The organism is Caulobacter sp. KR2-114, from assembly GCF_049446115.1.
Taxonomy (GTDB): domain Bacteria; phylum Pseudomonadota; class Alphaproteobacteria; order Caulobacterales; family Caulobacteraceae; genus Acaudatibacter.
Genome location: NZ_JBMSEC010000003.1, coordinates 585,235 through 669,723, shown reverse-complemented (window position 1 = coordinate 669,723; position 84,489 = coordinate 585,235). Strand labels below are relative to the sequence as shown.

Here is an 84,489-nt window from a genome sequence, read left to right as displayed (position 1 = left end):
AAACGCCATCGGCCGCTTCAGGCGCGTCCTGCCGAGGCGAACCAACCTCGACCACCTCGACCCAAGGCTCATCCTGCAAGCCGCAGCAGCCGCCAACCACATCCCCCGACAGTGCCTGGACTTCCGCACCCCCGCTGAGGTCTTCTCTCAGCAGGTGTTGCACTTCGAACGAGAATCCACCTCCCGGCCTTCGCCGGGATGAGCGGAAGTGCGGGGCTACCCTTCCACCAGGCTCGCGCCGCAGTCGGCGACGGTGTCGCGCGGCGGGCGGGGTGCGTAGCCCAGCAGCCGGCGCGCCTTGTCGTGGCTGAACGCCTGCGTGCGGCCCAACAGCGGCAGCAGCCCCTTCATCTGCGGCGAGACGGCGGCCAGGCCGCGGAACACCAGGTCCGGCATGGCCGCGGTGGGAACCTTGGCGGCAGCCGGTCCCAGGCGCGCCCTCAGCGCCGCCGCGACGGTGCTGACGCCCGCCATCGCCGCCATCGTCGGCGCGCCCGAGACAGGCCAGCCTGGGGCCGGGTCGCGCACGGCCTGAGGTCGTTTCCGCTTTGCCGCTTGCCGCCTAACGAAAATTTCGTTAGCTCATCGCGGCATGGAACAGGGCAATCCCGCAGAGCGCATCATCCGCCGGTTCGGCGGCCAGAGCGCCCTGGCGGCCCTGCTCGGCAAGCGGCAGAGCACGATCGAGCACTGGGCGAGCACCGGACGGGTGCCGGCCCAGTGGCAACAGCCCTTGATTTCGTTGGCCCGCGCTCGGGGCGTCAGTTTGGAGGCTAGAGACTTCGTGGAAACCCAACGGCACGACATCGCCCCGGCGAAAGGCAAGCTCGGCGTCCTGCTCGGCGGCCTGGGCGCCGTCTCCTCGACCCTGATCGCCGGCGTCGAGCACGCCCGGCGCACCGGCGCCACCCCGGTCGGCGCCCTGACCCAGACGGGGACCATCCGGCTGGGCAAGCGCACCGACGGCAAGTCGCCTCTGATCAAGGACTTCGTCCCGCTCGCGGCTCTCGAGGACATCGTGTTCGGCGCGTGGGATCCGATCGAGGAGGATGCCTATCAGGCGGCGCTGAAATGCGGCGTGCTCGATCGCCACGAGCATATCGAGCCGATCGGCGACTTCCTGAAGAGCGTCAAGGCGATGCCGGCCGTGTTCGACCAGTATTACGTCAAGCGGCTGGAAGGGAAGAACGTCAAGAGCGCCAACACCAAGATGGGCCTGGTGGAGATGGTCCGCCAGGACATGCGCGACTTCAAGACCAAGAACAACTGCGACCGGCTGGTGTTCGTCTGGGCCGCCTCGACCGAGATCTTCATGGAAGGGGCCGAGACGCACCTGACCCGCGAGGCGTTCGACGCGGCGCTGACCGCCAACGACATCTCCATTCCGCCGTCGATGATCTATGCCTATGCGGCGATGCTGGAAGGCATCCCCTTCGCCAACGGCGCGCCGAACCTCACCGTCGACACCCCGGTGATGGTGCAGTTGGCCAACGAGCTGGGCGTGCCGATCTGCGGCAAGGACTTCAAGACCGGCCAGACCCTGCTGAAGACCGTGATCGCGCCGATGCTCAAGGCCCGCATGCTGGGCCTGAACGGCTGGTACTCCACCAACATCCTCGGCAATCGCGACGGCGAGGTGCTCGACGACCCCGAGAGCTTCAAGACCAAGGAAGAGTCCAAGCTGGGCGTGCTGGACACCATCCTGCAGCCCGAGCTGCATCCGGAGCTCTACGGCAACATCTACCACAAGGTGCGGATCAACTATTACCCGCCGCGGGGCGACAACAAGGAAGGCTGGGACAACATCGACATCTTCGGCTGGCTGAACTACCCGATGCAGCTGAAGATCGACTTCCTGTGCCGCGACTCCATCCTGGCTGCGCCGCTGGTGCTGGACCTGGCCCTGTTCATGGACCTGGCCAAGCGCGCCAAGCTGAAGGGCGTGCAGGAGTGGCTGTCGTTCTACTTCAAGAGCCCGCAGCACGCCCCCGGCCTCTATCCGGAGCACGACCTGTTCATCCAGCAGACCAAGCTGAAGAACACCCTGCGCTGGCTGATGGGCGAGGACCAGATCACCCACCTGGGCCAGGAATACTATCAGGACGAGGACGCCTGAACAAAGCGGCGCCGGAGGGACCTGAGCCCCTCACCTTCCCAAGCTCAGCGCCGACGCGCCGAGCTCGGGCCCCTTCCTCTCCCTATGGGAGAGGTAAATTGCTTAGTCTTGGCAATGCTTTAGCCTCCCTCTCCCATGGAGAGAGGGAGGGGCCCGCGTGGCTTGCAGGCGCAAGCCGCGTGGGAAGGTGAGGGGTTCAGGCGCCCACTGCGAGGCGCGCTGTCGGCCTGGTCTCAGCCCAATTCAGTCGTCGAACGCCGCGACGATCCGCGCCCGGTCGGCGCCGTCGGCCAGCAGGAGCGCCAGCAGGATGCGCGCCTTGGGGGCGTCCAGCATGCCGGCGGGGATCAGGCCGCGGCGGGTGAGGTCGATCTCGCTGCCGTCGAAGCCGTAGGTCTGGCGCAGGGTCTGGCCGGCGCCGGCGCGCGAGGCCAGCACCACCGGGATCCGGTCGGCCAGGTCGCCCAGCAGCGGGGCGAGATGGCGCGGTGTGTGGCCCGCGCCCATGGCCTGCAGCACCACCCCGGCCGGCGGATCGGCCAGCAGGGCCCGCACCAGCCGGCCGCCGTCGTCCGGCGGGCCGGCCAGCAGCACCACCTCGGGCAGGCCGGCCGCGGGCCAGGCGAAGGTCGGCGCGGGACGGGCGGGCCTCAGGGGCACGTGGACACGGCCCTCGGCGATCCAGCCGATCGGCCCGGCCAGGGGCGAGACGAAGGCCGACGGCTTGTGCGTGTGGCGCTTGGCCACGAAACGGGCGGTGTGGATTTCGTCGTTGAACACCACCAGCACGCCGGCGCCGCGCGCTTCGTCGCTGGCCGCCGTCTGGATCGCCGCCAGCAGGTTGGCCGGGCCGTCCGGTCCCGCCTGCGACGGCGCGCGCATGGCCCCCGTCACGACGACCGGCGCATCGAGATCCAGCAGCAGATCCAGCAGGAAGGCCGTCTCCTCGATCGTGTCGGTGCCCTGGGTGACGACGATGCCGCTCGCTCCGGCGTCCGCGGCCGCGCGGGCGCGGGCGGCGACTTGGGCGACCTGGGCGAAGGTGAGGCTGGCGCTGGGCAGGCTGAACAGGGTCTCGGCGGCGACATCGATGCCGCCGGTCCAGGCGGCCACCGCGCCCACCAGATCATCGCCGTTCAGTCCCGGCGCGACGCCGCCCTCGCGGCGAGGCGCCATGGCGATGGTGCCGCCGAGGGCAAAGACCTGGACCTTGGACGTCATCCACCCCTATCCGCAGCCGGAGACACAGCCGCCGGCAAGTCTATTCGGCGACGCCCACCGGCGCGCCCACGTCCACCGGCGGCGCATAGGGCTGTCGCGCCCGGCCCGCCGACATGGCCTGTTCGATGAACAGCGAGGAATAGCGCTCGACCATCTTGTCGATGTCGAACTCCTCGGCGCGGATGCGGCCGTTGTGCGAGAATTCGGCCCGCAGGGCGGCGTTCTCCAGCAGGTGGTCCATCGCGGCGCTGAACGCCTGAAGGTTTTCCGGCGGCACCACCCAGCCACTCTTGCCGGCCTCCACCACCTCGGCCGGGCCGAAGTCGCAGGAGGTGACCAGGGCGGGCACGCCGCAGGCCAGGGCCTCGGCCACCACGCTCGGGAAGCCTTCCCAGCGCGAGGGCAGCACGAACAGGGTGGCGCGGGACATCCACGCCCAGGGGTTGGCCACGAAGCCGGGGAATTTCACGCGGTCGGCGACACCGAGCTGGGCGGCGATGGCCCGGGTCTCGGCCTCCATGCTGCCACGCCCCAGGATCACAAGGTCGTAGCCCTTGGCCGCCTCGCTGGCGGCGAAGGCCTGCAGCAGCATTTCGTGGTTCTTCTGGTACTCCAGCCGCCCCACGGTCAGGATGAACGGCCGCTCCGGCGTCGGCGCGGCTTCGCGCGACAGCTGGCGGATCTTGGCCAGGTCGATGGGGTTGTGGATCACCCGCACCCGCGCCGGATCCAGTTCCAGTCGCTCCTGCAGCCCGGCGGCCATCTCGTGCGAATTGGCCAGGAAGCAGTCGGCGGCGCGGTAGGCCGTGCGGGTCAGGCTCTTGATCGCGCTGCGGGCCAGGCCGTTCTGCAGCTCGTTCTCGATCACCGCGTCGGTATTGTTGCCCTCGCGCACGATCCAGCGCGGCCGCTCGGCGCCCAGGCTGGCCACCACCGGGCCGGTGATGACGTTCATGCCCTTCAGGAAGCTCATCACCACGTGCGGGCGGTGGGCCTTGATCATCTTGCGCAGGTTCAGCGGCGCCAGCACCGCGCCGGCCACCAGCTTGTGCGGCCGGTAGAAGGTGGAGTTCGCCCCCTCGAAGGCCAGCAGGTTCTGGCCGATCGGCGAGACGTCGATGCGGCTCTCGTCGGCGTCGGCCAGGAACGGGCCCGAGCGGTTGAGCAGCGCCATGCGCACGTCGACCAGCTTGGGGTCGCAGCGGTTCAGCAGGTGCACGGCCACGCGCTCGGCGCCGCCGCCGTGCAGCGAGGAAAGCAGCAGGCTCACACGCACCGGCGGCGCGGGCGTGCTATCGATCACGGTGGCGAATCCGTCCCCCATCGGGCGCTTCCTAGCCGTGGACCACGGCGAGCGGCAACCCGATCGGGCCGCTTCGCGCGGGGGTGAGGACGGTCTGATGCATTTCGAACTCTTGGTTGGCGCCGACGCCTTCTGGAAGCGCGCGGCGGAGGATTTCGCTCAGTCCAGGCGCCGGCTTTTCGTCCAGGCGATGACCTTCGAGGGCGATGCGGCGGGGCTCAAGGTGGCGGCCGGGATCGCGGCGAGCGGCGCTGCGGACCGCCGCGTGCTGGTGGACGAGTACACCCTGCACATGATCAGTGATCGCTCGGTTCACGCCAAGAGCTCCAAGGCGGACCCGGCGTTCCAGGCGGAAGTGGCCGCGACGCACCAGATGTTCCGCAGCCTCGTAGCCGACGGTGTTTACGTCCGCGTGACAAATCCCGTCGGACCTCTTTTTAGTCGCTATCCGGCCCGCAACCACAAGAAACTCATCGTTGCAGACGACGCGGTCTACGTCGGCGGGATCAACTTCAGCGACCACAACTTCTCTTGGCACGACTTCATGCTGAGGATTGAACAATCCGACTTCGCCGATGCCGCGGCGGCCGATTTCCTGGCGACATTCGAGGGGCGTGCCCGCGCCAGCACCGGCGATTTCGGCCCGGTCCGGCTGATCTCGATGGACGGGCGGCGCAACCGCGCCGCATTCGCCGAGGTCGCCGCCCTGATCGAGGGCGCGCAGCGTCAGGTGACGGTGATCAGCCCCTATCTGACCTTTCCGGTGACCGGCGCCCTGGCCCGGGCGCGCCGTCGGGGCGTCGACGTGCAGCTGATCACCCCCCTGGCCAACAACAAGCGCCTGGTGCGCGACTACCTGCTGTGGGCCGCCAAGGCGGGCGGGCTCACCGTGCGGCTGCAGCCGCACATGTCGCACCTGAAGGGGATGCTGATCGACGACGAGCGGCTGGTGATCGGCTCGTCCAACTTCGACTTCGTCAGCCTGGGCGCCGAGGAGGAGATCGTGGCGGTGATCGCCGACCCCCAGCTGATCGCGGACTTCCGCGCGCGGATCGTCGAACCGGCCGTGCTCGAGGCCCTGCCCTCGAGCGCGCACGATCCCTCGGCCCTGGCGGGCGTGCTCAGCCTGCTGCAGCTGAAGTTCGCCCAGGGCGTGGTCTCGGCGGTGCGCGGGGTTCCGCGCGGGGCCTACGACTACCCCGTGGACTGAGGCCGGACGGCGCAACGGACCGGATCAGGCCGCCGCGGCCTGGCCGGGCGCGTGGCTTCCGGGCAGGGGCGTGGCCGTGCGCTTCTGGCCGCCGCGCCAGGCGTCGAGAAAGCTGGCCTGGTGCACACAGCTGACCGTGCAGAACGGTGCGCAGCTCTTGGCGGTGGAGTATTCGCGGACGATGTCGGCGGTGGTGTAGCTGGCCAGGGGGACGCCCGGGCTGCCGCGCTGCTGCGAGCAATAGTGCACCAGCCCGTCCTCGCAGATGTACAGGTAGCGGGCGCCGGCGCGGCAGTTCCAGCTGTTGGGCTGGCCGGCCATCAGGTTCTTCTGGAACATCAGGTAGTTGATGCGGTGCACGATCGACCGCTTGTCGGTCAGCTTGTCGTAGACGGCGCGCTGGGTGTCCGACAGCGGGGCCAGGGTGCCCTCGGCGTCGTGCAGCACGCCCACCGTGTGGCTGAAGCCCAGCGCCTTGGCGGTCTCGGCCACTTCCAGGGCGTCCTGGGTGCGCTCCTCGGTGATGCCCAGCACCGAGTTGATGTTGACGTGGAACCGGGCGTGCTCGGACAGCAGCTTCAGCCGGCCCATCAGCGACTTCAGGGTCTTCTTCGAGATGGCGTCGGGCTTCACGCCGTCGATGGAGATCTGCAGTTCCTGCAGTCCCGCCTCGTTCATGCCGGCGATCGACTCCTTGGTCATCAGGAAGCCGTTGGTGATGGTGGTGGCGACCATGCCGTGGCTGCGGATCCGGCGGATCACCTCGTTGTGGCCGGGGTGGGTCATCGGCTCGCCGCCGGTCAGGGTGACGATCTGGGTGCCCAGCGCCGCCAGCCGGTCGACACGCTCGAGCAGCAGCTCCAGCGGCACCGGCTTGGAGACCTTGTCGTACTCGCTGCAATAGGCGCAATCGAGGTTGCAGTAGCGGGTGACCACCAGGTGCGCCAGCATCGGTTTGCGGGTGGACAGCAGCACGTTCGCCGCCACCTTCACACCGTCGCGCAAGGTCACGCCAGCCATAGAATGATAGTCCCCGTCTCGCTCGAGCGCCCTAGATGGGCCTTTGCCGTGCGGATGTCACCTGCTGCGCCGCAGCAAGGCCGATCAGATTTTATTTCGGATAGTTTAGCGAGATCGTGACCACGTTCTCGCCGGGATGGGCGGTGAACTTCACCTGGTCGAACGTCGGCCAGTGCAGCAAGGACATGTTCGGCGGATTGTGCGTCAGACCCCAGGGCTCCTTGGGGCCCGTGAACAGGTTGAACGCGAACTTGTGGTTCGAATCCCGGTCCTGATAGACCACCACCGCGTAGTCGCCCGGGCCGGGCGCCCAGAAGCACAGGCTCTGGCCCGGCGCGCGCGACGGCTCGCGCATCACGCGGATGGAGCCGCCCTTCTTCAGGAACTTGGACGCATCGTTGTAGAACGTCGCCGCCATCAGTCCCTGGCTGTCGCGAACGTTTTCCACCTTGACGACGATCTTCACGCCCGTGGGCTGGCCGTCGCAGCCTGCGCCCTGAGCGTGGGCCGCAACCGGTGCGAGGAGAGCCACGACGGCGGCCGCGGCCAGGGCGCGACGGAAGCGGGCGAGGGGCATGCGGAAGGTCCGTCCAGTCATGGCCAAGCTGGGTAGCGTCCGCTGATGGCTCAATTATGCTTTCGCACAGGTTACCGCCGACCGCGCGATCAAATTGTCCAGTTCTCTGTAACCATCAGGGTCTTGGGGCGGCCGTCGACGGATAAGGACACTCGCCTTTCAGGGAGCATTGTTGCGGCGAGGTAGCCGATCAGGTCTTCCCGACGTGGGCGATGGAGGCGATCTCCACCAGAAAATCGGGGCGCACCAGACCGCACTGGATGCAGAACCGGGCCGGCTTCTCGCCAGGGAAGAACTCGGCATAGACCTTGTTCATGCCGGCGTAGTCGGCCCAGTCCTTCAGGAAGATCATGTTGTAGGTGACGTCCGCCAACGTCCCGCCGGCGGTCTCCACCACGCCCTGGATGGTCTGCAGCACCTGGCGCGTCTGGCCTTCGATGTCGCCCACGTGGGCGACGCCGTTGTCCTTGTCGAACGCGAGCGTCCCGGAGACGTAGACCACGCCATCGGCCATGGTTCCGGGTGAGAAGGGGGCGATCGGTATCCCGGTCCCGGGCGGCGTGATCACGGTCTTCGGCATGCTGTTCCCCTTCAGTCCCTTGGAGCCTGGCCGATGGTCCCGCAAAAGTCGGCGGTGCTCGACACCCAGCCGAAGAAGGCCTCGACGTTGTAGACGCTGGCCTCCTGCAGATAGGCCGGCCCCGCCTGGTGCGTGGCGTCCTCCAGCAGCACGCCGAAGTACTCCAGGAAGAAGCCGTCTCGCAGCGTCGATTCCACGCAGACGTTGGTGGCGATGCCGCAGAACGCCAGGGTGCGGATGCCGCGCGCCCGCAGCAGGGAGTCCAGCGGTGTGTTGTAGAAGGCGCTGTAGCGCGGCTTCTCGATGACGATGTCGCCCGGCTGCGGCTTGAGGGCGTCGACCAGGGCGTAGTCCCAGGTGCCCTTGGCCAGCAGCTTGCCCTGCAGCTCCGGCCGGGCGCGCATGGTCTTCAGCGCATTGGATTTCCACCAGTTGGGCGAGCCGGGGCCGCCCGCCTCGGCGTAGGCCGGATCCCAGCCGTTCTGGAAGAACACCACCAGCACGCCGGCGGCCCGCGCCGCCTCCACCGTGGCGCGGATCCTGTCGATCACCGCCGCCGCGCCGCCGATGTCGAATCCGGCCTCGTCCAGGTAGCCGCCGGCCGAGGCGTAGGCGTTCTGCATGTCCACCACGATCAGCGCCGTCTGGGCGGGCGTGATCGGCAGGGCTTCGGGCCTGGCCGGCAGGGTGACCGACCCCGGCCCCAGGTCGGACCGTGAAACCTCAGACCGCGGCGACGACATGGGCCCTCGTCTTCATCAGAGGCTGGATGTGCTGGCCGAACTGGTCGAGGCCGACCAGGAAGTCGTCGAACGTCAGCATCACCCCCGCGGCCCCCTTCACCTCGGCGATCTCGTCCATCAGCCGCGCCACAGTCGCATAGGAGCCGACCAGGGTGCCGATGTTCAGGTTCATCGCGCTGGGCGGGCGGCTCATGTAGATCGCAGAGACGTCCAGCGCCCCGCGCGGATCAGCCTCGCCCTGGTGGTTCATCCAGGCGATGGCGTCCAGGTCCGCCCCCTCCTTGTAGCGCTCCCACTTGGCGTGGGCGGCCTCGTCCGTCTCGTCGGCGATGATCATGAACAGCAGCAGGGCCTCGCACCGGCGCCCGCTGGCGATCGAGGCCTCGACGTTGCGCTGCACCGAAGGCTGGCACTTGGTCGGCTCGTTCAGCCCCATGCCGAAGCAGAAATTGTAGTCGGCATGCGCCGCCGCGAAGTCGACGCCAGCCTGGCTCTGGCCGGCGCAGATGATGTCGATCCGGGCGCTCGGCTGAGGCAGCAGGCGACAGTCGTTCATGGTGAAGTACTGGCCCTTGAAGTCGCTGCGGCCGGTCTCCCACAGCTGCTTCATCACCGTCACGTACTCGGCGCAGTAGTCGTAGCGGCGCAGGAAATGCGCCTCGCCCGGCCAGATCGACATCTGATCGTATTCGGCCTTCTGCCAGCCGGAGACGATGTTGAGGCCGAAGCGGCCGTGCGAGATGGAGTCGATGGTCACCGCCATGCGCGCGGCGATCGCCGGCGGGATCGCCAGCACCGGGACCGAGGCGTAGAGCCTGATCCGGTCGGTCACCGCGGCCAGCCCCGCCATCAGGGTGAAGCTCTCCAGGGCGTAGTCCCAGAACTGGGTCTCGCCGCCGAAGCCGTGCAGCTTGATCATCGACAGGGCGAAGTCCAGCCCATAGCGCTCGGCCTTCTGGGTGATCGCCTTGTTCAGATCGAAGCTGGGCAGGTACTGCGGCGAGGTCGCCGACATGATCCAGCCGTTGTTGGCGATCGGGATGAAGACACCGATGTCCATGCGCCCCTCACAGCGTCGTCGAGCCGGACATGAGGCGCCCGGGGCGGCGCCTTGGCAAGCGCCGGTGGCGCGCCGGATGTGATTCGGGGCGGCGTCGCCCAGGCCTTGGGCGTCGGGCCGACGACATGAATCCGGTAGTTTTCGCGCCCTTTTGTCGCCGCAATTCGCTTATCGCGTGCGGCAATTGTGGCGCTTCGCTTGAGTGTTGCGCTGGCGACTTGAATATTCGGCACGATGACGGCCAGATTCAGATTCGATAAACACTTGCGATGAGAGGCTCATCTCATGCGCGAGATGCCGATCCGTTGGGCGACCGAGCCCGAGAAGCCGAAGAAGATGAGCTTCAAGGCCTTCCTCTGGGTGGCGCTGTCGATCGCCGTGGTGATCTTCTGCGTGGTGACGATCGCCCTGCGCTAGGCGCCCCGAAGCCGCTGACCTAGGTTCGGCGCATGCGCCGCCTGTGGGACATCTCCCAGACCCTGACATCCGACCTGCCGGTGTGGCCGGGCGACACCGCCTTCGCCTCGCGCCGGACCTGGGACATGGCCGCCGGCTCGCCGGTGAACGTCTCGGCCTTCGAAGCCTCCACCCACGCCGGGACCCACGCGGACGCCCCGCTGCACTACGCCGTCGGCGGACCGTCCGCCGCCGACCTGGAGCTTGACGTCTACCTGGGGCCCTGCCGGCTGGTGGATGCGCGCGGCGCCGGGCCGGCGATCGACGCGGCGTTTGTCCGCGCGCTCGGCGCGCTTCCGCCGCGGGTCCTGTTTCGCACCTACGAGCGCTTCCCCCACGGGGCGTGGCGGTCGGACTTCGTCGTCGTGACGGCGGGCGCGATTGCGGCGCTGGCGGCGGCCGGCGTGCGGCTGATCGGCATCGACAGCCCGTCGCTGGACCCGGAGGATTCCAAGACCATGGACGCCCACCACGCCGTTCTGTCCGCCGACCTGCGCATCCTCGAGGGCCTGGTGCTCGATGAGGCGCCGCCGGGCGACTACGAGCTGATCGCCCTGCCGCTCAAGCTCGCGGGTCTCGACGCCGCGCCGGTGCGTGCGGTGCTGCGCGAGCTCGCCCTGTGAGCCTGGACCGCGCCGCCGTCCAGGCGCTCGACGCCGCCGATCCGCTCCGACCGTTCCGCGACCGCTTCGCGCTGCCGCCGGGCGTGATCTACATGGACGGCAACTCCCTGGGGGCCTTGCCGAAAGCCGCGCGCCAGGCCGTGGAGCGCACCGTGAGCCAGGAATGGGGCGCGGGGCTGATCCGCAGCTGGAACGACGCCGGCTGGATGGCCGCGCCGCGCCGGGTCGGCGACAAGATCGCCCGCCTGGTCGGCGCCGCCCCCGGCGAGGTGGTGGTGGCCGACTCCACCTCGGTGAACCTGTTCAAGCTGGCGGTGGCGGCGCTGCGGGCGCGGCCGGACCGCCGCGTGATCCTGACCGAGCCCGGCAACTTCCCCACCGATCTCTACGTGGCGCAGGGCGTGGCCGATCTGCTGCCGCAGGCGCAGGTGCGCACCGTTCCCGCCGCGGACATCGCCGGCGCGCTCACGCCCGATGTCGGCCTGCTGCTGCTGACCCACAGCCACTACAAGAGCGCCCACACCCACGACATGACGGCGCTCACCGCCGCGGCGCACGACGTCGGCGCCCTGGCGCTCTGGGATCTGAGCCACAGCGCCGGCGCGATCCCGGTGGACCTGACCGCGGCGGGCGCGGATCTCGCCGTCGGCTGCGGCTACAAGTTCCTGAATGGCGGGCCCGGGGCCCCCGCCTTTCTGTATGTCGCCCGGCGTCATCAGCAGACCCTGGTCTCTCCCCTGATGGGCTGGCTCGGCCACGCCGCGCCGTTCGACTTCGCCGACGACTACCGTCCCTCGGACGGGATCGAGCGATTCCTCTGCGGCACGCCGCCTGTCCTGGGGCTGGCGGCCCTGGAAGCCGGCGTGGACATCGCCCTGGAGGCGCCCGCCGACGCCCTGGCGCACAAGCTCAAGCGGATGACCGGCCTGTTCATCACCGAGGTCGAGGCGCGCTGTTCTGGCCACGGGCTGGCGCTGGTCACGCCGCGCCACGGGCCGCGCGGCAGCCACGTCTCGTTCGCCCATCCGGAGGGCTATCGCATCATGCAGGCCCTGATCGCCCGCGGCCTGATCGGCGATTTCCGCGAGCCGGACATCCTGCGCTTCGGCCTGACGCCGTTGTACCTCGGCTACGAGGACGTCTGGCGCGCCGCAGGCCTGATTGCCGAGGTGCTGGACACCGGCGCCTGGCGCGACCAGCCTCACCGTATCGCTGGCCGGGTCACCTGACCGCGGCGGCAGGGAGTTCGCATGATCCAGTTCCCCCATCGCCGCGCCGTGCTCGGCCTGTTCGCCGCGACGGCCCTGCCGGCTGGCGCCCTGGCCCAAGGCCTCAGCCTGCCCTCCGGGGGCGAGGGGCGGCACGAGCTGGAGTGGCTGCGCATCGCCCACGAATGGCTGGACACGGCCGACCGCCTGTCGCCCGTGGGCGCCACCCAGATCGGCGATCATCGCTTCGACGCCGAGCTGGACGACCTGTCCGCCCCTGCCCGGGCGTCGGGCGTCGCCGAGTTGCGGGGGCTGCTGGCGCGCATCGAGGCCTTGCCGCAGGCCGAACTGCCCCGTCCGATGCAGATCGACGCGGCGATCCTGGCCAACCAGATCCGCTACGACCTGTGGACCGACGAGACGCTGCAATCCTGGGCCTGGGATCCGCTGATCTACACGGGCCTCACCGGGGACGCGCTCTATGGCCTGCTGGCCCGGGACTATGCGCCGGCGCCGCAGCGCCTCGCCGCGGCGGTGTCGCGGATGGAGAAGCTGCCACGGCTGCTGGACCAGGCGCGGGCCAACCTCGATCCCGCCCGCACGCCGCGGGTCCACGCCGAGACCGCCGTGCGGCAGAACAAGGGCGTGCTGGGCCTGGTCGGCGAGCTGATCGCGCCACACGTCGGCGACTTGCCGCCGGACGTCCGCGCCCGCTTCACTGTGGCGTCCGAGGCGCTCACCCGGGCGGTGACGGCGCACCAGGCCTGGCTGGAGACGAGCCTCGTGCCGAACGCCCGCGGGGATTTCCGTCTGGGACAGGCGCTTTACGACCAGAAGCTGGCGTTTGCCCTCAACACCCCGCTCACCCGCCAGGAGATCCGCCACCGGGCGGAGACCGCCCTGGCCGAGACGCGCGCCGAGATGTACCGCCTCGCGAGCCGCATCCTCGCCGGCCGAACCGGCGCGCCGCCGACCCCCGACAAACCCTCGGCCGATCAGCAGCAGGTCGCGATCCGGTTCGCCCTCGATCTCGCCGCCGAGGACCGCCCGGCGCGGGACGGGGTTGTCCCCTTCGCCCGGCAGGCCCTGGCCGAGGCCACGGATTTCGTGAAGGCGCACGACCTGATCACCCTGCCGGCGGCCCCGGTGCAGGTGATCGTCATGCCGGAGTTCAAGCGCGGGGTGGCGGTGGCCTACTGCGATCCGCCGGGGCCCTTGGACAAGGGCCAGCCCACCTTCTACGCCATCTCGCCGATCCCGGACGACTGGAGCGCCGAGCGCACCACCTCGTTCCTGCGCGAGTACAATCGCCGCGGCATCCGCGACATCGCCACCCACGAGGCGATGCCCGGCCACTATGTGCAGCTGGCCCACTCCAACGCCTATCCGTCGGTGCTGCGCTCGGTGCTGTGGTCGGGCGCCTTCGTCGAGGGCTGGGCGGTCTACGCCGAGGGGATGATGGCCGACGAGGGCTTCGGCGACCCGCTGTACCGCCTGGTGGTGCTGAAGACCCGGCTGCGCTCGATCACCAACGCGATCCTGGACCAGGCCATACACGTCGACGGCATGACCCGCGAGGCGGCCATGACCCTGATGATGCGGGACGCCTTCCAGGAGGAGGGCGAGGCGGCCGGCAAGTGGATTCGCGCCAGCGTCTCTTCCGCCCAGCTGCCGTCCTATTTCGTCGGCTTCTCGCAGCACACCGCCATCCGCCGCGAGGCGGAGCGCCGCTGGGGCGCGGACTTCAGCCTGAAGCGCTACCACGACGCCGTGCTGAGCTTCGGCTCCCCGCCGGCGCATCTCGCCCGCGCGGCGCTGTTCGACGAGCCGCTTTAGCCGCGCGCCGTCTCGAACCCGCGGCTGCGCATCAGGGCGTCGGCAGCGGGGTCGCGGCCGCGGAACCGGCGGTAGGCCTCCGCCGCCTCCACCGTGTTGCCGACGCTCAGCACCTCGCGCAGCAGCCGGTCGGCCAGCGCCTTGTCGTAGAAGCCGCCCGGCGCCTCGGCGAAGGCCTCGGCGGCGTCGGCGCTGAGCACGTCGGCCCAGATGTAGTTGTAATAGCCGGACGCATAGCCCTCGCCCGAGAACACATGCGAGAAGTGCGGCAGGCGGTGGCGCAGGATGATCTCGCGCGGCATGCCCAGCCGTTGCAGCGCCTCACGCTCGAAGTCGCGCGCATCCAGAGCCTCGTCCGCCCCCAGGTGCGCCTCCAGGTCGAGGATGGCGCAGGCCAGGTACTCGGTAGTGTCGAACCCCTGGCGGAAGTTCTGCGCCGCCAGCAGCTTGTCCTTGAGCGCGGCCGGCATCGGCTCACCGGTCTCGTGGTGCACGGCGAAGCGCGACAGCAGTTCCGGCGTCGGCAGCCAGCGCTCGTTCAGCTGGCTCGGCAGCTCGACGAAGTCGCGCACCACGCTGGTGCCGGCCAGGGAAGGATAGGTCACCGACGACAGCAGCCCGTGCAGGCCGTGGCCGAACTCGTGGAACAGGGTCACCGCGTCGGTCCAGGAGATCAGCACCGGCTGGCCCGGCGCGGCCGGGATGAAGTTGGAGTTGTTGGAGACGATGGGCGTGTCGCCAGCCAGGCGCTGCTGTGTCCGGTACTCGCTCATCCAGGCGCCCGACGACTTGCCCGGCCGGGCGTAGAGGTCGAAGTACCACAGGCCCACGCGGTCCCCGCCGCGGGTCACCTCGAACACCTCCACGTCCGGGTGATAGACGGGCAGGTCGGTGACCGGCGTGAAGGCGAGACCGAACAGCTCTCCGGCCGCCCAGAACATGCCGTCGCGCAGCTTGCCCAGCTGCAGGTAGGGCTTCACCGCATCGTCCGAGAGGTCGTACTTCGCCTGCCGCAGCTTCTCGGCGTAGTGGCGGTAGTCCCAGGCCTCCAGCGGTTCGTTGAAGCCCTCGGCGGCCGCGATCGGCTGCATCTCGGCGATCTCCTCGCCGGCGCGGGCCACCGCCGGGGTCCACACCCGGCGCAGCAGCTCCATGGCGGCGTCCGGCGTGCGCGCCATCTGCCCGTCCGCTACCCAGTGGGCGAAGGTGGCGAAGCCCAGCAGCCGCGCCTTCTCCACGCGCAGCTTCAGCACCTCGGTGATGATCGGGTTATTGTCGTGCGGCCCGGGGTTGTCGCCACGGCTGGCCCACATCGCCAGCGCCCTTTGCCGCAGGTCGCGGCGCGCCGAATGGGTCATGAACGGATCCATCGACGAGCGGGTGTTGGGGATCACCCACTTGCCGTCCAGGCCGCGCTCCCGCGCCGCGGCGGCGGCGGCTTCGACCAGCGCCGCGGGCAGCCCCGCCAGGTCCGCCTCGCTGTCCAGCACCAGCGCCAGGCCTTCCTCGTCGGCCAGGATGTTCTGGCTGAAGGCGGTGTAGAGGCTGGCCAGCCTCTGGTTGATCTCGGCCAGGCGGCGCTTGTCGGGATCGGAGAGGGCGGCGCCCTGCCGGGTGAAGCGGCGCATGACCACGTCGGCCAGGCGTTGCTGCTCGGCGGTCAGACCGCTGGTCTCGCGCGCCTCGAACACCGCCCGGATGCGTTCGAACAGGGCGCGGTTCTGGATGATCTCGTCGCGGAACGCCGCCAGCCGCGGGGCGGCGGCGCGCTGCACCGCCTGCATCTGCGGCGTGTTGAGGGTCGAGGTGAACACCGACATCAGCGAGGTCGCCTGGCGGTAGGCCCGGCCGGAACGTTCCAGGGCCTCGAGGGTGTTGGCGAAGGTCGGTGGCGCGGGATCGGCGGCGATCGCCGCGATCTCGGCGCGATAGAGCGCCATCGCAGCCTCGAGGGCCGGCTCGAAGTGCTCGACCCGCAGCGCGCCGAAGGCGGGCGCGCCGCCGTGCGGTCCTGTCCAGGGAGCGAGCACGGGATTGTCGGCGAGGGCGTCGGTCATGGCGGGCTCCGGCGAGGGGGACGGCAGGCCAGGGTATCGGGGCGGCGGGACTTCCTCCAACCCGGAAGTGAGGCGTTCCTCTCGACTCGCTCCGGGCTGTTCCCGGTCCGGCGCGGCGGCTTGCCGCACGCGGCGTGCCGAAAGTCGCGGCGTCTATTCTCCAGCGAGTGATGACGGCGGTGTGGAGCAGGATTTCTATGGACATGGCCGTTGAGCAGGATCTGTCGCGTGTCGCCACGCGGCTGAGCTCGGACTATTTCTTCCGCGCGCTCGGCCTGATCTCGTCCCTGCACGGCGGCGACATCACCGCTGCGATCATCTGGCAGGCGATCGTCACGGCGAACACGGCGCACCTGGACGCCGGCGACTACCGCGGCTCGGAGGCCTCGCCACCGGACGACCTGCGCCGCCCGGTCAGCGTGCTCTCGCTATCGCAGTCCCTGGGCATGCCGTTCGAGACCACGCGCCGCTATGTGAACCGGATGATCGCCGCCGGCCGCTGCGAGCGGGTGCGGGGCGGCGTCGTGGTGCCCGCCAGCGTGCTGAACGACGAGCGGACCCAGGCCGCGCGTCTGGAGAACCTTGGCTATCTGCGCCGCCTCGGGCGCGAGATGCTGCGGGCCGGGATCATCAAGCCGGGCTGCTGAGGCGCGCCGGGGCCGCCAGCTTCACGGCAGACGCACCAGATCGTCGACCCGCACCGGCAGCCCGGTCGCGAAGGCCTGGTTGGCGGCGATGCCGGTCAGGATCGAGCGGGCGCCGGCGATGTGGTCGGCCCGGCGGCCCAGGGGATCGGCCGGCGGGGCGGCGCCGAAGATGTCCTCCAGCAAGAGGGCGTCGCCGCCGCCATGCTCGCCGGCGGCGATAGGCGGGGTGGCGTCCCACGGCTTCGCCCAGTGCGGAAACACCGTCACCCGCTGGCTTTCGCTGAACGACTGGCCGATCTCGCCGCCGGCGGCGCTGACGTAGGATTTCTCCAAATCCTCCAGCTCGATGCGGCCGGCGTCGCCGATGAAGGCGATGCGATAGCCTTCCCACGGGCCATAGGCGCTCAGGGTGTAGCTCATCTGCGCGCCGCTACGGTAGCGGACCACCAGGTTCATGGTGTCCTCGATGCTGACGCCGTCGCCGAACACGCTCTGGTCGCGCCGGTAGCCGTCCTCCTCCGCGCCCTTCAGGTAGAGGCCTTCCAGCATGCCGCCATCGGCGAGGCTGAGGGCGAAGGGGTCGCCCTTGGCGTTGGGATGGTCGGTCCCGCGGTCGTAGAAGCGGGTGACGCCGCGCGCCTCGGCGGCGGCTCGCCCATAGAAGCCCAGCGAGCCCAGGCCGAACACCAGCTCCGGCGAGGAGTCCAGCCACCAGTTGACCAGGTCGAAGTGGTGCGTGGCCTTGTGCACCATCAGCCCGCCGGAGTTGCGCTTGTCGCGGTGCCAGCGGCGGAAATAGTCGGCGCCGTGCACGGTATCGAGCAGCCACTCGAAGTGCACCGCCTTGACCTTGCCGATGCGGCCCTCCTGCAACAGCGCCTTCACGGCCGCGCGGACCGGCGAATAGCGATAGTTGAAGGCCACGCGCAGCCGCCGGCCGGAGCGCTCCACCGCCGCCAGGATCTCGCGGCAGGTGGCCGCCTCGGTGGTCATCGGCTTTTCCGTGATCACGTCGCAACCAAGCTCCATCGCCCGGATGATGTACTGGTGATGGGTGCGGTCGACGCTGGTGACGATCACCGTGTCCGGCTTCGTCTCGGCGATCATCCGGTCGAAGTCGGCGGCGTGGTAGGCGGGGATGTCCGCCGGCGCGCCCCAGCCGCGGTACTTGCCGTTGCACCACGCCATCCGCGTGCGGTTGGTGTCGCACAGGCCCACCAGGTCGTGCCGGTCGGCATAGGTCTTCAGGATCGCCCGCGAGTACATGTACGAGCGCGCGCCCAGGCCGACGATGGCGTGACGATGTCTGCGCGCGTCGCTCATGGCGAACGTCCTCCACGGGGGCTCTGGACGGGGTCTTATCCGCCGCGGCGGCGGACGGCGAGCGGCAAGACCCCCTTCCATCGCGACCCGCATCGCCGCACAAGGGCGGCATGCACGTCTATTTCCTCGGCATCGCCGGCGCGGGGGTCAGCGCCCTGGCCTCGGTCCTGGCGTCGGAAGGCCACACCGTCTCGGGCTCCGACGACGGCGTCTTCCCGCCGGTCAGCACCTACCTGAGCCGCATGGGCATTCCGTACCACGTGGGCTTCGACCCGGCGCAGATCCCGGCCGCCATCGACGTGGCCATCGTCGGCTCCAGCGCCAAGCTGGACCTGGGCGACAATCCGGAACTTCAGGAACTGATCGCCCGCGGCGTTCCCCGCTACAGCTTCGCCGAATTCCTCGGCGTCCATACCGCGGCGCGCGAAAACATCGTCGTCGCCGGCAGCTTCGGCAAATCCAGCCTGACCGCCCTGATCACCTTCCTCATGCGGCAGGCGAACAGGGACCCCGGCTATTTCATCGGCGCGATCCCGCTGGATCTGGAGGCCACCGGCCATTGGGGCCGCGATCCGGCTTTCGTCATCGAGGGCGACGAGTACATCGTCTCGGGCGAGGATCGGCGCTCGAAGTTCCTGCTCTACCACCCGGCCCAGGTGCTGATCAGCTCCATCGTCCACGACCATGTGAACGTGTTTCCGACCATGGCCGCCTACGAGACCCCGTTCGCCGAGCTGCTGACCCTGCTGCCGAAGGACAACCTGCTGGTCTGCGCCCAGGGCTACGAGCCGATCCAGCGGCTGACGGCCGGTCGCAAGGTGGTCTGGTACGGGCTGGGCGATGGCGCCGACTACCGGGCGCACAACATCCAGGTGGGCGAGACCACCGCCTTCGACCTGGCCACGCCGTCGGGCGAGGTCATCCCGCTGTCCACCCAGCTCCTGGGCCTGCACAACATCGAGAACATCGCCGGGGCTGCGGCCCTGCTGCTGGAGCGCGGCGACATCGACCCGTTCGAGCTGCGCGCGGCCGTGCCTCGCTTTCGCGGGGTCGCCCGGCGGCTGGACAAGAAGACCACGGTCTCGCGGGTTCCGGCCTACGAGGGCTTCGGCTCGTCCTATGAAAAGGCCCGCTCGGCGATCGAGGCCATCGCCCTGCACTTCCCCAGCCGCCCGGCCGTGGTGGTGTTCGAGCCGCACACCTTCTCGTGGCGCGATCGCGAGGCGCTGGCCTGGTACGACACCGTGTTCCAGGGCGTGTCGCGCGTCCTGCTGCTGCCGCCGCCGGGCCACGGCGCGGCCAGCCACCAGCAGCTGAGCCAGGACGAGATCCTGCAGCGCATCCGCGCGGCCGGGGTCAGCGCCGACGCCATCCAGGGCGGCGATGACGTGCTGGCCGACCTGCAGGGCTCGCTGACCGGCGACGAGGTGGTGCTGCTGCTGTCCTCCGGCCCGCTGGCCGGCCTGGCGGAAAGCGCCCCGGCGATGCTGGACGCCCGGTTCGGCGGATAGGCTTCAGGCCTCCAGCCCCGCCGCCACCGCCGTCCGGAAGCGCGGGTCCTCGGCCAGCCGGGCGGGAAACATCTCCCGCAGGTCCAGCAGGGCCATCGCGCCCCGTTCGCGCACGACGCCTGCCAGCCGCTCGGCCATGGGATCCTGCAGCGCTCGCCCCGCCGCCGTCTCGTGGGCGACGAAGGCCAGCCACGCGGCCACGGCCCGGCCCAGGCGCTCCACCGGCCGGCCTGCGTCCAGCGCCGCCTGGGTGGTGGCCAGCAGGCGGATCGGCAGCTTCTGCGAGCCGTCCATGGCGATCTGCGCCAGGCGATGACGGATCGCCGGATTGCGGAAGCGCTTCAGGATCGCCTCGATATAGCCGCCCACGTCCATGCCGCGCGGCGCGGTCACGGTGGGCGCGATGTCGATGATCATCAGGTCGCGCACGAAGGCGCCCAGCTCCGGATCGGCCGCCGCCTCGGCCATCGTCTCCAGTCCCCGCCCCAGGCCGAGATAGGCAAGGCTGGAATGGGCGCCGTTCAGCAGCCGCAGCTTGGCCGCCTCGTACCCGGCCACGTCCGAGGTGAGAGTCACGCCGACGGCGCCCAGATCCGGACCGTCCGGCCCCAGGCCGTCCTCCAGCACCCATTGGGTGAAGCCCTCGCGCTGCACGGGGGCGGCGTCGACCAGGCCCATGCGGTTCTCGACCAGGGCTCTCAGGGCGTCGTCGGCGGCCGGCGTGATGCTGTCGACCATGGAGGAGGGGAAGCGGACCTCGCCCTCGATCCACGCGGCCAGGTCGGCGCCGCGCGCGGCGGCCATCTGCAGCACGCCGCGCCGCAGCTTCGCGCCGTTGTCCGGCAGGTTGTCGCAACTGGCGACGACGAACGGCGCAAGCCCCGCCGCGCGCCGCCGCGCCAGGCCCTCGACGATCCAGCCGATGGCGCTGCGCGGCGCCTGGCCGCCGCCCGGGGCGAGGTCGGCGGCCACGTCCACATTGCCGGCGTCGAGGTCGCCGGACGGCGACAGGCCATAGCCCTTCTCGGTCACGGTCAGTCCCAGCCAGCGTGTGGCTGGCGCGGCCAGCCGCGCCAGCACCCGTTGCGGCTCGCGCGGCGCCGCCAGCACCTCGGTCACCGCGCCGATCACCCGCACCCGGGTGACCGCCTCCAGTTCGGCCAGGGCATAGAGCCCGTCCTGCGGCGCGAGCGCATCGGGGACGGTGGCCGACTTCGGCGCTATGCCGCTGATCGCCCACCTCGGATCGATCTCCAGCAGGCGGTCGAAGTACCAGGCCTGGTGCGCGCGGTGAAAGGCGCCGGGGCCCAGATGGGCCACGCCGATGGCCAGGTCGGCGCGGTCGTAGGCGAATCGCTCGACACCGGGCGCCAGGGCGTCCAGCGTCTGCATCGACAACCGTTCCGCCATCCCCGCTCGCCTCCCGTTCAGGCCCCGCGGCCTCTTGCTCAATCAGTAACCGGTGTCATGTTGCGTGACAAAGCCCGGCTCCGGCGCGATGTCGCTTCGCCCCGCCGTCGTCTAAGAGAACCGCAGCGCCGGGACGGCTTCCCGGACGGCATTGGTGGAGCGCTCGTGACCTTATCCCCCTCGTCCCAGGAGCTCGACGAGATTCAGGATTTCGCCGCCGGCCGGCGGCGCGCCACCATCAACGACATCGCCCGCCTGGCGCGGGTGTCGAAGAAGACCGTGTCGCGGGTCATCAACCGCTCGCCGTTCGTCAAGCCGGAGACCCGCGAGCGGATCGAACAGGTGATCGCCCAGACCGGCTATGCGCCGGATCCCCAGGCCCGTGGCCTGGCGTTCCGCCGCTCGTTCCTGATCGGCCTGATCTACGACAATCCGACGCCGCAGTACGTGGTCAACATGCAGCTCGGCATCCTGGACGGACTGAAGGACACCGGCTTCGAGCTGGTGGTTCATCCGTGCGACCGCAGCAGCCCCACCCTGCTGGCGGACATCCGCGGCTTCATCGAGCGGCAGCGGCTGGCAGGCGTGGTGCTGACCCCCTCGGTGTCGGAGGACGAGCGGGTGGCCGAGCTGCTGGCCGAGCTCGATTGCGACTATGTGCGGATCGCCTCGGTGGAGCTGGATACGCCCGAGCGGATGATCGTCAGCCATGACCGCCAGGGCGCCGCCGCCGCCGGGCGGCATCTGGCCGAGCTCGGCCACAGGCGCGTGGGGTTCATCTCCGGGCCGCCCAGCTTCCGCTCGTCGCACGAGCGGCGGGCCGGCTTCGAAGAGGCGCTGAAGGCCGCGGGCGTGACGCTGGATCCCAAATACGTGCGCGAGGGCGCCTATACCTTCGAGAGCGGCATCGCCTGCGCCGAGCAGCTGCTGGCGCTCGACCCACCGCCGACGGCGATCTTCGCCGGCAATGACGAGATGGCGGCCGGGGTGCTGCAGGTGGCGCTGCGCTCGGGCCTGCGCTCGCCGCAGGATATCTCGGTGGTCGGCTTCGACGACTTCCAGATCGCTTCGCGGCTGTGGCCGCCGCTGACCACCGTGCGCGCGCCGACCCGGGTCACGGGCCGGCTGGCGGCGCTGAAGCTGCTGGCCTTCGAGGACGAACACCCGCCCACCGCCGAAGAGACCGTGCCGGTGCTGGTGGTGCGCCAGTCGTCCGGACCGCCGCAGGCCTGACGCCGCGCCTATGCTGACCGGTCCTGGCGGCCGGGCGTTCCACCCTGGGCGAGACCCGCTCTCGGAGACGCCCGTGCGACCAGTCCTGACGATATTCGCCGCCGCCCTCACCGCCGCCTGCGCCCCGCCCGCGTATGCCGGCGACCATTCCGCCTTGCCGCCGGACCTTGCCGCCGCGGTGGCCGCCTACGATGCGGCGCAGGTCAAGGGCGACGGCGCGGCTCTGAACCGACTGCTGGCCGATGACTATGTGCTGGTGAACAGCCGCGCCCAGGTGGAATCCAAGGCCGACCTGATCCGCGATGACACCACCCCCGGCGACACCCTCAAGCCCTATGTCGTCGAGGACGAGGTGATCAGGCTCTGGAGGGATGGGGCGGTGCTGGCCGGGGCCGTGACCCTGGAGGGGGTCAGCGGCGGCGCGCCCTTCAAGGCGCGCATCCGCTTCGCCGACGTCTGGGCGCGGCGGGACGGCCGCTGGCAGGTGGCCTTCACCGAGGTGACCAAGATTCCAGCGGGCTGACCTGTCCGGGCCTCGCCGCCGCCTGTCCCGCGGGCAAACGCGGCGCGGCGCGGGGGCTGTCGTGGCGGACGCTGGCGTCACCGTCCCCCTCGGCGCAGCCTGCTTTGGCGAGGTCGCAAGGAGGCGGACGATGGCCCTGCACGATGAGGCGCTGCTGGCCGAGGTGCCGATCAGCGGCCGGATGCTGGCCCTGCCGCCAGGGCCGATCTTCCACCTGCATCGCGCCGCCGACAGCGACTATCAGCTTGGCGAGTTCCGCGCCTGGGCCGGCTACAAGACCCTGGGTGTCGACGCCGCGACCGATGGCCTGGCTCATTTCCAGCACGTGGTGTCGTTCGGCGCGACCCAGGATGCCGGCCGGACAGGCGTGCACGGCCACTTCGCGCATGTTCACGCCGTCATTCCGACCTCGGGGCGCGGGGTGTTTTCCTACGACGGCGTGACGACCGAGGCGGTCCCGGGCGTGGTGATCCACCAGCACGGCGGCACCATCCACGACCAGTTCGACTATTCCTACGCCGGCGGCTCGGACGCCGAGACCCGGCGCACGCCGCAGAGCCTGGAGCCCCTGCCGCCGGGCGCGCGGCTGCAGTCGTTCGGCTTCCTGGAGCTGTTCGTCCCGCTGCGCTTCGCCAATGTCGAGATCGTGCCGCCGACCCAGGTCACCGAGGGCGACCAGCGCAGCGCCTGGGACCATCCCTACCACGCGAAGGGCGCGGCCTTTTCGCTGCAGGCGGCGGACGATCCGGCCGCCGCCTATCATCCCGTGGCCGGCCGGCCTGATCTCGAGGCCCGTGACGGCGGGGTCTGGGCGCCCAGCGGCGAACTCTGCGCCGTCTGGATCGTGCGCGCCGCGCGCGGTGCGACGGGCAGCCCGGCCCCGCTCGCGATCCCGGGTGAGCGCGGCGGCCTGGTGATCCTGTACATGGTCAAGGGATCGGCCAATGTCGTGCGCGACGACGGCGAGCTGGTGCGGCTGAACGCCGGCGACTGCCTGACCGCCAGCCAGGACCTGGCCGGCGACCCGGTGGACCCGTCCCCCGACATGAGCCTGCTGAAGATCTTCATTTCCGGTCGCGCCGAGGCGCTGCGCGAACGCACCCCCGCCGAGATCGAGAAACTCGAGGCGCTGGGGCCCGCGATCATCACGCGGCGCGAAGTCCGATCCGCCGGCGATACGCGGCCGGTCAACACGCTGCACGGGTCGTAGGGGCTGCTTCGTCCGCCCCTCTATGGGGAGGGACAGGTGGCCCGCCCTGCCCTTCATGGGGAGGGACAGGCGGCGAAGCCGCCAGGGTGGGGAATACCTGCCGGAACAATGCACTCGTCGGGTTTGGCGGAAGCGTCGGACTCCCCCACCCTGATCGCTGCGCGATCTTTCCCTCCCCGCAAGGGGGAGGGCGAGTTCAGCCCTTGCGCTTCGGCTTGAAGCCAGGCTTGCCGCGATGCGGCTTGGGGCCGCCCCTGAACGCTGGCTTTTCGCGGGGGCCGCCGTCCCGGGGGCCAGACTCCCGCGGCCCTGGCGCGGCCGCGGGTTCGATGCGCTCGCGTTCGGCTTCGCCCTGGGCGTTGATCGCCGCGGTGAAGCGGTTGAGCGCCTCGGGGGCGATCTCGAACTTGGTCTCGCGCTCGAAGATGCGGATCGCGCCGATGTCGGCCTTGGCCACGTGGCCCAGCCGGCAGATCACCGGGATCAGCCACTTGGGGTCGGCGTCGTCGCGGCGACCGACCTTGATGCGGAACCAGCCGCCGGGGGCGCCGCGACCCTGTCCCGGGTGGGCGCCCGCCTGGCCCTCGCGCTCGCGGGTGAAGCTCTGGCGCTCGGCGCGGCGCTCACGGTTGTTCGGGCGCTGGTCTCGCACCTCGTAGCCGCCATCGTCCATCAGCTCTTCCGGCGCCGGCAGGCGGGCGCGGTGCAGGCGCAGCAGGGCGGTGGCGACCTGCTCGGGCGCATGGCCGGCCAGGATGGCGCGGGCCAGGGTCAGCTCTTCCTCGCTCGCGGGCTCGGCCAGGGCGGGGTCGGACAGCAGGCGTTGCTGGTCGCGCTCGCGGATCGCCTCGGCGGTGGGCGGCCCGCTCCAGGTCACCTTGACGTGCGCCTCGTCCAGCAGACGTTCGGCGTAGCGGCGGCGCGAGTGGGGCACCAGCAGCACCGAGACGCCCTTGCGGCCGGCCCGGCCGGTGCGGCCCGAGCGGTGCAGCAGCGCCGCCTTGTTCTGCGGCAGCTCGGCATGGACCACCAGGCCGAGGTCCGGCAGGTCGAGGCCGCGGGCGGCCACGTCGGTGGCGACGCACACCTGGGCGCGGCCGTCGCGCAAGGCCTGCAGCGCCTCGCTGCGGTCCTTCTGCGACAGCTCGCCGGACAGGGCGACCACCTGGAAGCCGCGTTCGCGCAGGGACACGTGCAGGTGCCGCACCGCCTCGCGGGTGGCGCAGAACACCAGGGCGCCTGGGGCCTCGAAGTGGCGCAGCACGTTGACCACCGCGTGCTCGACCTCGTGCGGGGCGACGCGGATGGCGCGGTAGTCGATGTCGCCGTGCGGCTCGTTGCGCCGCGCGGTGTCGATGCGCAGGGCGTCCTTCTGGTAGCGCCGCGCCAGGGCGGCGATGCCGGGGGCGATGGTGGCCGAGAACAGCAGGGTGCGCCGCTCGGGCGGGGTGAAGTCGAGGATGGTCTCCAGGTCCTCGCGGAAGCCGAGGTCCAGCATCTCGTCGGCCTCGTCCAGCACGGCGGCGCGGATGCTGGCCAGCTGCAGGTGGGCGCGCTCCAGGTGGTCGCGCAGGCGCCCAGGCGTGCCGACGACGATGTGCGCCCCGTCCGCCAGCGCGCGCTGCTCGCGCCGGGCGTCCATGCCGCCGACGCAGGTGGCGATGCGCGCGCCCGCCTCGGCGTAGAGCCAGGCGAGCTCGCGGCTGACCTGCAGGGCCAGCTCGCGGGTGGGGGCGATCACCAGCGCCAGCGGGGCGCCGGCGGGCGGCAGGCGCTCGGCCTCGCCCAGCACCTCGTGCGCCATGGCCAGGCCGAAGGCCACGGTCTTGCCCGAGCCGGTCTGGGCCGAGACCAGCAGGTCGCGGCCGTCTGCGGCGGTTTCCAGCACGGCGGCCTGGACGGAGGTGGGCTCGAGGTATTGCTGAGCGAAGAGCGCGCGCTCAAGGGCGCGGTTTAGGGTCGGGAAGGGCATGGAGATCCTGGTCGCCGGCCGGAAGGGCGCGGGGCGAACGGCGCTACATAGTCTTTTCGGCCGCAAAAAGCGAATGCTTCATTGGGGCGCAGGGGGCGATTGCGCATCGCCGCGCAGGGGTGTTGATACGGGGCGGAGCCCGGCAGCGCCGCCAAGAGAGCCCGCGCCGGCCCACAGAAAAAGTCGTCGAGCGCGGAACGCGCCCTGGGAGGAGACCGGCATGAGCAACCTCACCTGGACGATCGGCGATGTCCGCGTCACCCGCATCGTCGAGCTCGAAATGGCCAGCGGCGGGACCTTCCTGATGGCCGAGGCGACGCCGGACGCCATCCGGCGGATCGACTGGCTGGCGCCGCACTTCGCCGAGGCCGACGGTCGGCTGAAGATGAGCATCCACGCCCTGGTGATCGAAACGCCGAGCAAGCGGATTGTCGTCGACACCTGCATCGGCAACGACAAGCCGCGGCAGATCGCGGCCTGGGCCAACATGCAGACCCGCTTCCTGGAGGACATGACGGCCGCCGGCTTCCCGCCGGAGAGCATCGACGTGGTGCTGTGCACCCACCTGCACGTCGACCATGTCGGCTGGAACACCCGGCTGGTGGACGGGAAATGGGTCCCGACCTTCCCCAACGCCCGCTACCTGATGGGCAAGGCCGAGTTCGAATACTGGCGCGACGAGGGCGACTCCGAGGTCTCCGACGCGCAGATCTTCGCCGACAGCGTGCAGCCGGTGTGGGACGCCGGCCTGGTCGACCTGGTGGCGCCCGATCACCAGGTGTGTGCGGAGGTGAGGCTGGTCCCGACGCCGGGCCACACCATCGACCACGTCAGCGTGGCGATCGCGTCCGGCGGTCATGCGGCGATCATCACCGGCGACTTCGTCCACCACCCCTGCCAGATGGCGCACACCGGCTGGGCCAGTCACTTCGACTACGACAAGGGCCAGTCCAGCGCCACGCGGCGGCGGATGTTCGAGGACTTCGCCCGCGACCAGACCCTGGTGATCGGCACCCACTTCGCCGCCCCCACCGCCGGGCGGGTGATCAAGGATGGCGAGGCGTTTCGCTTCGAGGTGTGACCGTTTCAACCCTTTTGCCTTGTCCGGACAATGTACGGTCGAGTATGATGACGGCAGAGAGGTTTCCCATGGCCGATGACGCCAACACCCGGTCCGATCGCGTGGATGTCCGGCTCACGCCGGCGGCCAAGCGAACCTTGCAGCAGGCCGCCGCCGTGCTGAACAAGTCGGTCAGCGAATTCCTGCTGGATAGCGGTCTCAACGCCGCCTTGGATGCGCTGGCCGATCGCCGCGTGTTTCAGCTCGACGATGCGAGGTGGGAGCAGTTCCAGGCGGCATTGTCGGCGCCTGCGTCCGACAATCCTGGCCTTCGTGCGCTCCTGGCGCGCAAGCCAGGCTGGAGAGCGTGAGCGAAAGCCGGCCGACAGATCCCGAACTGCTCCGCCCCGATCACGATGTGGCGGCCTTCGATTGCGGTGTTCCCGCCCTGGATGACTGGCTCCGGCGCCGGGCGCTCGCGAACCAGGCGGGCGGCGCATCCCGGACTTTCGTGAGCTGCGCCGGCGGCCGGGTCGTCGGCTACTACAGCTTGGCGGCAGCGTCGATCCTGCGCGACGTCGCCACGCCGCGCGCGCGGCGCAACATGCCCGATCCCGTTCCCGCGGTCGTGCTCGGCCGGCTGGCCGTAGATGTCGCGTTGCGCGGGACGGGCCTCGGCGGCGACCTGCTGCAGAACGCCGTGCTGCGCACGGCCACGGCGGCAGAGTCGATCGGCGTGCGCGTCCTGCTGGTCCATGCCCTCTCGGACGCGGCCCGGCGCTTCTACATCCACTTTGGCTTCCGAGAGTCGCCGGTGGACCCGATGACACTCATGGTCACCCTCGACGAAATCCGCGCGGCGCTGGCATGATCTTAACGCGCGCGCCCTCGGCGGCTCTCACAAGCTCCCGAACGCCACCCTTGCCCTCAACAATGACACCGGTTACCAAAGCGCCATGAGCCGACCCCTCGTCCTCAGTGAAGACCGACTGTTCCCGGCCGATCCGGCGACGCGGGCGATCGCGCGGCGGCTCTACGGCGAGGTGAGGGCCCTGCCGATCCTCAGCCCGCACGGCCACACCGACCCGGCCTGGTTCGCCGGCAACGCGGCCTTCGCCAACCCGGCGGACCTGCTGCTGGCGCCCGACCACTACCTGTTTCGCATGCTCTATTCGCAGGGCGTCGGCATCGACCGCCTGCGGGTGGCGCGCCGTGGCGAGGGTCCGACGGGCGATCCGCGCGAGGCCTGGCGGCTGTTCGCGGCCAACTTCCACCTGTTCCGCGGCACGCCGTCGGCCCTGTGGCTGAACCACGTGTTCGCCGAGGTGTTCGGCCTGACCGTCGCCCTCGAGGCGGCCACCGCCGACCACTATTACGACGTCATGGACGCGGCGCTGAAGACCGAGGCCTTCCGCCCGCGCGCCCTCTTCGAGCGGTTCGGCATCGAGGTGATCGCCACCACCGAGAGCCCCTCCGACGACCTGGTCCACCACCGGGCGATCCGCGCCAGCGGCTGGTCCGGCCGGGTAATCACCGCTTATCGCCCCGATCCGGTGATCGACTGCGAGCACGAGGCGTTCGCCGAGGCGCTGAACGCCTTCGCCGCGCTCAGCGGCCAGGATGTGGGGACCTGGAAGGGCTACCTGGAGGCGCACCGCATCCGCCGGGCGGCCTTCGCCGAGATGGGCGCTACCTCCACCGATCATGGCCACCCGACGGCGGCCACCCTGGACCTGTCGCCGCCGGAGGCCGAGGCGCTGTTCGAGACGGTGATCGCCGGCCGGGCGACGCCGGCGGAGGCGGAGGCGTTCCGCGCCCAGATGCTCACCGAGATGGCGCGCATGAGCCTGGACGACGGGCTGGTGATGCAGATCCACCCGGGCTCGTTCCGCAACCACAATGCCCGCCTGTTCGAGGGCTTCGGCCGCGACAAGGGCGCCGACATCCCCACCCGCACCGACTACGTCCGCGCGCTGAAGCCGCTGCTCGACCGGTTCGGCAACGAGACGGCGCTGACGCTGATCCTGTTCACCCTGGACGAGACCGCCTACGCCCGCGAGCTGGCGCCCCTGGCCGGCCACTATCCGATCCTGAAGCTGGGGCCGGCCTGGTGGTTCCACGACAGCCCCGAAGGCATGCGCCGGTTTCGCGAGCAGACCACCGAGACGGCCGGCTTCTACAACACCGTCGGCTTCAACGACGACACCCGCGCCTTCCTGTCGATACCGGCGCGCCACGACGTGGCCCGGCGCATCGACTGCGGCTTCCTCGCCCGGCTGGTGGCCGAACACCGCCTGGACGAGGACGAGGCGGCCGAGACCGCCCGCGATCTCGCCTACCGCCTGCCCAAGCAGGCCTACAAGCTCTGACCTGACAAGAACGACGACCCGGGAGGCCGCCCATGTTCCGCAAGACCTACCACGCCACCCATCCGGACATGATGGACGGCGCCAGCAACGACGCCCTGCGCGAGCGCTACCTGATCGAGGGCCTGTTCGAGACCGACGCGGTGCGGCTGAACTACTGCCACAACGAGCGCTTCGTGATCGGCGGCGCGGCGCCCGTCTCGCGCGCGGTCTCCCTGCCGCTGCAGACCGAGCCGGAGTCGGCCAAGGGGCGTCCGTTCCTGGAGCGTCGCGAGCTGGGCGTGGTCAACGTCGGCGACGGGGAGGGGACGGTCACCGTCGACGGGGCGGCTTACGTCCTGAAGCCGCGCGACGGGCTCTATGTCCCCATGGGCAGCGCCGAGGTCAGCTTCACCTCCGCGAGCGCCGCCACCCCGGCCCGCTTCTACCTGGCCTCGACCCCGGCGCACGCCCGCTTCGAGGCCAAGCACATCTCCATCGACCAGGCCGTGCCGCTGGAGCGGGGGGCGCTGGAGACCTCCAACGAGCGCACCATCTACCAGTACATCGTGCCGGCAACCTGCCGCTCGGCCCAGCTGCTGCTGGGGCTGACCATCCTGAAGACCGGCAGCGTGTGGAACACCATGCCCCCGCACCTGCACGACCGGCGCTCGGAGGTGTACTTCTATTTCGGCCTGAAGGACGACGAGCGGGTGTTCCACTTCATGGGCGAGCCCGATGCGGCGCGCCACATCGTGGTGGCCAACCAGGAGGCCGTCGTCTCCCCGCCCTGGTCGATCCACATGGGCTCGGGCACGTCCAACTACGCATTCATCTGGGCCATGGGCGGCGAGAACCTCGACTACACCGACATGAACGTGCTGGACATCTGCCAGCTGAAGTAAAGCCCCTCCCCCCTGCGGGGAGGGGTTTGGGGTGGGGGTGAAGCTCCACCTTCGACAATCCGGGCGCTGGCAACCGGTCGAGCCGGCGCGGCGCCCCCACCCCCGACCCCTCCCCGCGAGGGGGAGGGGAGAGCGGAGCTCCCCATGACCAACCCCTTCTCGCTCTCTGGCCGCATCGCCGTGGTCACCGGCGCCAACACCGGGATCGGCCAGGGGATTGCGATCGCCCTCGCTGAGGCGGGGGCGGACATTGTCGCGGTCGGGCGCACGCCGCCGGTCGAGACTGAAAAGGCGGTGACCGCCCTGGGCCGCGGCTTCCTGTCCGTCGAGGCGGACCTGGCCACCACCGCGCCGATCCCGGCGATCATCGACGCAACCGTCGCCCGGTTCGGGCGGTTGGACATCCTGGTCAACAACGCCGGCCTGATCCGCCGCGCCGACGCGGTGGACTTCACCGAGGACGACTGGGATGCGGTGGTCGACGTGAACCTGAAGAGCGCCTTCTTTCTCGCCCAGGCGGCGGGCCGGCGGATGCTGGGGCAAACCACCGGCGGGAAGATCATAAACATCGCCTCGATGTTGTCGTATCAGGGCGGCATCCGGGTCGCCTCGTACACGGCCAGCAAGAGCGGGCTTGCGGGACTGACCCGGCTGCTGGCCAATGAGTGGGCCGCCAAGGGGATCAATGTGAACGCCATCGCGCCCGGCTACATAGAGACCAACAACACCGAGGCGCTGCGCGCCGACGAAGGGCGCAGCCGGGACATCCTGGCGCGCATCCCAGCCGGCCGCTGGGGCCGTCCGTCGGATCTCGGCGGGGCGGCCGTGTTCCTGGCCTCTTCGGCCTCCGACTATGTGCATGGATCCCTGATCGCGGTGGATGGCGGTTGGCTCGCGCGCTAGCCCAGACCACCACCGCCCTGCTGGAGGGGCTGCTCGCCGAGGCCATCGCCGAGGCGGACGGCGCGCCGGCCGTTGAGCTTGTCGCCAACGTCCAGGCCGGCGAGGTCGACCTGAAGGACCTGTCCGCCGAACAGGCCGAGTTCGTGGCCCGGGCGATGACCTGCCGCTCGCTGCTGATGTCGATCGCCGAGGACGCCGCCGGTCGCCGGCGCAGCGCCGAGGCGGAGGCGGCCGATCCCTCCGATCCGCTGCGCTCCCTGCCCGCCGCCGTCGAGGCGGTGCGCAAGGCCGGCGGGCCGACGGCGCGCAAGGCGCTGGACGGTCTCGATGTGACCCCGGTGTTCACCGCCCACCCCACGGAGGTGCGCCGTCGGGCAGTGGTGGAGCGCGAGTTCGAGATCTCGCGCCTGATCCTGGGCGCGCGCCACCGCCTGCTGCCGGCGCAGGAGGTGCGCTTCCGCGAGGACCTGTACCGCGAGATCGCGCTCCTGTGGCGCATGCGCCTGCACCGTCCCGAGCGCATCGCCGTGGCCGACGAGATCCGCAACGCCCTGGCCATCGTCCGCGACAGCGTGCTGCCGGCCCTGGCCGAACTCTATGAGACCTGGAGCCGCGAACTGCCCAGGGAAATGCCGGAGCATCCGGTTCTGCGCCTGGGCTCGTGGATCGGCGGCGACCGCGACGGCCACCCCGGCGTCAATGGCGAGACCCTGCGCGCGGCGCTGCGGTCCAACGCCCGGGTGATCCTGAACCACTATTCCGACGAGGTGCGGGCGCTGTGGTTCGACCTGGCGATCTCCTCGGACCTGAGCCCGGTCTCGCCGGATCTGCAGGCCCTGGCCGACACCGCCACGGACATGTCGCCGCATCGCCGCGACGAACCCTATCGCCTGGCCCTGGAGCACATCTGGGAGCGGCTGTCCGACACGGCCAACCGTCTCGCCGGCGGCGCCTATCCGGCCCGGGCCCCGGCCTATGACCATCCGCGCGAGTTCGTCGCCGACCTGGAGGTGGTCAGCCGCTCGCTGAGCGAGAACGGGGACGCGCGCCTGGTCGGCCACCGCCTGTCGACCCTGATCGCGCTCGCCCGCGCCTGCGGCTTCCACCTGATGCGGCTCGACCTGCGGCAGAACGCCGACGTGCACGAGCGCGTGCTGACCGAGCTGTTCGACCGGGCCGCGACGGGGGTCGAGTACGACGTCCTGCCCGAGCCGAAGCGGGTCAAGGTGCTGCTGGCCGAGCTGTCGCACGAGCGCCCGCTGCGCTCTCCCTTCGCCTCCTATTCGCCGGAGACGTCCAAGGAACTGGCGACCCTCGACGCCGCCGCGGAAGCCGTCAGGCTGTATGGCCGCGAGGCCCTGTGCGCCTACGTGATCTCCAAGACCGACTCCCTGTCGGACATCCTGGAGCCCCTGGTGCTGCTCAAGCAGGTCGGCCTGGTCACCGGCGGGGCCGAGCCGCGCACCCAGCTGCCGGTCTCGCCGCTGTTCGAGACCATCGACGACCTGGAGCATGGGCCGTCGATCCTGTCGGCGTGGCTGCGCCTGCCGGAGGCGCGCAGCCTGCTGGGCAAGCCGGCGGTTCAGGACGTGATGCTGGGCTATTCCGATTCCAACAAGGACGGGGGCTACGTCACCAGCCGGTTCTCGGTGGTGCGCGCCGCCGAGCGCCTGGCCGAGCGCTGCGAGGACCACCACGTCGGCCTGCGCCTGTTCCACGGCCGCGGCGGCTCGATCGGCCGGGGCGGCGGTCCGGCCCCGCGCGCCGTGCTCGCCCAGCCGCCCGGCTCGGTGCAGGGACGCATCCGCATGACCGAGCAGGGCGAGATGATCGCCCACCGCTTCGGCGACCAGCCGATCGCGCGGCGCAGCCTGGAGAGCCTGGTGGCCGCCACCGTGCTGGCCAGCCACAAGCCGCCCGAGCCGCGCACCGGCGGCGCGCGCCAGGAACAGGCGCTGAAGGCGCTGTCGGCCGGCGCGCTGTCGGCCTACCGCGCCCTGGTCTACGACGACCCGGCCTTCGCCGACTTCTTCTGGTCGGCGACGCCGATCGAGGAGATCGCCCACCTCAACATCGGCAGCCGGCCGGCCTCGCGCGGCGCCGGCCGGCGGATCGAGGATCTGCGGGCGATCCCCTGGGTGTTCTCCTGGTCGCAGGCCCGTTTCCTGCTGCCGGGCTGGTACGGCTTCGCCGGGGGGGCGGAGCGCGCCAGGCTGTCGGCCACCGCGCTGCAGGACCTGGCCGGCGGCTCGGAATTCTTCGCCACCCTGCTGGCCAACATGGAGCTGGCGCTGGCCCAGGCCGACATGGGCTTCGCCGCCCGCTACGCCGCCCTGTCGTCGGATCAGGCCGCGGCGGAGCGGATCATGCAGGCGGTGCGGCGCGAATACGAGGCGGCCGTGGGCCTGGCCCTGAAGATCCGCGGCGGGACCACCCTGCTGGAGAACCAGCCGCATCTGCAGGCCTCGATCGCCCGGGCCCTGGCCGCGATCGCCCCGCTCAACGAGCTGCAGCTGGAGCTGATGGGCCGCCGCCGCGGCGGCGACGAGTCCGAGGCTGTGGTCCTGGGCGTCGAACTGACCATCGCCGGCATCGCCGCGGGCCTGCGCACGACGGGGTAGGCGGCGCACCGCCATCCCCTCTCGTCACCCCGGCCGCAGCGCAGCGGAGAGCCGGGGCCGGCGGTTCCCCTGCCGAGACGACATCCAGCGGGTCGCGTTGCCGGGCGGCGATCAAGCCCCGACTTCTGGGGAACCGCACGGCTGGCCCCGGGTCTACGCTTCGCTCCGCCCGGGGTGACGAAGAGAAAGGCTGCGAGGCCCCCTACTGCGGCGCGGCCTTGGCCCAGGGGCTGCCCAGCAGGAAGCATCGCGGCAGCTTGGCGGGCGGATTGCCGATCCCGTAGGGCGCGGCGGCGGCTGGCGTCGTCCAGATGGCCGGGTCTTCCAGCCCCAGGCGCCAGATCGCCAGGCCCTTCAGGCCCGCGGCCTTGGCGGCCGCCAGCTCGTAGGCCCAGACGTGGGCGTCGGTCATCCACACCGTGTGCTTCTGGCCCTTGTCCGTGTAGCGATAGACCGCGTTGGCGCTGGCCGGGTCGTGCGTGATCGCGGCGCCCTTCGAGGCCGCCAGCGCCTGTGCGGGGGCGACCCCGGTCACGGTGGCGGGCTTGCCGATCGGCCAGTCGTAGCCATAGGTCCCCACCGCCAGCATCGCCTTGCCGGCGTCCAGGCCCGCCAGCTTGGCCGGCAGCAGCTGTTCCAGCCAGTCTTCCCCGGCCACCGGGCCCGGCGTCGAGGTGGACCAGCACTCGTCATAGGCCATCAGCACCAGCCGGTCCGACGCCTTCGACAGCGGCTGCAGCACCGACGGGTCGGCGCTGAGGAAGGCCGTGACCCAGGCCTTGCGCCCCTGGCCGCCCAGCGCCTTGCGCGCCTGGGCCACGAAGCCAGGGTAGGCCGCCACGCCGGCCGGGGTGAGGTTCTCGAAATCGAACACATAGCCGGCCCAGCCACGCGCCTTGGCCAGCGTCGTCAGGCGGGCGATCACCTTGGCCCTGGCCGCGGGACTGGCCAGCATGGCGCTGGCCGAGGCGGTGTCCCAGATGCTGTCATGGGCGTTGCTGACCACCGGCATCACCGCGACGCCCGGCGCGGTCTTCAGCACCGACTGGGCCGCGGGGTCGGGCATGAGGCGCAAGGTCCCGTCCGCCGCGATCAGCGCCACCCACTGCGGCGCGAAGACGTCGATGCGGTCCTTGTGCGCCGCCAGGTCCGGCGCGCTGGCCGGATCCCACGGCACGTGGAAGGCGACCACCTCCGCGCCGCTGGGCGCGCGCGCCCAGGCCGACGTGAAGGGCGCGCCGAGGGCGGCGGCTACGGCGAACAGGATCGTGGCAAGGCGGCGAAGGGTCATGCGCCGTGGCTTCTAGCGCCCCGCAGGCGCCAAATCGAGGCGCTCTCCACTCGCCCCTGGCCTGAGCTTTGCTGCTGGGTTTTTCGCCTGGCGCGTGTGTGCCGGGCTGGGACCGTCTGCTCGGGAAGCGCTCACATGGTCAACGGGGATGTCGTGGCGATCATGGCCCGGTCGGGCCGATGGATCCGGCCGCAGGGGAGCCGGGTAGACGCCGCGCCGCCGGTGACCGCGGCCCGCCCGCCCCGCGCGACGGTCAGCCTGCCGCTGCTGGGCCTGTTTGCCGCCTATCTCGCCCTCGTCGCCGCGGCCGGGTGGGCGGTGGTCAACCTTCTGCCCGACCGGATCGCCATCACCGCGCTCGGCCATGCCGTGAGCCTTGGCGAGCTTCATCGCCGCGTGCTGCAGCATGGCTCGATCCTGGTGCTGATCGTCCCCGGCGTCCTGTTCGCCGAAATGGTCTTCACCGGCTGGCGCGGCACCTCGCTGCGCCACCTGCTGGCGGTGCGTTCCCCCACCGCGCGCAGTGACCTGGCGATCTTCGCCCTGTGGCAGACGCCGCTGATGAACGGGCTGATCGCCGTCCTCAGCCTCGGCGTGACCGTCATCTCCGGCGCCTGGCTGCACGACCGGCTCGCGCGCCTCACCGGCGTTTCGCTGAGCGTCGCGGCCCTGCCCGCCGCCGTGCAGGTGCTGGTCTTCCTGACGGTGTTCAGCTTCCTCGACTACTGGAACCACCGGCTTGATCACAGCCGGCTGTTCTGGCCGCTGCACCGATTCCATCACGCGGCCGAGGAATTCACCGTGCTGAACTCGGTCCGCATCCATCCGGCCGCCTTCACCAGCATCCTCAGCGCCACCCTGCCGGCGATGCTGTTCGGCGCCTCGCCGGACGTGATCGCCGACGTGAACCTGTTCGTCATCACCCTGCGCTATGTGATCCATTCGCGGATCGACAGCGACTTCGGCTGGGTCGGCCGCTGGATCGTGCAGTCGCCGGTGCATCATCGCCTCCACCATGTGCTCGACATGAGCCTGCCCACCGGCCACTTCGCCCTCATGCCGGTCTGGGACCACCTGTTCGGCACCTGGCGTCCGGACGCCGGCGAGGCCGACCAGCGCCTGGTGATCGGCGTCGAGACCGCCTACCGGCACGGCGCCTGGGTTGGCGCCGACATCTGGCGCGACTACCTGGACTTCTGGAAGGGCCTGCGGCCCGCCACCCGCGGCGCCGCCGCCGAACAGGGGATCGTCTGACCGTGGGCGCGCTCAGGGTCGACACCGCCTTCGCCCGCGGCCGCACGCCCTGGCCGCACGGCGGCGCGCTCGAGGCGCTGGACGCCGTCTCGCGCAGCGCCGGCCCCAACCTGGAAGCCTTCGTCCGCGCCCACGGCCGCGCCCTGGTTCACGACATGCGCCTGGGCATGGACCGTCAGGGGGTCGGCCCTGGCCGGCTGCTTGACCAGCGCCTGCGTCGGGCCGACCGCGATCTCGATCCCGATCTGGCGCGTCGCGCCGCCATCGCCGGCCTGGCCCTGGGCCTGCCGGCGCGGGGCCCCTGCCGTCCGCTGCCGGACTCTATCGAGGCCCTCTATCCCCGCGCCTACGAAGCCCTGGCCGCCAGCCTGGCCGACGACACGTCGCCCTACGATTCCGACTCCTACGCCAAGGACGCGCGCTTCGTGGCGGGCATGTCGGTCCCGGCGGGCGCGCAGATCGTCGACATCGCCTTCGCCCAGGGGCCGCGGGCGGGCCTGCGCCATCTGGCCCAGATGGGCGCGATGAGCGGGCGCCTGGCCATTGCCGGCGCCGGCCTCGCGGCGGCGACCCAGCTGTTCAAGGGCCAGGGGCTGGGCCACTGGGTCGAGATCCACACCGACAGCCGCGACCTCGCCGACTTCAGCGAGCCTGGGTGGGACGCCTGCTACCGACGGATCGCCGACCTGCTGGCGCTCAATCCGGACATCGCCGGCATGTGGGGGGCCAGCTGGTTCTACGATCCGCAGCTGAGGACGATCAGCCCCCGGCTGGCCTACCTGCAGGACCGGCCGCTGGAGCGCGGCGCGGTCGCCATCCGGCTTGGCGAAGGCGATATCCACACCCGCCGCGCGGCCCAGACCTCGCCCACCCGCGCCGACCTGATCGCCCGCGGCGCCTATCGCCCGGTCTGCTACGCCCTGTTCTGGCCGCGCGCGGCGCTGATCGCCTGGGCCGGCCGCTGAGCCTGAGTCCGGGCGACGCCGGCTTTGCCAGGGACGCGACGACAAAGGGCGCCGGCCGCGGCCGGCGCCCTTCGCGAGATGCCGAGGCGGTGGGGCCTCAGTACTGGTAGCGCACCCCGAACAGGATCTCCCGGCCGGTGTGGTGGTAGTAGTAGGGCAGGTCGCGGGCCGTGTCGTTGAACTCGCTCTCGTACTGGTCGGTGAGGTTGACGCCCTCGACGCTGACCTTGATGTGCGAATTGACCGTGTACTGAACGCTGGCGTCCAGGTTGAAGGTGCGGTCGAAGCCGTCGGCGTCGGTGCCCACCTCCTGGCCCGGCACGCGGATCAGATACTTGCTGCGATAGGCGGCCGAGACGCGGGCGCTCCAGTGCTCGTCCTCATAATAGAGGGTGGCGTTGGCGGCGTACTTCGACAGGCCGAGCAGCTGGTTGGACACGAAGCTCCCGCCGTTCGGGTAGAGCACGCTGGAGGTCACGTAGGTGAAGTTCGCCAGCGCCCCGGTGTGTCGCAGGATGCCCGGCAGGAAGGTGAAGGGCTTCTGCACGTTCAGCTCCAGGCCGTTGATCTGGCCGCCGGCGGTGTTGGTCGGCGTCGAGAAGGCCCAGGTGGCGGCCGGGCTGCACCCCGGGGTCGAGCCGCAGGCGGCGATGGCGGCGCTGTCGGGGATGCCGAACGGGTTGTCGTGGAACGGGATGTTGTAGGTGTTGCTGGTCACCAGGCTGACGATGTCCTTGCGGAACAGCGCCAGCGACACCAGCGAGCCGCTGCCCGGATACCACTCCAGGGCCACGTCGTAGGCGTTGGCCAGGAACGGCTTGAGGTTCGGGTTGCCGGTCTTCACCGAATAGCTGGTGCCCGACACCGACACCGAGGTGGAGGCGACGAGGTCGGTCAGGTTCGGCCGGCTCATCACTCGCGCGGCGCTGAAGCGCAGCTGCAGGTTGTTGCGCAGCTCCCACGACATGTTCAGCGAGGGCAGGAACTCGTGGTAGACGCGGCTGGCGTTCACCGGGGTCTGCACGCCGCCGATGAACAGGTAGCCCACCGACGACTGGCCGGTGCGCACCTCGCGTCCGCCGACGTTGCCCTTCAGCGGATGGCCGGCGATGTCGACGTTGAAGTCGCCCTGCAGATAGGCGCCCACGTCGCGCTCGATGACCCCGGCGTTGTTGCCCAGGTCCCCCTGGATCGACAGGGCGAACAGGGCGCTGTTGCTGTAGAGGCCCAGCGCCTGGGCGGCGAGGGCCGCGTTCGGCGCCGCCCACGACGTGGCGCTGCCGGCCGGGATGTTGAGCCCCGCCTTCGTCAGGTCGACGGTCTCGGTGTAGGTCGAGATCGGGATCGACTGCAGCGCCTTGTAGGCGTTGGTCGCGTTCACCGACTCGCCGTTCACCAGCCGCATCGAGGTGGTCTTGAAGGTGTATTCCTTGTAGCTGGCCCCCGCCGACAGCTTGAAGTGCTCGTTCCAGGTCCAGTGGGCGTTGAAGTCGGCGGTGGTGAACGAATTCTTGGTCGTCTGCGGCCGTTCGCGCACCGAGGTCAGCACCCAGGGGCCGGCATTGGACAGGTTGGCGTTGCCGAAGCTCAGCATCGGCACCTTGCCGTTCGTGTAGTCGTACTGGAATCCCTGGACGTTGTACTGGTCGTAGCCGACCGTGGTCTGGATCGGGTTCTGGAAGTCGGACACCGAGGCGCCGATCAACCCGTCGATACTGACCTTGTCGCTGAAGCGGTGTTCGCCGGCGAAGGTGATCTGGTTGAAGTTGGTGTGCATCAGGTCGAAGCGGTCTTCGACCCGCACGTCGACGCCGTTGAACGTCCCCGAGCGCAGCACGCCCTGGGAATCGATGTTCTCGGCCACCACCGCGATGTTGGCGATGCTGGTGCAGGTGGCGGGGGTCGTGCACTTGCCGGTGCCGGAGAAGCCCGGGGCCTCCAGGTACTGCTCCTGGCGGGTCGCCTTCCAGTACGAGTGCAGGCCGTCAAGGGTGAACAGGGTGTTTTCGTCGGGGCGCCACTGCAGCGACAGGGTCGCGCCGAACCGGCTCTGGTCGTTCTGGTAGTAGTCGTAGCGCGGGAAGCGCGGGTGCAGGGCGCTGTCGGTGGCGACGCAGGCCGCCGGCAGCGGGAAGGCCTGGCAGTTGGTTCCCAGCACCGAGCCGAAGCCCACCAGGGGCGCCGCCGAGGTTCCGCCGGTGGAGAGCACGTTGCCCTGGTCCCAGCGCACCGTGCTGGCGCCGACGTCGAGGAAGTTGCGCTTGGAATAGGACACCGAGGCCAGGGCCCCGAACTTGCCGTCGGCCCAGGTGTTGGCCGCCATCGCCGACAGGCGCGGCTCGACCGAGCCGCTCAGCGCGTTGTAGTCGCCCTTGCCGGACAGGATCAGGGTCGGCCGGTTGAAGTCGAAGGGCCGGGCGGTGTGCAGGTCCACCGTGGCCCCCAGCGAGCCCTCGTCGACGTCGCCCTCCGCGGTCTTGTGCACGCTCAGCGAGTTGAACAGGTCCGAGGCGAACACATTGAAGTCGAACGAGCGGGTGCGGTTGACCCCGCCGTCGTTGTCCGGCGAGCCGACCGTGGTCAGGGCCTCCATGCCGTTGATCCGCGTGCGGGTGTACTGCGGCCCCAGGCCGCGCACGGTGATCTGCCGGCCTTCGCCGCCCTCGCGGGTGATGGTGACGCCGGGAATGCGCTGCAGCGACTCGGCGAGGTTCAGGTCGGGGAACTTGCCGATGTCCTCGGCCAGGATCGTGTCGGTCTGGGTGACGTCCTCGCGCTTCAGCTCGATGGCCTTGGCGAGGCTGGAGCGGAAGCCGGTGACCACCACCTCGCCGACCTGGTCGCTGTTCGCGGCGGAGGCGGCGTTGGCCGAGGCGTCGGCGGCGCACGCCGCGCCGCCCATCGCCGTGAGGCTCAGCACCCCGGCGGAGACGCTGGCCCGCAGCCAGACGCGATTGCGCTGTCGAAGCTTCATCATTCCCTCCCCATGCTTGCCACATTCCGTCGTCGCGGCGTGGCAGTCGTCTTATGATACCGGTATCATTTATCATGACACCGGTGGCAATAGAAGCCGGTCTACGAAATTATGACGGTGGCCTGTAACCACGGCGCCACACGATCACGGGAGGGATCTCTGCCATGGCCATCCGACGGGACGCCCGCATCCTGTGTTTCGGCGAGGTCCTGCTGCGCCTGTCGGCGCCGGGCGCCGAGTTCCTGCTGCAGACCCCGCGGCTGGAGACCACCTTCGGCGGGGCCGAGGCGAACGTCGCCGTGTCGCTGGCGCGGTTCGGCCACGATGTGCGGATGCTCAGCGTCCTGCCGGACAACGCCATCGGCCGCGCCGCCACGGACGAGCTGCGCCGTTATGGCGTCGACGTGTCGGCGTTGCGCACGGCCCCGGGCCGCATGGGCCTCTATTTCTTCACGCCCGGCGCCGTGCGGCGCGCCTCCCAGGTGCTGTACGACCGCGCCGAGTCCGCCTTCGCGCGGGCGGGGGCTGAGGCCATCGACTGGAGCGAGGCGCTCACGGGCGCGGGCTGGCTGCACTTTTCCGGGGTCACCGCCGCCCTTGGCCCGGCCAGCGCCGCCGCGGCCATCGCGGCGGCGAAGGCGGCGCGCGCCGCCGGCGTGACGGTCTCGTTCGACTGCAACTACCGGGCGAAGCTATGGGCGGCGTGGGACGGCGACCCGCGGCCGATTCTCAACCAGATCCTCGGCCTGGCCGACGTGGTGTTCGGCGACCACCGCGACATCGCCCTGATCCTGGGGCGCCGCTTCGAAGGCGAGGGCGAGGCCCCGCGCGCGGCGGCGGCGAAGCTGGCGTTCGAGACCTGGCCCGGCCTGCAGCGCATGGCCTCCACCCGCCGCATCCAGCACAGCGTGAACCACCACGACCTGGCCGGCTTCATGTTCGACCGCTCCGGCGATGTCTGGGAAACCCCGGCCATCCCGCTCACCCCGATCGTCGACCGCATCGGCGGCGGCGACGCCTTCGCCGCCGGCGTGATCCACGGCCTGCGCCGGGGCCTGCCGGACGCGCGCACGGTGGCGTTCGCCCTCGCCGCCGCGGCGCTGAAACACTCCATCCCCGGCGACTTCAACCTGGCGCTGGAGTCCGACGTGGAGAGCCTGCTGTCCGACGGAGGCCTGGACGTGCGGCGGTAGGCAGGGCGCTTTCCCTCTCTGTCATCCCGGAATCCGCGCAGCGGATATCCGGGATCGCGGCGAGCGCCAGCGCCCGCCACGACGGGCTGCCGTCAGCGTTTCCGGCGGTCCCGGATATGGGCTGGCGCCCATTCCGGGATGACAGAGCGAGTGGGGAACGGCGCCCTCAAAGCTTCGCCGGCGCCAGCTTCGGCGACAGCAGGTGCACCGCGGCCAGGGCCAGGATGTAGGCCACGGCGGCCAGGATGAAGATCGGCGTATAGGTGTGCAGGCGTTCCAGCACCCAGCCGGCGTACTTGGCCATCAGCATGCCGCCGATCGCGCCGACCATGCCGCCGACGCCCACCACGGACCCCACCGCCGAACGCGGAAACACGTCGCCGGGCAGGGTGTAGAGGTTGGCGCTGAAGCCCTGGTGCGCGGCGGTGGCGAGGCCGACGATGCCGACCGCCAGCCACAGGTTGTCGGCGTGCATGGCGAAGGCGATCGGCGTGACCGCCAGGGCGCAGACCAGCATGACCGTCTTGCGCGCGGCGTTCAGGCTCCAGCCGCGGCGGATCAGCCGCGAGGACGCCCAACCGCCGGCGATCGATCCCACGTCGCTCATCACGTAGACCGCGACGATCGGTGGGCCGAAGCTCTTCAGATCCAGGCCGTAGCGCTTGGCGAAGAAGTCCGGCAGCCAGAACAGATACATCCACCAGATCGGGTCGATCAGGAACTTGCCCAGGGCGTAGGCCCAGGTCTCGCGCACGCCGACCACCTTGGACCAGGGGGTCGAGGGCGTGGCGTCGGGCGGATCGGACTGGATGTGCGCCAGCTCGGCAGCGTTGACGCCGGCGTGCTCGCGGGGTCGGCGATAGAGCAGCAGCCACAGCACCAGCCAGATCGAGGTGCCGATCCCGGTGACGACGAAGGCGCCCCGCCAGCCCATGCCCATTACCAGCGGCGGCACGACCAGCGGGGTGACGATGGCGCCGATGTTGGTGCCGGCGTTGAACAGGCCCGTGGCGAAGGCGCGCTCGGACTTGGGGAACCACTCGGTCGCCGCCTTCACGCCCGCCGGAAAGCTGCCGCCCTCGCCGACGCCCAGGATCATCCGCACGGCGGTGAACCCGGCGACGCTGCGCGCCGCGGCGTGGCCGACATGGCCGATGGTCCAGATGACGAAGGCCGCGGCGAAGCCCAGCTTTGCCCCGACGCGGTCGACGATGCGGCCGAACAGCAGGTAGCTGACTGCATAGGCCGCCTGGAACCAGAACACGAAGTCGGCGTAGGTGGTCTCGCTCCAGCCGAACTCCCGCGACAGGGTCGGCTTCAGGAAGCCCAGCATCTGCCGGTCGATGTAGTTGCAGACCATGGCCAGGAACAGCAGGGCGCAGATCGTCCAGCGCACCGAGGTCATCCGCGCCGTCTGCTGGGCCTGGGCCGTCGTGCTGGTCATGGGGCCAGGGTCCCCAGGGCAAAGGGTCTGGCCGGCTCGGCGCGGCAGGCGATGGCGCCCAGCGCGCCGAAGCTGACCACGCTCGACTGCCCCGAGACGATGTCGTGCACGCCGGTGGCCGCGCCGGTCGCGACCAGGGCCCCGGCCCTCAGGGGAAGGCCGCGCCCGGCGCAGTGGCCCAGCAGGAACACCAGCGATTCCAGAGGACCCCCCGGAATCGAGGCGGCCGTGCCGGTCCCGATGCGGCGCCCGTCGATGGTTACTTCGCAAGCCATGCTGTCCAGGGGCCGCTCCCGCCAGCCAGGGACCTCGGGTCCCAGGATCACCCCGGCATTGTTGCCGAAGTCGCCGGCCACGGCGACGCCGCCGATGGCGTTGATCTCGGCCATCGGGCTGCCGGCGGTCTCGACGCCGATGTGCCAGGCGGCCACCAGGGCCGCCGCCTCGTCCAGGCTCCAGTCCACCTTGCCCGCCGGGGCGTCGGCGCCCAGGCGGATGACGAACTCCGCCTCCACGGCCGCGAAGCCGCCGACCAGCACCGGGAACGGCGTCTCACCGGGGGTCGCCTGGCGCACCTGACGGCGGAAGATCGGGCCGGCGAGGCGCTCGCTGGAGGCCTCCTCGCCCGGCGCGGCGGGAACGCGGCCGACCTTCCAGCCAGCGATCTCGTCGGGCCACAGGGCGATGGCGGCGTCCTGGATCTGGTAGGCCTGGTCCAGGGTGTCGGGCAGGGGGCCGGGGATCCCGGCGAGGGGCCGCGCGGCCAGCCGCGCCTCCACGAGCCGCCGGGCGACATCCTTCGCCTCGGCATATGTCGCGGCTGGCGCCGCCAGTGACGTCACGCGGATGACCCTCCCGAACACGCTACTTTTTCGCCCTTGGCGGGCTTGGCTTGTGCTTATAGGAAACCGGTGTCATTTTCAATCGACCCCGCGCAGACGGGTTCGAACATCAGGGAGAACATCGATGAGCGCCGTCCGCAGCAGCGTGCTGGGCCTTGCCCTGTCTGGGATTTGCGGCATGGCGATGGTCAGCGCCGCGCCGCCGGCGGGCGCCGCGACGAAACCGGCGACCGCAGCGGTCACGTCGCCGACTCAAGGACCGTCCGCGGCGCCGAAGCTGGCGTTTCCCGGCGCCCTCGGCTGGGCGGCGACCACGCCTGGCGGGCGCGGGGGCAGGATCATCCGCGTCACCACCCTGAACCCGGACGGCCCCGGCTCCTTCCTGGAGGCCGTCAACACCCCGGGCCCGCGGATCATCGTGTTCGAGGTGGGCGGGGTGATCGATCTCGGCGCGCGCGAGATCCACATCAAGGAGCCGTTCCTGACCATCGCCGGCCAGACCGCGCCCTCGCCGGGCATCACCTTCATCCGCGGCGGCTTCCAGATCGCCGCACACGACGTGGTGGTGCAGCACGTGCGGGTGCGGGTGGGCGATGTCGGCAAGCCGAAGAAGAGCGGCTGGGAGGTCGACGCCATGTCCACCGAGGGCGAGGCGCACGATGTGATCATCGACCACTGCACCCTGACCTGGGCCACCGACGAGAACGCCTCGATGTCGAGCCGCCGGTTCGTCGGCGCGACGCCGGACGAGTGGCGCCAGCACGCCTCGCACCGGATCACCTTCTCGAACGACATCATCGCCCACGGCCTGTCGTACGCGACCCACACCAAGATCGAGCATTCCAAGGGCTCGCTGATCCACGACAACGTCAGCGACATCCTGATCGTGAACAATCTGTACGCGCACAATTACGAGCGGAACCCGCTGTTCAAGGGCGGGGTGCGCGGGGTGATCGTCAACAACATGATCTTCGACCCCGGCCAGCGGGCGATCCACTACAACCTGATGTCCGAGGAGTGGGGCGCTCACCCGTATCAGGTCGGGCAGATGGCGGCGGTGGGCAATGTGCTGCGCGCCGGCATGTCGACGCCGGACCAGCTCGCCTTCCTGGAGATCGGCGGCTATGGCGACCTGCAGTACTACGGCAAGGACAACGTCGCCGTGGACCGCATCGGCCGGCCGCTGCCGATGCTGGGCAGCTACACCAACGGCGGCGCCAGGATCCTCGAGACGGACAAGCCGCCGCTGTGGCCCGAGGGGCTGACGCCGATGCCGGCCTCCGAGGTGCAGCGCTATATCCAGGCCAACGTCGGCGCCCGGCCCTGGGACCGGGACATGGACGACGTGCTTCTGGTCGCCGACGTCGCCGAGGGGCGGGGGACGATCATCAACAGCCAGGATGACCTGCGCGGCTACCCGGCGCCGAAGCCGACGAGCCGGCCGTTCAATCCGGACGACTGGAACCTGGACGACATGACCCCCAGGCGCCCCGGCGCGCTGGATTCCTCGTCCAAGGCCCACGGCACCTGACACCCTCGATCGGCTTCGGAATCTGAGGCCCCCAGGTTGAGGATTCTCAACCTGTGGATGGCGGAGTTTGCCTTTCCCGGCCGGGCAAATCGGCCTAGCGTCCGCGCGAAATTTCAGGCGCGTCGTTTTGGCGCAGGCATTTGTTGTCAGGCTTTCATGGCGTCCCCATCCCCGGCGGTCACCGGCGCGGCGATCCGCAAGCTTCGTATGGCCAAGGGCTGGACCCTGCAGCAGCTGGCCGAGGCGTGCGGCGTGCCGGTCTCAAGCCTGTCGCGGGTGGAACTGGGCCAGAGCCGGCTGAACTACGACAAGCTGGTTCGCCTGTGCCGCGCCCTCGATGTCGACCTGCACGGCCTCGTCGCCCGGGAGGCTGACGCCGGCCCGCCGGTGCTGGGGCGTCGCGCGCTGACCCCCGGCGGACAAGGCGACGCCACCCGTTTCGGCCCGCATGCTGCGCGCCGTCCGGCCGCCGACTTGCTGGGCAAGGCCTTCACCCCGGTGATGCTCGACGTGCAGCCCTCCAGCCTCGAGGAACACGGGCCGTTGCAGGAGCTTGGCGGCGAGGCCTGGTTGCTGGTGCTGGAGGGCCGGGTGCGGGTGCACGGCGGCGTCTACGCGCCGACGGAACTGGCCGCCGGCGACAGCCTGTACTTCGACGCCCGAGCTGGATTCGCCGTCTTGCGGGCCGATGCGGCGCCCGCCCGGGCGTTGCTTGTGGTGGATGGTCGCGGGGGCTGACTTCCCGGATTTTACCAATTCTTCAGCGTGAACTGAAACATCAGGGGCGAGACTTTGGTGCGCCTCTGGCCGCGGAGTTGGTGTCTTCGGATCAGTGACCACGCGTATGTCGGCCAGGTCAGCCCGGTCGAGCCCTGACGCCTTCTCTTAAGCCGGCGGCGCCGACGGCGGAGAGACTCTGGGCGACATGGTTCTGAATAACATCAGTATTTCGAGAAAGCTGACGCTCGGCTTCGCGGCGGTCGTATCGATCGTCCTGGCGATGAGCGTCACGGTGCTGGCCAACATCGGCGCCATCGAGGCCGCCGCGGCGGCCAAGGACCAGCAGGCGGCGACCCTGGCCAGCGCCAACGACGCCCTGATGGCCCAGGTGAACGAGCTTTCCACCGTGCGCGGCTACGTCGCCACGGGTGACGCCAGCTTCCCGCCGCGGCTGGCCGCCTACCAGCGCGACTTCGAGGCGGCCATCGCCCGCCTGAAGGGCCAGGCCGCCGGCGACGCCGACCTGATGGCCCGGATCGAGGCGCTGCAGGCCGAGGCCGCCAAGGTGAAGGGCGAGTGGGACACCCAGATGGCGCTGCGCGCCGACCCCGCCACCGCCGCCCAGGCCCAGGCCACCCTGCTCACCGCCGGTCGGGTGCTGAAGTCGCGGGAGATCATGTCCGGCATCTTCAAGCACGAGAACGCCCTGGTGGCCGCGCGGACGGCGGACGAGGCGCGCGCCTATGCGGCCACGCGCATCGTGCTGATCGGCGGCGGCCTGGCCTGCATGCTGCTGTCAGCGGCGATCGGCTGGCTGCTGTCGCGCGGCATCGCCTCGCCGGTGTCGGCGATGACGGGAGCGATGGGTCGCCTGGCGGCGGGGGACCACACGGTGGCGATCCCGGCGGTGGGCCGTCGCGACGAGGTGGGCCGGATGGCCGGGGCCGTACAGACCTTCAAGGACGCGGCGATCGAGAAGCTGCGGCTGGAGGCCGAGGCGGCGCAGCAGCGCGAGGCGGCGGAAGCCTCTCGCCGGGCCGCGGAGGCCGAGCGGACGCGGGTGGCGCAGGAGCAGGCTCTGGTGGTGGGCGCCCTGGCCGACGGGCTGGAGAAGCTCTCCGGCGGGGTGCTGACCTGGCGCCTGACCGAGGCCTTCGCCCCGGCCTACGAAAAGCTGCGGGCCGACTTCAACGCCGCCATGGACAAGCTGCAGGAGACCATGACGGTGGTCGCCGCCAACACGGTGGGCATCCGCACCGGCACCGACGAGATCAGCCACGCCTCCGACGACCTGTCGCGGCGCACCGAACAGCAGGCGGCCAGCCTGGAAGAGACGGCGGCGGCGCTGGACGAGATCACCGCCACGGTGCGCAAGACGGCGCAGGGCGCGGCGACGGCGCGCGACGCGGTGGGCGCGGCGCGCGCGGACGCCGAACAGTCGGGCGTGGTGGTGCGCCAGGCGGTGCAGGCGATGAGCGGCATCGAAGCCTCGGCGCAGCAGATCAGCCAGATCATCGGCGTGATCGACGAGATCGCCTTCCAGACCAACCTGCTGGCGCTGAACGCCGGGGTCGAGGCGGCCCGGGCGGGCGACGCCGGCCGCGGCTTCGCGGTGGTGGCCTCCGAGGTGCGCGCCCTGGCGCAGCGCTCGGCCGAGGCGGCCAAGGAGATCAAGACCCTGATCTCGGCCTCGACGGCCCAGGTGGACGCCGGGGTGGACCTGGTGGGCCAGACCGGCCAGGCGCTGGAGCGGATCGTCGGCCATGTGGGCCAGCTGTCGGCGCTGGTGATCGAGATCGCCGCCTCGACGCAGGAACAGGCTGTGGGTCTGAACCAGGTCAACACCGCCATCAACCAGATGGACCAGGTGACCCAGCAGAACGCGGCCATGGTCGAGGAGTCCACCGCGGCCAGCCACGCCCTGGCCCAGGAGGCCATGACGCTCGCCCGCCTGATCGAGGGCTTCGAGGTCGGCGGCGCCGCAAGGCCGGCCCGCCGCGCCGCGGCCTGAAGAACCTCTGGACGCCGGGCACGGGTGCGGTGCACAACTGGTGCGAATGCACAAGTCCCGGGCGCACCAGCTGCATTTGCGTCTTGTCCGGGGTCGCGAAACAGGGCTTGTAAAAGCGACCTTGCTGGTCCTCACGGCGGCGCGCCCCGGCGCCACCCGATGCCGGCCCGGGAGTTGTAAAGGGAACTCGCCGTCGCGTTTCGCCCGGCGGTCCTGCAGCGTGGGAGAGCGGCCATGGAATCCGAAGAGCAGCTTCCCGAGGTCCTGAAGCCGATCGCGGACAAGATTCCGGACTACCTGTTCTACCTGATGTTCCACGCGACCCGGCAACGGGAAATGGCCTTCGACGCCGCCCTGGCTGACGTCGGTCTCAACATCAACCGACTTCGCACCCTGTCGGTCATCCAGCGTCTGAATGGCTGCACGATGAAGGATCTCGCCCGGCTGACGGCCATCGACCGGACCACCCTGACCCGTGCGGTGGACCAGCTGGTGGAGCAGGGGCTGGTCGAGCGTTCGACCCCGGCCGGGGACCGGCGAAAGGTGCAGATGTGCCTGTCCCCCGAGGGGGAGGCCTTCTATCGGGAGGCCACGCAGCTGATCGACGACTTCAATCGCCGCGCCCTCGCCGGGGTCGGCCGCCGCCAGCAGGTCGAGCTGCTGCAGGTGCTGAACACCGTCATCCGCAACATCAGCGGCGACAGCGAGCTGGCGCACGAGCTGATCACGTTCGGCGGCCTCGACCGCCACCGCGCGGTCGCCTGAGCTACTGGAACACCACCGCGCGCACGCCGTTGAGCAGCACCCGGTGTTCGGCGTGCCACTTCACCGCCCGGGCCAGCACCAGCGCCTCCACGTCGCGGCCGACAGCGATGTAGTCGTCCACCGACAGCTGGTGGCCGACCCGCTCGACAGCCTGTTCGATGATGGGGCCTTCGTCGAGATCCTCGGTGACGTAGTGGGCGGTGGCGCCGATCAGCTTGACCCCCCGCTCGTAGGCCCGGTGATACGGCCGCGCGCCCTTGAAGCTGGGTAGGAACGAGTGGTGGATGTTGATCACCTGCCCGGGCCGGCGGGCGCAGAAGGCTGGCGACAGGATCTGCATGTAGCGGGCCAGAACCACCAGTTCGACGCCCTCGCGGGCCAGGATGTCTTCCAGCGCCGCCTCCTGGGCGACCTTGTTGTCAGCCGTCACGGGCAGATGGTGGAAGGGCACGCCCGACGAGAGCGTCAGGTCGCGGAAGTCCTCGTGGTTCGACACCACCGCCTTGACCTCGATCGGCAGGGCGCCGGTGCGCCAGCGGAACAGCAGGTCGTTCAGGCAGTGGCCGAAGCGCGAGACCATCAGCACGGTCGGCGTCTTGCGGCGGGCGTCGAACAGGCGCGCCTGCATGCGCCGGCGCTCGGCCAGCGGGGCGAAGCGACGCTCCAGGTCCTGCAGCCCCAGGCCGCCCGTGCTTTCCAGCAGGGTGCGCATGAAGAAGCGGCCGTTGCCGGCGTCGCCATGCTGGGCGCTCTCGACGATGTTGCAGCCGGCGTCGGCCAGGGCGTTGGCCACGTCGGCGACGATGCCGATGGAGTCCGGGCACGACAGGGTCAGCACGAAGGTGGGATGGTTCATGCCTCCGCCATGCCGGGAAAGCGTTGCGAAATCCAGACTGACGCCGCGCCAGCAATGCAGGCCGGCGCCGGCGACGGGGTCACTTGCTGATGCGGTCCAGCGTGAACTCCACCAGTCCCGGTGTGTCGCGGAAGTGCGCGGCCGCTCCTGACAGGCCGTGGCGGACGCCGGTCTGCAGCATGCCGCGCACCTCGTACACATCGCCGTCCTGGCGCAGGGCGTAGCTGAGGCCGCTCAACGTCACATCGATCCGCCTCAGGTCCTCGATCAGCGCCGCCTCCGACGGGGCGACGCCGGCATGGAAGCGCAGCACCAGCAGGGCGTAGGTGCGTTCGGGCATCACGTGTTCGATCCAGCGGAACAGGATCAGCGTCGCCAGAACCGCGCCCGTCACCAGGGCGCCCGGCCAGATCATGCCCAGGCCCATCAGCAGGCCGATCGCCGAGGTGGCCCAGATCGCCGCCGCGGTGGTCAGGCCCTGGACGCTCACCCCCTCCTTGAAGATCACCCCCGCGCCCAGGAAGCCGACGCCGGTCATCACCCCCTGGGCGATGCGCCCGGGGTCCAGCCGCGCCTGGCCCAGCAGGGCCGCGGGCACGAGCTGCGGCTCGAAGGTCAACACCATCGAGGCCGCGGCGGCGATGGAGACAATGGACAGGGTGCGAAAGCCGGCCGCGCGCCCGTTGTGGCTGCGTTCCAGTCCGATCAGGCCGCCGGCCGCCCAGGCGGCCGCCAGATTGGTCACGATCTCGGTCACGCTGGCGCCCATGGCCCTCAGTGTGCGACAGATTCCGCCGCAAGCCTAACCGGGATCGTCCAGCGAGAAGCGATCGGTGTCCTCGTGGTAGGCGAACACCTCGGCATAGCGGCCCCAGTCGATCACCGTCTTCAGAGTCTGCTCGGCGTAGTCGTCGGACATGTGGTCCTCAAGTTCGTCGCGGAACCGCCGGGCCGGCGCGCTGTTGCCGGGCCGCTCCTCCAGCACCTTGCGGATGTGTCCGGCCAGGGGGCAGTAGCCGATCAGATGCTGGGCGAAGAGCTGCTTGCGGTCGTCGACCTCGGCGGCGACGTATCGGCGGCCGGACGCGGTCAGCCGGATGTCCCCGCCATCGAGCTCGGCGAAGCGCAGCAGTTGCAGCGTCTCCGCCGTGGGGAACAGCTCGTCCGCCTCCAGCACCGCCTCGTCGGCCAGGGCCCGCAGGCTGGCGCGGCCATTGAAGTGCGGCGAGGCGATGGCCTCGAGCATGCCGGCCAGGGTGTTGGTGGAAACCTCCGGCAGGGCCATGCCGATGCCCATGCCGGGGAACAGTCCGTCGCCGACCGGGCTGGGCCCCACGCGGACGGTCATGCGCGCATAGATGTCCTCCACCATTGCCCGGAAAGCCGGGGCCTGGCGATTGCGCGGCTGTGGCAGGTCAACGCGAATCTCCGCTGCGACCCGCCCCGGATTGGAGGAGAACACCAGGATGCGGTCGCACATCAGCACCGCCTCCTCGATGTTGTGGGTCACGATCAGGATCGACTTGATCGGCATGCGTCCCTCGCCCCACAGATCCAGCAGGTCGGTGCGCAGGGTTTCCGCGGTGAGCACGTCCAGGGCCGAGAACGGCTCGTCCATCAGCAGGATCGACGGATTGACCACCAGGGCGCGGGCCAGGCCCACGCGCTGGCGCATGCCGCCGGAGAGCTCCTTGGGATAGGCGTTCTCGAAGCCGTCCAGGCCGATCAGGTCGATGGCCGCCAGCGCGCGGCGGCGGCGCTCGGCGGGCGGGACGCGCTGCGCCTCCAGCCCCAGCTCGACGTTCTGCTCCACGGTCAGCCAGGGGAACAGGGCGAAGCTCTGGAACACCATGGCGACGCTGGTGGCGGGACCGCCTTCCGGGTCGGGCGGAAAGTCCACCTGGCCCTCGCTGGGCCGGATCAGGCCGGCGATCGAGCGCAGCAGCGTCGACTTGCCCGAGCCGGAGCGGCCCAGCAGGCCGACGATCTCGTTTTCCCGCAGGGTCAGGTTGACGTCGTCCAGCACCGGCGTGCGGCCGGGATCGGGCTTGCCGTAGTAGTGGCGCACCTTGGCCACCTCGACGAGCGGACGGTTCAGGGTTTCCAGCATGGACGCCTCCTGTGGCGAGCGAGGATCGGAAGGGTCAGTCGAGGCGCAGCCGCCGCTCGGCCAGGCCGTAGAGGGGCCGCCAGAGCGAGCGGTTCAGGGCGATGACGAACAGCGACATCACCGCCACGCCCAGGGCCACGCGCGGCAGGTCGCCGGCGGTGGTGGCCTTGGCGATGAACGCCCCCAGGCCATGGGCTTCCAGGTGGGTCCGACCCCAGCTCACCGCCTCGGCGACGATGCTGGCGTTCCATGATCCGCCCGAAGCGGTGATCGCGCCGGTGACGTAGTAGGGAAAGATCGCCGGCAGGGCGAGCTGACGCCACCACTGCCACGAGCGCATGTGGAACATGGCGCCCACCTCGCGCAGGTCCGAGGGGATGGCGCTGGCCCCGGCGATGACGTTGAACAGGATGTACCACTGGGTGCCCAGCACCATCAGCGGCGCCAGGGCCCATTCCGGGCTGAGCTTCAGGGCCGTGATCACCACCACCGCGGCGGGGAACAGCACATTGGCCGGGAAGGCCGCCAGGAACTGCGCCAGGGGCTGGATGCGCTCGGCCCAGGCCGGCCGAAGCCCGATCCAGACGCCGATCGGCACCCAGATAACGCTGGCCACGGCGATCAGGACCAGCACCCGCACCAGGGTCAGGCCGCCCAGCGCCAGCGCCTCGCCGGCGTCGTGCAGCGACAGGGTCTTCGACAGGATCCGCGCCGCGATCAGGGCGGCGCCGACGGTGAGGATCGCCACCGCCACCGCCCAGACGTCGTCCAGCGCCTTGGCGGCGCGGGCGCCCAGCCGAACCCGGGCGCGGGGCAGGCGCGGCGGCTCCAGGGCCGCGACGGCTGCGCCCAGCCAGGCGAGCGGCGACATCAGCACCCGGGTCAGGCGCGTGCGGCGGATCAGGTCATAGACCCATGACCGGGGCGCCTCGGTGGAGGCCGTCTGCTCGAAGCGGAACTTGTCGGCCCAGGCGATGATCGGCCGGAACAGCAGCTGGTCGTAGAGCAGGATCACCACGGCCATGGCGCCCACCGCCCAGGCCACGGCCTTCAGGTCGCGCGCATCGATGGCGACGGCCAGCCAGGAGCCGATCCCGGGCAGGGTGACGGTCTTGTCGCCGACGGTGATCGCCTCCGACGCCACCACGAAGAACCAGCCGCCGGACATCGACATCATGGTGTTCCAGATCAGGCCGGGCATGGCGAACGGCAGCTCCAGCCGCAGGAACCTGCGCCAGGGCGAAAGGCCGAACAGCCGGCAGGCCTCGTCCAGGTCGCCCGGCAGGGTGCGCAGCGACTGATAGAAGCTGAACGCCATGTTCCAGGCCTGGGCGGTGAACACGGCGAAGATCGCCGCGCACTCCGCGCCCATCTCGCGGCCCGGGAACAGGTTGAGGAAGAAGCTCACGGTGAAGGTCAGGAACCCCAGCACCGGCACCGACTGCAGGATGTCCAGCGCCGGCACGACGATCAGCGCCGCCTTGCGGCTCTTGGCCGCCAGCGAGCCGACCACGAAGGTGAACAGCAGCGAGCAGAGGATCGCGGCGAACATGCGCAGGGTGGTCAGCAGGGCGTAGCCGGGCAGGCGGGCCAGATCGAGCGTCACCGGCGACAGCTTCAGAGCGGCCAGGGGGCGCTGCATCTGCTGCACCCCGTGCACCACCAGCACCGCGGCGGCGGCGATCAGGATCAGGACGATCACGTCGGCCAGGTTCAAGACGCGGGCGCGTCCCTCAGGTCCGGCGAGGGCGGGGGACTGGCGGTCCAGCGAAGGAAAGGTCATGGCCGGCCTCCGGTGACTGGGGAACTCAGAACTGGGCGTGGAAACGGGCGGCGATGATTGGCGCGGGGCCGCGGTCGGCGTTGTAGGCCGGGTGGTCGACAAGCTGTCCGTCCACGGACAGATGCACGATCTTCGTCACCGCGATGTCGTAGTAGGCCTCGAAGATCGCTTCGGCCGCCGGATGCGTCAGCCGCCCGTCGCCCACCAGGATGCCCAGGCCGCCGGCGTCCAGGTAGCGCTCGTGCGCCCGGCTGATGCCGTTGACCACGCCGGCGAGGCCGACGGTGTCGTCCGCGCGGCCCCACCGTCCGCCCTTCACCGACACGCCTGCCGCAAAGGTGCGGTCGATGTCGGCGAACTCGTAGGGCTCGACGTCGCCGTCGGCCGTCCCGGCGCGGACGAACACGCCGATGTCCTTCGACAATCCAAGCGACAGGTTGGCGCTGACTCCGGCCCGGTTGCGCATCCTGCGCACCAGCGCCAGGTCGGCGGGCTGGCCGGTGGCCTGGCCGAGGGCGACGGCGTCGTTGAAGCTTCCCATGCGCCCGTGGCTGACGAAGCCGGTGATCGCCACCGCGCCGTCCTGGCCATGCAGCCTGAAGCGGCGCTCGATCTCCCCGTCGACCTGGTACTGGTCGAAGTGCGGGTCGAGCCTGGCGCTGTTGGGGACGTCCGACAGATCGAACGCGCCGGCGCGCACGGTCCAGTCGCCCTCGTACAGCTCCACCGCCGCCCCGGCCGAATAGCCCCAGGCGTCGGCGGCGTAGTCGAAGGTCCCCGTGTCGATCAGCGACCAGTTCAGGAAGTCACGGCGGGGATCGTGGGCGTAGGGATTGGTGTCGAACACGTCGGTGACGCCGAACTTGCCGAGCGTGACCACCAGCCGATTGGCGGTGGGCCTGGCGGCGAACTGGTTGAGGTCGGCGTCGACCGGCTGGGCGTCGCCGCCCAGGTCGAAGGTCTGGCGCAGGAACAGGCGTTGCAGCCTCACGTAGGGGTGAGACTTGCCGACCTTGTACGCCTCGCCGCTGGGAAAGCCCGCGACGCCCAGGGTGTCGGACAGGCCGAAGCCCTGGTCGATCTCGGGATTGATCCAGATCTCGCCGCCCTTCCAGGGATGTGCGCCGGCGTAGAGGGTCACGTCCCAGGTCTCGCGCGCGTCCGCGCCCGGCTGAAGACTGTTGGCGCCGCTGTAGGCGGCGTCGAAGGCGGGGTGCGCCTGGCCGACCACGGTGGTCTGGGCGTGCAGGGCGAAGGCGTCGCCGTCGTCCGCCGCCCGCGCCGGCGTGACGGTCGCGGCCGCCAGGGCCGCCAGGCTTGCGGCCAGGCATGCCGCAGGAATGCGCTCGTGGAAGGCCATCGCCATCTCCTCGGGTTCGAGTCCTCTGGACTGCGGCCTCCGAGGCTGGCGACGACCGATGGCGCGAAGGCGCCTCAGCCGCCGGTCAGGCGCCGAAGACCATGATGTGACCCGCCACGGGGACAGGGTCCCGGCGGCGGAAGACTAGGTCGGTCGCTCATTTCTTCCGTCTACTGATTGTCTGGTCCGCCGCGTCGGCCGACGCGCGGACCGCGTCCGTGGGAAGGATAACCCTCGCCATCGGACGCGGCGGGGAATATACCCTAGGGGACTATGGTACAAGAGGAAATCGGATGAGCCATGTCGCGCGTGAAAAGGCCAAACTTCTCAATCGCTTGAAGCGTATTCGAGGGCAGGTCGAGGCGATCGAGCGGGCCGTGGACGCCGATCTTGAGTGCGCCCGCGTGCTGCAGCAGGCCACGGCCTGCCGCGGGGCGATGGACGGTTTCATCGCCGAGGTCATCGAGGACCACATCCGCGACCACATGGTGGATCCTTCCGCGTCGCCCGATGATCCGCGGGTGCAGGCGGCGGAAGAGCTGGTGGCGATCGTGCATGCCTATCTGACGTGAGCGCGCCTGGCCTAGATTGCGTGGCGATGGGAGACTCATGAGCAACGTCATCGCCCTGCCGCGTCCGTTCAGCGCCACCCGCGTGGTCGGCGTCTGCATCCTGATCGCCGTCCTGGAGGGCTACGACATCCAGGCGATCGGCGTCGCGGCGCCCACCCTGGCGCCGGCGCTGAAGCTGGGGCCGCAGGCCGTGGGCCTGGCCGGCAGCATGGCCATGGTCGGTCTGATCTTCGGCGCCGCGCTTGGCGGCTGGATCGCCGACCGGGTCGGCCGGCGACCGGTGCTGGTCGTCTCGGCCGCCTGTTTCGGCCTGTTCTCGCTGATGACCGCCGTGGCCGGCGACGCACAGACGCTGCTGCTCAGCCGGTTCCTGACCGGACTGGGCTTCGGCGGGGCGATGCCGAACATGATCGCCATGGCCGGCGAGGCCAGCGCGCCGCGGCGGCGCATCTCCACCGTCACCGCGATCTTCGTGGGCATGCCGGCCGGGGGCGCCCTGGCCGCCCTGCTCGCGCGCTTCCTGCCGGCCGGGTTCGACTGGCGTCTGATCTTCGTGGTGGGCGGCGTCGCCCCCCTGGTGATCGCGCCCCTCGCGGCCTTCGTCCTTCCGGAGACCCTGTCGCGCTCCCGGTCGCCGGCCGCCGCCGCCGGGGGGCGGCCGCTGAACGCCCTGTTCGGCGATGGCCGGGCGCTTCCCACCCTGCTGCTCTGGAGCGCCTTTGCCGCCACCCTGGTGGTGCTGTCGATGATGCTGGCCTGGCTGCCGCTGCTGGTGGTGGCCAAGGGGCTGCCCAAGGATCTCGGCGCCAGCGCGGCGCTTGCGTTCAACGGCGCCGGGATCGTCGGTGGCCTGGCCGTGGGCGGCGCGATCGACCGCTGGGGCGCGCGCTGGCCGCTGCTGACGGCGCTGGCCCTGCTCGCCGCCGGGATGGGCCTGTTGGCCGCCGCCGCCGCGCCCGGGGCCGTGCTGGCCTTGTCGGCGCTCGCCGGGCTGGGCGTGATGGGCGCACAGTTCAGCCTCTATGCGCTGGCGCCGCGATACTATCCCGCGGCGGCGCAGGCGACGGGCGCGGGCGCCGCCGTCGGCGCCGGCCGGATCGGCTCGATTCTCGGGCCGATTCTCGCCGGGACCCTGCGCGCCGCGCACGCCGGACCTGGTGAAACCCTGGCGTGGACCGCCCCGGTCGTTGCAATTGCCGCGCTCAGCGTCCTCATTTTGACGCAACGCGACCGTCAGGCGTTCGCCGCATGACGAGCCCCAACACCGCCCCGCCCCCCGTCATCCGGCCCGTGATCCTCTGCGGCGGCGCCGGCGCCCGCCTGTGGCCGGCCTCGCGGCCCGACCGGCCCAAGCCGTTCCTCAAGCTGTTCGCCGACCGGTCGCTGTTCCAGGACACCGTGCTGCGGGTCGGCGGCCTGCCCGGCGCGCGGGCCCCGATCGTGGTCTGCGGCGCAGGGCATGTATCCCCGGTCAGCGAGCAACTGGCGGAACTCGGGACCGAGGCCCTCGTGATCGTCGAACCGGAGGGCCGCGACTCCGCCCCGGCCATCCTCGCCGCCGCGGCCTGGATCGCCGAACATGATCCGTCCGCCATCGCCCTGGTCGTGGCCAGCGACCATCACCTGCCCGACATCGCCGCCTTCGCCGACGCTGTCCTGAAGGCCGCGCCCGCGGCGACCGAGGGCGCCATCGTCACCTTCGGGGTCAGGCCGAGCTCGCCGTCGCCGGCCTATGGCTACATCCGGCCCGGGGCCCCGACGCCGGGTGTTCCGGGCGTCGCCTATGTGGCCGACTTCATCGAGAAGCCCAGCCCTGCGGCCGCCGCGGCGCACGTCGCCGACGGCTTCCTGTGGAACAGCGGCAACTTCCTGTTCCGGCCTGCGACCCTGCTGGCCGAGACCGAGCGCCACGCGCCCTCGCTCCTGGGGCCGGTGCGGGCGGCCCTGGCGGGCGCCGAGCGCGAGGGCGCCCTGCTGAGGCTTGGCCCCGAGTTTGCGCGGGCGCCGCGGATCTCCATCGACTTCGCGGTGATGGAGAAGACCGCCGCGGCCGCCGTCCTGCCGGTGGGCTATGCCTGGTCCGACGTCGGGTCCTGGGCGGCGATCTGGGACGCTTCGATCCGCGACGAGGCGGACAACGCCCTCTCGGGACAGGCCTTCGCCACCGGCGCCAACGGCTGCCTGATCCGCGCCGAGGCGGGGGCGACGGTGGTGGCGCTGGGGGTGCGCGACCTGGTGATCGTCGTCGAGGGCGGCAAGGTGCTGATCGCCGACCGCAGCCGCACCCCGGACCTCAAGGCCGTGCTCGACGAACTGGGGGGGACTGGCGCCGGCCCAAGCGATCGAGACAAGTCTCTGGAATAACGAAGTTTTTCATTTCCGACGCAAGGGTGCGAGAGCGGTGAAACATTTGCCGCCGGCCTCCCCCACGGCTAAGATGGCGGCCGTTCAAGCATGGAGTGACAGCATGGCCGCCCAGGTTTCCCGCCGTCTTCTGGGCGTCGCGGCGGCTCTTGTGTTGCTCGCGCCCGCGGCGCTGGCGCAGGACGACGAGGGCCTGCCCAACGTGTTCATCAGCCCGGCCGGCAAGCCGTTCCGCGCCCCGCACGGCGCGCCCTATCCGGTGGTCGACTGGTTCAGGCAGGCCGACAAGAACAGCGACGGCAAGCTGGACCACGCCGAGTTCATCGCCGACGCCGCCGCCTTCTTCAAGGAGCTGGACCTCAACAACTCCGGCCTGCTCGACCCCTATGACGTGGCCATGTACGAGCACCGCACGGCGCCGGAGATCATCGGCGGCCGGGTCCGGGTGGGCGACCTCGGCCCGCGCGCGGGTCAGGCCGCGCGCCTGTGGCTGGCGCAGTACGACGACGTGCCGGTCACCGACGGCAGTGGCGACTCCGACCAGCCGAAGAAGCCGCAGACCCTGGACGAGACGTTGCAGGGCGCCTCGCCCTACAGCCTGCTGCCGATCCCCGAACCCATCACGGCCGGCGGCCTCGATGCGCGCGGGGTGGTGACCAAGGCCGCCTACATGGCCCAGGCGGAGCGCAACTTCAGCGCCCTCGACGAGGACGACCGCGGCTACCTGACCCTGGACAGCCTGCCGCTGACCAAGGTCCAGGAGCTGCTCGGCGGCAAGAAGCGCCGCCGGCGGTAGGGGGGCTTTCTTCACCCTCCCCTTCATGGGGAGGGAAAGGCGGCGAAGCCGTCAGGGTGGGGAACGCCTGCCGGTGCACGGGCTAGTCTCGTGAGCCCTTGCGCGGCGCCTGACTCCCCCACCCTGATCGCTTCGCGATCTGTCCCTCCCCGCAAGGGGGAGGGCGCGCCCTCATCGCCCGACGAAGTTCGCGGGGCGCTTCTCCAGGAAGGCGGCGACGCCTTCCTTGTGGTCGGCCGAGCGGAAGCAGGCCGTCAACGTCTCCACGTGGGCGGCCATGTGCTGGCCGACGTCGCGCTCCAGTCCCTGCCAGACCAGCGCCTTCATGTGCTTCAGCGAGAAGGGCGACGAGGTCAGGTAGCGCCGCGCCTCCGCCAGCGCCGTCTCCGCCACGGCCTCGGGCGCCACCACCTCGGCGGCGTAGCCGATCGCCCTGGCCTCTTCGGCCTCAAGGAAGGCCCCGGAATACAGCAGTCGCAGCGCCCGGTGCGGGCCGATGATGCGCGGCAGCAGCCAGCTGCCGGCGCCGGTGTCGGGCACCAGGCCGCGGTGCGCGAAGTTCCAGGCGAAGCGGCTGCGGGTCGAGACGATCCGCACGTCGCACTGGCTGGTGAACTCCGCGCCCATGCCCACGGCGACGCCGTCGATGGCGCCGATCACCGGCTTGGGACAGGCGACCAGCGGCCACCAGCGATGGTCGTCCTCGGCCCGGCCGCGCACGCCGCGGGTCTCGCCGGGCACGGTGGCCAGGTCCGCCAGGTCGGTGCCCGCGCAGAAGGCGCCGCCCGAGCCGGTGACGATCACCACGCGCACCGCCTCGTCCGCGCCAGCCTTGGCCACCGTCTCGATAAAGGCCCCCAGCATGGCGTAGGTCATGGCGTTGCGCTTTTCGGGGCGATCGATGGTGATCGTGGCGATCCCGTCGCCGTCCACGGCGTACTTGATGTGATGCGCGGTCATTGCGGCCTCCCTGCCGTCGTTCTCGTTGTCGTGGGTGTTCCTGATCAGCCGTTCGCCGGAGTGACCTCGCTCAGGGTCGGGCCGATCTCGTCGTGCAGCGCCAGGTCGGCGTAGACGTCCAGGTCGGTGGGCTCGCGGTTGACGATCGCCAGGCGCGCGCCGTTGCGCGCCGCCATCAGGGGAAAACCGGCCGCCGGATAGACCTGCAGCGACGAGCCGAGCACCAGGAACAGGTCGCAGGCCAGGGTCTCGGCCTCGGCCGCGGCCATGGGGCCGGGCGGCATCGGCTGGCCGAAGCTGATGGTGGCGGTCTTCACGATCGCCCCGCACTCGCGGCAGCTGGGGATCTCGCCGTCCTCGACGAACGGGCGGCGCAGGTCCTCCAGCTCGTGGCGCAGGCCGCACTCCAGGCAGCTGGCGTAGCTCGCGTTGCCGTGCAGCTCGATCACCTGGCCGGCCGGTACGCCGGACGCCTGGTGCAGGTTGTCGACGTTCTGGGTGATCACGCTGGAGGCCTTGCCCCCGGCGACCAGGCGCGCCACCGCGTGGTGCCCGGCGTTGGGCTCGCGGCCGGTCCAGCCGGCGCGGCCGCTGAACGCGCGGCCCCAGGCCTCGCGCCGCATCGCCTCGCTGGCCACGAAGTCCTGGAACATGATCGGCTTCATCTTGCTCCACACCCCGCCGGGACTGCGGAAGTCGGGGATGCCGGACTCGGTCGAGATGCCGGCTCCGGTGAACACCACCACGCGCCGGGCCTCCGCGATCATGCGGGCCAGTTCTGCGCGGCCGTCGGCGACCTTGAATGTCATGGCTTTACGGCTCATCGGTCCTTGGGGACGCAGCTTTCAGCGGCGCCGCGAGGGAAGGGAAGGGCCCAAGATGATCACGCTGTACCACGCGTTCAACGCCCGTTCGTTCCGGCCGCTGTGGGCGCTGGAGGCGCTGGGCCTCGACTACCAGCTGAACATGCTGCCGTTTCCGCCCCGGGTGCTGGCGCGCGACTACCTGGCGATCAATCCGCTGGGCACCATTCCCTGCCTGATCGAGGACGGTCTGCGGATGACGGAATCGGCCGCCATCGCCCAGTATCTCGCCGACCGTCATGGCGCGGGCGGTCTCGGCGTCGCGCCGCACGAGCCGGACTACGGCGCCTATCTGAACTGGCTGCACTTCGGCGAGGCCACCCTGACGTTTCCGCAGACCCTGGTGCTGCGCTACCGCCGCTTCGAACCGGATCGCGCGGCCGTCGCGGCCGACGACTACGCCAAGTGGTTCCTGGCCCGCGCCCGCGCCGTGGGACCGGCCCTGGACCAGGGCTACATCTGCGCCGGACGCTTCACCGCGGCGGACATCTCGATGGGCTACGCCTTCATGCTGGCGCACCACGTCGGGCTCGGCGACGACCTGCCGGAGCCGGCGAAGGCCTATTGGCGGCGGCTGCAGGACGAGCCCAGCCTGGCGCTGGCTCGCGCGGCGCAGACGCGCGCCGCCGAGGCCCAGGGCGTCGCGGCCAGCTGGTAGGCCGCCTCAAGTCATTGTCGGTTGACATCGGCTGCCCAGGGGCGTGTCCTGACGTCAGGACACGCTGACGGGCGTCCGAACCGCACAGCGGCGGGCGTGAAATTCCAGGAGGTCGCCATGAGTGACGGTTCGATCGATCTCGCGCGCGAGGCTCGCGCCCAGGCCTACGCCCAGCCGCTGGAGGCGCTGAACCCGGCTCAACCGGAGCTGTTCAGCGGCGACGCCATGTGGCCGATCTTCGATCGCCTGCGCGAAGAGGCGCCGGTGCACTACACGGCCGAGAGCGACTACGGCCCGTACTGGTCGGTCACTCGCTACAACGACATCATGGCGGTGGACACAAACCACGAGGTGTTCTCGTCCGCCGACGGCATCACCCTGTCCAGCCTGGAGGCCCAGGCCGAGGCGGCCACCCGGCCGGTGCGGCCGAGCTTCATCTCCATGGACCCGCCCAAGCACGATGTGCAGCGGCGCACGGTCAGCCCGGTGGTGGCCCCGCAGAACCTGCACAACATGGCCCCGGTGATCCGCGAGCGCGCCGGCATGATCCTGGACGGGCTGCCGATCGGCGAGGAATTCGACTGGGTCGACCTGGTGTCCAAGGAACTGACCGCCATGACCCTGGCGACGCTGTTCGACTTCCCGTTCGAACACCGCCGCAAGCTGACCCACTGGTCGGACATGATGACCAACGCGCCGGGCCACGGCCCGGTGAAGAGCTGGGAGCACAAGCGCGAACAGGTCTCGGAGTGTTTCGCGGCCTTCAAAGCCCTGTGGGACGAGCGGGCCGGCGCGCCGCCGAAGTCGGACCTGATCTCGATGCTGGCCCATGGCGAGGCCACCCGGGACATGGACGAGCACGAGTACAACGGCAATGTCGGCCTTCTGATCATCGGCGGCAACGACACCACCCGCAACACCATCTCCGGCAGCGTCTATGCGCTGAACCGCAATCCCGACCAGTACGACAAGCTGCGGGCCAACCCGGACCTGATCCCCTCCATGGTCTCGGAGACCATCCGCTGGCAGACGCCGCTGGCGCACATGCGCCGCACGGCCACGCGGGACTTCGAATTCGAGGGCCAGACCATCCGCGAGGGCGACCGGGTGGTGATGTGGTACGTCTCGGGCAACCGCGACGACCGGGTGATCGACAACCCCAACGCCTACATCATCGACCGTGCGCGGCCGCGCACCCACATGTCGTTCGGCTTCGGCATCCACCGCTGCGTCGGCAACCGCCTGGCCGAGCTGCAGCTGACCATCATCTGGGAAGAGATGCTCAAGCGCTTTCCGGAAATCCGCGTGGTCTCCGAGCCCAGCCGCACCCACTCGGTGTTCGTCAAGGGCTACGAGACCCTGCCGGTGGTGATCCCGCGCCGGAACTAGGCTCGGGCGGAGACCCGAACGCACCCTATCCAGCCCGCGAGGGCTGAAGTCCCACGCGCCCCTTCCCAACCGTCATCCTCGGCCTCGTGCCGAGGATCCAAGCACACGGCAGGATGGGGGGCGCGCTTCGAAGGGCGCGCCACGACGGGACGGCGCCGCCTCTCCTTGCCGAAAGACACTGCGTCGCTCCGCTGCCGCTCGCGACGGCCTCTCCCGTGTTCATGGATCCTCGGCACGAGGCCGAGGATGACGGTGGAGAGCTTTGGGTGGGGCGCTACCCGGCCTGCCGCTTCAGCAGCGACTCCGGCGTGCGGCGAAAGCCGATGGCGATGCGGTTGTAGGTGTTGATCAGGCCGATGGCGATGGTCAGGTCGGCCAGCTCCTTGTCGGTGAACACGTCGGCGGCGGCGGCGTAGGCGGCGTCGGGGATGTGCGTGTCGGCGACCCGGGTGACGGTGTCGGTCCAGGCCAGCGCCGCCCGCTCGCGTTCGTCGAACCAGTCGCCAGCCTCATGCCAGGCCGCCACCAGCGCCACCTTTTCCGGCGGGACGCCCTCCTGGATCAGGTCGTGGGTGTGGCTGTCGATGCAGTAGGCGCAGCCGTTGATCAGCGAGGCGCGCAGATAGACCAGGTCGACCAGCGCCTTGGGCAGGCCGGACCGGGCGACGTACATATAGACCCCGCCCAGCGTCTTCATGCCCTCGGCGGCGATGGTCTGGTAGGCGGCTCTCTGTGGCATGATGCGTCTCCCGGATTGGCGGGCAGGATCGCATCGGTCCGGGCTGGCCGGATTGTGGGAAACGCCGGCCGGTTGGCGAATTCGCGCGGGCCGACGGGACTATTGCCGCAGGCGCACACCGATCCGCATCGTCCGCGGCGGGCCATAGCTCAGCACGCCGTCGGCCGCGGCCTGGGTCTGCACGGCGGCGTCGAACAGGTTGTCGGCGGCGACGTAGACCTCGGCGTGCGGGCTGACCGTCCAGCGCGCCTGCACGGCCACGGTGGCGGCGGCGGCCAGGGGACGGGTGTTGATGTCGTCCTCGAAGCGGCCGCTCTCGTAGCGCAGGTCGGCGGTTAGCGTCAGCGCCGCTACCGGTCGCCAGTCCGCGCCGGCCGTGACGGTCAGGGCGGGCGCCTCGGCGGGCCGCTTGCCGGTCAGCTGCGGCGCGGCAGACGCGCCGTCGACCCGCGCATGGGTCCAGGATCCGGCGGCGTGAACGCTCAGGCTCGCCGCGACCTGCCAGCGCGCGTCGCCTTCCAGCCCGTAGGCGTTGATCTGGCCTGCGTTCTGCCGCTGGCGCAGCGTGCCGCCCGCCGGCACGAAGCCGGCGATGGGAAAGGTTCCGGGGCCGACCCCGATGGTCACGTTGGTCACAGGATCGCGCAGCTGATTGACGAAGGCGGTCAGGCTCCAGCCGCCCCGCCGCCCGTCCTGGCCGGCGCCGGCCTCTACGCCAAAGAGCCGCTCCGGCTTCAGCGCCGGGTTGGACTCGGTGATGTCGTTGCCGACCCGGAACGGGCGGTGCAGCTCGTTCAGCGTCGGGGGGCGGAACCCGGCATAGGCCGCCGCCCGCAGGAAACCGCCACCGCCGAGGACGCCGTCGTCGAGCGCCCGCCGAACGCCCAGCCGCGCGGTGGGCAGAACGCCGCGACGGTCGGGGCTCGGGTCGTTCAGCGTGACCGCGCCGGTGGCGATCAGCCGTTCGATACGATGCGCGTCGGTGGCCGCCCAATAGTCCAGCCGTCCGCCCGCGCTCAGCAGCCAGGGGCCCTGGCGCCGGTCGGCCTCCACATAGGCGCCGGCGACCAGGGTGTCGCCGCCCGTGACCCGGCTCTTGGTGAAGGCGCCGGAGAGAAAGCTCGCCCGTTCGTGGTCCTCGCCATAGGCCGCGCGCAAGTCGGCGCCGACCTCCCAGTCGGCGGTGGCGGTGGTGCCGCGCAGCGCGCCGTTCAGGCCCCAGCCCAGGGCCGGCGTATCGTACTGGTCGTTGGCCGGGGTGGTGGAGACATGCCCCGGCGCGACCGAGACCGAGGTGTTGCGCAGATTGCTGCCGCGCACCCAGCCCTGCAGGCGCCAGCCCAGGACGTCGGTCGACGGCTGGGCTACGGCCGTCAGGCTGGCGAACTGGCCGTCGGCGCGGGCGTTCGCCCCCACCAGGCCGGCGCTGCGGCTTTCAGCGAAGGCGCCGGCGCGGGCGGCGACCGTCACCCGCCCGATGTCGGTCTGCGCCCGGGCGGCGATCGTCCAGGCGTCGAGGCTGAGGGCGTCGTCGGCGGCCCCGCGCCCGGCGCGGGTCGGGATCCAGCCGTCGTCGTGCTCGGCCGCGCCGGTGAACGTCAGGTCGATCGGGCCGCCCAGCTCGGCGACGCCGGACGCGCGCCGGTAGCCCAGGGAGCCGCCGGAAAGGTCGAGGATCGCCCCCGGCTGGCCGGCCCGCTCCTCCAGCCGCACGGCCCCCGTCAAGGCGCCGGCGCCATAGGGTCCGGCCCCGGCGCCGCGGACTATGTTCACCGCCCCGATGTCCTCGGACGGCAGGGCGGTCCAGATCACCCAGCCGCCGAACGGGTCGTTCTGCGGAACCCCGTCCAGGGTCACCAGCGCCCGACCGGCCCCCGACGGGGCGAAGGCGCGCAGTGACAGGCCCTGGGTGGTGGGATTGGCCCCGGCGCTCGAGGTGCGGCGAAACAGCGAGGCGGCGGGGACCAGGGCCAGGGCTTCGTCCAGCCGCTCGCGGCTCTTCAGGGTCCCGGGCGTCAGCCGCACCACGGAATAGGCCGCCTCCCCCGGGGCGTCGGGCAGGCGCGCGGCGCGCACCTCCACCGGTGCGACGGCGGTCGCCACAACGGGGTCGGCGGGCGGCGTATCGATCGGCATGTGGCGGCGGCTCCCCTCGCGCCCGACTCTTAGGCGCCCCGTCCGCCGCGCGCCAGGGCGACCGCGCGCCGGAAGCCGGCCCCTCAGGCGTATAACCGGCGCAAGGGATGCAATATCCTGCGGGGAGGCCCCGGCATCCGGGGGAGGGCGCAGATGAGCCTTCAGGACGCGGCGATCGCCGCCAATCGCTTCGGCCTGGGCGCCCGCCCCGGCGAGCTGAAGGCCATCGCCGGCGATCCGCGCGGCTGGCTGAAGGCGCAGCTGGCTCCGGAGACGGCGCTGCCCGCGCCCCTGGCCGCCCTGCCGGACACCCAGGACGATCTGACCGCCTTCCGCCGCTGGATCGTCGCCTCGGGGCTGATCCGCAGCGTCGGCGCCTATGGCGACGCGCTGAAGCCGGGCGCGCCGCATCCGGCCGAAGGCATGGCCGCGATGAGCCGCCAGGCGCCTGGACCGGCGCCGGCGGACGAGCCGGCCGAGCCCGGCGCCTATCTCTCGGGCGAGCCGCGGGTGCTCAAGGTCGACGATCCCGGCTTCACGGTGGAGAAGTCCTTCATCGCCTGGTTCGGCCCGCGCTACGTGCAGGCGGTCAAGGCGCGCATCGACGTGGCGACGACCACGGAGCGGCCGTTCTTCGAGCGCCTGGTCCACTTCTGGGGCAACCACTTCACCGTCTCCTCGGCCAAGCCGGAGACCCAGGCCATGCCGCCCTCGTTCGAGCGCGACGTGGCGCGGCGCCATGCGGTGGGGTCGTTCCACGACATGCTGCGGGCTTCGACCCAGCATCCGGGCATGCTGATCTACCTCGACAACTACGTCTCGGTGGGCCCGAACTCGCTGCTGGTGCGCCATCCGATGCTGATGCCCGCGGCCTTTCGCGAACGGCTGAAGGGGCTGAACGAGAACCTGGCCCGCGAGATCCTGGAGCTGCACACCCTGGGCGTCCGCAGCGGCTACACCCAGGAGGACGTCACCACCTTCGCCAAGGTGATCACCGGCTGGACCGTCAAGCCTGAAGGCCATGCCGGCGGCGAGACCGGCCTGTTCAACTTCGTCGACGCCCTGCACGAGCCGGGTCCGAAGACCGTGCTCGGCCAGGGCTACGGCCAGGACGGGGTGGCGCAGGGCGAGGCGGTGCTGAGCGCGCTGGCGCATCACCCGGCGACGTCCCGCTTCATCGCCGCCAAGCTGGTCCGGCACTTCGTGGCCGATGACCCGCCGCCCCGCGCCGTGGAGGCCATCGCCACCACCTTCCGGCAGTCCGGCGGCGATCTCTCCGCCGTCAGCGCCGCCCTGGTCGACCTGCCCGAGGCCTGGGCGCCGGCGCCCGGCAAGGTCAAGCCGCCGGAGGACTACCTGGTCTCCACCGTCCGCGGACTCGGCGGGCCGAAGCTCACCGGCGTGCAGCTGACCGCCCTGTTCTCGCGCATGGGCCAGCGACCCTATTTCGCCGCCGGGCCGAACGGCTGGTCGGACATCGGCGCCGACTGGATCGGTCCGGATCCGGTGTGGAAGCGGCTGGAGTTCGCCTCGGCGGTGGGACAGGGCATGGCCAGCGCGGGCCTCAACCCGCTCTCGGTCGGCGACGACATCCTGGGGCCCCAGATGACCCACGCCACCCGCGACGCGATCGCCAGGGCCGAGAGCCCGGCGCAGGGCCTGGCCCTGCTGCTGGTCTCCCCCGAGTTTCAGAGGAGGTAGGGATGCCGACCGGGATGATCGACCGCAGGCGCCTGATCGCCGGCGCGGGCCTGGCCGCCTCCGCCCTCGCCCTGCCGCGCTTCGCCTGGAGCGCCGTCCCCACCGACCGCCGGCTGCTGGTGGTGATCCTGCGCGGAGCGATGGACGGCCTCTCGGCGGCGCCGGCCCACGGCGACCCGGCCTTCGAAAGCGCGCGCAACGGCCTGGCCATCCCCCGCCCCGGGCAGCCGGGCGGGGCGCTGGATCTGGACGGCTTCTTCGGCCTCAACCCGGCCCTGACGGGCCTGGCCGGCCGCTATGCGCGCAAGCAGCTGGTGGTGGTTCACGCCACGGCCTCGCCCTATCGCGACCGCTCGCACTTCGACGCCCAGAACCTGCTGGAGAACGGCTCGCCGCGGCCCTACGGCCTGGACGATGGCTGGCTGAACCGGGCGCTGGGCGGACTGCCCCCCGCCGCGCGGGGCGGGCGCAAGGATCTCGGGGTGGCCGTTGCCGCCTCGATGCCGCTGATGCTGCGCGGACCCTCCCCCGTCACCTCCTGGTCGCCGTCGCTGCTGCCCTCGCCGGACGCCGGCCTGATCGGCCGCACCCAGGCGCTCTACGCCGCCGCTGATCCGCAGCTGGCCGCGGCCCTGTCCGCCGCCAGCGACGCCCAGGCGCAGGCCGTCGGCATGGGCAAGGGCCAGGACAACTTCCCCGCCCTGATGGCCGCGGCCGCGCGGTTCCTGACGGCGCCCGACGGTCCGTGCGTGGCGGTGGTGGAGTCCAGCGGCTGGGACACCCACGCCGGCCAGACGGGCGAGTACAGCGCCCTGCAGCGAAACCTCAAGGGGCTGGACGCGGGCGTGGAGGCCCTGGCGGCGGGCCTGGGCGAGGACGCCTGGTCGCGCACCGCGGTGCTGGCGGTCACCGAATTTGGCCGCACGGTGGCGATGAACGGCACAGGCGGCTCGGACCACGGCACGGCCGGCGCGGCCTTCCTGGTGGGCGGGGCGGTCAACGGCGGGCGGGTGCTGGCCGACTGGCCAGGGCTGAAGCCGGACGACCTCTACCAGGGGCGCGACCTGAGGCCGACCGCGGACCTGCGCTCGCTGTTCAAGGCGGCGCTGCGCGACCACATGGGCGTCGACGAGGCGAGGCTGGAACGCGAGGTGTTCCCAGACAGTTCGAGCGCAAAGCCCACGGATGGTCTATTCCGCGCGGCGTGATGCAATATGGCCTGCCGTTCCTTCCGGAGTGACCCGTTCCGTGATCCTCAAGACGTTTGTCACCGTCCTGGCGCTCGCCTGGACCATTTCCGCCGCCGCCCAGCCGGCCGGCGACAGCGCCGCGTCTCCGGCCAAGCCCCAGGGCAAGCCGTCAGGGCGCGCCGTCTACAGGGTCTGCAAGCCCGACATGAACGCCTATTGCCCGCACATGGGGCTCGGCAGCGCCAGACAGAAACAATGCATGCGGGACAATTTCGACAAGTTGGCGCCCGATTGTCAGGCCATTCTCAAGCGGTTCGACCCACAAGCTGCGAAATAAACTGAAGTTTCCGACCAGCGGGTTCCCCAATCGGGGGTTGCGCCCGCCCACCGGCCCCATCCTTCGCGTCAGCAGGCCTTCAAAGCCGGGTTCTCGACGGCGCTGGCAACGTGTACAGGGTGGCAGCCGATCAATTTCTCTTCGGCCCGATCGATATACGGATGCGCACTATGCCTAGCGGAAAAGTAAAGTGGTACAACGCCACCAAGGGGTTCGGCTTCATCGAACCCGATGACGGTGGCTCTGATGTGTTCGTGCACGTTTCCGCAGTGGAACGCGCAGGCCTTTCCTCCCTCCAAGAAGGACAACCGGTCGACTTCGAGCTGGAGCGCGACCGCCGCTCGGGCAAGACGTCCGCTGGCAACCTGATCGTCACCGGCGAGCCTGATCCGTCGGCCCGCAGCAGCGGCGGCGGCTTTGGCGGCGGCGGCGGTTACGGCGGTGGTGGCGGCGGCGGCTTCAGCCGCGCCCCGCGTCCGCCGCGCGGTCCCTCCGCGGGCGACCGTCAGGCCTCCGGCTCCGGCTCGGGCACGGTGAAGTGGTTCAACACCACCAAGGGCTTCGGCTTCATCCAGCCCAGCGACGGCGGCGGCGATGTGTTCGTGCACATCTCGGCGGTCGAACAGGCCGGCCTGCGTGGGCTGAACGAAGGTCAGGTGGTGAGCTACGATCTGGAATCGGATCGTCGCACCGGCAAGACCTCCGCCACCAACCTCCGGGTCAACTAAGACCCGCAGACAGCGGCCCTGGAACCCACGTTCCGGGGCCGATTTGCTCTCCCGTCTGGGATCCAGCCCGCCTCGCCACCGAGGACGGGCCGCTTTCGTATAACCCCTTCGCGCCCGGCGGCTTTCCACGCGCCCGGCGTCCTGGCGGAGCGGGGCTCTACATCACCGCGCCGATCTGCCAGGGCACGAACTCCGCGCCCCCGTAACCCAGCGCCTCGCTCTGGCTCTGCGCCCCGGACGCGACCTGCAGCAGGTAGTCGAGGATCTCGGCGCCCTTTTCCTCGATGGTGGCGGCGCCGGTGGCGATCGGTCCGCAGTCGATGTCGATGTCGTCGGCCTGGCGGGCGTAGAGCTCGGAGTTGGAACTGAGCTTGATCGACGGCGACGGCTTGCAGCCGAACGCCGAGCCGCGGCCGGTGGTGAAGGCGATCAGGGTGGCGCCGGAGGCGACCTGGCCGGTGGCGGAACAGGGGTCGAAGCCGGGGCTGTCCATGAACACCAGGCCCCGCTCGCGCACGGGTTCGGCGTATTCGATGACATCGTTGAGCGGCGACGCGCCGGACTTGGCCACGGCGCCGAGGGACTTTTCCAGGATGGTGGTCAGGCCGCCGGCCTTGTTGCCGGGCGAGGGGTTGTTGTCCATCTCGGCGCCGTTGCGGCGCGTATAGTCTTCCCACCAGTCGAGCCGGGCGCGCAGCTTGCCCGAAACCTCCGGCGTGCGGGCGCGGGCGTAGAGCAGATGTTCGGCGCCGTAGATCTCAGGCGTCTCCGACAGGAGCACCGTGCCGCCCAGGGCCACCAGCCGGTCGGACGCGACGCCGAGCGCCGGGTTCGAGGTCACGCCCGACCAGCCGTCCGACCCGCCGCACTGCAGGCCCAGCACCAGCTCGCCCGCCGGGATGTCGCTGCGTCGGGCGCGGTCGGCGACCGCCAGCAGGCCGGCGAGGCGTTCCAGCCCCTCGGCGATGGCGCGCCGGGTGCCGCCCACCTCCTGGATGGTGAAGGTCTGGAAGCTGTCGTCCTCGACCAGGCCGTAGTCGGCCTTCAGCCGGGCGATCTGGATCACCTCGCAGCCCAGGCCCACCAGCAGCACCGCGCCGAAGTTCGGGTTGGCGCCCGTGCCCCACAGGGTGCGACGCAGCACCTCGAAGCCGTCGCCTGAGGCGGCCATGCCGCAGCCGCTGGCGTGGGTGATCGGCACGACGCCGTCGACATTGGGGAACTTGGCCAGCAGGCCCGTCCGTTCCGCCGCCTCGGCGATGTGTCGCGCCACCGTGCTGGAGCAGTTCACCGAGGTGAGGATGCCGACATAGTTGCGCACCCCGACCTTGCCGTTCGCCCGGCGGTAGCCCTGGAAGCTGCGCGCCGGCTCTTGGCGCGACCAAGCCGGCGCGGCCGCCGCGTCCTGGCGCAGGCCGGAGAGGCCGAGGTTGTGGCTGTGCACGTGCGCGCCGGCGGCGATGTCGGCGGTGGCGACGCCGATCACCTGTCCGTACTTCAGCACCGGCTGACCGGCGGCGATGGCCGCCAGCGCCACCTTGTGACCATTGCCGATCGCCTCGATCGCCGTCGTCGCCTCGTGGCCGATCCGCTCGCCGGCGGCGATGCGGCGCAGGGCGATGGCGACATTGTCGGCGCCGTTCAGGCGCAGGGCGTTGGGGGCGGCGGTGTCGAGGGGCATTGGAATGTCAGGATGCCATGAACAGGCGCTGATATCCAGGATGGCGCGCGGAATGAGCTCGAACTAGCATGTCAATGACACGCGGGAGAGCGACACATGACCGGCTTCAACGGCCTGGGCCTGCACATGGGCAACCTGCCCTGGCTGTCGACGGCGCGCAGCCGCTCGATCAGTCCGGAGAACTTCACCGGCGAGAAGGGCCAGGGCGGCCGGTCGGTGGATGGACCCGCGGCCAATGCCGCCCGTGGCCTCGGCCCGGAGGGGTCGGGCCTCGGCTGGAAGGTGTCGCCCTATGTCGTGGTGCAGCCCGACCAGACCTTCACCCTGGCGGACATCGAGGGGCCGGGGGCGATCCAGCAGATCTGGATGACCCTGGCGCGCGGCCGCTGGCGTCACTCGATCCTGCGATTCTATTGGGACGACCAGGAACAGCCGTCGGTGGAGTGCCCGACGGGGGACTTCTTCGCCAACGGCTGGGAGAGCTTCGCCCAGGTCTCGTCGCTGGCGGTGTGCGTGAACCCGGGGCGCGGCTTCAACTGCTACTGGGAGATGCCGTTCCGGCGCCGGGCGCGGGTGACCATGACCAACCTCAGCCCCGAGCCGCTGGTGGTCTACTACCAGATCAACTACGCCCTGACCGAGGTCCCCGAAGAGGCGGCCTATTTCCACGCCCAGTTTCGCCGCGCCAATCCGCTGCCCTACGGGACCGACTACACCCTGCTGGACGGGGTGAAGGGGCGCGGCCACTACGTCGGGACCTACATGGCCTGGGGGGTGAACAACGCCGGCTGGTGGGGCGAGGGGGAGTTCAAGGCCTTCCTCGACGGCGACGACGCCTTTCCCACCATTTGCGGCACCGGGACCGAGGACTATTTCTGCGGCGCGTACAACTTCGATCCCGGCGTGATCGAACGCAGCCTCAAGAGCGCCTACGTCGAGTTCACCACCCCCTATGCCGGCATGCCGCAGGTGATCCGTCCCGACGGCGTCTACGCCTCGCAGCAGCGCTTCGGCCTCTACCGCTGGCATATCGCCGATCCGATCCGCTTCGAGCGCGACATCCGGCTGACCATCCAGGACCTGGGCTGGCGCACCGAGAAGGACCGCCGCTACCTGCCGCGCCAGGACGACATCGCCTCGGTGGCCTACTGGTACCAGACCCTGCCCACCGCCCCCTTCCCCGCCTTGCCCGACCGGGACGATCTGGAGGTGATCTGATGGCGGCCGCCGGGCGTGGCCCGTCCAAGGCCGATCGGGTCCACGGCATCCTGCGTCGGCGGATCCGCGAGGGCGCGCTGGCCCCCGGCGCGCCGCTGCGCAAGGAGGATATCGCCGCCGAGCTCGGCGTCTCCCGCGCGCCGGTCAGCGAGGCCCTGGCCCGCCTGGCCGACGAGGGCCTGGTCGAGATCTTCCCGCAGCACGGCAGCTTCGTCGCCCCGATCCGCCCGGCGGACGTGCGCGAGGCGTTGTTCATTCGCGCCGCGCTGGAGGTCGAGGCCATGCGCCGCCTGGCGCCGGTGGCCGACGCCACTCTGGTGGCCAAGCTCGACGAGAACCTGTCGGGCCAGGCCCTGGCCCTGGACGTCGGCGACCTGGCGCGCTTCCACGACCTGGACGAGGCGTTACACGCCCTCTTGTTCTCCGCCGTGGACTTTCCGCGCGCCGCGCGCCTGCTGGATGCGGCGCGCGCGCCGCTGGACCGGCTGCGCCGCAGCGCCCTGCCGGCGCCGGGGCGTCCCCAGGCCACCCTGGCCGAGCATCGCTGGCTGGTCGAGGCGGTGCGGGCGCGCGACGCGGACCTGGCGGCGGCGGCCATGCGGGCGCATCTGGCCCGGGTGACGCAATCGGTCGAACGCGAGCTCCTGGCCGCCAGCAACCGCTCCCCCGGCGAGCCCCGGGGCGTTCCTGTCTGAAGCTTAATTCCGCAAGGACTGGCGCTGTCCCGAAAGCGCCCCTATGCACGAATCCAAAGGCATGGCTGCGAGCGCGGCCGGGTCACAAGGGAAATGGGGCCGCGACCACGTGGCCGGGGGAAGCATGGCCAACGCGGAAGACATCATCGCACCCATCGGCCCGCACGGGGACAATCATCAGGCGCGCTCCAAGCGGCTCAGCATCGGCGTGCTGGCGGTCTATGGCTCGGGCATGCTGGTGCAGGACACGCTGGGCCTCGGCCTCGGCTCCCTGCTGCTGTTCTACCTGACCATCATCTGCGGCATGTCCGGCTCGGCCGCGGGCCTGGCGCTGGGCATGGCCCTGGTGGTGGACTCCTTCATCGACCCGCTGGTCGGCTCGGTTTCCGACAACAGCCGATCCCGGCATGGCCGGCGCCACCCGTTCATGATCCTCAGCGCGATCCCCATCGCCATCGGCTTTGGCCTGCTGTTCTCGATCCCCACCCAGCTGACCGGCTGGGGGCTGTTCGCCTTCGCCATGGTGATGCTCATGCTGGTGCGGGTCGGCCTGTCGTTCTTCCAGGTGCCGTACATCGCCCTGGGCGCGGAGCTGTCCGACGACTACGCCGAACGCTCGACCATCGTCGCCTCGCGCGTGCTGTTCACCGTGGTGGCGGGCCTGGCGGCGGCGATCCTGGCCTATGGCGTCTTCCTCAAGGGGCATGACGGCCAGCTCAACCGCGCCGCCTACGCCCCCTACGCCTGGACCTGCTCGGCCCTGGTGCTGCTGGGCGCGGCCGTTGCCAGCTTCGGCACCCTGGGCATGCGCGATCGCCTGCACGCGCCGCCGGACGCCGGCAGCGGCGGGGTGACCCAGATCCTGGCCGAGGTGGCGGAGGTGTTCCGCAACCGCTCGTTCTGCATCCTGTTCAGCTCCTGCCTGATCCTGTTCATCGGCCTGGGCGTGGCCGGCCAGCTCGGCCTGCACGCCAACACCTATTTCTGGAAGCTGCAGCCGCCCGAGCTGCTGAAGATCACCCTGGTGCTGTCGGTGGGCTATTTCCTGGGCGTGTTCATCGCCGCCTTCCTGGCGGGCCGCCTGGAAAAGCGCACCGTCGCCCTGCTGGGCATCAGCATGATCGGCCTCAGCCAGTTCGGCCCCGTCTCCCTGAAGCTGCTCGGCGTCATCCCCCCTGGCTCCGAGGTCGCGACCCTGATGGTGGGCGGGACCATCGGCGGCATCGGCGCGGCCTGCGCCCTGATCGGCTTCCAGTCGATGATGGCCGACGCGGCCGACGAGCACGAGCACCTGTTCGGCGCCCGGCGCGAGGGCCTCTATTTCGCCGGCATCAGCTTCTCGGCCAAGGCGTCCAGCGGCCTGGGCGCCATCATCGCCGGGGTGATCCTCGACGTCATCGGCTTCCCCCACGGTCTGGAGACCCCCGGCGCGCCGCACGTCGCCATCCCCCTGGAGACGGTCCAGAAGCTGGCGCTGTCACACGGTCCGGGCGCGGCGATGATCACCGCCGTCTCGGTGGCGATCCTCACCCTCTATCGGCGCGGCAAGAGCGACCACGAGGACGTCCGTGCGGCCCTGCTGGCCAAGCGCGGCACGTTCGACTGAGGGTTTGACAGGCCTGATCCGGCAGCCCTCTGATCGGCGCATGTTTCGGAGCCTCCCGTGACCACCGACACCGCCGCCCCGGGCGAGCCCGTCGGCGCGCTGCAGACGGCGCTGGCCCACACCGTGCGCCTGCTGGGCCGCAACCCTGCCCTGGCCGAGCTGCAGGCGCGGGAGATCCTGGCCGCCGTGCCCGGACATCCGGAGGCCCTGCTGCTGCTGGCCCGCGCGCGCGGCGCGCAGTCCGACGCCGAAGGCGCCCTGGCGATCCTGGAGCCGCTGGCGAAGGCTCAGCCGCGGGCCGCGGTGGCGCACATGGACCTGGGCGCCGTGCTGGGGCTGCTGGGCCGCTCCGAGAGCGCCATCGCGGCGCTGGAACGGGCCGTGGCGCTGAAGCCGGACCTGGCCGACGCCTGGCGGCTGCTGGCCGACCAGAAGCGGCTGCTCGGCGACGATCGCGGCGCCGAGGCCGCCACCGACCGTCAGTTGCAGGCCTCGGTCAGCGACCCCGAGCTGCTGCGCGCCGCCGGCGCCCTGCTGGAGGGCCGCCTGGCCGTGGCCGAGCGTCTGCTGCGCGACTTCCTCAAGCGTCACCCGGCCGACGTCGCAGCCCTGCGCATGCTGGCCGAGATCGGCGCGCGGCTGGGGCGCTACGAGGACGCCGAGGTCTTGCTGGCGCGCGCCCTGGAGCTGGCGCCGGAGTTCGACGCCGCGCGGTTCAACTACGCGACCGTGCTCTATCGCGAAGGCAAGCCCGAGCCGGCGCTGGCCGAACTCGACACCCTGATGGCCAAGCGTCCCCAGGACCCGAACTACCGGACCCTGAAGGCGGCGGCGCTGAACCATCTCGGCGAGCACCGGCAATCGATCGGCATCTACGAGGCGCTGCTGGCGGAATATCCGCGACAGCCGAAGGGCTGGATGAGCTACGGCCACGCGCTGAAGACCCTTGGACGCCAGGACGACGCCATCGCCGCCTACCGCCGCAGCATCGAACAGGCGCCGAACCTGGGCGAAGCCTACTGGAGCCTGGCCAACCTCAAGACCGTGCGGCTCGGCCCCGCGGACGTGGCGGCCATGCGCGCGCAGCTCGACCGCAGCGACATCTCGGACGACGACCGCTTCCACCTGCACTTCGCCCTGGGCAAGGCGCTGGAGGACGCGGGCGAGTTCGAGCCGTCGTTCGAGCACTATCGCCTGGGCAACGCCCTGCGGCGTAAGCGCCTGGACTACGACGCCGACGAGACCAGCCGCCAGGTGCAACGCGCCAAGGCGCTGTTCACCGCCGACTTCTTCGCCGAGCGCGCCGGGCAGGGCAGCCCGGCGCCGGACCCGATCTTCATCGTCGGCCTGCCGCGCGCCGGCTCGACCCTGATCGAACAGATCCTGGCCAGCCATTCAGCCGTCGAAGGCACCATGGAACTGCCCGACGTGATGGCCATCGCCCGCCGGGTCGGCGGCGGCCGCATCCGGGGCGAGGAAGCCACCTATCCGGCCCAGCTGGCCACGTTGTCGCCAGAGGAGCTGGCCGCCCTCGGCGAAGAATTCCTGCAACGCACCCGCGTGCACCGCAAGCTGGGCCGGCCGTTCTTCATCGACAAGATGCCCAACAACTTCCAGCACACCGGGCTGATCCACCTGATGCTGCCCCGGGCGAAGATCATCGACGCGCGGCGCCATCCGATGGGCGGCTGCTTCTCGGGCTTCAAGCAGCACTTCGCCCGCGGCCAGGGCTTCACCTACGACCTGACCGACGTCGGCCGCTACTACGCCGACTATGTGGAGCTGATGGCGCACTTCGACGCCGTGCTGCCCGGGCGCGTGCACCGGGTGATCTACGAGGCGATGGTGGCCGACCCGGAAGCCGAGGTGCGGCGCCTGCTGGACTATTGCGGCCTGCCGTTCGAGGCCGGCTGCCTGCGGTTCTACGAGAACGACCGCGCGGTGCGCACCGCCAGCTCCGAGCAGGTGCGCCGGCCGATCTTCACCGAGGGCGTCGACCAGTGGCGCAACTACGAGCCCTGGCTGGACCCGCTGAAGGCGGCGCTGGGGCCGGTGCTGGACGCCTACCCGCACGCGCCTGTCTTTCCCGTCTGAAATGGACTTCGCCCGGCCGTGGCGCCGGCGCCGCGCTCGGTGACGAAACGGCGATAACGTCGTGACATGAGCTTGACAGCTACGCTCAATGCAGGGGCACAGTCCGCGCAACATCAAGACGCATTGGGGTGGAACATGCGCGTTGCGGTTCGCGGATCGGCGAAGTCTTCCCTCTATTGGCTATCGGCGGGCCTGCTGGGCTCCACGGTGCTGGCTTCGGGCTCCCTGGCCTACGCCGCGGAGGCGACGGCCCAGGCCGACGCGGGCGGCGGCAACGCCGTCGGCGAGCTGATCGTCACTGCCCAGAAGCGCGAAGAGAACATCCAGTCGGTGGCCGCCAGCGTGCAGGCCCTGGGCACGGCGAAGCTGAACGAGCTGCACGTCGTCAACTTCAACGACTACATCAAGTATCTGCCCAGCGTGTCGTACCAGTCGGCCGGACCGGGCTATTCCAACGTCTATATGCGCGGCGTGGCGGCCGACAACCTGGCCAACCACTCCGGCTCCCTGCCCAGCGTCGGCACCTATCTGGACGAACAGCCGATCACCACCATCGGCGGCGCCCTGGACATCCACGTCTACGACATCGCCCGGGTGGAGGCGCTCTCCGGCCCGCAGGGCACCCTCTACGGCGCCAGCTCGGAAGCCGGCACCATCCGTATCATCACCAACAAGCCCGAGATCGGCGTCCTGAAGGGCGCCATGGACGGCGAGATCAACGGCGTCGACCACGGCGGCGAGGGCTACAGCGTCGAGGGCTTCATCAACGTGCCCCTCGGCGACAAGGCGGCGGTCCGCCTGGTGGGCTGGGGCGAGCACGACGCCGGCTACATCGACAATGTGCAGGGCACGCGGACGTTCAGCAGCGGCATCGTCTCCGACAACGCCCAGCTGGTGCAGAAGGACTACAACACCGCCAACATCTACGGCGGCCGCGCCGAGCTGAAGGTCGACCTCAACGAGAATTGGACCATCCTGCCGACCCTGATCGCCCAGGACGAGCGCAGCAACGGCATCTTCGGCTTCGATCCGAAGGTCGGCGACCTGCAGGTGCAGCACTTCCTGCCGGAAACCAACCACGACCAGTGGTATCAGGCATCGCTGACGGTGCAGGGCAAGATTGGCAACCTGGATCTGACCTATTCCGGCGGTCACATGGACCGCAAGATCACCAGCGAGGCGGACTACACCGACTACAGCTACTTCTACGATCAGGTCTACATGTCGGCCGCGCGGTATCACAACAACCACGGCGACATCATCAATCCCAGTCAGTGGATCATTGGCCACGATCACTTCACCAAGGACAGTCACGAGATCCGCATCGCCTCGCCGGCGAGCGACCGGTTCCGGTTCCTGGCCGGCCTGTTCTACCAGCGCCAGACGCACCACATCATCCAGGACTACGTGATCCAGGGCCTGTCCGACGCGCAGTCGGTGCCCGGTTGGTCGCAGACCTGGTGGCTGACCAACCAGCAGCGGATCGACCGCGACTACGCCGCCTTTGGCGAGGCCAGCTACGACATCACCCCGCAACTGACCTTCACCGGCGGGGTGCGGGTCTACAAGTCGGACAATTCGCTGGTCGGCTTCTACGGGTTCAACGCCGACCACGGCACCGGGGTCAATCTGTGCTTCGCCGGGCCGATCGTGCCCAATACGCCGTGCACCGACCTGAACACCGACGTGAAGTACACCGGCGAAACCCACAAGCTGAACCTCACCTACCACCTCGACGGCAGCAAGCTGGTCTATTTCACCTATTCCACCGGCTTCCGGCCGGGCGGCGTGAACCGTAACGGCGGCCTGCCGCCCTATCGGCCAGACTTCCTGGACAACTACGAGATCGGCTGGAAGACCGGCTGGTTCGGCAACAGCCTGATCTGGAACGGCGCCGTCTTCTATGACCGCTGGCGCGACTTCCAGTTCCAGTACCTGGGTCCGAACTCCCTGACGGTGGTGGCCAACGCTGGCAACGCCAACATCTATGGCGTGGAATCCAACGTCATCTGGCGGCCGACCCACGCCCTGACCCTGAACGCCGGCATGGCCTACACGGACGCCAAGCTGGCCCAGGACTTCTGCAACGGGGCGGCGGTCTGCGACTCCAGCAACACCACCGCGCCGAAGGGCGAACAGCTTCCGGTGACGCCGAAGTTCAAGGCCAACGCCACCGCGCGTTACGAGTGGGAGATGGGCAGCCTGCAGGCGCACCTGCAGGGCTCGCTGGTCTATCAGTCGTCCAGCTGGTCGGACCTGCTTCAGCTTGACCGCCAGTCCCTGGGCAAGCAGCCGGGCTACACCACCGTGGACTTCACCGGCGGCATCGCGCGGGACAACTGGACGGTGGAGCTGAGCCTGCTCAACGCCTTCGACACCCGCGCCCAGCTCTACCGCTACGCCGAGTGCACGATCCAGTTCTGCGCCGGCGTCGGCGTTGCCGGCGGAACGGGCGGGGCGGTCTACGTCGTGCCGAACCGGCCGCGGACCATAGCCCTGAAGATCGGCACGAAGTTCTGACGGTCACGTTCGGTTGACGACGCCGGCGGGGCGTGAGGAACTCGCCGGTGAAAGGACCCCTCCCGCATGCCCGTCGTCACGGCCCAGGCCGCCCTCTACCGCGATCCCCAGGTGTTCGAGGCCGAGCGCCGGGGGGTGTTCGCCAGGGCCTGGCAGTTCCTGGGCCTTGAAGCCGACCTGGCGGCGCCGGGCGACTATATCGCCGAGACCATCGCCGGCTTTCCGATCGTCGCGGTGCGGGGCAGGGCCGGGGAGCTTCGCGCCTTCCACAACGTCTGCCGGCACCGGGCCGGGCCGCTGGTCAGCGACGCCGCCGGGACCTGCGCGGGCGGCGAGTTCGTCTGCCGCTACCACGGCTGGCGCTACGCCCTGGACGGGCGACTGCGAAGCGCCACCGCCTTCGGCGCCGCCGACGGCTTCGATCCGCGCGACTACGGCCTGTTCCCGGTCAAGGTCGAGGCCTGGCGCGGATTCGTGTTCGTCAACCTGGACCCGGGCGCCGCGCCGCTGATGGAGACGCTGGGTCCGCTGGACGTCCTTCTGGGCAACCGCCCGCAGCCGTCCGGCGTGCTGCGCCGCAGCCACCCGATCGGCTGCAACTGGAAGGTCTATGTGGAGAACTACCTGGAGGGCTACCATATCGACGCCGTGCACCCGGCCCTGGCCGAGGAGGTGGACGCCGCCCGCTATGCGGTGCGCATGGACGGCGCCATCGCCGTGCACGAGGTCCCCGCCACCGCCGGCGCCGCCGAGGGGGTCTGGGCCTGGATGTACCCGAACCTCGCCTTCAACCTCTACAAGGGCGTGGTGATGCTCGAGCATATGCGCCCGGTGGGGCCGCACCGCACCCAGCTCGACTACATCTACCTGCACGAGGCCGGCGATCCGCAGTTGGACGGCGCCATCGAGACCTCCGAACGCCTGACCCGCGAGGACGTCTGGATCTGCGAGCGGGTGCAGGAGAACCTCGACGCCGGCGTCTATACCGCCGGCGTGCTCTCCCCCCGGCACGAGAACGCGGTGGCCTGGTTCCAGGCCCGCAACGCCGAGCTGCTGGCGGGGTGAGGCCGCCGCATTCGCTCTCTTCCCCCTCTGGGGGAAGTACCCGCGAAGCGGGGGTAGGGGGCTCCAGCCTGGCGCCGGCCTGTCGTTCTCCGCGGGAGCCCCCTCCACCGCCTTCGGCGGTCCCCCTCCCCCAAGGGGGGAGGAGAACTGTTCGATGACCCCCACCCCCGAGCGCCGCATCGGACTGGGCCTCGCCACCGGCCTGGTGGCGGGCAACATCATCGGCTCGGGGGTGTTCCTGCTGCCCGCGACCCTGGGCGCGATCGGCAGCGTCAGCGTGTTCGGCTGGATCTTCGGCACTCTGGCGGCGTTCGCCACCACCGCGGTGTTCGCCCAGCTGGGCCGCATCGCCAGCACGCCGGAGGGGCTGGTGGGCTACGCCGGCGCGGGGCTGGGCCGCCTGGCGGGCTTCGCCATCGCGGTGTTCTACTGGATGGGCGCCTGGGTCGGCACGGTCGCCATGGCGGTGGCGATCGCCGGCTATTTCGCGGTGTTCGTCCCGGCGCTGGCGGCGCCCATCCCCCTGGCGCTGACCGCGGTCGCCGCGTTGTGGATCCTGACCGGGGTCAACATCCTGGGCGCCCGGGCGGCGACGCGGCTCTCCAGCCTGACGCTGGTCGCCGGCCTGCTGCCGATCCTGTCGGTGGCCATCGCCGGCTGGGCGGTCTTCGACCCCAAGGTGTTCGCCGCCTCGTGGAACGTCAGCGGCCAGTCGGACTTCGGCGCGGTGAAGACCTCGATGATCTCGGTGTTCTGGGCCTTCACCGGCTTCGAGAGCGCCGCCGTCGCCACCGCCGTGGTGCGCGATCCCGAGCGTAACGTGGCGCGCGCCACCTACGCCGGCACCGCCCTGGCCGCGGTGGTCTATATCGCCGCTTCGACGGCGCTGATGGGCATGGCCCCGGCGCGCGAGCTGGCCGCCTCGACGGCGCCGTTCGCCCTGGCGGTGGGCAAGGTTCTGGGCCCCGCCGCGGCCCTGGTGGTCGCCGCCTGCGCCCTGGCCAAGACCTGCGGCACCTGCTGCGGCTGGATCCTGGTGTCGGCGGAGTCCGCCCGGGCCGGCGCCAACGTGCACCTGTTCCCCGGCCGCTTCGCCGCGCACGGCGGGCGGCTGCCGGTGCGCATCCTGCTGGTCATGGCGGCGGTGATGTCGGCGGCGGTGCTGGCCACCGTCTCGCCCAGCCTCGGCAAGCAGTTCGGGGTGCTGATCAACGTCTCCACCGTGTGGGTGATCATCCCCTATGCGGTGTGCTGCGTGGCGCTGTGGCGGCTGGCGGGGCGGCTGTCGCCCGCCGCGCGCCTGGCCAGCCGCGTCGCCGCCGTGCTGGCCCTCGCGTTCAACGGGCTGCTGCTGGCCACCAGCGACGCGCCGACGGTCTGGCTGACCGCCGCGCTTGCCCTCGCCATCGCCATCCTGTGGTTCGCGGTTGCGCGCCGCGCCGGCAAAGCGGTGCTCACCGTCGCCAGTGGTTGAAGCGCGCCTGCCGGTCGGTCATGCTCCCGGCAGGAGATCCCATGACCGCCCACACCAAGCCGCCGATCGCCCAGGCCCAGATCCCGAATGATCTCGACGCCTACTGGATGCCGTTCACGCCCAACAAGCGGTTCAAGGCCTCGCCGCGCTTCGTCGACCGGGCGGAGGGGATGTACTACTACACCCCCGACGGGCGGCAGCTGCTGGACGGCGCATCGGGCCTGTGGTGCGTCAGCGCCGGCCACTGCCACCCGCGCATCGTCGAGGCGATCCAGCGCCAGGCGGGCGAGCTGGGCTACGCCACCAACTTCAACATGGGCCATCCCAAGGCCTTCGAGTTCGCCTCGCGCCTGGTCAGCATCCTGCCGGGCGACATCGACCATGTGTTCTTCACCAACTCCGGCTCGGAATCGGCGGACACGGCGCTGAAGATCGCGCTGGCCTATCACCGCGCCCGGGGCAACGGGGCCAAGACCCGGCTGATCGGCCGCGAGAAGGGCTATCACGGCGTCGGCTTCGGCGGCATCTCGGTGGGCGGCATCGTTTCCAACCGCAAGCAGTTCGGGACCCTGCTGGCGGGCGTCGACCACCTGCCGCACACCTACGACCTGGCGCGCAACGCCTTCAGCCGCGGCCAGCCGGAGCACGGCGCGGAGCTGGCCGACGCGCTGGAGGACCTGGTCGCCCTGCACGACGCCTCGACCATTGCCGCGGTGATCGTCGAGCCGGTGGCCGGCTCGGCGGGGGTGCTGCCGCCGCCGAAGGGCTACCTCGAGCGGCTGCGGGCCCTCTGCGACAAGCACGACATCCTGCTCATCTTCGACGAGGTGATCACCGGGTTCGGCCGCCTGGGGGCGTCCTTCGCCGGCGAGAAGTTCGGCGTCCTGCCGGACATCATGGGCATGGCCAAGGGCCTGACCAACGCCAGCGTGCCGATGGGCGCGGTGGGGGTCCGCAAGTCCGTCTACGACACCCTGATGGGCGACGAGGACCTGGGGGTCGAGCTGTTCCACGGCTACACCTATTCCGGCCATCCGCTGGCCTGCGCGGCCGGCCTCGCCACCCTGGACGTCTACCGCGACGAGGGCCTGTTCGAGCGCGCGGCCGAGCTGTCGCCGCTGTTCGAGGATCTGGCGCACAGCCTGAAGAACGCCCGCCACGTGATCGACGTGCGCAACATGGGCCTGATGGCCGGCGTCGAGATGGCGCCGCGGCCCGGCGCGCCCGGCGCCCGGGGCCAGGAGGCGTTCCGCCGCATGTTCGACCTGGGGGTGCTCGGTCGCGTCACCGGCGACACCCTGGCCTTCTCCCCGGCGTTCATCGCCCAGCCGCAGCAGCTGGAGACCATCTTCGCGGCCGCCCGCCAGGCGATCTCCGAGATCGACTGACGCGCCTTGCCCCTGGCGTCGCCGCGCCGCCGGCGGCATGCTGGGGCGAGGAAGGAAGGTGTCGTGAGTCATCCCCGCGAGGACCGACTGCTGGCCGATATCGAGGCGCGCCGCGACGAGGTGGTCGCCCTGGCCCAGGCGCTGATCCGCCTGCCGACCATCAATCCGCCCGGCGAGGGCTATCGCGAGGCCTGCGAGCTGATCGGCGAGCGGCTGCGCGGCCGCGGTTTCACCGTCGACTACGTCCGCGCCGAGGGCTCGCCCGGCGACACCGACCGCCATCCGCGCTGGAACGTGATCGCCCGGCGAGAGGGGAGCCGCCCGGGCCCCTGCGTGCACTTCAACAGCCACATCGACGTGGTCGCGCCGGGCGAGGGCTGGACGGTGGACCCCTTCGCCGCGGTGGTGAAGGACGGCAAGGTCTACGGCCGCGGCGCCTGCGATATGAAGGGCGGGCTCGCCGCCTCGATCATCGCCGTCGAGGCGCTGCTGGACTCCGGCGTGGACCTGCCGGGGGCGCTGGAGATTTCCGGCACGGCCGACGAGGAATCCGGCGGCTATGGCGGGGTCGCCTGGCTGGCCGAGCGCGGCTGGTTCTCCAAGCCCCGCGTCGACCACGTGATCATCCCCGAGCCGCTCAACGTCGACCGGGTGTGCATCGGCCATCGCGGCGTCTGGTGGGGCGAGATCGAGACCCAGGGGCGCATCGCCCACGGCTCGATGCCGTTCCTGGGCGACAGCGCGATCCGCCACATGGGCGCGGTGGTCGAGGCGCTGGAGCGCGAGGCCTGGCCGGCGCTGGACGCCCACGTCACCGCCATGCCGGTCGAGCCGCCCGGCGCGCGCACCCCGACGCTGAACATCAACTCGATCCACGGCGGCCAGCCGGATGTTGAGCCCGGCGGCGGCCTGCCCGCGCCGCTGGTGGCCGACGCCTGCCGCCTGGTGTTCGACCGCCGCCTGCTGATCGAGGAAGACCTCGACGCGGTGAAGGCCGGCATGCGCGCCCTGCTGGACGGCCTCGCCCAAACCAGGCCGGGATTCCGCTACGCCCTGCGCGACCTCTTCGAGGTGCGCCCGAGCATGACCGAGCCGGACCGCCCGGTCGTGCAACGCACGGCGGATGCCGTCCAGAAGGTGTTCGGCCGCCCCGCCAAGCTGATCTGTTCGCCCGGGACCTACGACCAGAAGCACGTCGATCGCATCGGCAACCTGCGCGACTGCATCGCCTATGGCCCCGGCATCCTCGACCTGGCGCATCAGCCGGACGAATACGTCGGCATCGACGACATGGTGGCCTCCGCCAAGGTGATGGCGCTGTCGGCCTACGCCCTGCTGACGGGCGCGTGAGGGCTGGCGCAGCGCCTCTCCTCCCCCTCTGGGGGAGGGGGACCCCGACGGGGTGCAGGGGGCTGGCCGCGACCCTTGGCTCTCCGCTGGAGCCCCCTACCCCCGCTTCGCGGGTACTTCCCCCAGAGGGGGAAGAGAACGCAAGTCGCTGCGCTGCTCTCCTCCCCCTCTGGGGGAGGGGGACCGCGAAGCG

At 70.6% G+C, this 84,489-nt stretch carries 70 protein-coding genes and 1 pseudogene; 45 read left to right on the top strand and 26 right to left on the bottom strand.

Annotated elements, in window-relative coordinates; genetic code table 11:
- Window positions 1-216 precede the first annotated feature (216 nt).
- Window positions 217-528, bottom strand: coding sequence for a hypothetical protein (locus tag ACO2Q3_RS15395; RefSeq protein ID WP_423307993.1), 312 nt, complete (start codon window positions 526-528; stop codon window positions 217-219).
- 64 nt (window positions 529-592) lie between these two features.
- Here ACO2Q3_RS15395 and ACO2Q3_RS15390 point away from each other — a divergent pair, with 64 nt between their 5' ends.
- Window positions 593-2,116: an inositol-3-phosphate synthase gene (locus tag ACO2Q3_RS15390; protein WP_423307991.1), complete on the top strand. Its 1,524-nt coding sequence runs from the start codon at window positions 593-595 to the stop codon at window positions 2,114-2,116.
- A gap of 243 nt (window positions 2,117-2,359) precedes the next feature.
- On the opposite strand, the gene ACO2Q3_RS15385 is transcribed toward ACO2Q3_RS15390, so the two are convergent.
- Window positions 2,360-3,337 carry an asparaginase gene (locus tag ACO2Q3_RS15385; protein WP_423307989.1) on the bottom strand — a complete coding sequence of 326 codons (978 nt, stop codon included), beginning with the start codon at window positions 3,335-3,337 and terminating at the stop codon, window positions 2,360-2,362.
- 40 nt (window positions 3,338-3,377) lie between these two features.
- Entirely contained in the window at window positions 3,378-4,661 is a 1,284-nt protein-coding gene (locus ACO2Q3_RS15380; RefSeq protein ID WP_423307987.1) for a glycosyltransferase, read from the bottom strand.
- A gap of 76 nt (window positions 4,662-4,737) precedes the next feature.
- On the opposite strand from ACO2Q3_RS15380, the gene ACO2Q3_RS15375 reads away from it, so the two are divergent.
- Complete coding sequence (locus tag ACO2Q3_RS15375) at window positions 4,738-5,850, top strand: phospholipase D-like domain-containing protein (RefSeq protein ID WP_423307985.1); 1,113 nt, start codon at window positions 4,738-4,740, stop codon at window positions 5,848-5,850.
- A gap of 24 nt (window positions 5,851-5,874) precedes the next feature.
- On the opposite strand, the gene ACO2Q3_RS15370 is transcribed toward ACO2Q3_RS15375, so the two are convergent.
- From ACO2Q3_RS15370 to rutA, 5 genes are all read right to left on the bottom strand, one after another.
- The gene (locus ACO2Q3_RS15370; protein WP_423307983.1) at window positions 5,875-6,870 is read right to left on the bottom strand and encodes a radical SAM protein; all 996 of its coding nucleotides are present in this window, start codon (window positions 6,868-6,870) and stop codon (window positions 5,875-5,877) included.
- Between the two features lie 91 nt (window positions 6,871-6,961).
- Window positions 6,962-7,447, bottom strand: a complete 486-nt coding sequence (locus ACO2Q3_RS15365; RefSeq protein WP_423307981.1) for a DUF2141 domain-containing protein — start codon at window positions 7,445-7,447, stop codon at window positions 6,962-6,964.
- A 190-nt stretch (window positions 7,448-7,637) separates the two neighbouring features.
- Window positions 7,638-8,027, bottom strand: coding sequence for a pyrimidine utilization protein C (gene rutC / locus ACO2Q3_RS15360; RefSeq protein ID WP_423307979.1), 390 nt, complete (start codon window positions 8,025-8,027; stop codon window positions 7,638-7,640).
- A gap of 11 nt (window positions 8,028-8,038) precedes the next feature.
- Complete coding sequence (rutB, locus tag ACO2Q3_RS15355) at window positions 8,039-8,770, bottom strand: pyrimidine utilization protein B (RefSeq protein ID WP_423307977.1); 732 nt, start codon at window positions 8,768-8,770, stop codon at window positions 8,039-8,041.
- On the bottom strand, window positions 8,751-9,830 hold the full coding sequence (rutA, locus tag ACO2Q3_RS15350; protein ID WP_423307975.1) for a pyrimidine utilization protein A: 1,080 nt from the start codon (window positions 9,828-9,830) through the stop codon (window positions 8,751-8,753). Before rutA ends, rutB begins: the two co-directional genes overlap by 20 nt.
- 285 nt (window positions 9,831-10,115) lie before the next feature.
- Between rutA and ACO2Q3_RS15345 the strand changes: the two genes are divergently transcribed.
- Genes ACO2Q3_RS15345 through ACO2Q3_RS15330 form a run of 4 tightly spaced genes read left to right on the top strand, consistent with a single transcriptional unit; the run spans window position 10,116 to window position 13,953 of the window.
- Window positions 10,116-10,247 (top strand): hypothetical protein, encoded by a 132-nt coding sequence (locus ACO2Q3_RS15345; RefSeq protein WP_423307973.1) that lies wholly within the window; start codon window positions 10,116-10,118, stop codon window positions 10,245-10,247.
- Window positions 10,248-10,279: 32 nt separating this feature from the next.
- Entirely contained in the window at window positions 10,280-10,909 is a 630-nt protein-coding gene (kynB, locus tag ACO2Q3_RS15340) for an arylformamidase (protein WP_423307971.1), read from the top strand.
- The gene (kynU, locus tag ACO2Q3_RS15335; RefSeq protein WP_423307969.1) at window positions 10,906-12,138 is read left to right on the top strand and encodes a kynureninase; all 1,233 of its coding nucleotides are present in this window, start codon (window positions 10,906-10,908) and stop codon (window positions 12,136-12,138) included. Before kynB ends, kynU begins: the two co-directional genes overlap by 4 nt.
- Window positions 12,139-12,159: 21 nt before the next feature.
- The gene (locus ACO2Q3_RS15330) at window positions 12,160-13,953 is read left to right on the top strand and encodes a DUF885 domain-containing protein (RefSeq protein ID WP_423307967.1); all 1,794 of its coding nucleotides are present in this window, start codon (window positions 12,160-12,162) and stop codon (window positions 13,951-13,953) included.
- Here the strand turns inward: ACO2Q3_RS15330 and ACO2Q3_RS15325 are convergent.
- On the bottom strand, window positions 13,950-16,010 hold the full coding sequence (locus ACO2Q3_RS15325; RefSeq protein ID WP_423307965.1) for a M3 family metallopeptidase: 2,061 nt from the start codon (window positions 16,008-16,010) through the stop codon (window positions 13,950-13,952). The two genes, ACO2Q3_RS15330 and ACO2Q3_RS15325, sit on opposite strands and share 4 nt — an antisense overlap.
- Before the next feature lie 197 nt (window positions 16,011-16,207).
- Here ACO2Q3_RS15325 and ACO2Q3_RS15320 point away from each other — a divergent pair, with 197 nt between their 5' ends.
- Window positions 16,208-16,657, top strand: coding sequence for a hypothetical protein (locus tag ACO2Q3_RS15320; RefSeq protein WP_423307964.1), 450 nt, complete (start codon window positions 16,208-16,210; stop codon window positions 16,655-16,657).
- Window positions 16,658-16,678: 21 nt separating this feature from the next.
- On the opposite strand, the gene ACO2Q3_RS15315 is transcribed toward ACO2Q3_RS15320, so the two are convergent.
- A complete protein-coding gene (locus tag ACO2Q3_RS15315) occupies window positions 16,679-17,980 on the bottom strand; it encodes a Gfo/Idh/MocA family oxidoreductase (RefSeq protein ID WP_423307962.1) in 1,302 nt (433 codons plus the stop codon).
- A 110-nt stretch (window positions 17,981-18,090) separates the two neighbouring features.
- On the opposite strand from ACO2Q3_RS15315, the gene ACO2Q3_RS15310 reads away from it, so the two are divergent.
- Window positions 18,091-19,491, top strand: a complete 1,401-nt coding sequence (locus ACO2Q3_RS15310; protein ID WP_423307960.1) for a UDP-N-acetylmuramate--L-alanine ligase — start codon at window positions 18,091-18,093, stop codon at window positions 19,489-19,491.
- 3 nt (window positions 19,492-19,494) lie between these two features.
- Here ACO2Q3_RS15310 and ACO2Q3_RS15305 read toward each other — a convergent pair whose 3' ends face one another.
- Window positions 19,495-20,901 (bottom strand): mannitol dehydrogenase family protein, encoded by a 1,407-nt coding sequence (locus ACO2Q3_RS15305; RefSeq protein ID WP_423307958.1) that lies wholly within the window; start codon window positions 20,899-20,901, stop codon window positions 19,495-19,497.
- Window positions 20,902-21,066: 165 nt separating this feature from the next.
- Between ACO2Q3_RS15305 and ACO2Q3_RS15300 the strand changes: the two genes are divergently transcribed.
- The 3 genes from ACO2Q3_RS15300 (at window position 21,067) to ACO2Q3_RS15290 (ending at window position 23,867) form a co-directional block, all read left to right on the top strand.
- The gene (locus ACO2Q3_RS15300) at window positions 21,067-22,134 is read left to right on the top strand and encodes a LacI family DNA-binding transcriptional regulator (protein WP_423307956.1); all 1,068 of its coding nucleotides are present in this window, start codon (window positions 21,067-21,069) and stop codon (window positions 22,132-22,134) included.
- A gap of 73 nt (window positions 22,135-22,207) precedes the next feature.
- Entirely contained in the window at window positions 22,208-22,657 is a 450-nt protein-coding gene (locus ACO2Q3_RS15295; protein WP_423307954.1) for a nuclear transport factor 2 family protein, read from the top strand.
- Between the two features lie 130 nt (window positions 22,658-22,787).
- The gene (locus ACO2Q3_RS15290) at window positions 22,788-23,867 is read left to right on the top strand and encodes a hypothetical protein (RefSeq protein ID WP_423307952.1); all 1,080 of its coding nucleotides are present in this window, start codon (window positions 22,788-22,790) and stop codon (window positions 23,865-23,867) included.
- Window positions 23,868-24,063: 196 nt separating this feature from the next.
- Here the strand turns inward: ACO2Q3_RS15290 and ACO2Q3_RS15285 are convergent, their stop codons facing one another.
- Window positions 24,064-25,839, bottom strand: coding sequence for a DEAD/DEAH box helicase (locus ACO2Q3_RS15285; protein WP_423307950.1), 1,776 nt, complete (start codon window positions 25,837-25,839; stop codon window positions 24,064-24,066).
- Window positions 25,840-26,059: 220 nt separating this feature from the next.
- Between ACO2Q3_RS15285 and ACO2Q3_RS15280 the strand changes: the two genes are divergently transcribed.
- The 7 genes from ACO2Q3_RS15280 to ppc all read left to right on the top strand — a co-directional run bounded on the left by ACO2Q3_RS15280 (window position 26,060) and on the right by ppc (window position 33,673).
- Window positions 26,060-26,920 (top strand): MBL fold metallo-hydrolase, encoded by an 861-nt coding sequence (locus ACO2Q3_RS15280; protein WP_423307948.1) that lies wholly within the window; start codon window positions 26,060-26,062, stop codon window positions 26,918-26,920.
- 68 nt (window positions 26,921-26,988) lie between these two features.
- Entirely contained in the window at window positions 26,989-27,270 is a 282-nt protein-coding gene (locus ACO2Q3_RS15275; protein ID WP_423307946.1) for a DUF1778 domain-containing protein, read from the top strand.
- A complete protein-coding gene (locus ACO2Q3_RS15270; protein ID WP_423307944.1) occupies window positions 27,267-27,770 on the top strand; it encodes a GNAT family N-acetyltransferase in 504 nt (167 codons plus the stop codon). The genes ACO2Q3_RS15275 and ACO2Q3_RS15270 overlap by 4 nt, the downstream gene beginning before the upstream one ends.
- An 85-nt stretch (window positions 27,771-27,855) precedes the next feature.
- Window positions 27,856-29,268, top strand: a complete 1,413-nt coding sequence (gene uxaC / locus ACO2Q3_RS15265) for a glucuronate isomerase (RefSeq protein ID WP_423307942.1) — start codon at window positions 27,856-27,858, stop codon at window positions 29,266-29,268.
- Window positions 29,269-29,300: 32 nt separating this feature from the next.
- Window positions 29,301-30,149, top strand: coding sequence for a 5-dehydro-4-deoxy-D-glucuronate isomerase (gene kduI, locus ACO2Q3_RS15260; RefSeq protein WP_423307940.1), 849 nt, complete (start codon window positions 29,301-29,303; stop codon window positions 30,147-30,149).
- A gap of 144 nt (window positions 30,150-30,293) precedes the next feature.
- Entirely contained in the window at window positions 30,294-31,052 is a 759-nt protein-coding gene (kduD, locus tag ACO2Q3_RS15255) for a 2-dehydro-3-deoxy-D-gluconate 5-dehydrogenase KduD (RefSeq protein ID WP_423307939.1), read from the top strand.
- Complete coding sequence (gene ppc / locus ACO2Q3_RS15250) at window positions 31,037-33,673, top strand: phosphoenolpyruvate carboxylase (RefSeq protein WP_423307937.1); 2,637 nt, start codon at window positions 31,037-31,039, stop codon at window positions 33,671-33,673. Before kduD ends, ppc begins: the two co-directional genes overlap by 16 nt.
- Before the next feature lie 202 nt (window positions 33,674-33,875).
- Here the strand turns inward: ppc and ACO2Q3_RS15245 are convergent, their stop codons facing one another.
- Window positions 33,876-34,964, bottom strand: coding sequence for a glycosyl hydrolase family 18 protein (locus ACO2Q3_RS15245; protein ID WP_423307936.1), 1,089 nt, complete (start codon window positions 34,962-34,964; stop codon window positions 33,876-33,878).
- 135 nt (window positions 34,965-35,099) lie between these two features.
- On the opposite strand from ACO2Q3_RS15245, the gene ACO2Q3_RS15240 reads away from it, so the two are divergent.
- Together ACO2Q3_RS15240 and ACO2Q3_RS15235 are read left to right on the top strand one after the other, a co-directional pair.
- Window positions 35,100-36,218: a sterol desaturase family protein gene (locus ACO2Q3_RS15240; RefSeq protein WP_423307934.1), complete on the top strand. Its 1,119-nt coding sequence runs from the start codon at window positions 35,100-35,102 to the stop codon at window positions 36,216-36,218.
- Between the two features lie 2 nt (window positions 36,219-36,220).
- Window positions 36,221-37,183 (top strand): hypothetical protein, encoded by a 963-nt coding sequence (locus tag ACO2Q3_RS15235; protein ID WP_423307933.1) that lies wholly within the window; start codon window positions 36,221-36,223, stop codon window positions 37,181-37,183.
- A gap of 97 nt (window positions 37,184-37,280) precedes the next feature.
- Here ACO2Q3_RS15235 and ACO2Q3_RS15230 read toward each other — a convergent pair whose 3' ends face one another.
- Complete coding sequence (locus tag ACO2Q3_RS15230; RefSeq protein ID WP_423307932.1) at window positions 37,281-40,157, bottom strand: TonB-dependent receptor; 2,877 nt, start codon at window positions 40,155-40,157, stop codon at window positions 37,281-37,283.
- A 164-nt stretch (window positions 40,158-40,321) separates the two neighbouring features.
- On the opposite strand from ACO2Q3_RS15230, the gene ACO2Q3_RS15225 reads away from it, so the two are divergent.
- Entirely contained in the window at window positions 40,322-41,350 is a 1,029-nt protein-coding gene (locus ACO2Q3_RS15225; RefSeq protein ID WP_423307931.1) for a PfkB family carbohydrate kinase, read from the top strand.
- Window positions 41,351-41,516: 166 nt separating this feature from the next.
- Here ACO2Q3_RS15225 and ACO2Q3_RS15220 read toward each other — a convergent pair whose 3' ends face one another.
- Window positions 41,517-42,794 (bottom strand): MFS transporter, encoded by a 1,278-nt coding sequence (locus tag ACO2Q3_RS15220; RefSeq protein ID WP_423307929.1) that lies wholly within the window; start codon window positions 42,792-42,794, stop codon window positions 41,517-41,519.
- Window positions 42,791-43,636: a 2-keto-4-pentenoate hydratase gene (locus ACO2Q3_RS15215; RefSeq protein ID WP_423307927.1), complete on the bottom strand. Its 846-nt coding sequence runs from the start codon at window positions 43,634-43,636 to the stop codon at window positions 42,791-42,793. The genes ACO2Q3_RS15220 and ACO2Q3_RS15215 overlap by 4 nt, the downstream gene beginning before the upstream one ends.
- A 124-nt stretch (window positions 43,637-43,760) precedes the next feature.
- On the opposite strand from ACO2Q3_RS15215, the gene ACO2Q3_RS15210 reads away from it, so the two are divergent.
- The 4 genes from ACO2Q3_RS15210 (at window position 43,761) to ACO2Q3_RS15195 (ending at window position 48,663) form a co-directional block, all read left to right on the top strand.
- Window positions 43,761-45,167, top strand: a complete 1,407-nt coding sequence (locus ACO2Q3_RS15210) for a pectate lyase family protein (protein ID WP_423307925.1) — start codon at window positions 43,761-43,763, stop codon at window positions 45,165-45,167.
- A 156-nt stretch (window positions 45,168-45,323) separates the two neighbouring features.
- Window positions 45,324-45,905 carry a helix-turn-helix domain-containing protein gene (locus ACO2Q3_RS15205; protein ID WP_423307923.1) on the top strand — a complete coding sequence of 194 codons (582 nt, stop codon included), beginning with the start codon at window positions 45,324-45,326 and terminating at the stop codon, window positions 45,903-45,905.
- 187 nt (window positions 45,906-46,092) lie between these two features.
- Window positions 46,093-47,898 carry a methyl-accepting chemotaxis protein gene (locus ACO2Q3_RS15200; protein WP_423307921.1) on the top strand — a complete coding sequence of 602 codons (1,806 nt, stop codon included), beginning with the start codon at window positions 46,093-46,095 and terminating at the stop codon, window positions 47,896-47,898.
- A gap of 234 nt (window positions 47,899-48,132) precedes the next feature.
- Complete coding sequence (locus tag ACO2Q3_RS15195; RefSeq protein WP_423307919.1) at window positions 48,133-48,663, top strand: MarR family winged helix-turn-helix transcriptional regulator; 531 nt, start codon at window positions 48,133-48,135, stop codon at window positions 48,661-48,663.
- A gap of 1 nt (window position 48,664) precedes the next feature.
- Here the strand turns inward: ACO2Q3_RS15195 and purU are convergent, their stop codons facing one another.
- The 5 genes from purU to ACO2Q3_RS15170 form a co-directional block, all read right to left on the bottom strand.
- Window positions 48,665-49,519 carry a formyltetrahydrofolate deformylase gene (gene purU / locus ACO2Q3_RS15190; protein WP_423307917.1) on the bottom strand — a complete coding sequence of 285 codons (855 nt, stop codon included), beginning with the start codon at window positions 49,517-49,519 and terminating at the stop codon, window positions 48,665-48,667.
- 79 nt (window positions 49,520-49,598) lie between these two features.
- Window positions 49,599-50,276, bottom strand: a complete 678-nt coding sequence (locus ACO2Q3_RS15185; RefSeq protein WP_423307915.1) for an MgtC/SapB family protein — start codon at window positions 50,274-50,276, stop codon at window positions 49,599-49,601.
- Window positions 50,277-50,321: 45 nt separating this feature from the next.
- Window positions 50,322-51,629 carry an AAA-associated domain-containing protein gene (locus ACO2Q3_RS15180; protein ID WP_423307913.1) on the bottom strand — a complete coding sequence of 436 codons (1,308 nt, stop codon included), beginning with the start codon at window positions 51,627-51,629 and terminating at the stop codon, window positions 50,322-50,324.
- A gap of 34 nt (window positions 51,630-51,663) precedes the next feature.
- The gene (locus tag ACO2Q3_RS15175; protein WP_423307911.1) at window positions 51,664-53,412 is read right to left on the bottom strand and encodes an ABC transporter permease; all 1,749 of its coding nucleotides are present in this window, start codon (window positions 53,410-53,412) and stop codon (window positions 51,664-51,666) included.
- A 25-nt stretch (window positions 53,413-53,437) separates the two neighbouring features.
- Window positions 53,438-54,772 carry a carbohydrate porin gene (locus tag ACO2Q3_RS15170; protein WP_423307909.1) on the bottom strand — a complete coding sequence of 445 codons (1,335 nt, stop codon included), beginning with the start codon at window positions 54,770-54,772 and terminating at the stop codon, window positions 53,438-53,440.
- Window positions 54,773-55,065: 293 nt separating this feature from the next.
- On the opposite strand from ACO2Q3_RS15170, the gene ACO2Q3_RS15165 reads away from it, so the two are divergent.
- The 4 genes from ACO2Q3_RS15165 (at window position 55,066) to ACO2Q3_RS15150 (ending at window position 58,504) form a co-directional block, all read left to right on the top strand.
- Window positions 55,066-55,344 carry a metal/formaldehyde-sensitive transcriptional repressor gene (locus tag ACO2Q3_RS15165; RefSeq protein ID WP_423307907.1) on the top strand — a complete coding sequence of 93 codons (279 nt, stop codon included), beginning with the start codon at window positions 55,066-55,068 and terminating at the stop codon, window positions 55,342-55,344.
- A 37-nt stretch (window positions 55,345-55,381) separates the two neighbouring features.
- On the top strand, window positions 55,382-56,596 hold the full coding sequence (locus ACO2Q3_RS15160; protein WP_423307905.1) for an MFS transporter: 1,215 nt from the start codon (window positions 55,382-55,384) through the stop codon (window positions 56,594-56,596).
- A complete protein-coding gene (locus tag ACO2Q3_RS15155; RefSeq protein WP_423307903.1) occupies window positions 56,593-57,708 on the top strand; it encodes a mannose-1-phosphate guanylyltransferase in 1,116 nt (371 codons plus the stop codon). Before ACO2Q3_RS15160 ends, ACO2Q3_RS15155 begins: the two co-directional genes overlap by 4 nt.
- 103 nt (window positions 57,709-57,811) lie before the next feature.
- Complete coding sequence (locus ACO2Q3_RS15150) at window positions 57,812-58,504, top strand: hypothetical protein (RefSeq protein ID WP_423307901.1); 693 nt, start codon at window positions 57,812-57,814, stop codon at window positions 58,502-58,504.
- Between the two features lie 171 nt (window positions 58,505-58,675).
- Here the strand turns inward: ACO2Q3_RS15150 and ACO2Q3_RS15145 are convergent, their stop codons facing one another.
- Window positions 58,676-59,464 carry an enoyl-CoA hydratase/isomerase family protein gene (locus ACO2Q3_RS15145; protein WP_423307899.1) on the bottom strand — a complete coding sequence of 263 codons (789 nt, stop codon included), beginning with the start codon at window positions 59,462-59,464 and terminating at the stop codon, window positions 58,676-58,678.
- A gap of 44 nt (window positions 59,465-59,508) precedes the next feature.
- Window positions 59,509-60,273 (bottom strand): SIR2 family NAD-dependent protein deacylase, encoded by a 765-nt coding sequence (locus ACO2Q3_RS15140; RefSeq protein WP_423307897.1) that lies wholly within the window; start codon window positions 60,271-60,273, stop codon window positions 59,509-59,511.
- 70 nt (window positions 60,274-60,343) lie between these two features.
- On the opposite strand from ACO2Q3_RS15140, the gene ACO2Q3_RS15135 reads away from it, so the two are divergent.
- Both ACO2Q3_RS15135 and ACO2Q3_RS15130 read left to right on the top strand, forming a co-directional pair.
- Window positions 60,344-60,985 carry a glutathione S-transferase family protein gene (locus ACO2Q3_RS15135; protein ID WP_423307895.1) on the top strand — a complete coding sequence of 214 codons (642 nt, stop codon included), beginning with the start codon at window positions 60,344-60,346 and terminating at the stop codon, window positions 60,983-60,985.
- Window positions 60,986-61,102: 117 nt separating this feature from the next.
- Window positions 61,103-62,374, top strand: a complete 1,272-nt coding sequence (locus tag ACO2Q3_RS15130) for a cytochrome P450 (protein ID WP_423307893.1) — start codon at window positions 61,103-61,105, stop codon at window positions 62,372-62,374.
- 274 nt (window positions 62,375-62,648) lie between these two features.
- Here the strand turns inward: ACO2Q3_RS15130 and ACO2Q3_RS15125 are convergent, their stop codons facing one another.
- Window positions 62,649-63,113: a carboxymuconolactone decarboxylase family protein gene (locus ACO2Q3_RS15125; RefSeq protein ID WP_423307891.1), complete on the bottom strand. Its 465-nt coding sequence runs from the start codon at window positions 63,111-63,113 to the stop codon at window positions 62,649-62,651.
- Between the two features lie 99 nt (window positions 63,114-63,212).
- Complete coding sequence (locus ACO2Q3_RS15120) at window positions 63,213-65,249, bottom strand: TonB-dependent receptor (protein WP_423307889.1); 2,037 nt, start codon at window positions 65,247-65,249, stop codon at window positions 63,213-63,215.
- Between the two features lie 153 nt (window positions 65,250-65,402).
- Here ACO2Q3_RS15120 and ACO2Q3_RS15115 point away from each other — a divergent pair, with 153 nt between their 5' ends.
- From ACO2Q3_RS15115 to ACO2Q3_RS15095, 5 genes and pseudogenes are all read left to right on the top strand, one after another.
- A complete protein-coding gene (locus tag ACO2Q3_RS15115) occupies window positions 65,403-66,950 on the top strand; it encodes a DUF1800 domain-containing protein (RefSeq protein ID WP_423307887.1) in 1,548 nt (515 codons plus the stop codon).
- Between the two features lie 2 nt (window positions 66,951-66,952).
- The gene (locus ACO2Q3_RS15110; RefSeq protein ID WP_423307885.1) at window positions 66,953-68,158 is read left to right on the top strand and encodes a DUF1501 domain-containing protein; all 1,206 of its coding nucleotides are present in this window, start codon (window positions 66,953-66,955) and stop codon (window positions 68,156-68,158) included.
- A gap of 40 nt (window positions 68,159-68,198) precedes the next feature.
- The gene (locus ACO2Q3_RS15105) at window positions 68,199-68,477 is read left to right on the top strand and encodes a hypothetical protein (protein ID WP_423307883.1); all 279 of its coding nucleotides are present in this window, start codon (window positions 68,199-68,201) and stop codon (window positions 68,475-68,477) included.
- Window positions 68,478-68,647: 170 nt separating this feature from the next.
- A pseudogene (locus ACO2Q3_RS15100) lies at window positions 68,648-68,845 on the top strand (cold-shock protein); the annotation flags it as partial.
- A gap of 165 nt (window positions 68,846-69,010) precedes the next feature.
- Window positions 69,011-69,205: a cold-shock protein gene (locus ACO2Q3_RS15095; RefSeq protein ID WP_423308017.1), complete on the top strand. Its 195-nt coding sequence runs from the start codon at window positions 69,011-69,013 to the stop codon at window positions 69,203-69,205.
- Window positions 69,206-69,362: 157 nt separating this feature from the next.
- Here ACO2Q3_RS15095 and ACO2Q3_RS15090 read toward each other — a convergent pair whose 3' ends face one another.
- A complete protein-coding gene (locus ACO2Q3_RS15090; RefSeq protein WP_423307881.1) occupies window positions 69,363-70,886 on the bottom strand; it encodes a UxaA family hydrolase in 1,524 nt (507 codons plus the stop codon).
- 96 nt (window positions 70,887-70,982) lie between these two features.
- Here ACO2Q3_RS15090 and ACO2Q3_RS15085 point away from each other — a divergent pair, with 96 nt between their 5' ends.
- From ACO2Q3_RS15085 to ACO2Q3_RS15045, 9 genes are all read left to right on the top strand, one after another.
- On the top strand, window positions 70,983-72,104 hold the full coding sequence (locus tag ACO2Q3_RS15085; RefSeq protein WP_423307879.1) for a glycoside hydrolase family 172 protein: 1,122 nt from the start codon (window positions 70,983-70,985) through the stop codon (window positions 72,102-72,104).
- Window positions 72,104-72,799: a GntR family transcriptional regulator gene (locus tag ACO2Q3_RS15080; RefSeq protein WP_423307877.1), complete on the top strand. Its 696-nt coding sequence runs from the start codon at window positions 72,104-72,106 to the stop codon at window positions 72,797-72,799. Before ACO2Q3_RS15085 ends, ACO2Q3_RS15080 begins: the two co-directional genes overlap by 1 nt.
- A gap of 124 nt (window positions 72,800-72,923) precedes the next feature.
- Window positions 72,924-74,405, top strand: coding sequence for an MFS transporter (locus ACO2Q3_RS15075; protein ID WP_423307875.1), 1,482 nt, complete (start codon window positions 72,924-72,926; stop codon window positions 74,403-74,405).
- 57 nt (window positions 74,406-74,462) lie between these two features.
- Complete coding sequence (locus tag ACO2Q3_RS15070; RefSeq protein WP_423307873.1) at window positions 74,463-76,499, top strand: sulfotransferase; 2,037 nt, start codon at window positions 74,463-74,465, stop codon at window positions 76,497-76,499.
- A gap of 135 nt (window positions 76,500-76,634) precedes the next feature.
- Window positions 76,635-79,019 carry a TonB-dependent receptor gene (locus ACO2Q3_RS15065; RefSeq protein WP_423307871.1) on the top strand — a complete coding sequence of 795 codons (2,385 nt, stop codon included), beginning with the start codon at window positions 76,635-76,637 and terminating at the stop codon, window positions 79,017-79,019.
- Between the two features lie 66 nt (window positions 79,020-79,085).
- Window positions 79,086-80,084, top strand: coding sequence for an aromatic ring-hydroxylating oxygenase subunit alpha (locus ACO2Q3_RS15060; protein WP_423307869.1), 999 nt, complete (start codon window positions 79,086-79,088; stop codon window positions 80,082-80,084).
- 154 nt (window positions 80,085-80,238) lie between these two features.
- Window positions 80,239-81,558: an amino acid permease gene (locus ACO2Q3_RS15055; protein ID WP_423307867.1), complete on the top strand. Its 1,320-nt coding sequence runs from the start codon at window positions 80,239-80,241 to the stop codon at window positions 81,556-81,558.
- A 41-nt stretch (window positions 81,559-81,599) separates the two neighbouring features.
- Window positions 81,600-82,946 (top strand): aspartate aminotransferase family protein, encoded by a 1,347-nt coding sequence (locus ACO2Q3_RS15050; RefSeq protein ID WP_423307865.1) that lies wholly within the window; start codon window positions 81,600-81,602, stop codon window positions 82,944-82,946.
- A gap of 63 nt (window positions 82,947-83,009) precedes the next feature.
- Window positions 83,010-84,296, top strand: coding sequence for an acetylornithine deacetylase/succinyl-diaminopimelate desuccinylase family protein (locus ACO2Q3_RS15045; protein WP_423307863.1), 1,287 nt, complete (start codon window positions 83,010-83,012; stop codon window positions 84,294-84,296).
- Window positions 84,297-84,489: the final 193 nt, after the last annotated feature.

Coding starts and splice junctions, on each gene's coding strand:
- ACO2Q3_RS15065 (WP_423307871.1), top strand. CDS start 76,635: ATGCGCGTTGCGGTTCGCGGATCGGCGAAGTCTTCCCTCTATTGGCTA.
- ACO2Q3_RS15175 (WP_423307911.1), bottom strand. CDS start 53,412: ATGACCTTTCCTTCGCTGGACCGCCAGTCCCCCGCCCTCGCCGGACCT.
- ACO2Q3_RS15320 (WP_423307964.1), top strand. CDS start 16,208: ATGGACATGGCCGTTGAGCAGGATCTGTCGCGTGTCGCCACGCGGCTG.
- uxaC (WP_423307942.1), top strand. CDS start 27,856: ATGAGCCGACCCCTCGTCCTCAGTGAAGACCGACTGTTCCCGGCCGAT.
- ACO2Q3_RS15390 (WP_423307991.1), top strand. CDS start 593: ATGGAACAGGGCAATCCCGCAGAGCGCATCATCCGCCGGTTCGGCGGC.
- kynB (WP_423307971.1), top strand. CDS start 10,280: ATGCGCCGCCTGTGGGACATCTCCCAGACCCTGACATCCGACCTGCCG.
- ACO2Q3_RS15380 (WP_423307987.1), bottom strand. CDS start 4,661: ATGGGGGACGGATTCGCCACCGTGATCGATAGCACGCCCGCGCCGCCG.
- ACO2Q3_RS15160 (WP_423307905.1), top strand. CDS start 55,382: ATGAGCAACGTCATCGCCCTGCCGCGTCCGTTCAGCGCCACCCGCGTG.
- ACO2Q3_RS15135 (WP_423307895.1), top strand. CDS start 60,344: ATGATCACGCTGTACCACGCGTTCAACGCCCGTTCGTTCCGGCCGCTG.
- ACO2Q3_RS15275 (WP_423307946.1), top strand. CDS start 26,989: ATGGCCGATGACGCCAACACCCGGTCCGATCGCGTGGATGTCCGGCTC.
- ACO2Q3_RS15225 (WP_423307931.1), top strand. CDS start 40,322: ATGGCCATCCGACGGGACGCCCGCATCCTGTGTTTCGGCGAGGTCCTG.
- ACO2Q3_RS15365 (WP_423307981.1), bottom strand. CDS start 7,447: ATGCCCCTCGCCCGCTTCCGTCGCGCCCTGGCCGCGGCCGCCGTCGTG.
- ACO2Q3_RS15280 (WP_423307948.1), top strand. CDS start 26,060: ATGAGCAACCTCACCTGGACGATCGGCGATGTCCGCGTCACCCGCATC.
- ACO2Q3_RS15115 (WP_423307887.1), top strand. CDS start 65,403: ATGAGCCTTCAGGACGCGGCGATCGCCGCCAATCGCTTCGGCCTGGGC.
- ACO2Q3_RS15310 (WP_423307960.1), top strand. CDS start 18,091: ATGCACGTCTATTTCCTCGGCATCGCCGGCGCGGGGGTCAGCGCCCTG.
- ACO2Q3_RS15120 (WP_423307889.1), bottom strand. CDS start 65,249: ATGCCGATCGATACGCCGCCCGCCGACCCCGTTGTGGCGACCGCCGTC.
- ACO2Q3_RS15055 (WP_423307867.1), top strand. CDS start 80,239: ATGACCCCCACCCCCGAGCGCCGCATCGGACTGGGCCTCGCCACCGGC.
- ACO2Q3_RS15130 (WP_423307893.1), top strand. CDS start 61,103: ATGAGTGACGGTTCGATCGATCTCGCGCGCGAGGCTCGCGCCCAGGCC.
- ACO2Q3_RS15315 (WP_423307962.1), bottom strand. CDS start 17,980: ATGAGCGACGCGCGCAGACATCGTCACGCCATCGTCGGCCTGGGCGCG.
- ACO2Q3_RS15075 (WP_423307875.1), top strand. CDS start 72,924: ATGGCCAACGCGGAAGACATCATCGCACCCATCGGCCCGCACGGGGAC.
- rutB (WP_423307977.1), bottom strand. CDS start 8,770: ATGTCGTCGCCGCGGTCTGAGGTTTCACGGTCCGACCTGGGGCCGGGG.
- kduI (WP_423307940.1), top strand. CDS start 29,301: ATGTTCCGCAAGACCTACCACGCCACCCATCCGGACATGATGGACGGC.
- ACO2Q3_RS15345 (WP_423307973.1), top strand. CDS start 10,116: ATGCGCGAGATGCCGATCCGTTGGGCGACCGAGCCCGAGAAGCCGAAG.
- ACO2Q3_RS15205 (WP_423307923.1), top strand. CDS start 45,324: ATGGCGTCCCCATCCCCGGCGGTCACCGGCGCGGCGATCCGCAAGCTT.
- ACO2Q3_RS15330 (WP_423307967.1), top strand. CDS start 12,160: ATGATCCAGTTCCCCCATCGCCGCGCCGTGCTCGGCCTGTTCGCCGCG.
- ACO2Q3_RS15200 (WP_423307921.1), top strand. CDS start 46,093: ATGGTTCTGAATAACATCAGTATTTCGAGAAAGCTGACGCTCGGCTTC.
- rutA (WP_423307975.1), bottom strand. CDS start 9,830: ATGGACATCGGTGTCTTCATCCCGATCGCCAACAACGGCTGGATCATG.
- ACO2Q3_RS15060 (WP_423307869.1), top strand. CDS start 79,086: ATGCCCGTCGTCACGGCCCAGGCCGCCCTCTACCGCGATCCCCAGGTG.
- ACO2Q3_RS15375 (WP_423307985.1), top strand. CDS start 4,738: ATGCATTTCGAACTCTTGGTTGGCGCCGACGCCTTCTGGAAGCGCGCG.
- ACO2Q3_RS15370 (WP_423307983.1), bottom strand. CDS start 6,870: ATGGCTGGCGTGACCTTGCGCGACGGTGTGAAGGTGGCGGCGAACGTG.
- purU (WP_423307917.1), bottom strand. CDS start 49,519: ATGAACCATCCCACCTTCGTGCTGACCCTGTCGTGCCCGGACTCCATC.
- ACO2Q3_RS15230 (WP_423307932.1), bottom strand. CDS start 40,157: ATGAAGCTTCGACAGCGCAATCGCGTCTGGCTGCGGGCCAGCGTCTCC.
- ACO2Q3_RS15290 (WP_423307952.1), top strand. CDS start 22,788: ATGGCCCTGCACGATGAGGCGCTGCTGGCCGAGGTGCCGATCAGCGGC.
- ACO2Q3_RS15385 (WP_423307989.1), bottom strand. CDS start 3,337: ATGACGTCCAAGGTCCAGGTCTTTGCCCTCGGCGGCACCATCGCCATG.
- ACO2Q3_RS15050 (WP_423307865.1), top strand. CDS start 81,600: ATGACCGCCCACACCAAGCCGCCGATCGCCCAGGCCCAGATCCCGAAT.
- ACO2Q3_RS15210 (WP_423307925.1), top strand. CDS start 43,761: ATGAGCGCCGTCCGCAGCAGCGTGCTGGGCCTTGCCCTGTCTGGGATT.
- ACO2Q3_RS15180 (WP_423307913.1), bottom strand. CDS start 51,629: ATGCTGGAAACCCTGAACCGTCCGCTCGTCGAGGTGGCCAAGGTGCGC.
- ACO2Q3_RS15165 (WP_423307907.1), top strand. CDS start 55,066: ATGAGCCATGTCGCGCGTGAAAAGGCCAAACTTCTCAATCGCTTGAAG.
- ACO2Q3_RS15220 (WP_423307929.1), bottom strand. CDS start 42,794: ATGACCAGCACGACGGCCCAGGCCCAGCAGACGGCGCGGATGACCTCG.
- ACO2Q3_RS15170 (WP_423307909.1), bottom strand. CDS start 54,772: ATGGCCTTCCACGAGCGCATTCCTGCGGCATGCCTGGCCGCAAGCCTG.
- ACO2Q3_RS15285 (WP_423307950.1), bottom strand. CDS start 25,839: ATGCCCTTCCCGACCCTAAACCGCGCCCTTGAGCGCGCGCTCTTCGCT.
- ACO2Q3_RS15090 (WP_423307881.1), bottom strand. CDS start 70,886: ATGCCCCTCGACACCGCCGCCCCCAACGCCCTGCGCCTGAACGGCGCC.
- rutC (WP_423307979.1), bottom strand. CDS start 8,027: ATGCCGAAGACCGTGATCACGCCGCCCGGGACCGGGATACCGATCGCC.
- ACO2Q3_RS15150 (WP_423307901.1), top strand. CDS start 57,812: ATGGCCGCCCAGGTTTCCCGCCGTCTTCTGGGCGTCGCGGCGGCTCTT.
- ACO2Q3_RS15305 (WP_423307958.1), bottom strand. CDS start 20,901: ATGGCGGAACGGTTGTCGATGCAGACGCTGGACGCCCTGGCGCCCGGT.
- ACO2Q3_RS15195 (WP_423307919.1), top strand. CDS start 48,133: ATGGAATCCGAAGAGCAGCTTCCCGAGGTCCTGAAGCCGATCGCGGAC.
- ACO2Q3_RS15110 (WP_423307885.1), top strand. CDS start 66,953: ATGCCGACCGGGATGATCGACCGCAGGCGCCTGATCGCCGGCGCGGGC.
- ACO2Q3_RS15140 (WP_423307897.1), bottom strand. CDS start 60,273: ATGACATTCAAGGTCGCCGACGGCCGCGCAGAACTGGCCCGCATGATC.
- ACO2Q3_RS15085 (WP_423307879.1), top strand. CDS start 70,983: ATGACCGGCTTCAACGGCCTGGGCCTGCACATGGGCAACCTGCCCTGG.
- ACO2Q3_RS15080 (WP_423307877.1), top strand. CDS start 72,104: ATGGCGGCCGCCGGGCGTGGCCCGTCCAAGGCCGATCGGGTCCACGGC.
- ACO2Q3_RS15145 (WP_423307899.1), bottom strand. CDS start 59,464: ATGACCGCGCATCACATCAAGTACGCCGTGGACGGCGACGGGATCGCC.
- ACO2Q3_RS15325 (WP_423307965.1), bottom strand. CDS start 16,010: ATGACCGACGCCCTCGCCGACAATCCCGTGCTCGCTCCCTGGACAGGA.
- ACO2Q3_RS15125 (WP_423307891.1), bottom strand. CDS start 63,113: ATGCCACAGAGAGCCGCCTACCAGACCATCGCCGCCGAGGGCATGAAG.
- ACO2Q3_RS15240 (WP_423307934.1), top strand. CDS start 35,100: ATGGTCAACGGGGATGTCGTGGCGATCATGGCCCGGTCGGGCCGATGG.
- ACO2Q3_RS15155 (WP_423307903.1), top strand. CDS start 56,593: ATGACGAGCCCCAACACCGCCCCGCCCCCCGTCATCCGGCCCGTGATC.
- kduD (WP_423307939.1), top strand. CDS start 30,294: ATGACCAACCCCTTCTCGCTCTCTGGCCGCATCGCCGTGGTCACCGGC.
- ACO2Q3_RS15245 (WP_423307936.1), bottom strand. CDS start 34,964: ATGACCCTTCGCCGCCTTGCCACGATCCTGTTCGCCGTAGCCGCCGCC.